Origin of the sequence: Polaromonas sp. CT11-55 (genome assembly GCF_047303325.1) — a bacterium.
Taxonomy (GTDB): Bacteria; Pseudomonadota; Gammaproteobacteria; order Burkholderiales; family Burkholderiaceae_C; genus Polaromonas.
This window is the reverse complement of sequence record NZ_JBKBEX010000002.1, coordinates 279,100-376,491: the sequence shown is the minus strand read 5'-3', so window position 1 is coordinate 376,491 and position 97,392 is coordinate 279,100. Positions and strand designations below refer to the sequence as shown.

At 64.2% G+C, this 97,392-nt stretch carries 89 protein-coding genes, 1 tRNA gene and 3 pseudogenes (1 of these 93 only partly in view); 53 read left to right on the top strand and 40 right to left on the bottom strand.

Going from position 1 to position 97,392, the window contains the following annotated elements; all coding sequences use genetic code 11:
• On the top strand, window positions 1-644 hold a 644-nt coding region (gene tolA / locus ACEN8I_RS03640), incomplete at its 5' end, for a cell envelope integrity protein TolA (RefSeq protein ID WP_413326370.1).
• Window positions 645-707: 63 nt separating this feature from the next.
• Here the strand turns inward: tolA and dnaE are convergent.
• Window positions 708-4,190 (bottom strand): DNA polymerase III subunit alpha, encoded by a 3,483-nt coding sequence (gene dnaE, locus ACEN8I_RS03635; RefSeq protein WP_413326368.1) that lies wholly within the window; start codon window positions 4,188-4,190, stop codon window positions 708-710.
• Between the two features lie 83 nt (window positions 4,191-4,273).
• On the opposite strand from dnaE, the gene ACEN8I_RS03630 reads away from it, so the two are divergent.
• Complete coding sequence (locus ACEN8I_RS03630; RefSeq protein ID WP_413326400.1) at window positions 4,274-5,083, top strand: sulfurtransferase; 810 nt, start codon at window positions 4,274-4,276, stop codon at window positions 5,081-5,083.
• A gap of 86 nt (window positions 5,084-5,169) precedes the next feature.
• A complete protein-coding gene (egtB, locus tag ACEN8I_RS03625) occupies window positions 5,170-6,504 on the top strand; it encodes an ergothioneine biosynthesis protein EgtB (RefSeq protein WP_413326366.1) in 1,335 nt (444 codons plus the stop codon).
• Between the two features lie 12 nt (window positions 6,505-6,516).
• Here egtB and ACEN8I_RS03620 read toward each other — a convergent pair whose 3' ends face one another.
• The 5 genes from ACEN8I_RS03620 to ACEN8I_RS03600 all read right to left on the bottom strand — a co-directional run bounded on the left by ACEN8I_RS03620 (window position 6,517) and on the right by ACEN8I_RS03600 (window position 9,715).
• Window positions 6,517-7,401, bottom strand: a complete 885-nt coding sequence (locus ACEN8I_RS03620) for a pirin family protein (protein ID WP_413326364.1) — start codon at window positions 7,399-7,401, stop codon at window positions 6,517-6,519.
• Complete coding sequence (locus ACEN8I_RS03615; protein WP_413326361.1) at window positions 7,398-7,805, bottom strand: OsmC family protein; 408 nt, start codon at window positions 7,803-7,805, stop codon at window positions 7,398-7,400. The genes ACEN8I_RS03620 and ACEN8I_RS03615 overlap by 4 nt, the downstream gene beginning before the upstream one ends.
• A 26-nt stretch (window positions 7,806-7,831) precedes the next feature.
• The gene (locus ACEN8I_RS03610; RefSeq protein WP_413326359.1) at window positions 7,832-8,386 is read right to left on the bottom strand and encodes a flavodoxin family protein; all 555 of its coding nucleotides are present in this window, start codon (window positions 8,384-8,386) and stop codon (window positions 7,832-7,834) included.
• A 103-nt stretch (window positions 8,387-8,489) separates the two neighbouring features.
• The gene (locus ACEN8I_RS03605; protein ID WP_413326357.1) at window positions 8,490-8,885 is read right to left on the bottom strand and encodes a DoxX family protein; all 396 of its coding nucleotides are present in this window, start codon (window positions 8,883-8,885) and stop codon (window positions 8,490-8,492) included.
• A 128-nt stretch (window positions 8,886-9,013) separates the two neighbouring features.
• A complete protein-coding gene (locus tag ACEN8I_RS03600; RefSeq protein WP_413326355.1) occupies window positions 9,014-9,715 on the bottom strand; it encodes a pirin family protein in 702 nt (233 codons plus the stop codon).
• Window positions 9,716-9,844: 129 nt separating this feature from the next.
• On the opposite strand from ACEN8I_RS03600, the gene ACEN8I_RS03595 reads away from it, so the two are divergent.
• The 6 genes and pseudogenes from ACEN8I_RS03595 to ACEN8I_RS03570 form a co-directional block, all read left to right on the top strand.
• The gene (locus ACEN8I_RS03595) at window positions 9,845-10,798 is read left to right on the top strand and encodes a LysR family transcriptional regulator (protein ID WP_413326353.1); all 954 of its coding nucleotides are present in this window, start codon (window positions 9,845-9,847) and stop codon (window positions 10,796-10,798) included.
• A gap of 167 nt (window positions 10,799-10,965) precedes the next feature.
• Window positions 10,966-12,042, top strand: a complete 1,077-nt coding sequence (locus tag ACEN8I_RS03590) for an NAD(P)/FAD-dependent oxidoreductase (protein WP_413326351.1) — start codon at window positions 10,966-10,968, stop codon at window positions 12,040-12,042.
• A 23-nt stretch (window positions 12,043-12,065) separates the two neighbouring features.
• A complete protein-coding gene (gene gluQRS / locus ACEN8I_RS03585) occupies window positions 12,066-12,959 on the top strand; it encodes a tRNA glutamyl-Q(34) synthetase GluQRS (protein WP_413326349.1) in 894 nt (297 codons plus the stop codon).
• Window positions 12,956-13,711 carry a tRNA (guanosine(46)-N7)-methyltransferase TrmB gene (trmB, locus tag ACEN8I_RS03580; protein ID WP_413326346.1) on the top strand — a complete coding sequence of 252 codons (756 nt, stop codon included), beginning with the start codon at window positions 12,956-12,958 and terminating at the stop codon, window positions 13,709-13,711. The genes gluQRS and trmB overlap by 4 nt, the downstream gene beginning before the upstream one ends.
• 12 nt (window positions 13,712-13,723) lie before the next feature.
• Entirely contained in the window at window positions 13,724-14,668 is a 945-nt protein-coding gene (locus ACEN8I_RS03575; protein ID WP_413326344.1) for an RluA family pseudouridine synthase, read from the top strand.
• Window positions 14,669-15,165: 497 nt separating this feature from the next.
• Window positions 15,166-15,297, top strand: a pseudogene (locus ACEN8I_RS03570) (ESPR domain-containing protein); the annotation flags it as partial.
• A gap of 149 nt (window positions 15,298-15,446) precedes the next feature.
• On the opposite strand, the gene ACEN8I_RS03565 reads toward ACEN8I_RS03570, so the two are convergent.
• Complete coding sequence (locus tag ACEN8I_RS03565) at window positions 15,447-24,818, bottom strand: hypothetical protein (RefSeq protein ID WP_413326403.1); 9,372 nt, start codon at window positions 24,816-24,818, stop codon at window positions 15,447-15,449.
• Between ACEN8I_RS03565 and ACEN8I_RS03560 the strand changes: the two genes are divergently transcribed.
• The 6 genes from ACEN8I_RS03560 (at window position 24,730) to ACEN8I_RS03535 (ending at window position 31,132) form a co-directional block, all read left to right on the top strand.
• Window positions 24,730-25,803 carry a YadA family autotransporter adhesin gene (locus ACEN8I_RS03560; RefSeq protein WP_413326398.1) on the top strand — a complete coding sequence of 358 codons (1,074 nt, stop codon included), beginning with the start codon at window positions 24,730-24,732 and terminating at the stop codon, window positions 25,801-25,803. The two genes, ACEN8I_RS03565 and ACEN8I_RS03560, sit on opposite strands and share 89 nt — an antisense overlap.
• A 136-nt stretch (window positions 25,804-25,939) precedes the next feature.
• Window positions 25,940-27,085 (top strand): DUF2827 domain-containing protein, encoded by a 1,146-nt coding sequence (locus tag ACEN8I_RS03555; protein WP_413326341.1) that lies wholly within the window; start codon window positions 25,940-25,942, stop codon window positions 27,083-27,085.
• Window positions 27,082-28,236, top strand: coding sequence for a DUF2827 domain-containing protein (locus ACEN8I_RS03550; protein ID WP_413326339.1), 1,155 nt, complete (start codon window positions 27,082-27,084; stop codon window positions 28,234-28,236). Before ACEN8I_RS03555 ends, ACEN8I_RS03550 begins: the two co-directional genes overlap by 4 nt.
• Window positions 28,236-28,844 (top strand): hypothetical protein, encoded by a 609-nt coding sequence (locus ACEN8I_RS03545; protein WP_413326337.1) that lies wholly within the window; start codon window positions 28,236-28,238, stop codon window positions 28,842-28,844. Before ACEN8I_RS03550 ends, ACEN8I_RS03545 begins: the two co-directional genes overlap by 1 nt.
• Window positions 28,845-28,863: 19 nt before the next feature.
• Entirely contained in the window at window positions 28,864-29,982 is a 1,119-nt protein-coding gene (locus ACEN8I_RS03540; protein ID WP_413326335.1) for a DUF2827 domain-containing protein, read from the top strand.
• Between the two features lie 10 nt (window positions 29,983-29,992).
• Complete coding sequence (locus ACEN8I_RS03535; RefSeq protein ID WP_413326332.1) at window positions 29,993-31,132, top strand: DUF2827 domain-containing protein; 1,140 nt, start codon at window positions 29,993-29,995, stop codon at window positions 31,130-31,132.
• A gap of 68 nt (window positions 31,133-31,200) precedes the next feature.
• On the opposite strand, the gene ACEN8I_RS03530 is transcribed toward ACEN8I_RS03535, so the two are convergent.
• Entirely contained in the window at window positions 31,201-32,316 is a 1,116-nt protein-coding gene (locus ACEN8I_RS03530; protein ID WP_413326330.1) for a transglutaminase-like domain-containing protein, read from the bottom strand.
• A gap of 102 nt (window positions 32,317-32,418) precedes the next feature.
• Window positions 32,419-32,871, bottom strand: a complete 453-nt coding sequence (locus ACEN8I_RS03525) for a TlpA family protein disulfide reductase (protein ID WP_413326328.1) — start codon at window positions 32,869-32,871, stop codon at window positions 32,419-32,421.
• 186 nt (window positions 32,872-33,057) lie between these two features.
• Between ACEN8I_RS03525 and ACEN8I_RS03520 the strand changes: the two genes are divergently transcribed.
• Together ACEN8I_RS03520 and egtD are read left to right on the top strand one after the other, a co-directional pair.
• Window positions 33,058-33,570, top strand: coding sequence for an N-acetyltransferase family protein (locus ACEN8I_RS03520; RefSeq protein WP_413326326.1), 513 nt, complete (start codon window positions 33,058-33,060; stop codon window positions 33,568-33,570).
• Between the two features lie 300 nt (window positions 33,571-33,870).
• A complete protein-coding gene (gene egtD / locus ACEN8I_RS03515) occupies window positions 33,871-34,899 on the top strand; it encodes an L-histidine N(alpha)-methyltransferase (protein WP_413326324.1) in 1,029 nt (342 codons plus the stop codon).
• Between the two features lie 86 nt (window positions 34,900-34,985).
• Here the strand turns inward: egtD and alaS are convergent, their stop codons facing one another.
• On the bottom strand, window positions 34,986-37,610 hold the full coding sequence (alaS, locus tag ACEN8I_RS03510) for an alanine--tRNA ligase (RefSeq protein WP_413326322.1): 2,625 nt from the start codon (window positions 37,608-37,610) through the stop codon (window positions 34,986-34,988).
• 359 nt (window positions 37,611-37,969) lie between these two features.
• On the opposite strand from alaS, the gene ACEN8I_RS03505 reads away from it, so the two are divergent.
• From ACEN8I_RS03505 to ACEN8I_RS03465, 9 genes are all read left to right on the top strand, one after another.
• Window positions 37,970-38,884, top strand: a complete 915-nt coding sequence (locus tag ACEN8I_RS03505) for a dihydrodipicolinate synthase family protein (protein ID WP_413326319.1) — start codon at window positions 37,970-37,972, stop codon at window positions 38,882-38,884.
• 10 nt (window positions 38,885-38,894) lie between these two features.
• Window positions 38,895-39,164, top strand: a complete 270-nt coding sequence (locus ACEN8I_RS03500) for a 2Fe-2S iron-sulfur cluster-binding protein (RefSeq protein ID WP_413326317.1) — start codon at window positions 38,895-38,897, stop codon at window positions 39,162-39,164.
• Entirely contained in the window at window positions 39,161-40,453 is a 1,293-nt protein-coding gene (locus tag ACEN8I_RS03495) for an FAD-dependent oxidoreductase (protein ID WP_413326314.1), read from the top strand. The genes ACEN8I_RS03500 and ACEN8I_RS03495 overlap by 4 nt, the downstream gene beginning before the upstream one ends.
• Before the next feature lie 14 nt (window positions 40,454-40,467).
• Window positions 40,468-41,226, top strand: coding sequence for an ABC transporter ATP-binding protein (locus tag ACEN8I_RS03490; protein WP_413326312.1), 759 nt, complete (start codon window positions 40,468-40,470; stop codon window positions 41,224-41,226).
• Window positions 41,219-41,944 carry an ABC transporter ATP-binding protein gene (locus tag ACEN8I_RS03485; protein ID WP_413326310.1) on the top strand — a complete coding sequence of 242 codons (726 nt, stop codon included), beginning with the start codon at window positions 41,219-41,221 and terminating at the stop codon, window positions 41,942-41,944. Before ACEN8I_RS03490 ends, ACEN8I_RS03485 begins: the two co-directional genes overlap by 8 nt.
• A 69-nt stretch (window positions 41,945-42,013) precedes the next feature.
• Complete coding sequence (locus ACEN8I_RS03480; RefSeq protein ID WP_413326308.1) at window positions 42,014-43,216, top strand: ABC transporter substrate-binding protein; 1,203 nt, start codon at window positions 42,014-42,016, stop codon at window positions 43,214-43,216.
• 63 nt (window positions 43,217-43,279) lie between these two features.
• Window positions 43,280-44,182, top strand: a complete 903-nt coding sequence (locus ACEN8I_RS03475) for a branched-chain amino acid ABC transporter permease (protein ID WP_413326306.1) — start codon at window positions 43,280-43,282, stop codon at window positions 44,180-44,182.
• 4 nt (window positions 44,183-44,186) lie between these two features.
• Window positions 44,187-45,206 carry a branched-chain amino acid ABC transporter permease gene (locus ACEN8I_RS03470; protein WP_413326304.1) on the top strand — a complete coding sequence of 340 codons (1,020 nt, stop codon included), beginning with the start codon at window positions 44,187-44,189 and terminating at the stop codon, window positions 45,204-45,206.
• A complete protein-coding gene (locus tag ACEN8I_RS03465) occupies window positions 45,169-45,837 on the top strand; it encodes a GntR family transcriptional regulator (RefSeq protein ID WP_413326302.1) in 669 nt (222 codons plus the stop codon). The genes ACEN8I_RS03470 and ACEN8I_RS03465 overlap by 38 nt, the downstream gene beginning before the upstream one ends.
• A 30-nt stretch (window positions 45,838-45,867) precedes the next feature.
• On the opposite strand, the gene ACEN8I_RS03460 is transcribed toward ACEN8I_RS03465, so the two are convergent.
• Window positions 45,868-47,283, bottom strand: coding sequence for a PLP-dependent aminotransferase family protein (locus tag ACEN8I_RS03460; RefSeq protein ID WP_413326300.1), 1,416 nt, complete (start codon window positions 47,281-47,283; stop codon window positions 45,868-45,870).
• 183 nt (window positions 47,284-47,466) lie between these two features.
• Here ACEN8I_RS03460 and gabT point away from each other — a divergent pair, with 183 nt between their 5' ends.
• From gabT to ACEN8I_RS03385, 15 genes are all read left to right on the top strand, one after another.
• Complete coding sequence (gene gabT, locus ACEN8I_RS03455; protein ID WP_413326298.1) at window positions 47,467-48,759, top strand: 4-aminobutyrate--2-oxoglutarate transaminase; 1,293 nt, start codon at window positions 47,467-47,469, stop codon at window positions 48,757-48,759.
• Window positions 48,760-48,785: 26 nt separating this feature from the next.
• Entirely contained in the window at window positions 48,786-49,871 is a 1,086-nt protein-coding gene (locus ACEN8I_RS03450) for an ABC transporter ATP-binding protein (protein WP_413326296.1), read from the top strand.
• 71 nt (window positions 49,872-49,942) lie between these two features.
• Complete coding sequence (locus ACEN8I_RS03445) at window positions 49,943-50,980, top strand: ABC transporter substrate-binding protein (RefSeq protein WP_413326294.1); 1,038 nt, start codon at window positions 49,943-49,945, stop codon at window positions 50,978-50,980.
• An 18-nt stretch (window positions 50,981-50,998) separates the two neighbouring features.
• Window positions 50,999-52,252 carry an ABC transporter permease gene (locus ACEN8I_RS03440; RefSeq protein WP_413326292.1) on the top strand — a complete coding sequence of 418 codons (1,254 nt, stop codon included), beginning with the start codon at window positions 50,999-51,001 and terminating at the stop codon, window positions 52,250-52,252.
• A gap of 48 nt (window positions 52,253-52,300) precedes the next feature.
• Window positions 52,301-53,128, top strand: coding sequence for an ABC transporter permease (locus ACEN8I_RS03435; protein ID WP_413326290.1), 828 nt, complete (start codon window positions 52,301-52,303; stop codon window positions 53,126-53,128).
• Window positions 53,129-53,163: 35 nt separating this feature from the next.
• Window positions 53,164-53,559 (top strand): nuclear transport factor 2 family protein, encoded by a 396-nt coding sequence (locus ACEN8I_RS03430; RefSeq protein WP_413326288.1) that lies wholly within the window; start codon window positions 53,164-53,166, stop codon window positions 53,557-53,559.
• On the top strand, window positions 53,556-53,837 hold the full coding sequence (locus tag ACEN8I_RS03425) for a cupin domain-containing protein (protein WP_413326286.1): 282 nt from the start codon (window positions 53,556-53,558) through the stop codon (window positions 53,835-53,837). The genes ACEN8I_RS03430 and ACEN8I_RS03425 overlap by 4 nt, the downstream gene beginning before the upstream one ends.
• On the top strand, window positions 53,834-54,937 hold the full coding sequence (locus ACEN8I_RS03420; protein ID WP_413326284.1) for an ABC transporter substrate-binding protein: 1,104 nt from the start codon (window positions 53,834-53,836) through the stop codon (window positions 54,935-54,937). Before ACEN8I_RS03425 ends, ACEN8I_RS03420 begins: the two co-directional genes overlap by 4 nt.
• 217 nt (window positions 54,938-55,154) lie before the next feature.
• On the top strand, window positions 55,155-56,633 hold the full coding sequence (locus ACEN8I_RS03415) for an NAD-dependent succinate-semialdehyde dehydrogenase (RefSeq protein WP_413326282.1): 1,479 nt from the start codon (window positions 55,155-55,157) through the stop codon (window positions 56,631-56,633).
• Between the two features lie 38 nt (window positions 56,634-56,671).
• Entirely contained in the window at window positions 56,672-57,373 is a 702-nt protein-coding gene (locus tag ACEN8I_RS03410; RefSeq protein WP_413326280.1) for a response regulator, read from the top strand.
• A complete protein-coding gene (locus ACEN8I_RS03405) occupies window positions 57,354-58,916 on the top strand; it encodes a sensor histidine kinase (RefSeq protein ID WP_413326278.1) in 1,563 nt (520 codons plus the stop codon). Before ACEN8I_RS03410 ends, ACEN8I_RS03405 begins: the two co-directional genes overlap by 20 nt.
• A gap of 355 nt (window positions 58,917-59,271) precedes the next feature.
• Window positions 59,272-59,700: a tripartite tricarboxylate transporter TctB family protein gene (locus tag ACEN8I_RS03400; RefSeq protein ID WP_413326276.1), complete on the top strand. Its 429-nt coding sequence runs from the start codon at window positions 59,272-59,274 to the stop codon at window positions 59,698-59,700.
• Between the two features lies 1 nt (window position 59,701).
• Complete coding sequence (locus ACEN8I_RS03395; RefSeq protein WP_413326274.1) at window positions 59,702-61,276, top strand: tripartite tricarboxylate transporter permease; 1,575 nt, start codon at window positions 59,702-59,704, stop codon at window positions 61,274-61,276.
• A gap of 108 nt (window positions 61,277-61,384) precedes the next feature.
• Entirely contained in the window at window positions 61,385-61,816 is a 432-nt protein-coding gene (locus ACEN8I_RS03390; RefSeq protein WP_413326272.1) for a DsrE family protein, read from the top strand.
• Window positions 61,817-61,873: 57 nt separating this feature from the next.
• Complete coding sequence (locus tag ACEN8I_RS03385; protein WP_413326270.1) at window positions 61,874-62,434, top strand: hypothetical protein; 561 nt, start codon at window positions 61,874-61,876, stop codon at window positions 62,432-62,434.
• A gap of 82 nt (window positions 62,435-62,516) precedes the next feature.
• On the opposite strand, the gene ACEN8I_RS03380 is transcribed toward ACEN8I_RS03385, so the two are convergent.
• The 3 genes from ACEN8I_RS03380 to ACEN8I_RS03370 are packed head-to-tail and all read right to left on the bottom strand — an operon-like array spanning window position 62,517 to window position 65,531.
• Window positions 62,517-63,170, bottom strand: a complete 654-nt coding sequence (locus tag ACEN8I_RS03380; protein WP_413326268.1) for an ABC transporter permease subunit — start codon at window positions 63,168-63,170, stop codon at window positions 62,517-62,519.
• A complete protein-coding gene (locus tag ACEN8I_RS03375; protein ID WP_413326266.1) occupies window positions 63,163-64,851 on the bottom strand; it encodes a transporter substrate-binding domain-containing protein in 1,689 nt (562 codons plus the stop codon). Before ACEN8I_RS03375 ends, ACEN8I_RS03380 begins: the two co-directional genes overlap by 8 nt.
• On the bottom strand, window positions 64,851-65,531 hold the full coding sequence (locus ACEN8I_RS03370) for a methyltransferase (RefSeq protein ID WP_413326264.1): 681 nt from the start codon (window positions 65,529-65,531) through the stop codon (window positions 64,851-64,853). Before ACEN8I_RS03370 ends, ACEN8I_RS03375 begins: the two co-directional genes overlap by 1 nt.
• A 187-nt stretch (window positions 65,532-65,718) precedes the next feature.
• On the opposite strand from ACEN8I_RS03370, the gene ACEN8I_RS03365 reads away from it, so the two are divergent.
• Together ACEN8I_RS03365 and ACEN8I_RS03360 are read left to right on the top strand one after the other, a co-directional pair.
• Window positions 65,719-67,212 (top strand): CHAD domain-containing protein, encoded by a 1,494-nt coding sequence (locus ACEN8I_RS03365; RefSeq protein ID WP_413326261.1) that lies wholly within the window; start codon window positions 65,719-65,721, stop codon window positions 67,210-67,212.
• Between the two features lie 90 nt (window positions 67,213-67,302).
• Window positions 67,303-67,376: transfer RNA gene (locus ACEN8I_RS03360), tRNA-Gly, on the top strand.
• 77 nt (window positions 67,377-67,453) lie between these two features.
• Here ACEN8I_RS03360 and ACEN8I_RS03355 read toward each other — a convergent pair.
• From ACEN8I_RS03355 to ACEN8I_RS03330, 6 genes are all read right to left on the bottom strand, one after another.
• On the bottom strand, window positions 67,454-67,738 hold the full coding sequence (locus tag ACEN8I_RS03355; protein WP_413326259.1) for a hypothetical protein: 285 nt from the start codon (window positions 67,736-67,738) through the stop codon (window positions 67,454-67,456).
• A 75-nt stretch (window positions 67,739-67,813) separates the two neighbouring features.
• Window positions 67,814-68,242 (bottom strand): hypothetical protein, encoded by a 429-nt coding sequence (locus ACEN8I_RS03350; protein WP_413326257.1) that lies wholly within the window; start codon window positions 68,240-68,242, stop codon window positions 67,814-67,816.
• Between the two features lie 195 nt (window positions 68,243-68,437).
• Complete coding sequence (locus ACEN8I_RS03345; RefSeq protein ID WP_413326255.1) at window positions 68,438-68,755, bottom strand: DUF4288 domain-containing protein; 318 nt, start codon at window positions 68,753-68,755, stop codon at window positions 68,438-68,440.
• 632 nt (window positions 68,756-69,387) lie between these two features.
• A complete protein-coding gene (locus ACEN8I_RS03340; RefSeq protein WP_413326253.1) occupies window positions 69,388-69,831 on the bottom strand; it encodes a hypothetical protein in 444 nt (147 codons plus the stop codon).
• Between the two features lie 120 nt (window positions 69,832-69,951).
• Window positions 69,952-70,284 carry a hypothetical protein gene (locus ACEN8I_RS03335; protein WP_413326251.1) on the bottom strand — a complete coding sequence of 111 codons (333 nt, stop codon included), beginning with the start codon at window positions 70,282-70,284 and terminating at the stop codon, window positions 69,952-69,954.
• A gap of 533 nt (window positions 70,285-70,817) precedes the next feature.
• Window positions 70,818-71,135, bottom strand: coding sequence for a hypothetical protein (locus ACEN8I_RS03330; protein WP_413326249.1), 318 nt, complete (start codon window positions 71,133-71,135; stop codon window positions 70,818-70,820).
• 163 nt (window positions 71,136-71,298) lie between these two features.
• Here ACEN8I_RS03330 and ACEN8I_RS03325 point away from each other — a divergent pair.
• Window positions 71,299-72,379, top strand: a pseudogene (locus tag ACEN8I_RS03325) (IS110 family transposase).
• A gap of 289 nt (window positions 72,380-72,668) precedes the next feature.
• Here ACEN8I_RS03325 and ACEN8I_RS03320 read toward each other — a convergent pair.
• Window positions 72,669-73,223, bottom strand: coding sequence for a GNAT family N-acetyltransferase (locus tag ACEN8I_RS03320; RefSeq protein ID WP_413326247.1), 555 nt, complete (start codon window positions 73,221-73,223; stop codon window positions 72,669-72,671).
• A 252-nt stretch (window positions 73,224-73,475) separates the two neighbouring features.
• Between ACEN8I_RS03320 and ACEN8I_RS03315 the strand changes: the two are divergent.
• Together ACEN8I_RS03315 and ACEN8I_RS03310 are read left to right on the top strand one after the other, a co-directional pair.
• Window positions 73,476-73,804 (top strand): annotated as a pseudogene (locus ACEN8I_RS03315) (phage integrase N-terminal SAM-like domain-containing protein).
• A gap of 86 nt (window positions 73,805-73,890) precedes the next feature.
• Entirely contained in the window at window positions 73,891-74,088 is a 198-nt protein-coding gene (locus ACEN8I_RS03310) for a tyrosine-type recombinase/integrase (RefSeq protein ID WP_413326245.1), read from the top strand.
• Between the two features lie 9 nt (window positions 74,089-74,097).
• On the opposite strand, the gene ACEN8I_RS03305 is transcribed toward ACEN8I_RS03310, so the two are convergent.
• The 8 genes from ACEN8I_RS03305 to ACEN8I_RS03270 are packed head-to-tail and all read right to left on the bottom strand — an operon-like array spanning window position 74,098 to window position 81,217.
• Window positions 74,098-74,538 carry a nuclear transport factor 2 family protein gene (locus ACEN8I_RS03305; RefSeq protein WP_413326243.1) on the bottom strand — a complete coding sequence of 147 codons (441 nt, stop codon included), beginning with the start codon at window positions 74,536-74,538 and terminating at the stop codon, window positions 74,098-74,100.
• 7 nt (window positions 74,539-74,545) lie between these two features.
• A complete protein-coding gene (locus ACEN8I_RS03300) occupies window positions 74,546-75,337 on the bottom strand; it encodes an SDR family NAD(P)-dependent oxidoreductase (protein ID WP_413326241.1) in 792 nt (263 codons plus the stop codon).
• Window positions 75,338-75,343: 6 nt separating this feature from the next.
• Window positions 75,344-75,892 (bottom strand): DUF3833 domain-containing protein, encoded by a 549-nt coding sequence (locus tag ACEN8I_RS03295; RefSeq protein ID WP_413326239.1) that lies wholly within the window; start codon window positions 75,890-75,892, stop codon window positions 75,344-75,346.
• Window positions 75,889-77,196, bottom strand: a complete 1,308-nt coding sequence (locus ACEN8I_RS03290; RefSeq protein ID WP_413326236.1) for an MFS transporter — start codon at window positions 77,194-77,196, stop codon at window positions 75,889-75,891. Before ACEN8I_RS03290 ends, ACEN8I_RS03295 begins: the two co-directional genes overlap by 4 nt.
• Complete coding sequence (locus ACEN8I_RS03285) at window positions 77,193-77,774, bottom strand: chalcone isomerase family protein (RefSeq protein WP_413326234.1); 582 nt, start codon at window positions 77,772-77,774, stop codon at window positions 77,193-77,195. The genes ACEN8I_RS03290 and ACEN8I_RS03285 overlap by 4 nt, the downstream gene beginning before the upstream one ends.
• Before the next feature lie 5 nt (window positions 77,775-77,779).
• Window positions 77,780-79,063: a class I SAM-dependent methyltransferase gene (locus ACEN8I_RS03280; protein WP_413326232.1), complete on the bottom strand. Its 1,284-nt coding sequence runs from the start codon at window positions 79,061-79,063 to the stop codon at window positions 77,780-77,782.
• A 40-nt stretch (window positions 79,064-79,103) separates the two neighbouring features.
• Window positions 79,104-79,922, bottom strand: a complete 819-nt coding sequence (locus ACEN8I_RS03275) for a DUF1365 domain-containing protein (RefSeq protein ID WP_413326230.1) — start codon at window positions 79,920-79,922, stop codon at window positions 79,104-79,106.
• A complete protein-coding gene (locus ACEN8I_RS03270) occupies window positions 79,919-81,217 on the bottom strand; it encodes an NAD(P)/FAD-dependent oxidoreductase (RefSeq protein WP_413326396.1) in 1,299 nt (432 codons plus the stop codon). The genes ACEN8I_RS03275 and ACEN8I_RS03270 overlap by 4 nt, the downstream gene beginning before the upstream one ends.
• A gap of 122 nt (window positions 81,218-81,339) precedes the next feature.
• Here ACEN8I_RS03270 and ACEN8I_RS03265 point away from each other — a divergent pair, with 122 nt between their 5' ends.
• Window positions 81,340-81,957, top strand: coding sequence for a TetR/AcrR family transcriptional regulator (locus ACEN8I_RS03265; RefSeq protein WP_413326228.1), 618 nt, complete (start codon window positions 81,340-81,342; stop codon window positions 81,955-81,957).
• Between the two features lie 166 nt (window positions 81,958-82,123).
• Here the strand turns inward: ACEN8I_RS03265 and ACEN8I_RS03260 are convergent, their stop codons facing one another.
• Entirely contained in the window at window positions 82,124-83,026 is a 903-nt protein-coding gene (locus tag ACEN8I_RS03260) for a LysR family transcriptional regulator (protein ID WP_413326226.1), read from the bottom strand.
• A gap of 96 nt (window positions 83,027-83,122) precedes the next feature.
• Here ACEN8I_RS03260 and ACEN8I_RS03255 point away from each other — a divergent pair, with 96 nt between their 5' ends.
• A complete protein-coding gene (locus ACEN8I_RS03255) occupies window positions 83,123-84,130 on the top strand; it encodes a zinc-dependent alcohol dehydrogenase family protein (RefSeq protein ID WP_413326224.1) in 1,008 nt (335 codons plus the stop codon).
• 98 nt (window positions 84,131-84,228) lie between these two features.
• Here ACEN8I_RS03255 and ACEN8I_RS03250 read toward each other — a convergent pair whose 3' ends face one another.
• The 4 genes from ACEN8I_RS03250 to ACEN8I_RS03235 form a co-directional block, all read right to left on the bottom strand.
• On the bottom strand, window positions 84,229-85,206 hold the full coding sequence (locus ACEN8I_RS03250; protein WP_413326222.1) for a DMT family transporter: 978 nt from the start codon (window positions 85,204-85,206) through the stop codon (window positions 84,229-84,231).
• Between the two features lie 60 nt (window positions 85,207-85,266).
• Window positions 85,267-86,259, bottom strand: coding sequence for an ABC transporter substrate-binding protein (locus ACEN8I_RS03245; RefSeq protein ID WP_413326219.1), 993 nt, complete (start codon window positions 86,257-86,259; stop codon window positions 85,267-85,269).
• 46 nt (window positions 86,260-86,305) lie between these two features.
• A complete protein-coding gene (locus ACEN8I_RS03240; protein ID WP_413326216.1) occupies window positions 86,306-87,289 on the bottom strand; it encodes a Bug family tripartite tricarboxylate transporter substrate binding protein in 984 nt (327 codons plus the stop codon).
• An 80-nt stretch (window positions 87,290-87,369) separates the two neighbouring features.
• Window positions 87,370-88,677, bottom strand: a complete 1,308-nt coding sequence (locus tag ACEN8I_RS03235; RefSeq protein ID WP_413326214.1) for a Rieske 2Fe-2S domain-containing protein — start codon at window positions 88,675-88,677, stop codon at window positions 87,370-87,372.
• Between the two features lie 166 nt (window positions 88,678-88,843).
• Between ACEN8I_RS03235 and ACEN8I_RS03230 the strand changes: the two genes are divergently transcribed.
• From ACEN8I_RS03230 to ACEN8I_RS03220, 3 genes are read left to right on the top strand one after another with little or no spacing between them, the layout of a single operon-like run.
• Entirely contained in the window at window positions 88,844-89,830 is a 987-nt protein-coding gene (locus ACEN8I_RS03230; protein ID WP_413326211.1) for a PDR/VanB family oxidoreductase, read from the top strand.
• On the top strand, window positions 89,827-91,026 hold the full coding sequence (locus ACEN8I_RS03225) for a Gfo/Idh/MocA family protein (RefSeq protein WP_413326209.1): 1,200 nt from the start codon (window positions 89,827-89,829) through the stop codon (window positions 91,024-91,026). The genes ACEN8I_RS03230 and ACEN8I_RS03225 overlap by 4 nt, the downstream gene beginning before the upstream one ends.
• On the top strand, window positions 91,023-91,604 hold the full coding sequence (locus ACEN8I_RS03220; protein WP_413326207.1) for a MarR family winged helix-turn-helix transcriptional regulator: 582 nt from the start codon (window positions 91,023-91,025) through the stop codon (window positions 91,602-91,604). Before ACEN8I_RS03225 ends, ACEN8I_RS03220 begins: the two co-directional genes overlap by 4 nt.
• Window positions 91,605-91,698: 94 nt before the next feature.
• Here ACEN8I_RS03220 and ACEN8I_RS03215 read toward each other — a convergent pair whose 3' ends face one another.
• A complete protein-coding gene (locus tag ACEN8I_RS03215) occupies window positions 91,699-92,334 on the bottom strand; it encodes a 3-oxoacid CoA-transferase subunit B (protein WP_007868823.1) in 636 nt (211 codons plus the stop codon).
• A gap of 2 nt (window positions 92,335-92,336) precedes the next feature.
• Entirely contained in the window at window positions 92,337-93,044 is a 708-nt protein-coding gene (locus ACEN8I_RS03210; protein WP_413326205.1) for a CoA transferase subunit A, read from the bottom strand.
• 79 nt (window positions 93,045-93,123) lie between these two features.
• Here ACEN8I_RS03210 and ACEN8I_RS03205 point away from each other — a divergent pair, with 79 nt between their 5' ends.
• Window positions 93,124-93,681, top strand: coding sequence for a PAS and helix-turn-helix domain-containing protein (locus tag ACEN8I_RS03205; protein ID WP_074575460.1), 558 nt, complete (start codon window positions 93,124-93,126; stop codon window positions 93,679-93,681).
• Between the two features lie 6 nt (window positions 93,682-93,687).
• Here ACEN8I_RS03205 and ACEN8I_RS03200 read toward each other — a convergent pair whose 3' ends face one another.
• Both ACEN8I_RS03200 and ACEN8I_RS03195 read right to left on the bottom strand, forming a co-directional pair.
• Window positions 93,688-95,130, bottom strand: coding sequence for a protein kinase domain-containing protein (locus tag ACEN8I_RS03200; RefSeq protein ID WP_413326202.1), 1,443 nt, complete (start codon window positions 95,128-95,130; stop codon window positions 93,688-93,690).
• Entirely contained in the window at window positions 95,127-95,879 is a 753-nt protein-coding gene (locus tag ACEN8I_RS03195; RefSeq protein ID WP_413326199.1) for a metallophosphoesterase family protein, read from the bottom strand. Before ACEN8I_RS03195 ends, ACEN8I_RS03200 begins: the two co-directional genes overlap by 4 nt.
• A 147-nt stretch (window positions 95,880-96,026) precedes the next feature.
• On the opposite strand from ACEN8I_RS03195, the gene ACEN8I_RS03190 reads away from it, so the two are divergent.
• Window positions 96,027-96,533, top strand: a complete 507-nt coding sequence (locus tag ACEN8I_RS03190; RefSeq protein ID WP_413326197.1) for a DUF1993 domain-containing protein — start codon at window positions 96,027-96,029, stop codon at window positions 96,531-96,533.
• Window positions 96,534-96,559: 26 nt separating this feature from the next.
• On the opposite strand, the gene ACEN8I_RS03185 is transcribed toward ACEN8I_RS03190, so the two are convergent.
• Both ACEN8I_RS03185 and ACEN8I_RS03180 read right to left on the bottom strand, forming a co-directional pair.
• A complete protein-coding gene (locus ACEN8I_RS03185) occupies window positions 96,560-96,928 on the bottom strand; it encodes an HPF/RaiA family ribosome-associated protein (RefSeq protein WP_074575463.1) in 369 nt (122 codons plus the stop codon).
• A gap of 190 nt (window positions 96,929-97,118) precedes the next feature.
• Window positions 97,119-97,392, bottom strand: partial view of a LysR family transcriptional regulator gene (locus ACEN8I_RS03180; RefSeq protein ID WP_413326195.1) — the final stretch only. Its footprint extends 629 nt past the window's final position; only the last 274 of its 903 coding nucleotides appear in the window; the start codon falls outside the window, past its right edge; it ends in the stop codon at window positions 97,119-97,121.

Below are 97,392 nucleotides of genomic sequence, written 5' to 3'. Positions count from 1 at the left end.
CTCCCGAGCCCAAGGTGGACATCGCCCTGGAACAGGAAAAGAAACGCAAACTGGTTCAGGCACAAAAGGAAGCGGAAGCCGAGCGCCTGAAAGAAAAGCAGAAGGCTGAACTGCAGGCAAAAAAAGACAAAGATGCCGAGAAACAGAGAGCCGCTGAGAAGAAAGCCAAGGAAGACTTGGCCAAACGTAAGGCGGCGGAAGACGCCAAAACACTCGAAGCCAAGCAGGACAACAAAGACGCCGCACAGCAGAAGGCAACCCAGGCCGCTGCGGAAAAATTGCGGCAGGAAAATCTCCGGCGCATCGCCGGCATGGCCGGCGCCACGGGTGCAGCCGACGCAAAAGGTCCCACGCAAAAAGCCAACGGACCTTCTACCTCCTACGGCAATATCATCAATGCGGCTATCCGACCGAACGTCGTGTTCACCGCAGATGTCGTGGGCAACCCCGTCGCCAAAGTCGAAGTGCGTGTGACCTTGGACGGCACCATCATTAGCCAGCGGCTCGTTCAGTCCAGCGGTAACAAAGCCTGGGATGATGCGGCGCTCACTGCCGTTATTCGCACGCGCGTTCTTCCTAGGGACGTCGATGGCCGGATACCTGACACCTTCTTTATTCTGGAAATGCGCGCCAAGAACTACTAGCGCCTGGAAACAGTCCTCGACTCGCCACGCATGCACTTTGGCATCCGGGCGAGCAAAGCGCCATCACTCGTAAACGATCTGCACCAGCCCCTTGTCGGCCTGCGCCATCCAGCTGGCCAGCGCCGCATCGGTCGGGAAAAACCTGGCGGCCTCGCCCAGGTGCAGCTCGGCCGTCGCGCCGCCTATCTCGTTTTGCCGCCTGAGGCTCAAGCGCACCGGCAGGCCGCGGCTGATCTCGCCCTGCTCCGACATTTCGCGGCGCGGCGGAAAATCCCTCACCATGCGCGAGATATCGGGCGCGCTGCCGTTGACGGCCACGCGCAGGTACTTGCCGAACTTGCAGCGCGCGGTTTCCAGGTCCCATACCTGGGTGACCTTGAAACGGCGCCCGAAGCGCTCCGACGCGCCCTGCAGCGTGCCCTGCACAATCACCAGTTCGTCGTCCTTGAGCAGGTTGCGGTTGGCGTTGAACAGCGCCTCGTCCACCGAGGCCTCAAGCACGTCGGTCTTGTCGTCGAGCTTGAAGATGATCAGCTTGCCGCGGTTGCCGTTGATGACGCGCAGGTCGCTCAAAATCGCGGCCAGCAGCTGCGGCTCGCGCGAGTCGATCAGGTCCTCGATCTTGCGTTTGGCGAACTGGCGCACCTCGGTCTCCACCTCGTCGAACAAATGGCCCGAAAGGTAAAAGCCGATCGCGGTTTTCTCCTGCACCAGGCGCGCCTTCACGCCGAAGGGCATGGCCTCCACCAGCGGCGGCTCCTGGGTGCTGGCGGCATGCGAGTCGCTCATGTCGAACAGCCCGCCCTGGTTGGCGTTGGCCTCGGTCGCGGCGGCGAACTCAAAGGCGCGGTCCACCGAGGCCAGCAGCGAGGCGCGGTTGAGCTGCAGGTTGTCAAAGGCGCCGCCCTTGATCAGGGCTTCCACCGTGCGTTTGTTGAGGCGGCTGCGGTCCACGCGCACGCAAAAATCATAGAGCGAGGTAAAGGGGCCGCCTTCCTTGCGCGCCGCGACAATCGCGGCAATCGCCTGCTGGCCGGTGCCCTTGACGGCGCCCAGGCCGTAGCGCACCGAGGTCGCGCTGATGGGCTCGAAGCGATAGTCGCCGCGATTGATGTCGGGCGACTCGAACTGTATGCCCATCTTCTGCGCGTCGCCGAACAGCACCTTGAGCTTGTCGGTGTCATCCATTTCCACTGTCATGTTGGCAGCGAAGAATTCGGCGGTGTAGTGCACCTTGAGCCAGGCCGTGTGGTAGGCCAACAGCGCATAGGCGGCGGAGTGCGACTTGTTGAAGCCGTAGCCCGCGAACTTTTCCATCAGGTCGAAGACCTCGTCGGCTTTCTCTTCGCTGAGGCCGCCCTCGCCCGCGCCCTTGCGGAAGATCGCGCGCTGCGCGTCCATCTCCTCTTTTTTCTTCTTGCCCATGGCGCGGCGCAGCAAGTCGGCGCCGCCCAGCGAGTAGCCGCCCAGGATCTGCGCGGTCTGCATCACCTGCTCCTGGTAGACCATGATGCCGTAGGTCTCTTCGAGGATGGCCTTGACGCGCGGGTCCGGGTATTCGGGCACTTCCTTGCCCTGCTTGCGCGCGATGTAGGTCGGGATCAGCTCCATGGGCCCCGGCCGATACAGCGCATTCATCGCGATCAGGTCTTCCAGGCGGTCCGGCTTGGCGTCCTTGAGCATGCGCTGCATGCCGATACTTTCAAACTGGAACACGGCTTCGGTCTGGCCCCGGCCGAAAAGCTCGTAGACCTTGCGGTCATTGAGCGGCAGGTCTTCGAACTTGAAGTCCTTCTGGGCCGGGTGGCGCGCGATGATGAACTCCCGGGCGATCTCCAGGATGGTCAGGGTGGCCAGGCCCAAAAAGTCGAACTTGACGAGGCCAATGGCCTCAACGTCGTCCTTGTCGAACTGGCTCACCGCGGAGTCGCTGCCCGGCTGGGCGTACAGCGGGCAGAAATCGGTCAGCTTGCTGGGCGCGATCAGCACGCCCCCGGCATGCATGCCGACGTTGCGGGTCAGGCCCTCGAGCTTTTGCGCGAGTGCCAGCAGGGTTTGCACATCCTCTTCCTTGCGCTCGCGCTCGGCCAGGATGGGCTCCTGCTCTTTCGCCTGTTCAATCGTGATGTGCTGGCCCGGTTTGTTGGGGATGAGCTTGGAAATGCCGTCGCAAAAGCCGTAGGGAAAATCCAGCACCCGGCCCACGTCGCGGATGGCAGCGCGCGCTGCCATGGTGCCGAAGGTCACGATCTGGCTCACGGCATCCTTGCCGTATTTGTCCTTCACGTAGTCGATCACGCGGTCGCGGTTGCTCTGGCAGAAGTCGATATCGAAGTCGGGCATGGACACCCGCTCCGGGTTCAGGAAGCGCTCGAACAGCAGGTTGTACTGCAGCGGGTCCAGGTCGGTGATCTTGAGCGAATAGGCCACCAGCGAACCCGCGCCGGAGCCCCGGCCCGGCCCAACCGGGCAGCCGTTGTTCTTGGCCCAGTTGATGAAGTCACCCACGATCAGGAAGTAACCGGGAAACCCCATCTTGAGGATGGTGTTGATCTCGAACTCCAGCCGCTTGACGTATTCGGGCCGCTTCTGGTCGCGCACGACCGCATCGCGGTAGAGGTGGGCCAGGCGTTCTTCCAGGCCTTCAAACGAGGCCTGGCGGAAATACTCGTCGATGGGCATGCGCACGCCGCCCACTTCGGGCGTCGGGTAGTCCGGCAGCATGGGCTTGCCGAGTTCCAGCGTGAGGTTGCAGCGCTTGGCGATCTCCAGCGTGTTGGCCAGGGCCGTGGGCACGTCGGCGAACAGCGCCTGCATTTGCCCGGTCGACTTGAAGTACTGCTCGCGCGTGAACTTGCGCACGCGCCGCGTGTTGCCCAGGATCTCGCCTTCGGAGATGCAGACGCGCGCTTCATGCGCCTCGTAGTCGTCATAGGTCAGGAACTGCACGGGGTGGGTGGCCACCACGGGCAGCTTGAGCCGCGCCGCCAGCTGGACGGCGGCGGCCACATGGCGCTCGTCATCGGGCCGCTGGGCACGCTGCAGCTCCAGGTAAAAGCGGTGCGGGAACAGGCCCGCGAAATACAGCGCGCATTCCGCGGCGCGAGCGCTGTCGCCCTGCAGCAGGGCCTGGCCCACGGAGCCGCCCTGCGCACCCGACAGCGCGATCAGGCCCTCGCCCAGTTCCTGCAGCCATTCAAGCTTGACCACCGCCTGGTCGCGCACCACGTTCTTGGTCCAGGCGCGCGTGAGGATCTCGGAGAGGTTCAGGTAGCCCTGGCGGCTTTGCACCAGCAGCAGCAGGCGGGCGGCGGGCGCATTGGCGTCCTTGCCGGGCACCTGCACCCAGATGTCGGCGCCTATCAGGGGTTTGACGCCCGCGCCCCGGGTTTCCTTGTAAAACTTGACGGTGCCGAAGAGGTTGCTCAGGTCGGTGATGGCCAGCGCCGGTTGCCCGTCTGCGGCCGCGGCGGCCACGACTTCATCGATGCGGTTGGTGCCGTCAACGACGGAAAATTCGGTGTGGAGACGCAAATGAACAAACATAGGGGTCATTTTAGGGCCGGGTCTGTCCGCTCAGGCTTCACCGGGCGGTGCAAGGCCTTGCATGCCTGCCTACAATCGATCGCATCATGCAAATCCTGAACATTGCGGCCTACAAGTTTGTCGCGCTGGACCAGCCCGATGCGCTGCAAACCAGCCTGGCGGACAGGCTGCAGGGCCATGCCATCAAGGGCACGGTGCTGCTGGCCGAAGAAGGCATCAACCTCTTCCTGGCCGGGCCAGCCGGCGATATTCATGATTTTTTGGCATGGTTGAAACAGGATGCGCGTTTTGCCGACTTGCAGGCCAAGGAAAGCTGGTCCGGCGCCCAGCCCTTTCGCAAGCTGCTGGTCAAGGTCAAGCCCGAGATCATCCGCATGAACCACCCGGCCGTGCAACCCGCGGCCGGCCGCGCGCCGGCGGTGGACGCCGCCACGCTCAAGCGCTGGCTGGACGCGGGACACGACGACACGGGCCGTCCCGTGGTGACGCTGGACACGCGCAATGACTTTGAAGCCGACGTCGGCACCTTCCGCAACGCCATCGACTGGCGCATCCGCAAATTCACTGAGTTCCCCGAGGCCCTGCAGACGCACAAACAGGAGCTGGCCGGCAAGACCGTGGTGAGCTTTTGCACTGGCGGCATACGCTGCGAGAAAGCCGCCATCCTGATGCGCGAAGCCGGGGTCGAAAACGTCTGGCAGCTCGACGGCGGCATCCTCAAGTACTTCGAGGAAAGCGGGCACGCGCATTTTGACGGCGAATGTTTTGTCTTTGATGAACGCCGCGCGCTGGACCCGGCACTCAAACCCCAGGTCAACCCGCCCGCCAAGCCTTTGAATCCGACACGCGCCACCCGACGGCCCGAAGTTTTCGGGCTGTTGTCCGACAGCTGAGCCCAAAGCCCCGTGCGAAGCTTTTGAGTCGCCCGCATCCCACAACTGCCCACGTCTGCCAGCCGTCTCTTTTTACGGTAGCCACCATGCCCACAGACACTTCCCCCATACGCCAGCAGGCCGCCCACGCCTCCCTGTCTCCACTCGCCAGGCGCTTTGTCGCCCTGCGCCAGCAGACCGAGGCGCTGATACAGCCCCTGAGCCCTGAAGACTGCCAGCTGCAGTCCATGCCCGACGCCAGTCCCGCCAAATGGCATCTGGCCCACCTGACCTGGTTTTTCGAGACCTTCATCCTCGAACGCTTTGAGACCGGCTTCACGCCTTTTGACGCCGGCTTTCGCGTGCTGTTCAACAGCTATTACAACGGTGTGGGCGACAAATACCCGCGGCCCAAGCGCGGCCTGATCAGCCGGCCCTCGCTAGATGAGGTGCTCGCCTACCGCGCCCAAGTCAACCAGCGCATGCTGGCGGTGATTGACGCGGTCGAGGCCGGCGCCGATAGCGCTCAGCAGCAGGAACTCAAGGAACTCGTGACCCTGGGCCTGCACCACGAGCAGCAGCACCAGGAACTGCTGCTGACCGACATCAAACACGCGCTGTCCTTCAATCCCGCGCGACCGGCCTATGCGAGCCGCTGGCCACTGGCCGGCATACACCCGCAGCCGGTGGAGTGGCTGCGCCATGAGGCCGGCCTGGTGGAGCATGGCTACGATGCCGCGCGCGACGGTGAATTCGCTTTCGACAATGAAACGCCGCGCCACAAAGCCTATGTGGCGGCCTTCGAGCTCGCCAGCCGGCCGGTGACCAACGGCGAGATCATGGCCTTTATCGCCGACAAGGGCTACCAGCGCCCCGAGCTGTGGCTGTCCATGGGCTGGGACTGGGTCACGGAAAACAAGGTCAGCCTGCCCTTTTACTGGCAGGATGGCGAGGGCGGCTACCAGCACTTCACGCTGCAGGGCCTGATTGAAGTGGACCCAAACACGCCGGCCTGCCACCTCAGTTATTTTGAAGCCGACGCCTTCGCGCGCTGGGCCGGCGCCCGCCTGCCGACCGAGTTTGAATGGGAGCTCGCCGCGCGCGGCCTGCCGGCCGGCGCCGCGGCCCAAGGCAATTTTGTGGAGACGTCGGCCTTCCATCCGCTGCCGCAGCAGGAAGGCAGTCGCGGCCTGCCCGCGCAGATGTTCGGCGACGTGTGGGAGTGGACGCAGTCCAACTACAACCCCTACCCCGGCTACAAGCCCTGGGAAGGCCTGGTGGGCGAGTACAACGGCAAGTTCATGTGCAACCAGTTTGTGCTGCGCGGCGGCTCCTGCGCGACGCCGCAAAGCCATATTCGCGCGAGCTACCGCAACTTCTTTCCGCCCGATGCGCGCTGGCAGTTCAGCGGCCTGCGGCTGGCGCGCGACCTGCGAAGCTGAACCGGCACGGGCTCAGTTCGCCGAGAATTTCCGCTCCGGCAGCGGGATGAATTCGGTCTCGCCGGGCACTTGCCCCATGGCCTGCGCTTCCCAGTCTTCGCCGGCCTGCACGATGCGTTCCTTGCGGCTGGAGACAAAGTTCCACCACATAAAGCGGTGCGCATCGAGCGCGTCGCCGCCTATCACCACCAGGCGGGTCGGCACACTCGCGCTGAGCTGCACCGCCGCGCCGGGCACCAAAGTCGCCAGGGTGTGCATGGCCAGGGGCTCGCCGTCCACCAGCAGGTCGCCGTCCACCAAATAAATCGCCATTTGTTCCGCGAGCGGCGGCAGCGTAAAAGGTATGCCCGCGGCCAGGGCCACGTCCAGGTACAGCGTTTTGGAAAAAGTCCTGACGGGCGAAGTCTTTCCGAAAGCCTCGCCGATCAGGATGCGCACCGCGGCGCCATCCACTGTGGTGGCCGGAATCGTCTCGGCCGGCGTGTGTGAAAAACCGGGCGCCGTTTCCTCAAACTCCTTGGGCAGGGCCGCCCACAGCTGCAGGCCGTGGTTCACGTAAGACGTACCGCGCAGGTCTTCGGGCGCGCGCTCCGAGTGCACAATGCCGCGGCCAGCCGTCATCCAGTTGATCGCGCCGGGCTCTATGCGCTGGGCCGAGCCCAGGCTGTCGCGGTGCATCATCGCACCCTCGAACAAATAGGTGACCGTCGCCAGGCCGATGTGCGGATGCGGCCGCACGTCGTGGTTGGTGCCGGGCTGCTCGGTCACCGGGCCGAAATGGTCAAAAAAGATAAAGGGGCCGACCGACTGCTGCTGCGCGGCGGGCAACAGGCGGCGCACCATAAAGCCGCCACCCAGGTCTTTGTGGTGGCCGGTCAGTTTCAACACAGTGCTCATGGCAGGCGCTCCAGTTCGGTGGTGATTTCCGTGGCGACAGTGGTCATGAGTTTGTGCACAGGGCATTTTTGCGCCACGGCGTGCAGCTCCTGCAACTGGGCGTCGCTCAGGGCGCCCTTGATCTGCAGCCTGGCCGAAAGCTTGTAGACGCCGCTGCGTTCCTGCGAGTCGTCGCGCTCTATGCGTGTGTGGATGTCCTCGACGGGGATGCCTTTTTTGCGGGCGTACCACATCACGGTCAGGGCCTTGCAGGCACCGAGTGCCGCGTCGTAGAGGTCGTGCGGGCTGGGGCCGCTGTCGGCGCCGCCTTCGGCTTCGCTGACGTCGGCGGTGAGGTCGTGGCTGCGGACATGCACCTGCTGGGCCATGGCCGCGCCGAGGTCTCGCTGGAGTTCTATGGTCATGGGGTTCCTGTGGGCAAGGAGAAAAATCAGGCGGCGAATTTCGCGGCGATGGCGGCAACACGCGCACCAAAGCTGCGGGCGGTTTCCAGGTCGCCAGGAGACATCTCGCCGGCGCCGGCATCGGAAGGCGACTGCGCGATGGCGCCGCTGTAGGAACCCAGGTAGTTGGCGTCGTTGCGCTGCGCGGCCTTGCTGTTGCTCGGCAGCATGCCCTGGCTGACCCAGATGCCGCCATGCTGCATGGCCAGGGTGAACAGGTAGTTCAGCGTGGACAGCTTGTCGCCGTTGATCGAAGCGCTATTGGTGAAGCCCGCAAAGAGCTTGTCTTTCCAGGCCTGGGTGTACCAGGGCTTGGAAGAGGCGTCGGCGAACTTCTTGAACTGCCAGCTCACATTGCCCATGTAGGTGGGCGAGCCCATGATGATGGCGTCGGCGGCATTGAGCGTCTCCCAGCCACCTTCGGGCAGGTTGCCGTCGGCGTCTATGGCCAGCAGCTCTGCGCCGGCGCCTTCGGCCACCGACTGCGCCATGCGCTGGGTATGGCCGTAGCCGGAGTGGTAAATCACGACAACTTTGGGCATTCAGGTTCTTTCGTGGCAATGGAAAAGGTAGATGAAATCTGGACCAATAAAAAAGGGCTGCAGCCCGGGGCGTGAAACCCCTCGCTGCAGCCCTGTTTGCGGATCAGCCTTTGCGCTGGCCGTCCACGCTCCAGGCGCCGCCGCCGAAAGCCGCGATGCTGAAGAGGCCGCCGGCGATGGCCATGTTCTTGAAGAACATCATCTGCTGCGTGGGGTCAGTCCAGAACGCATGGAAGATGCAGGTGATGACGACCGTGAAGACACCGATGGCCAGCGCGGCCCAGCGCGTCTGGAAGCCCACGGCCAGAAGAATGCCCAGGCCCAGTTCCACCACGATGGCGATGGCGGCGGCAACGGCCGGCAGCGGCACCCCCTTGGACGAGATGTAGCCCACCGTGCCGGCGAAGCCGGCGATCTTGGCAAAGCCGGCAGGCACAAACAGCAGGGCTATCAGCAGGCGGCCAATCAGTGAGAGGGGGTTTTGCAGGGAATTAAGCATGGTGAGTCCTTCTAAGTAAAGTTAACGGAGAAATCATGGATGAAAAAAACACTCTGGGCAAGCATGGTGTGCAGATGCTTCTCGCGCCCTCCCGGAGTGTTACCTCGTGTTGCGGTATTCGGCCTGACTTATGGTGCCAGGTCAAACACCAGCACTTCTGCGTCCTGGCCGTGGGCCAGCTGCAACGCGACTTCCGACTGCAGCATGGCGGCATCACCGGCCTTGAGCACTTTGCCGTTGACTTCAAGCTGTCCGCGGACCAGGTGCACATAGGTCTTGCGCGCTGCACTCAGTTCCAGCGTGGCGCTTTCAGCACCATCAAACAGGCCCGCATAAAGCCTCGCATCGGCATGGATCAATACCGAGCCTTTGGCGCCGTCGGGTGAGGCCACCAGGCGCAGGGCGCCGCGCTTTTCGGCATCGGCAAAGGTCTTTTGCTCATAGCTGGGTGGAATGCCGGTCACATTGGGTTCAATCCAGATCTGCAGGAAGTGCGTGGTCTGGCCGTCAGCATGATTGAACTCGCTGTGCTGCACGCCCGTGCCGGCGCTCATGCGCTGCACGTCGCCCGGCGGGATGCCCTTGATATTGCCCAGGCTGTCCTTGTGCGCGAGTTCACCGCTCAGCACATAGCTGATGATTTCCATGTTCTGGTGGCCGTGCGTGCCGAAACCGCGGCCGGCCGCGATACGGTCCTCATTGATGACGCGCAGGTTGCCAAAGCCCATGTGGGCCGGGTCGTAGTAGCCGGCGAAGGAAAAGGAATGGAAAGACTTGAGCCAGCCGTGGTCTGCGTAGCCGCGTTCGCTGGAAGTTCTTAAGGTCATCATGAGGTGCTCCTTTCAAGGTGCGTTGGACTGCGTTGTGATTCGTTGGCGATGACTCCAATGTAGGCGCGGGCCCTGCGCTTTCCATTGCTTCGCTTTGATGGCATCATTCAAATTATTTGAATCATTCTTATGGCAACGATCAACAACCGGGTACGCGACGCCCTGACGCCCGAAACCCTGAGCCTGATAGGCGCGATCCACGGCGCCGGCAGCATGGCGGCGGCGGCGCGCGAGCTGGGCCTGGTGCCCAGCGCCCTGACCTACCGGATACGCCAGGTGGAAGATGCGCTGGACGTGCTGCTCTTTGACCGCTCCTCGCGCCAGGCCAAACTGACCGAAGCCGGCAAGGAACTGCTGCGCGAAGGCAACCGCCTGCTGGCCGAGCTCGACGCCGTGGCCAACCGGGTCAAGCGTGTGGCCACCGGCTGGGAGCCGCAGCTCACGCTGGCGGTGGACAGCGTGATCTCACGCACCACGGTGATGGAGTTGTGCGAGGCGTTTTTCGCGCTGAACCCGCCCACCCGGCTGCGCCTACGCGAAGAGGCGCTGTCGGGCACGCTGGAGGCGCTCACTTCAGGCCAGGCCGACCTGGCCCTGGGCGTGGCCATAGAGCCCTCGGTCAATAGCGCGGTGCAGCACAAGACCCTGGGCAGCATCCATTTCATTTATGCGGTCGCGCCCCACCACCCGCTGGCGCAGGCCCCCGAGCCCGTGACCGACGCCATGCTGATGCCGCACCGCGCCGTGGCCGTGGCCGATTCGGTGCAGCGCGGCAGCGGCGTCACGGTGGGCCTGCTGGGCGGCCAGGACATCTTTACCGTGCCCGGCATGCAGGAAAAACTCCAGGCGCAGCTGCGCGGCCTGGGCGGCGGCTTCCTGCCGGAATACCTGGCGCGCCCCCATGTCATCACCGGCCGGCTGGTGGAAAAACGCATGCAGCGCGCCCCGCGCCAGGTGCCCATGAGCTACGCCTGGCTGCGCGCGCCCGACGGCAAGGAAGGACGCGCGCTGCAGTGGTGGCTCAAACAACTGGAGAGCGCGACCACGCGAAAAGCGCTGCTGGAGCGCGACCAGTCCCTGTGAAAACCCGTAGTCGGTTCGCAATCCGGGCGAAGAAGCCCGGCCTGCGTGTAGAGTGCAGCTATGTTTTCGTATATGGTTGAGACGTGATGACCCAGGCTGGGGGGCCGTGAATTGCATGCGAAAGCGGCAGGGCGCCTCATTCATCAACCCAAAAGCACACACAAGACATGACAAAAAACACCAGCCTCCCCCTTCCTGAATCCGCGGCCCGGCGCCGCATCGCGGTCATAGGCGCGGGCATCGCCGGCATTGCCTGCGCGCGCACGCTGGCACAGGCCGGCCACGAGGTCACCGTGTTCGAGAAAAGCCGCGAAGTCGGCGGGCGCATGGCCACCCGGGACAGCGAATTCGGCGGCTTCGACCACGGCGCGCAATATTTCACCGTGCGCGACGCGCGCTTCGAAAAAGCCCTGACCACGGTCCCCGGGCTGGTGCGGCCCTGGAGCGCCAACACCGTGCGCATCCTCGACGAGCTGGGCCGCGTCGTGGCCTCGGCACTGCCGCCCAAAGAGGCACACTGGGTCCCCACGCCGGGCATGAACGCGCTGCTGCGCCAATGGGCCCAGCCCCTGGCGGCCGCGGGCCGCCTGCTGCTGGAGACCGAGGTGCTGCGGCTGGAACGCGACAGGCTGCATCCCGAGCAATGGCAGCTGCAGACCGAGGGCCCGGGCGCCGGCAGCCTGGTGCACTCGGGCTTTGACGACGTGGTGCTTGCCCTGCCCTCGCCGCAAGCGCACGCCCTGCTGCTGAGTTCACAACAGGGCAAGCCGCTGATGGAAGCGCTCTCCAAGGTCAGCGTGGCGCCCTGCTGGACGCTGATGCTGGCCTTCCCCCAGGCCATGCAGCCCACGATGGCGCACCTGGGCCCCCACTGGAACGCGGCGCGCAGCACCCACCACCGCATCGCCTGGCTGGCGCGCGAGTCATCCAAGCCCGGCCGCAGCCCCATCGAACGCTGGACCGTGCAGGCCAGCCCCGACTGGTCGCAGCGTCACCTGGAAGACGACGCCGAACGCGTCAAGGCCAAGTTGCTCAAGGCCTTTACCGAAGTCACTGGCATACGCGCGGCGCCGCCCCATGCCGTGGTGCACCGCTGGCGCCATGCCCAGACCATGCAGCCGCTGGGCAAGACCCATGCATGGGACGCCAGATCCCGCATAGGCGCCTGCGGCGACTGGTGCCTGGGCCACCGTGTGGAAGAAGGCTTTATCTCGGGCCTTGAAATGGCCCTTGCCATAGCCTGAAAACCAGCTTCGGGAGCGCCCGCATGGAGGCCGAATACCGAGGCCGGTTCGCCCCTTCCCCGACCGGCCCGCTGCACGCAGGTTCACTCGTGGCCGCGCTGGCCAGCTGGCTGGACGCCCGCGCGCAACAGGGCCGCTGGCTGGTGCGCATCGAGGACGTTGACACGCCGCGCTGCGTGCCCGGCGCCGACCAGATCATTCTTGAACAGCTGGCCCAATGCGGCCTGCTGCCGGACGAGCCGCCCCTCTACCAATCGCAGCGCGGCGCGCTCTATCAGCAGGCGCTGGATTCGCTGGTTGCCCGCGGGCTGGCCTACCCTTGCGCCTGCACGCGCCAGGACATCGCCCGCGCGCTGGCGGCTTCAGGCCAGTCGCGCGAACGCCATGGCGAGCTTGTCTATCCAGGCACCTGCCGGGGCGGCCTGCATGGCCGTCCCGCGCGCGCCTGGCGGCTGGACACGCAAGCCGGGCCGCCTATCGACTGGCAGGACCGCCTGCTGGGCCCGCAGTCGCAGGACGTGGCCCGCGAAGTGGGCGACTTCGTGCTCAAGCGCGCCGACGGCCTGTGGGCCTACCAGCTGGCCGTGGTGGTCGACGACGCGGCCCAGGGTGTGACCGACATCGTGCGCGGCGAGGACCTGGCCGACAACACGGCGCGGCAAATCCTGCTGCAGCGCGCGCTGGGCCTGCCCTTGCCGCGCTACCTGCACACGCCGCTGGTGCTGGGCGCCAACGGCGAAAAGCTCTCCAAGCAGAACGGCGCGCAGGCGCTGGACACCTCCCAGCCGCTGGCCCTGCTGCGGCAGGCCGGCGCGGTTCTGGGCCTGCCACCAGACGGCGGCAGCGTCGCCACGCCGCAGGACTGGCTGCGGCAGGCCGTGCCCCTCTGGGCGGCCCGCCTTAAAATGGACCGGTGACAGATACAACTTCCCCCACCCCGCCCGCCACCCTCCCCGCTGACCCTGTCGAAAGCGCGGCCGCCGAACCGGGCGCTCCCCGCAACATCCGAAGCTTTGTGCGCCGCACCGGCCGCACCACCGTCGGCCAGGCCAAGGCCTTTGCCGATGTGGGCCCGCAATTCCTGCTGCCCTACACGGCGGAGCCGGCGGATTTCGAGGCCATGTTCCAGCGCTCGGCCCCCACCATCCTCGAGATAGGCTTTGGCATGGGCGAGGCCACGGCCCACATCGCCGCGCTGATGCCCGAAAAAAACTTCCTGTGCTGCGAGGTCCACACCCCCGGCGTGGGCGCGCTGCTCAAGCGCATCAGCGAACAGGGGCTGGCCAACATCCGCATCCTGCAGCATGACGCCGTTGAAGTGATAGACCACATGCTCGCGCCGGCCAGCCTGGACGGGGTGCACATCTTCTTTCCCGATCCCTGGCACAAAAAACGGCACAACAAGCGCCGCCTGATCCAGGCGCCGCTGGTCACCAAGCTGGCGACGCGCCTCAAGCCCGGCGGCTACCTGCACTGCGCCACCGACTGGCAGCCCTATGCCGAGCAGATCCTCGAAGTGCTGGCCGCAGAACCCCTGCTTCGCAACACGGCGGACCAGGCCCAGGGCGGCTATGCCCCCAAGCCGGCCTACCGGCCTTTGACCAAATTCGAAAACCGCGGCATCAAGCTGGGGCACGGCGTCTGGGACGTGGTGTTCACCCGTGTGTGAATCCATGTTTGAATGCCTGCCCGCGCCGGCGTGAACAAGCAGCCGTCCCACGGGCTGCCGACCCGCGAGGGTGTCGGCCCCAGTTGCGTAGGCCTGCCGGCGGGTAGCTGGCCCACCATCACCGATTTCCTGGTTCAGCGCTTTCCCGCGATCGCGCGCGAAACCTGGCTGCAGCGCATGCGGGACGGCCTGGTGGCCGACGAATTCGGCGTACCCGTCACGGCGCAACGCCCCTACCGCGGCCATATGCGCGTGTACTACTACCGCGCGCTGGAGGACGAGCCCCGCGTGCCCTTCGAGGCCACCGTGCTTTACCAGGACGAGTACCTGGTCGTGGCCGACAAACCGCATTTTTTGCCGGTCACGCCCTCGGGGCACTATGTGCAGGAAACGCTGCTGGTGCGCCTCAAAAACCGCCTGGGCCTGGACGGGCTGGCACCGCTGCACCGCATAGACCGCGAAACCGCCGGCCTGGTGCTGTTCTCGGTCCGGCCCGCCGACCGTGATGCTTACCAGGCCCTGTTCAGGCGCCATGAGGTGGCCAAACACTACGAGGCCATCGCGCCATGGCGTGAAGACATCGCTTTTCCGCTGCTTCGCCAAAGCCGCATCGTGCAGGGCGAGCCTTTCTTCCGCCAGCAGGAAGCGCCGGGCCCCGCCAACAGCGAGACCCATATCAGCGTGCTGCAAACCAGTGGCGGCTGGGCGCGCTATGCCCTGAGCCCCGTCACCGGCAAGAAACACCAGCTGCGTGTGCATATGCATGCCCTGGGAATTCCCATCCTCAACGACAGGATCTACCCGCCGGTGCATCCCACGCCCGACGACGACTACAGCCGGCCCTTGCAGCTCCTCGCGAAATCCATGCATTTCACGGACCCGGTGACGGGTCAACAACGGTCTTTCCAGACCCGTTTGAGCCTGCTTGCAGGCCTGCCCCCGGCAACGGGCGGCTAAGCCCTCTCCCTCTCTCCAGCCAAACCGCAGCATGCGGGTGCGCATGCCCGCGCGCAGCCGGGCCGCGTCCGCCAGCCGCGATGACAGGCTCCCGGCCTGCCCACGTCGCCTCATCCCAACGCATTTTCCCGATTCCACAGCCCCTGCAGGGCCGTCGTGAACCGCATCACGGTATTAATCCTAAAGCGGTGATTTACGTGAAATCAGTCACAAAAAATGTCAGGAAAGGAGTGAAAAATCGCGTATTAGTTACACATTGAATCACTTTTCAGGATTTTCTACGTAGAAACCGATATATCTAACGCCTCGTTGGTATGTGATTTTTTCCTCAAAAAATCAATCCAATCAATGATTTACAAGAAATTCATCGAGATTTTTCACATGCTTTTTCCTTGACCTATGGGAGAATCCTGTGAACTAGTTACATCACCTGTACATATTTTTACAAATAGAACTTAAGCAAACATCCACGGCCATACCCCTGCCCTGACCCCACCATGAACAAGTTCTACCGTACCGTCTACAGCGAGCTTCTGGGCACGTGGGTCGCCGTGTCGGAAATCTCGAGTGCGCGCGGCAAACGCAGCGGCTCCAAGGTGGTCCAGGTGGGTGCCGCAGGCGCCGTGGTGGTTGCAGGACTCTTCAGTGGCGGCGGCCTCAGCCCCGTGAGTTCGGCCTACGGGCAAACACTTCCGGAAGCCGCCTGTACCGCGGGCAATGGCGGCACGATGTACTCCGCCGCCTCGACCTGCGTGAATTACGTCAACAACACACGCATTTACGTGGATTCCCTGTCGACCTCGACGTCGACGGGCCTGAGTACCTCCACCAGCCGCCTCAACTCACTGTCAACGGGACTGAGCACCACGGACAGCCGCGTCACTTCGCTGTCCACCTCCACCTCCACGGGCCTGAGCACCGCCACGAGCAGCATCACGTCCCTGTCTACCTCGGCTTCCACCGGCATCAGTTCACTGTCCACCGGCCTGAGCACGACCAACAGCAGCGTCACCTCGCTGTCGACTTCGACATCGACCGGCCTCAGCACGGCAACCAGCGGCATCGCGTCCTTGTCGACCTCGACATCAACGGGCCTGAGCACTGCCAACAGCGGCATTACGTCGCTATCCACCGGTCTGAGCACCACCAACAGCAGCGTGGTTTCGCTGTCGACCTCCGCCTCGACAGGTATCAGCTCCCTGTCCACATCGACCTCCACAGGCTTAAGCACTGCCACCAGCGGCATCACCTCCCTGTCCACCGGGCTGAGCACGACGAATAGCAGCGTCACTTCGCTCTCCACATCGACGTCGACCGGTCTGAGCACGGCAACCAGCGGCATCACCTCGCTCTCCACCGGGCTCAGCACGACCAATAGCAGCGTCACCTCGCTGTCGACCTCGACGTCCACAGGCTTGAGCACAGCGACCAGCGGGATCACCTCGCTATCCACGGGTCTGAGCACCACCAACAGCAGCGTCACCTCGCTGTCGACCTCGGCATCGACGGGCATCAGTTCCCTCTCGACGTCTACGTCCACAGGTCTGAGCACCGCCAACAGCGGGATCACCTCCCTGTCCACAGGACTCAGCACGGCCAGCAGCGGCATCGTCTCCCTGTCCACCGGGCTGAGCACGACCAACAGCAGCGTCACTTCGCTGTCGACGTCCACCTCGACGGGTTTGAGCACGGCCACCAGCGGGATCGTCTCGCTGTCGACCGGCCTTAGCAGCGCCAACAGCAACGTGACGTCCTTGTCGACGTCGACCTCTACAGGCCTGAGCACAGCTGATAGCCGGATCACCTCCCTCTCCACCTCGGCATCGACCGGCCTCAGCACGGCAACCAGCGGCATTACCTCGCTATCCACCGGCCTGAGCACGACAAATAGCAGTGTCACGTCGCTGTCGACTTCTGCATCGACGGGCATCAGTTCCCTCTCGACCTCTACGTCCACAGGTTTGAGCACGGCCACCAGTGGCATCACGTCGCTGTCCACCGGCCTGAGCACCACGGACAGCCGTGTTACCTCGCTGTCAACCTCGACCTCCACGGGCTTGAGCACCGCAAGCAGCGGCATCACTTCACTGTCTACGGGCCTGAGCACAACGAACAGCAACGTCACCTCGCTGTCGACCTCGGCATCCACGGGACTGAGCACCGCCACCAGCGGTATCACATCCCTGTCCACAGGGCTGAGCACGACCAACAGCAGTGTCACTTCGCTATCGACGTCCACCTCAACGGGTTTGAGCACCGCAAGCAGCGGCATCATTTCGCTGTCCACGGGCCTGAGCACTACGAATAGCAGCGTCACTTCGCTGTCGACATCCGCCTCGACCGGCATCAGCTCCCTGTCCACCTCGGCATCAACCGGCCTCAGTACCGCAGACAGCCGGATCACCTCACTGTCGACCTCGACCTCCACAGGCTTGAGCACCGCCACCAGCGGCATCACCTCACTGTCCACCGGCCTGAGCACAACGAACAGCAACGTCACTTCCCTGTCGACCTCGACGTCCACGGGACTGAGCACCACCACCAGCGGCATCACTTCCCTGTCGACCGGCCTGAGCACGACCAACAGCAGCGTGACGTCACTGTCGACCTCTGCCTCGACGGGTCTAAGCACAGCCACCAGCGGCATTGCATCCCTGTCGACCTCGACCAGTTCGCTGTCCACCGGCCTGAGCACCACGAACAGCAGCGTCACCTCACTGTCGACCTCGACGTCCACAGGGCTGAGTACCGCCACCAGCGGCATCACCTCGCTATCCACCGGGCTCAGCACGACCAACAGCAGCGTCACCTCGCTGTCGACCTCGGCATCGACCGGCCTCAGCACGGCGACCAGTGGCATCGCATCCCTGTCAACCTCGACCAGTTCGCTCTCCACTGGCCTGAGCACGACGAATAGCAGCGTCACCTCGCTGTCCACATCGACCTCCACCGGCCTCAGCACGGCAAGCAGTGGCGTCATCTCACTGTCCACCGGACTGAGCAGCACCAACAGCAATGTGGCCTCGCTGTCGACCTCCGCATCGACCGGCCTTAGCACCGCCACCAGTGGCATCGCATCCCTGTCGACCTCGAGCAGTTCGTTGTCCACCGGCCTGAGCACGACCAACAGCAACGTCACGTCGCTGTCCACTTCGACATCGACCGGCTTGAGCACTGCCACCAGCGGCATCACTTCACTGTCCACCGGCCTGAGCACCACGAATAGCAGCGTGGCATCGCTGTCGACTTCGACATCGACAGGCGTCAGCTCACTCTCGACCTCGACGTCCACAGGTTTGAGCACGGCTACCAGTGGTATCACTTCTCTGTCCACGGGCCTGAGCACGACCAACAGCAGCGTCACGTCGCTGTCCACTTCGACATCGACCGGCCTGAGCACTGCCACCAGTGGCATTACCTCCCTGTCGACCGGACTGAGCGGCACCAACAGCAGCGTGGCCTCGCTGTCGACCTCGGCATCGACGGGCATCAGCTCACTCTCGACCTCGACGTCTACCGGCCTGAGCACGGCGGCCAGCGGGATCACATCGCTGTCTACTGGGCTGAGCACCACCGACAGCCGCGTCACGTCCCTGTCCACGTCGACATCGACGGGCCTGAGCACCGCCACCAGCGGCATCACTTCCCTGTCAACCGGCCTGAGCAGCACCAACAGCAACGTCACTTCGTTGTCGACCGCCAGCAGCTCGCTATCCACTGGGCTCAGCACGGCAAACAGCAACGTCACCTCGCTATCCACGGGCCTCAGCACCACCGACAGCCGCGTCACGTCGCTGTCCACTTCGACGTCGACGGGTTTGAGTACGGCCACCAGCGGCATCACTTCCCTGTCCACCGGCCTGAGCAGCACCAACAGCAATGTCACTTCGCTGTCGACCTCCAGCAGCTCGCTGTCCACTGGACTTAGCACGACCAACAGCAGCGTCACGTCCCTCTCCACGTCGACATCGACGGGCCTGAGCACCGCCACCAGCGGCATCACTTCCCTGTCCACCGGCCTGAGCAGCACCAACAGCAACGTCACTTCGTTGTCGACCGCCAGCAGCTCGTTGTCCACGGGACTTAGCACGGCTACCAGCAGCGTGGCGTCCCTGTCCACCGGCTTTAATTCCGTCTCGACAGGCTTCAGCTCCATTTCGACCGGTTTCAACTCGCTCTCGACATCGGTTTCATCCGGCCTGAGCACGACGACCAGCGGCATTACGTCCCTGTCCACCGGTCTGAGCACCACCGACAGCAGCGTCGCATCCCTGTCCACGGGCTTTAACTCCGTCTCGACAGGCTTCAGCTCCATTTCGACCGGTTTCAACTCGCTCTCAACATCGGTTTCGTCCGGCCTGAGCACGACGGCCAGCAGCGTGGTATCGCTGTCGACTTCAGCCTCGACGGGCCTGAGCACCGCCGATAGCCGCATCACCTCCCTGTCGACATCAACGTCGAGCGGCTTGAGCACCTCCGCCAGCGGCATCGTCTCGCTGTCCACCGGCCTGAGCACCACCAACAGCAGCGTCACGTCCTTGTCGACATCTGCCTCAACCGGTATCGGCTCACTATCTACCGGCTTGAGCACAGCCAACAGCAATGTCACTTCGCTGTCAACGTCCGCGTCTACAGGCATCAGTTCGCTGTCGACCGCGACCTCCACAGGCCTGAGCACGGCGGACAGCCGGATCACGTCCCTGTCAACATCGACGTCCACGGGCCTGAGCACCACGAACAGCAGCGTCACTTCCTTGTCGACCTCTGCTTCAACCGGTATCAGCTCCCTCTCCACGTCAACGTCGACCGGTCTGAGCACCGCCGACAGCCGCACAACATCCCTGTCCACATCGACATCGACCGGAATAGGCTCCTTGTCCACTTCGACCTCGACAGGACTGAGCACAACGAACAGCAGCGTGGCGTCCTTGTCGACTTCTGCATCGACCGGTATCAGTTCGCTGTCCACTTCGACGTCCACCGGCCTGAGCACGGCTACGAGCGGCATTACTTCGCTGTCGACCGGACTGAGCACCACCAACAGCAATGTCACCTCGCTGTCGACTTCAACGTCCACGGGCCTGAGCACCGCCGTCAGCGGCATCGCTTCGCTGTCGACCTCGGCCTCAACCGGTTTCAGCTCACTGTCCACCGGATTGAGCAGCACCAACAGCAACGTGACCTCGCTGTCGACCTCAACCTCGACCGGTTTGAGCACGGCTACCAGCGGCATCACCTCACTGTCGACAGGGCTGAGCACCACCGACAGCAATGTCGCGTCGCTGTCCACGTCGGCTTCGACCGGCATCGGCTCCCTGTCCACTGGACTGAGCACCACAAACAGCGCAGTCGCATCGGTGTCCACGGGTGTCAGCTCCCTGTCGACCGGCGTCAGCGCCATCTCCAGCGGCCTGGCCTCGCTGTCGACCTCGACCTCCACCGGCCTGAGCACGGCGGACAGCCGCACAACATCCCTGTCCACATCGACATCGACCGGAATAGGCTCCCTGTCCACCTCGACTTCGACAGGCCTGAGCACCGCCGACAGCCGGATCACTTCGCTGTCCACATCGACCTCCACGGGTCTGAGCACCTCCGCCAGCGGCATTACGTCCCTGTCGACGGGCCTGAGCACCGCCAACAGCAACGTGAGCTCGCTGTCGTCCTCGACATCAACCGGTTTGAGCACTGCCGCGAGCGGCATCGGCTCCTTGTCCACCGGCCTCAGCACGACTGACAGCACTATCGTGTCGCTGTCCACATCCACGTCCACTGGCGTCGGTTCGCTGTCCACCGGGCTCAGCACCACGAACAGCAATGTCACCTCCTTGTCGACGTCCACATCGACCGGCATCAGCTCACTGTCCACCTCGACCTCGACGGGCCTGAGCACCGCCGCCAGCGGCATCACCTCGCTGTCCACCGGCCTGAGCACGACCAACAGCAACGTGATCTCGCTGTCGACTTCAACATCGACCGGCCTTAGCACCGCCGACAGCCGGATCACCTCGTTGTCGACGTCCACCTCCACAGGCCTGAGCACGGCCAGCAGCGGCATAAGCTCCTTGTCGACCGGCCTGAGCACCACCGACAGCAACGTCGCATCCTTGTCGACGTCGGCTTCGACCGGCGTCGGCTCACTGTCCACCGGTCTCAGCACAACCAACAGCAATGTCGCGTCGCTGTCCACGTCGACTTCGACCGGCATGGGTTCCCTCTCGACCTCGGCCAGCTCGCTTTCCACCGGCCTGAGCACCGCCGACAGTCGGATCACCTCACTGTCGACTTCGACCTCAACCGGTTTGAGCACAGCGACCAGCGGCATTACTTCCCTGTCGACGGGCTTGAGCACCACGGACAGCAACGTCACCTCGCTGTCGACATCGGCATCGACGGGCATCGGTTCGCTGTCAACCTCGGTGTCCACCGGCCTGAGCACGACCAACAGCAATGTCGCGTCCCTGTCGACGTCCGCTTCGACCGGTGTCAGCTCCCTGTCCACCGGCTTGAGCAGCACGAACAGCAACCTTGCTTCGCTGTCGACGTCGGCGTCCACCGGCATCAGCTCCCTGTCGACCTCCACCTCCACAGGCCTGAGCACGGCGGCCAGCGGCATTGCCTCCCTGTCGACGTCGACCAGTTCGCTGTCCACCGGCCTGAGTACCACCAACAGCAACGTCACCTCGCTGTCGACGTCGACATCCACGGGCTTGAGCACCGCGGACAGCCGGATCACGTCGCTCTCCACGTCCACGTCAACCGGGTTGAGCACCGCCGCCAGCGGCATCACTTCGCTGTCGACATCGGCTTCGACCGGCATCAGTTCGCTGTCAAGCTCCGCCTCGACGGGCTTGAGCACGGCCGCCAGCGGTATTTCCTCGCTCTCCACGGGCCTGAGTACAACGGACAGCAATGTGGCATCCCTGTCGACATCCACCTCGACCGGTTTGAGCACGGCCGACAGCCGGACCACGTCGCTGTCGACCTCGACCTCCACCGGCCTGAGCACCACCAACAGCAACGTGACCTCGCTGTCATCCTCGACATCGACCGGTTTGAGCACTGCCGCCAGCGGCATCAGTTCCTTGTCCACCGGCCTCAGTACAACGGACAGCAATGTTGCGTCGCTGTCGACGTCCGCTTCGACTGGCGTCAGCTCGCTCTCCACCGGTCTGAGCACCACCAACAGCAACGTCACCTCACTGTCCACCGGATTGAGCAGCACCAACAGCAACGTCACCTCATTGTCATCCTCGACATCGACTGGTTTGAGCACTGCTGCCAGCGGTATTGCGTCGCTGTCCACTGGCCTGAGCACCACGGACAGCCGTGTTACCTCGCTGTCCTCCTCAACGTCCACAGGCCTGAGCACTGCCACCAGCGGCATTGCTTCCCTGTCGACCTCCACCAGTTCGCTGTCCACCGGCCTGAGCACCGCTACGAGCGGTATTGCTTCGCTATCCACCGGTTTGAGCACAACAGACAGCAGCGTCACGTCCCTGTCGACGTCTACTTCCACTGGCCTGAGCACGGCGACCAGCGGCATTGCGTCGCTGTCGACTTCCACCAGTTCTTTGTCCACAGGCCTGAGCACCACCAACAGCAACGTCACCTCGCTGTCGACTTCCACTTCAACGGGCTTGAGCACCGCCGCCAGCGGCATCACTTCGCTGTCGACCTCGGCCTCAACCGGTTTCAGCTCGCTGTCCACCGGATTGAGCAGTACCAATAGCAATGTCGCATCCCTGTCGACGTCGACTTCGACCGGTATTGGTTCCCTGTCGACCTCGGCCAGTTCACTGTCCACCGGCCTGAGCACGACCAATAGCAATGTGACCTCGCTGTCGACTTCCACTTCAACGGGCTTGAGCACCGCCGACAGCCGTATCACTTCGCTGTCGACCTCAACCTCCACCGGCTTGAGCACAGCGACCAGCGGCATTACTTCCCTGTCGACGGGCCTGAGCACCACGGACAGCAATGTCGCATCGCTGTCCACCTCGGCTTCGACGGGCATCGGTTCCCTGTCGACCTCGACCAGTTCGCTGTCCACCGGCCTGAGCACGACCAATAGCAATGTGACCTCGCTCTCGACCTCGACCTCGACCGGCTTGAGCACGGCGACCAGCGGCATTGCCTCCCTGTCGACCTCGGCCAGCTCGCTGTCCACCGGCCTGAGCACGACCAACAGCAATGTGACCTCGCTGTCGACCTCCACTTCGACAGGCCTGAGCACCACCAACAGCAATGTCGCATCGCTGTCCACGGGCTTCAGCTCCGTATCGACCGGTTTCAGTTCTCTCTCGACGGGTTTCAGTTCGCTGTCGACCGCCACTTCAACCGGCTTCAGTTCCCTGTCCACAGGCCTGAGCACGACCGACAGCAACCTGGTGGCGCTGTCGACCTCGACCTCGACCGGCATCGGCTCCCTGTCCACCTCGGCCTCGACGGGCCTGAGCACCTCGGCCAGCCGCATCACCTCGCTGTCGACCTCCAGCTCGACGGGCCTCAGCTCGCTTTCCACGGGCCTGAGCACCACCGACAGCAATGTCGCATCGCTGTCCACCGGCTTCAGCTCCGTATCGACCGGTTTCAGTTCTCTCTCGACCGGTTTCAGCTCGCTGTCGACCTCGACGTCGACCGGCTTTAGCTCATTGTCCACGGGCCTGAGCACCGCCGAGAGCGGGGTGGCCTCGCTGTCGACCGGTTTCAGCTCGGTGTCTACCGGCTTCAGTTCACTCTCAACAGGCTTCAGTTCCATGTCCACGGGTCTCAGCTCCCTGTCCACGGGCCTGAGCACCACGGACAGCGCCGTGGCCTCGCTGTCCACCGGTTTTGGCACGGTCTCCACCGGCTTCAGTTCCATCTCGACGGGTTTCAGCTCGATCTCCACCGGCTTTAACTCGCTCTCGACGTCCACCTCGACCGGCTTCAGCTCCCTGTCCACCGGTCTGAGCACCACGAACAGTGCCGTGGCCTCGCTGTCCACCGGATTCAATACGGTGTCCACCGGTTTCAGTTCGATCTCGACGGGCTTCAGCTCCTTGTCGACGTCCACTTCGACCGGCTTCAGCTCACTATCTACCGGCCTGAGCAGCACCAACAGCAATGTCGCCTCGCTGTCGACTTCCACCTCGACCGGTGTGAGCTCGCTGTCCACGGCCATTGATTCGCTGTCGACCTCGGGTTCGACCAGCGCCAGTTCGCTGTCGACAGGCGTGAGTTCGCTGTCCACGGGCCTGGATTCCCTGTCGACCTCGACCTCCACGGGCCTCAGTTCGCTGTCGACCGGCTTCGGCTCCCTGTCCACCGGGTTTGGATCGCTGTCCACCGGCTTTATCTCGCTGTCGACCAGTGTGGGCTCCCTCTCGACAGGCATCAGCACCACCAACAGCAATGTCGCGGTGCTGTCCACCTCGGCCTCGACGGGCATCAGCTCGCTGTCGACCGCCATCGACGGCCTGTCCACCTCGACCTCCACGAGCGCCAGTTCGCTGTCCACGGGCCTGAGCACCACCAACAGCAACGTCACTTCGCTGTCGACCTCGGCTTCGACCAGCGCCAGTTCGCTGTCGACCGGTGTGAGCTCCTTGTCCACGGGCGTCAGTTCGCTCTCGACGGGCGTGAGCTCCCTGTCCACCGGTATCAGCTCGCTGTCGACCTCAACCTCGACCGGCATCAGCTCGCTGTCCACCGGTGTCAGTTCGCTCTCGACTTCGACCTCGACAGGCATCGTTTCCCTGTCGACCAGCATTGATTCGCTGTCGACCTCGACGTCCACCGGCCTCAGTTCGCTGTCCACGGGGGTCAGTTCCCTGTCGACGGGCGTCAGCTCGCTGTCCACCGGCCTGAGCACCACCAACAGCAACGTCACCTCGCTCTCGACCTCGACGTCCACGGGCATCAGTTCCCTGTCGACCGGGCTCAACTCGCTGTCCACCTCGACGTCCACCGGTTTCAGCTCGCTCTCGACCGGCTTCAGCTCCGTTTCCACCGGCCTGAGCACGGTGAGCAGCACGGTGACCTCGCTGTCCACCTCGGTTTCCACGGGCACCAGCTCATTGTCGACCGGCCTGAGCACGGCCAACAGCAACATCACCTCGCTGTCCACCTCGACCTCCAGCGGCCTGAGCACCGCCAGTAGCGGCATCACCTCCCTGTCGACCGGCCTGAGCACGGTGGGCAATAGCGTGACCTCGCTGTCCACCGGTTTGAGCACCGCCAACAACGGCATCGCCTCACTGTCCACCGGGCTGTCGAGCGCAACCTCGGGCACCGCGGCCCTGGCCCCGCTGGTCAATGCGGCGAATTCCGCCGCGGCCAACGGCGGCTCGGTCATAGGTTCCACCGCGGGCGGCGCCGCCGGCGCCGGACTGCTCACGCAGGGCAAGTCCTTCAACGGCACGGCGATGCAGACCGTGGCCGCGCCTTCCGATTGCACGGTGGCCAACGGCGCCGACACCACGGCAACCGGCTTGTGCGCCAGCGCCGGCACGCGTGCCGGCGTGAACGGCGCGACTGCCACGACGGTGGCCACCGGCGCAACCGCCTACGGCTCACAGTCGCTGGCCCAGGACAAAAACACCACCGCCATCGGCTTCCGCGCGACGGCCACCTATGAAGGCTCGGTGGCCATAGGCTTCCAGGCCAGGGCGATTGCCGACCCGGCCACCGCCGTGGGCGCCAATTCGCTGGCCTCGGGCAATGACTCGGTGGCCCTGGGTGCCAGCGCCGAGGCCACGGCCACCCGCGCCGTGGCGCTGGGTGCCTACTCGGTGGCCGACCAGCCCAATACGGTGTCGGTGGGCTCGCCAGGCAACGAGCGCCGCATCACCAATGTGGCTCCCGGTGTTTACGCCACCGACGCGGTCAATGTCGGGCAGCTCAACGATGTCAGGCGCGTGGCCTACTCCGGCATCGCGATGAGCATGGCCATGGCCGCCACCTACATGCCCAACCTCGAGGGCGGCGAAAAAGCCCTGGGCATAGGCGTGGGCAATTACAAGGGCTACGGCGCGCTGGGCCTGAACTTCAAGGCGCTCAACAACGACGGCAAGAGCGCATGGGGCTTCGGTATCTCCACCACCGGCAAGGAGTGGGGCATGAACTTCGGCGCAAGCTGGAAGTGGCGCTAAGAGAGGGCTCCGGGAGCCGCTCTCAGTAGAATGCCCTAAGCGCCTAACACCAGCAAATGGAGCCTCCCGGCTCCCGGTGAGCGCCGCGCGGCCCCCAGGGCCTGCGGCGCTCATTGCTTTGGGAGAGACAACAAGCATGCGTATCGGTATCTCGGTCCTCACACACGCCGGCCAGAACATCTGGGAAAACGGGCTGGGGCAGAACGTCATTTTCCTGGCCCAGTCCTTCCAGAAGCTGCCCTTTGTGCAGTCCGTCGTGCTGCTCAACGGCGGGGATCAGAGCACCATGCCGCCGCAGGTCAACATGGACGCATTGGGCCTGCGCATGATGTCCGCGCATGAAGCCACCGACCACATCGACCTGGCCATCGAGATGGCCGGCGCGCTGGACGTCAAATGGCTGGACTATCTGCGGGCACAGGGCAAAAAAGTGGTCTGGTATTGCGCCGGCCAGCCCTATGTCGGCCTGATAGAGCCCAGCGTGTTCGACCGCCCGGGGTTTTTCAGCCGGGCCGACCGCTGCGACGAGATCTGGATACTGCCCAAGGACTTTTCCGCCTTCGCCCCCATGCTGCGTGCCCTGCACCGCTGCCCCGTGCATGAGGTGCCCTATATCTGGTCGCCGCAGTTCCTGGACGCGCGCGCCAGGGAGCTGGAGAAAGAAGGCTTTTTCTTCGGCTACAAGGCGCGCGCGGCCGGCGCGGGCCTGCGCGTGGCCATCTTCGAGCCCAATGTGTCAGTGGTCAAATGCACCAACATCCCCATGCTGATCTGCGACGAGGCCTACCGCGCCGAACCCGCACGGGTGAGCTTCATGCACGTGCTCAACACCCTGCACCTGAAGGACCACCCCACGCTGCTGTACCTGGCCAACTCGCTGGACCTGGTCAAGCAGCAAAAAGCGATCTTCCAGGGCCGCCATGACTTTGCCGGCTACATGGTCCAGCATGCTGACGCCGTGGTGGCGCACCAGTGGCAAAACGACCAGAACTACAACTACCTGGACGCCCTGCACGGCAACTACCCGCTGATCCACAACTCGCCCTGGCTGCGCGACGCCGGGTATTCCGACTACTACTATCCCGACTTCAACACGGCCGAAGGCGGGCGCAAGCTGCTGCTGGCCGCAAGCCAGCATGACAGCCGCCTGGAGCAGCACCGCCAGCAGGCCCGGCGGGTGATCGCCTCCGTCGATCCCTTCGCGCACGGCAACCTGCAAAGCCTGGCGCGCAGGCTGCAAGCGCTTTTCAGCAATGCTGCAGGCGTGGGAGCCACCGCATGAGCCAGGCCAAAGCGACCACGCCGGACCGCCTGCGGGTCGGCGTTTCCATTTATGTGCGCAAGGGCGAGCAATCGCTGTGGGAAAACGGCATCTACCAGAACTGCCTGTTCCTGGTGATGCTGCTGCTCAAGGCGCCCAATGTGGCCGAAACCTACCTGGTCAGCGGGGGCGGCGACGGCGATGCGGCCGACGCCCAACGCTTCATGGCCGACTCCCCGGTGCCCATCATCGACATGGCGGCCGCGGCCGACAAGCTCGACGTCATGATAGAGATGAGTGCGCAGCTGAGCCGGGACTGGGCCGTCGGCTTTCGCGAACGCGGCGGGAAAATCGTGACCATGCGCGTCGGCAACGACTACGTCATCGACATCGAGCGCATGATCTTCAACAAGCAGCACGGCTTGCTGATCGCCGGAACGCCCTACGACGAAATCTGGACCCTGCCCGAGTACGAGCGCAGCTGCATGCACTACTTCGCCAGCGCGATGCGGGCGCCGGTGCGGCTGATGCAGCACCTCTGGAGCCCCGGCGTGATAGACCGCGCGGCCGCGACCCTGCCCAACGGCGAGACCTTCGGCTACAAGCCGGGCCGCAAAAAATGGCGGCTGGGCATCTTCGAGCCCAATATCTGCATGGTCAAGACCAGCCACCTGCCCATGCTGCTGATCGACATGGCGCACCGCGCCAACCCGCGCGTGATCGAGTTGATGCGGGTCTACAACAGCTTTCACATGAAGGACCACGTGACCTTTGTCGGCTTCGCCAACAGCCTGGACATCGTCAGGCACGGCCTGGCCGTCTTCGAAGGCCGCTTTCCGGTCTACCAGTGTTTGTCATCGCAGGTCGATGCCGTGGTCTGCCACCACTGGGAAAACGGGCAGAACTACCTGTACTACGAAGCGCTTTACGGCGGCTACCCGCTGATCCACAACTCCAGCTTCCTCGCCGATTGCGGCTACTTTTATCCCGGCTTCGACTGCGAGGAAGGCGGCCTGGCCCTGCTGCAGGCCTTTTCCCAGCATGACGCTGACCTGGCGGGCTACCGGGAGCGCGCGCGCACCTTTCTGCGCACCCTGGCGCCCGAGAACGAAGACAACGTGCGTGCCTACAATGAGGCGCTGGTCAATCTGTACCGCGCAAGTCCATCGTGATGTCCACCACTTCCCTCTCCTTTTTGCGCTGCGCGCTGCTGGCGGCCGCCGTTTTCGGCATGCCGGGTTTCCAGGCGCAGGCACAGGTCACACCGCAGCGCCCGCCCGCTCCCGTGTTGCCGGCACCCGCGGCCGGCGTACCGCTGGACGCGCTGACAGCCGCCGCCACCAATGTGGGCGTGAGGCGCTGCCTGCCGGCCATTACCCGACTGTCCTCGCTGACCGTCAGCGGCAGCACCGGCAACGACGTCCTGGTCGACTGGGACCGCAAGAACCCCGACGGCGGCCCCTTCTTCTCGCTCAGCGGCGTCGAGTACAAAAACGCCTCGCTGGCGTTCTCCCTGACGGCGGTGCCCGACAGCACGGGCGGCTGCTCGGTTGCGGCCGAACGCATCTCGGTCGCGCCCTTTGCCTGCCGCAGCATCGCGCAGCAGGAGCTGGGCGGCTACCAGGCCACGCAGCTGCTGGCCACCTTCACCGTCTACGTCGATGCGCGCGACCCCGGCGCCTCGGTGACCCTGATCGACTCGCCGCCCGGCTGCCTGATCATCCGCCGCCACGTCGAGTACGACTGGAAAGACCCCGCGCTGAGAGCGCCGAGGCGATGAACGGCGGGGCGCACCGATCATGAAGCCCCTGCGCATAGGCATCACCATAGGCCTGCGCTCGCCCGATGAAAGCCTGTGGGTCAACGGTATCAAGCAAAACGCGCTGAACCTGGCTTGCGTGCTGCAGGCCTCGCCGCTGGGCCACCGGGTGCAGCTGGTCAACACCACCGACGTACCCATCACCAGCCAGCTTCCCTGGGACCTGAAAGCTTTCCCGGTGGTCACGCTGGAGGCCGCGATGAAGGACCTCGACGTGCTGATCGAGCTGGGCGGCGGCATCAGCGAAGCGCATTCCCTGCAGCTAAAGGCGGCCGGCACGCGCCTGGTCAGCTACTGCTGCGGCAGCGAGTATGTGGTGGTGCTGGAATCCATCCTGTTCGGCCGGCCGCTCTGGCCGAGCGGCGTCTACATGAACCGCCACTACGACGAGATCTGGGTCATCCCCCAGGTGGCCAACAACTCGCTGTCCTTTATCCAGACGCTCAGGCGCTGCCCGGCCAAGGTCGTGCCCTTTGTCTGGGACCCGCGCTGGCTGGAGTCCAGTGTGGCGGCCCTGCCCCATGGCGCGCGCTACCAGCCGGGCCGCACGGCCAAGCGGCTGGCCGTCATGGAACCGAATATGGATGTGGTCAAGGCCTGCATCTATCCCATCCTGATCGCCGAAGCGGCCTTTCGCGCGCGGCCCGAGCTGATCGAATTCCTCAACGTCTGCAGCGCCAAGCACCTGGCCGAGCAAAGCCGCGAATTCCAGCTGCTGATGTTCCAGCTCGACATCGTCAATGCCGGCAAGGCCACCTTCCTGGGGCGCTATGACACGGCGAATTTCCTGGGTGAACACGCCGACGCCGTGATCTCCAACCAGTGGGACAACCCGCTCAATTATTTTTACTTCGACGTCTGCTGGCTGGGCTACCCGCTGGTGCACAACGCCGGCATGTGCAAAGAGCTGGGTTACTACTACGACGGCAACGACGTGGACGCCGGCGCGCGCCAGCTGCTGCAGGTGCTGGAGCGGCACGACGACGCGGCCACCGAATATGCCGCGCGGCAGCGGGAGCTGCTAAGGATGCACACGGCCGCCAACCCGGAACTGGTGGCCCGCTACGACGAACTGCTGGCCGGGCTTTTGACCGGCTGAGAATGCAGCCATGGCCCCCACAAGCCCCAGCCTGCGCATAGGCATCACCATTGGCCTGCACCAGGAGGCCGAGACGTTGTGGAACAACGGCATCAAACAGAACGCGGTATTCCTGGCCGAAACCCTCAAGCACTCGCGGCTGGTGGCCTCGGTGCGGCTGGTCAACACCACCGCCGTGCGCATCACGGCCGCCCTGCCCTGGGACCAGCGGCGCTGGCCCACCGTCGCCTTTGAGGACGCCAAGGACTCGCTGGACGTGCTCATCGAGCTCGGCGGCCAGGTCAGCGCGGAGCAGACCGACTACCTCAAGCGACGCGGAACGCGGCTGGTGTCTTACTGCTGCGGCTTTGAGTATGTGCATGCCATGGAGTCCATACTCTTCGGCAGGCCTTTGTTCGGCTACGACCTGTTCGTCAACCAGCGCTATGACGACCTCTGGGTCATCCCGCAGGTGGCGCCCATCAGCCAGCATTATTTTTCGACGCTGCGGCGCAGGCCGGCCACCGTCGTGCCCTTTGTCTGGGACCCGGTGTTCATCGAGGAACGCAGCCTGGCCCTGCCTGATGCCGGCCGCTACCACCCGCGGCACGGCCCGCGCCGGCTCAGCGTGATGGAGCAGAACCTGGATGTGGTCAAGTTCTGCCTCTACCCCATCCTGATCGCCGAAGAAGCCTACAGGCGCAGGCCCGAGGCGATTGCCTGGCTGCACGTGACCAATGCCATGCGCCTGGCGCAGGAGAGCAAGGAGTTTGTCGCGCTGATGAACCAGCTCGACATCGTGCGCCAGCACAAGGCCTCCTTCCTGGGCGTGTATGAAACGCCGGCCTTTCTCAGCGAGATGAGCGACGTCGTGATCTCGCACCAGTGGGAGAACGCGCTCAACTATTTTTACCTCGAGGTCTGCTGGCAGGGCTATCCGCTGGTGCACAACGCCCACCTGTGCGCCGACCTGGGCTATTACTACGAAGGCAATGATGTCGAGGCGGGCTGCGCCCGCCTGCTGGAGGTGTTCGACAAGCACGACGAGCAGGCCGCTGCCTATGCGGCGCGGCAGCGCGAGCTGATCAAGCGCTACCTGCCGGCCAATGCCGAGGTGGTGTCCCGCTACGAAGCGCTGCTGCTGCGCCTGATGGCCACGCCGCCGGGCTAGAGAGAGATGCGCGGCTGAAATAAAAATGCCCTCGCGAGGAGGGCATTGTTGCGGCCGGTGCGCCGGGCTCAGGCGGCGATTTCTTTGGCCGTGATCTGGTACTTGAAGTCGTCCGGCGCGTAGGAGTCAAAACGCCCCGCGGCGTTTTCGCCAATGGGGTACATAAAGAAGCCGAGCTTCTCGCCGGCCGACTTCGGCAGGGCCAGGTCGTGCGCCGTGTTGTAGGCCATCCAGTTGCCTTCCCAGCCGCCGAACAGCGCCTTGTTCACGGGCGCCACCACCGGGTCGGTGGTGGTCTTGATCCAGTCCGCCGTTTCCAGGCGCATCACCTTGGCTACGTCGGCCGGGTCCATGGCCACCCAGCCGTGGCCCTTGAGGTAGACCTCGGAGCGGCAATGCTGGGCGCCCTTGAGGCCGGCCGGGTTGCCCGAGAGCTCCTTGTAGCCGAAGGCCGAGGGCACCAGGCGTATGCCGTAGACGTCGCGCGCCGGCAGACCCACCGAGCGGCACAGGCCCACGAACAGCGCATTGAGGTCGGCGCACTTGCCGCCCAGGTTGCCGGTTTCCAGCATGGTCTTGATGTCGCCCTCGCCGCAGCCGCGCACCTTGGGCTCGCGGTAGGTGTTGGCGACGATCCAGTCATACAGCTTTTGCGCTTTCTCGACGTCGGTCTTCGCGCCCTGGGTGGCCGCCAGCGCGGTCTTGCGCACGATGCCGTCGGTCGGGATCAGCGTGGTCGGGCGCGTGAAATAGCGCAGCGTGTCGGCACTTTCGGCCGCGGCGGTTTTCTGCGACCAGTCGATGGCACGGCCCTGGGTTTGCACGCGGCTGGTCAGTTCCACAAAGGGTTTGGCCTCCGTGGCCGGGAATTCGGCATACAGCATCTTCGCGCCGTCGCGGCCGTCCTGCGCCAGCAGCGTGCTGCCGTTGCTCGAGAAGCTGTTGCCCAGCGAATGCTGGTAGTCGCTGTTGACCGAGGGAATCGGCAGCCAGACCTTGGTCACGCCTTGCGGCTTGAGGATGTCCACACGCGTCGTCACGTCAAAAGTGCGCCAGGCGCCGCTTTGGGGCGCGAAGTGGCGGCGGCTGGGGGCTCCGGTCTGGGCGAAGTTGAGGGATGGCAAGGCGGCGGCCATGGCGGCTGCGGCGCCGCTTTTCAGGAAGGCTCGGCGTACGGTGGTCATAAAGGATCTCCGGGTGGGGTGAGGGCGACGTGCACCGCGGCAGGTAAAGATGCCCCGGGATGTCAGGCTGCAATTATCGCCCCTGCCTTGCGGCGGCCATGTTCAAGGCTTGAGAAGGCCGTCAATCAGCTTCGCAGCCGCGGGCCCGGTCCAGTCGACCTCGCCCTTCACGCGCAGGCGCGGCCGGCCCGCGCTGTCCAGCATCAGCGTCGTCGGGAACACCTTCACCCCCCAGCGGCGCGCCGCCTCGCCCTTGAGGTCCAGCAGGACGGGCAGGGTCACGCCCGTGGTCTTGGCGAACTGCAGGGCACGCGCGGCCGGCTCCTTGAAGTTGATGGCCAGCACCAGCAGTTTCTCGGGCCCGTAAAAATCCGCCACCTGTTGCAGCGTGGGCATCTCGGCACGGCAGGGTTCGCACCAGCTGGCCCAGAAATTCAGCAGCACGGCCCGGCTGCGCAGGTCGGCGGGCGACCAGGTCTTGCCGTTGGTGTCGACCAGCGCGAAAGCGGACACCGGGCCGCCCCAGGGGCTGACTTCATACGCAGGGCCGGTCAAGCCCTGTGGCCTCGCCGGAAACACGGCGGCACCGGCGCTGATGGCAAGCGCCTGTTGCAGAAGATGGCGACGGGAGGAAGGCGGAATCGGCATGGGCCCAGCATTGGTAGGATGGGTGCTAGGGTAACCGAGCCCGGGGATGCCTGCATCCGTACGGGCGTCTTCACATCCATCACGGGAAGCTTCATGAACATCGATATCCGGGACGCGCAAGCGCGCGACGCCGCACTGATCCACGCCTTCATTGTCGAACTGGCCATTTATGAAAAAGCGGAGCATGAGGTCATTGCGAGCGCTGCGGACATTGAGCGCAGCCTGTTTGAGCAGGGCACACCCGCCCGGGCCCTGATTTGCGAAATAGACGGCCAGCCCGTGGGTTATGCGGTGTACTTCCTGAGCTATTCCACTTGGCTGGGCCGCAAAGGCATGTACCTGGAGGATTTGTACGTCTCACCCAAACACCGCGGCAGCGGCGCCGGCAAGCGGCTGTTGCGCCACCTGGCAAAGCTGGCTTTTGACAGCGGCTGCGGGCGCTTCGAATGGAGTGTGCTGGACTGGAATGAGCCGGCCATCCAGTTTTACCAGTCGCTGGGGGCCAAACCACAAGCCGAATGGGTGCGCTACCGCATGGCCGGTGACACCCTCAGGCAGTTTGCACAGGGGACCGAGCCCACAAGCCAGGCCCTGCCGACGCCATAAGCCCGCCCGCGCGGGCATGAGGGCACTGGTCAGCGGCGCCGGCTCTTTGTAAGAGCTTTTTTGTAAGAAATGACAGCCTGGGGCGACCAAATGCCACAGGGGGTCCGCACGCCGCTGCAAAAAACAGCACGGCGTTCAATCCACCTGGCGGCGCGAACCCTATATAGGACAGCATTTGGCCGGCGCCGCTTGCACCCAAAGCGATTCAGTCCTACAAACACTCTTTCCGAACGGCTTTTAAATCTAACGTCAACACGTCGTCATAACGTCATTACCAAATAACCGTAGCCAAGGCGAATCTTGAACCTACCACTCAACATCTCGGCCCTCTCGCTCCAGCTGCCTCCCGCGTCCCCGCAATTCATTGACCTCTACCGTCCGGACAGCGACGCGCAGGCCATGCATGCAACGGTGCAGGAACTGACTGAAGCACTGCTGGCCCCGGCGGCCGCCGTGTCGCCCAAATTCTTCTACAACGCGCTGGGCTCCAAGCTCTTTGAGGCCATTACCGGCCTGGACGAGTACTACCCCACGCGCACCGAAGCCGGCATCTTCGAGGCGGCGCGAACGCACATCGCCGCCACGCTGGCCGAGGCGGGCATCAAACAACCCTGCCTGATCGACCTGGGTGCGGGCAACTGCGCCAAGGCCATGGCGCTGATCCCCCACCTGCAGCCGCGCCAGTACGTGCCGGTCGATATCTCGGTCGATTTTTTGCGCGATGCGGCCGAGCAGGTGCAAAACAACTTTCCGGCGCTCGACATCGTCGGCCTGGGCATGGACTTCTCGGCCGGGCTGGCCCTGCCGGGCGAAGTCCAGGCGCATGAGCGGGTGTTTTTCTACCCCGGCTCCAGCCTGGGCAATTTCCACCCCGGCCAGGCCTTGCAGTTCCTGGAGCACATCGCCGACCCGGCGCAGGGCAAGGCGCGCGGCCTGCTGCTGGGCATAGACCTGGTCAAGGACACGGCGCGCCTGGAAGCCGCCTACGACGACGCGCTGGGCGTCACCGGCGCCTTCAACAAAAACCTGCTGCTCAACATCAATGACTTGCTGGGCTCGGACTTTGACCTGCGGCAATGGCGCCATGTGGCGCTGTTCAATGCCAGGGAGTCGCGTATCGAGATGCACCTGGAAGCGACGGATGAACTGACGGTGCGCTGGCCCGGCCACGAGCGCAGCTTCCAGGCCGGCGAGCGCATACACACCGAGTGCTCCTACAAGTACACGGTGCAGGGCATGACGGCCTTGCTGCGGCAGGCCGGCTTCAGGCACATCGAATACTGGACCGATCCCAACAGCTGGTTCGCGGTGTTCTGGGCTGCGGTGTAAACAAACCAGTTCGCCAAAAGAAAAAGGCCGGTTCCCCTCGGGGAAACCGGCCTTGTTTTTGAAGCGCTTTTTGAAGCGGGAGCGCGTCAGGCGCGCTCGCCCACCCAGGCCTGCACCGACTTCAGCGCATCGCCCAGCTTGGACGCATCCGTGCCGCCAGCCATGGCCATGTCGGCCTTGCCGCCACCCTTGCCGCCGACTTGCTGGGCCACAAAGTTCACGAGTTCGCCGGCCTTGACTTTGCCCACGCTGTCGGCCGTCACGCCCGCGGCGATCTGCACCTTGTCGCCGTCGACCGCGGCCAACACGATGACGGCGGTCTTGAGCTTGTCCTTGAGCTTGTCCATGGTGTCGCGCAAGGTCTTGGCGTCGGCGCCTTCGAGTTTCGCGGCCAGCACCTTGAGGCCCTTGACGTCCACCGCCTGCGTGAGCAGCTCATCGCCTTGCGAAGACGCGAGCTTGCCCTTGAGCGCGGCGATTTCCTTTTCCAGCGTCTTGACCTGGTCCAGTACCTGGCCGATGCGGCCCTGCAGTTCCGTGGGGCTGGCCTTGAGCGAGCCGGCCGCGGCCTGCACCGTGGATTCCAGCGACTGCAGATAGGCCAGCGCGTTTTCGCCGGTGACGGCTTCCACGCGCCGCACGCCGGCGGCCACGCCGCTTTCAGCCACGATCTTGAACAGGCCAATGTCGCCGGTGCGCGCCACATGGGTGCCGCCGCAGAGTTCCTTGCTCGAGCCTATGGTCAGCACGCGCACGCGGTCGCCGTATTTTTCGCCGAAGAGCATCATGGCGCCGCTTTTTTGCGCGGCTTCCATGTCCATCACGCTGGCGTCGGTCGCCACATTGGAGAGGATTTCGGCATTGACGCGAGCTTCGATCTCGCGGATCTGCGCGTCGGTGACCGGCGCGCCGTGCGCGAAGTCAAAGCGGGTGCGTTCGGCGTTCACCAGGCTGCCCTTTTGCTGCACATGCTCGCCCAGCACTTCGCGCAGCGCCTTGTGCATCAAATGGGTGGCGCTGTGATTGCGCACGGTGGCGGCGCGCACGGCCGTATTGACCTGCGCCTTCACCGCATCGCCGACCTTGAGCGTGCCCTCTTCCTGCGTGCCGTGGTGGCCGAACACATCGGCGCGGATTTTCTGCGTATCGTCCACCGCGAAGCTGGCGCCGGCCGCGGTGATGCGACCCTGGTCGCCGACCTGGCCGCCGCTTTCAGCGTAAAAGGGCGTGGTGTCCAGCACGACCACACCGCTTTGCCCGGCATTGAGGGCCTGCACGGCCACGCCGTCGGCATAAAGCGCCACCACTTTCGCGGGTTCTTCGAGCAGCTCGTAGCCGGTAAAGGTGTTGCCGCTGCCGGTGTATTCGAGCGCGCGGTCCATCTTGAACTTGCCTGCCGCGCGCGCCTGGTTCTTCTGCTTGTCCATCGCGGCCTTGAAGCCGGCTTCATCGACCTGAACATCGCGCTCGCGGCAAACGTCGTTGGTCAAGTCCAGTGGAAAGCCGTAGGTGTCGTGCAGCTTGAAGGCCACCTCGCCCGGCAGCACCTTGGCGCCGCCGGCCAGCGCCGTGTCCAGGATGGTCATGCCGATTTCCAGCGTTTCAAAGAAGCGCTCTTCCTCGGCCTTGAGCACGGCGGTGATGCGGGCTTCGTCGGTCCTGAGCTTGGGATAGGCGTCGCCCATCAGTTTGGCGAGGTCGGCCACCAGCTTGTGGAAGAAAGGTGTCTTCTTGCCCAGCTTGTAGCCGTGGCGGATCGCGCGGCGGATGATACGGCGCTGCACATAACCGCGGCCCTCGTTGGACGGGTTGACGCCGTCGCTGACCAGGAAGGCGGTGGCGCGGATGTGGTCGGCGATCACGCGCAGCGACTTGTTGCCCAGGTCCTTCTCGCCGGTTTCGCGCGCGGCGGCCTTGATCAGCGCCTCGAAGATGTCGATTTCGTAGTTGCTGTGCACATGCTGCAGGATGGCGGCCAGGCGCTCCAGGCCCATGCCGGTGTCCACGCAGGGCGCGGGCAGTTTGGTGACGCTGCCGTCGGCCGCCATGTCGAACTGCATGAACACGTTGTTCCAGATTTCGATGAAGCGGTCGCCGTCTTCATCGGGGCTGCCGGGCGGGCCGCCGGGAATGTGGTCGCCGTGGTCGTAAAAGATTTCAGAGCATGGGCCGCAGGGCCCGGTGTCGGCCATCATCCAGAAGTTGTCGGACTTGTAGCGGCCGCCCTTGTTGTCGCCGATGCGGATCACGCGCTCGGGCGGCAGGCCGATTTCCTTGGTCCAGATGTCGTAGGCCTCGTCGTCTTCCAGATACACCGTGGCCATCAGGCGCTCGGGCGGCAGCTTGTAAACCTCGGTCAGCAGTTCCCAGGCCCACTTGAGCGACTCGCGCTTGAAGTAGTCGCCAAAGCTCCAGTTGCCCAGCATCTCGAAGAAGGTGTGGTGGCGCGCGGTGTAGCCCACGTTTTCCAGGTCGTTGTGCTTGCCGCCGGCGCGCAGGCAGGCCTGCACGGACACGGCGCGCACATAAGGACGCTTGTCGGTACCCAGGAACACATCCTTGAACTGCACCATGCCGGAATTGGTGAACATCAGCGTCGGGTCGTTGCCCGGCACCAGCGAGCTGGAGGGCACCACGGTGTGCCCCTTGGACGCGAAGAAATCGAGGAAGGTCTTGCGGATGTCGGCGACGGTGAAAGTGGGCTGGCTCATCTTGGATTTTGTGGTCTGGCAAGGTGGCCGGCCGCCGGCGACCTCACCACTGCGTCGAACCCACCTAAGCGCTTGATTTACTTGAACATTCGATTATAGGCGTGGACCCCTTGGGCAGCCCCGGCGCCAGGCCAAGCCCCGCGCAGGGCCGGCGCATCAAGGCGGTGCCCGGCGCACCGCCCCGGCGCCGGGGGGCAAGCCAGGCCGCATGACGGCCCCAAAAACAGGCATCCAGGCCCTCACCTAGCGCGAAATTTGCTGGCACGCAAGCTGCTTAATACCCTATAAAGATAATTTAAATATTTTCTTAATATATTTATATCCAAGCAGTTTTCACCCTCATCCTTAGGAGCACTCCCTTGAACAACCCCCGCTGGCAAGGCATTTTTCCCGCCGTCACCACCAAATTCCACGCCGACGAAAGCATTGACGCCGAAGGCACGGCCCGGCACATCGATTTCCAGATCCGCAACGGCATCCACGGCCTGGTGACCTGCGGCTCGCTGGGCGAGGCCAGCACGCTGACGCTGGAAGAAAAACTCCAGGTCGCCAAGATCGCCCTGGACGCCAGCAAAGGCCGCATCCCGGTGCTGGCCAATGTGTCGGAGACCAGCACCCGCGAGGCGCTGCGCTATATCGCCGGCGCCAACCAGCTCGGCGTGGACGGCTTTATGGTCATGCCCTCGGTGATCTACGTGGCCGACGCGCGCGAAGCCATGCTCAATGTGCGCACCATGGCCGAGGCCGCGCGCAAGCCGGTCATGATTTACAACAACCCGGTCGCCTACCGGGTGGACCTGAAGCCCGAGCACATGGCCGAGCTGGCCGACTGCGAATGGCTGGTCGCCATCAAGGAGAGCACCGACAACATCCGCCGCATCACCGACCTGCGCAACACGGTGGGTGATCGCTACCAGCTCTTCCTCGGCGTGGACGACCTGGCCTACGAAGGCCTGGCGCTGGGCTGCGACGGCCTGCTGGCCGGCGTGGGTTGCGCCTTCCCGCGCGAAACCGTGGCGCTGTATGACCTCATGAAAGCCGGCAAGTTTGCCGAGGCGCTCAAGCTCTACCAGTGGATGACGCCCATGCTGCACCTGGACGTTTCCACCAAGCTGGTGCAAAACCTCAAACTCATCGACGCGCTGGTCGGCGTGGGCACCGAGCACATGCGCCGCCCGCGCCTCCCGCTGATAGGCGCCGAGCGCGAATTCGTCGAAGCCATTGTCAAAAAAGCCCTGGCCACACGGCCGGCGCAGTATCAGTCCGTTCCCTGAGCGAAGCGCCATGAAACCCGGCAGCGTGGAAATCCTGCTCGACGGCCTGCCGCTGCGTGTGCCGGCGGGCACCAGCGTGGCCGCCGCGCTGGCATTTCGTGCACCGGGTTGCGCGCGCGTGTCCGTGTCCGGCGAGACGCGCGCGCCTTTTTGCGGCATGGGCATCTGTCATGAGTGTCGGCTCAACATAGACGGGCAGCGCCGCCTGGCCTGCCAGACCCTGTGCAGCGACGGCCTGCGCGTGGAAACCGGGCTTCAAGCTGGAGGACAGAATCCATGAACGCTCCCGACAAGCCCGCACCCCCCGCACCCTCGTGCGAGCTGTTGATCGTCGGCGCAGGCCCGGCCGGTATGGCGGCCGCGCTGGCCGCCGCGCCCAGCGGCGCCCGCATCACGCTGCTGGACGACAACCCGGTCCTCGGCGGCCAGATCTGGCGCGACGGCCCGGGGGCCCATTTGACGCCGCAGGCGCTGCGCATGCGCGAGGCGCTGGCACGCTGCGCCAACGTGCGCCTGCTCTGCGGCACGCGCGTGGTCAGCCTGGCCGGCAGCAGCGCGCTACTGTTGGAAGACACCAAACAAGGCTGGGTTCAGCCTTATGACAAATTGATCCTGTGCACGGGCGCGCGCGAACTGCTGCTGCCCTTCCCGGGCTGGACGCTGCCCGGCGTCACAGGCGCCGGCGGTTTGCAGGCCCTGGTCAAGGCCGGCCTGCCGGTGGAGGGCGAACGCATCGTGATCGCCGGCAGCGGCCCGCTGCTGCTGGTGGCGGCCGACACGGCGCGGCGCGCCGGCGCAAAAGTTGTTCGCATCGCCGAGCAGGCAGGCCTGCCGGCCGTCGCGGGTTTTGCGGCGCAGTTGCTGCGCTGGCCGGGCAAGGCCACACAAGCCCTGGGCCTGGCCAGCGCGCGCTACCGCACAAGTACCTGCGTGGTCTCGGCGCAAGGCGAGGGCCGCGTTCAGTCCGCGCGCCTGCTGCATGCCGGCCGCGAGACCGAGATCGCCTGCGACCGCGTGGCCTGCGGTTTCGGCCTGGTGCCCAACACCGAGCTGGGCCAGTTGCTGGGCTGCGCGCTGACGCCAGCGGGCAGCGGCGCGCAGGCCCTGGCCGTTGACAGTCTGCAGGCGACCAGCGTGGCTGGTATTTACGCGGCTGGCGAATGCACAGGCGTGGGAGGCAGTGAGCGCGCGCTCGCGCAGGGCCGCATCGCCGGACTGGCGGCCGTGGGGGACAACGCCGCCGCGCAGCGCCACAACGCGGACCGCGCGCACTGGCAAGCCTTTGCCGCGCAGCTGCAGCGGCACTTCGCGCTGGCGCCCTCGCTCAAGACCCTGGCGCGGCCCGACACCCTGGTCTGCCGCTGCGAAGACGTGACGCAGGCCGCGCTCGCCGGCTGCGGCAGCTGGACCGAGGCCAAGCTGCACACGCGCTGCGGCATGGGCGCCTGCCAGGGCCGCGTCTGCGGCGCGGCGGCGCATTTTCTTTTCGGCTGGACGCCGCCCGCGCCCAGGCCGCCGCTGTCGCCCGCGCGCATCGCCACGCTGGCAAGCCCACACACCACCGACTGAAAACGCCCACCACCATGCCACAGGACATCATTCTCGAAACACAGGGACTGACCAAGGAGTTCCGCGGCTTTGTCGCCGTGCGCAACGTCGCCCTGCGCGTGCGGCGCGGCAGCATCCACGCGCTGATAGGCCCGAACGGCGCCGGCAAAACCACGGTCTTCAACCTGCTGACCAAGTTCCACACGCCGACCGAAGGAAAAATCCTCTTTAACGGCGCCGACATCACGCAGGAAAAACCCGCGCAGACCGCGCGCCGCGGCATCGTGCGCTCCTTCCAGATCTCGGCCGCGTTCCCGCAGCTCTCGGTGCTGGACAACGTCAAGATCGCGCTGCAGCGCAAGCTCTGCGTGGAATACCACTTCTGGCAGTCGATCGCGGCCATGCGCAAGCTGGACGAGCCGGCCATGGCCCTGCTCGAGCAGGTGGGCCTGGCCCGCTTTGCCGCGCTGCTCGCCGGCGACCTGCCCTACGGCCGCAAGCGCACGCTGGAGATCGCCACCACGCTGGCCCTGGACCCGGAACTGCTGCTGCTCGACGAGCCCACGCAAGGCATGGGCCACGAAGACGTGGACCGCATCAAACAACTGATCAAGCAGGTCTCGGCGCAGCGCACGGTGCTGATGGTGGAGCACAACATGAAGGTGGTGGCCGACATCAGCGACACCATCACCGTGCTGCAGCGCGGCGAGGTGCTGGCCGAGGGGCCTTATGCCGAGGTCTCCGCCAACCCGGCCGTGCGTGAAGCCTATATGGGAGTCGAAGAAGATGCCTGAACCCCTCCACCATACCGGCGAAGCGATGCTCACCATACGCGACCTGCACGCCTGGTACGGCGAATCGCATGTGCTGCAGGGCATCAACCTGGACGTCAAGGCCGGCGAATGCATCACCCTGCTGGGCCGCAACGGCGCGGGCCGCACCTCCACGCTGCGCGCCATCCTCGGGCTGGTCGGCAAACGCACCGGCTCGATACGCGTGGCGGGCAAGGAAACCATCGGCCTGCCGCCGCACCGCATTGCCCGCCTGGGGCTGGGTTATTGCCCCGAAGAGCGGGGCATCTATGCCTCGCTGACCGCCGAGGAAAACCTGTTGCTCTTGCCCAAGGTCGGCGAAGGCGGCATGTCGCTTGAGCAGATTTACGCCATGTTTCCCAACCTCCAGGAGCGCGCCGCCAGCCCCGGCACGCGGCTGTCGGGCGGCGAGCAGCAGATGCTCGCGATGGCGCGCATCCTGCGCACCGGCGCCCAGCTGCTGCTGCTCGACGAGATCACCGAAGGCCTGGCGCCCGTGATCGTGCAAAAGCTCGGCCAGGTGATACGCGAACTCAAGGCGCGCGGCTTCACCATCGTGCTGGTGGAGCAGAACTTCCGTTTCGCCAAACACCTGGCGGACCGCCACTACGTGATCGAACACGGGCAGGTGGTTGAAGTCATGGAGCAGCGCGAGGTCCAGGCCCGGCAAGGCCGGCTTGACGAGCTGCTCGGCATCTGAGTTTTCACCCTTTCCCTTCCCCCTCTCCCCCATCTCCTTTGCTTTTTTCCTTAACCCATGGAGCCCTTTATGCAATTTCGCAAACTCTCCGTCTGCCTGGCGGCCTGCGCGGCCCTTTCGTCCCTGTCCGTCCACGCCCAGGTCAGCGATGACGTCGTGAAGATAGGCGTGCTCAACGACCTCTCGGGCATTTACTCCGACCTGTCCGGCCAGGGCTCGGTCACGGCGGCGCGCATGGCCATCGAGGAGATGGGCGGCAAGGTGCTGGGCAAGCCGGTCGAGTTGGTCTTCGCCGACCACCAGAACAAGCCCGATGTGGCGGCCAACCTGGCGCGCGGCTGGTTCGACCAGGGCAAGGTCGACATGGTGACGGACTTCCCCACCACCTCCACCGCGCTGGCCGTGATGGAAATCGCCCGGCAGAAAAACCGCGTGGTCATGCCCTCCTCGGGCCTGGCCACCGCGATCCTTGGCGAAAAATGCACGCCGCTGACCGCGCAGTGGACCACCAACACCTACGCGCTGGCGGCCGGCACGGCGCGCGCGCTGGTCAAGGAGGGCAAGAAGACCTGGTACTTCGTCACCGCCGACTACACCTTCGGCCATTCGCTTGAAAAGGACGCGACCGAAGTCATCAAGGCCGACGGCGGCAGCGTGGTCGGCAGCTCGCGCCACCCCTTCCCCGGCAACGACTTTTCGTCCTTCCTGCTCAAGGCCCAGGCCTCCAAGGCCGACGTCATCGCGCTGGCCAATGCCGGCAACGACACGGTCAACGCCATCAAGCAGGCCAATGAATACGGCATCACGCGCAAGCAGGTGGTCGCGCCGCTGCTGACCTACATCTCCGACGTGCACAGCATAGGCCTGGACAAGGCGCAGGGCATGTATTTGAGCGAAGCCTTTTACTGGGACTACGACGAGCGCTCGCGCGCCTGGTCCAGGAAATTCTTCGAGAAACAAAAGCGCATGCCCACCGCCGCCCAGGCCGGCGTCTACTCGGCCACGCTGAGCTACCTCAAGGCCGTGCAGGCCGCCGGCACCGACGAGGCCAAGGCCGTGATGGCGCAGTTGCGCAAGATGACCATTGACGACGCGGTGATCCGCAAGGGGAAGCTGCGCGAGGACGGCGCGCTGGTCCACGACATGCTGCTGCTGCAGGTCAAGACGCCGACCGAGTCGAAAGCGCCCTGGGACTACTACAAGGTCAAGTCCGTGCTCAAGGGCGCCGACGTGTTCCCGCCCATCAACCCCGCCTGCCAGGCCGGCAAGTAACTCCATCTCGCGCGCGGCGGCAGGCCAGGGGGCGGCCGCCGCGCCACCGACGAAACACACATCATGTTTGACATCCCGATGCAGTCCCTGCTGGCCCAGTTGCTGGTGGGCCTGATCAACGGCTGCTTCTACGCCATGCTGAGCATGGGCCTGGCGATCATCTTCGGCCTGCTCAACATCATCAACTTCGCGCACGGCGCGCAGTTCATGGTGGCCGCCTTCCTGGCCTGGATCGGCTTTTCGCAGCTGCCGCTGCTGCTGGGCCCGGAGTTCAAGATCAACTTCTGGGCGGCGCTGGTGCTGGCGCCCCTCATCGTCGGCGGCCTGGGGGTGCTGCTCGAAAAAACCCTGCTCAAGCGGCTCTACCACCTGGACCACCTTTACGGCTTGCTGCTGACCTTCGGCGTCTCGCTGGTGCTCGAAGGTGTGTTCCGCCACTTCTACGGCATCTCGGGCGCCAGCTACGACCCGCCCGCGCTGCTGCAGGGCGGCGTCGACCTGGGGTTTATGTATTTGCCGCTCTACCGCGGCTTCGTGGTGGTGGCCTCGATATTGATCTGCGGCTGCACCTGGTTCCTGTTCGAGAAAACCCGGCTGGGCGCCCTGCTGCGCGCCGGCACCGAGAACCCCAAGCTGCTGCAGGCCTTCGGCGTCAACATCCCGCTGATGATCACGCTGACCTACGGCTTCGGCGTGGGCCTGGCCGGTATCGCCGGCGTGCTGGCCACACCCATCATGCAGGTCAACCCGCTCATGGGTGCCAACCTGCTCAACATCGTGTTCGCGGTGGTGGTGATAGGCGGGCTGGGCTCCATCCTGGGCGCGGTCGTCAGCGGCCTGGCCCTGGGCCTGCTCGAAGGCCTCACCAAGGTGTTTTACCCCGAGGCCTCCACCGTGGTGGTGTTCGTCATCATGGCGGTGGTGCTGCTGACGCGCCCCGCCGGCCTTTTCGGCAAGGAGCACTGAAGCCATGAAATCCCTGCTCACCCACATTCCCATGCCCGTGCCCATGCCCGTGCGTATCCTGCTGGCGCTGCTGCTGCCCGCGCTGCTGGTGCCGGCCTTCCCCGAAATCGCCTACCCGGTCTTCATCATGAAGGTGCTGTGCTACGCGCTGTTCGCGTTGGCCTTCAACCTGCTGATCGGTTTCACCGGCCTGGTGTCCTTCGGCCACGCGGCCTTCTTCGGCTGGGCCGGCTACACCACCGGCATCCTGATGATCCGCTTTGGGTCGGCGGGCTTTCCCGTCGAGCTCGCCATCCTGGCGGGCATGGCGGTGGCCACGGCCATAGGCTGGCTGATAGGCACGCTGGCGATACGCCGCACCGGCATCTACTTCGCGATGATCACCCTGGCGCTCTCGCAGGTGGCCTACTTCCTGGCGGTACAGATCCCCTGGACCGGCGGCGAGGACGGCATGCAGGGCATCCCGCGCGGCAAGCTGCTGGGCCTGGTCGACCTCTCGGTGGACAACAACATGTATTACTTCACGCTGGCGGTGTTCGTCGCGGCCTTCCTGGCCATACACCGCATCGTGCATTCGCCCTTCGGCCAGGCGCTCAAGGCGCTGCGCGACAACGCGCCGCGCGCCATCTCGCTGGGCTACGACACCGACCGCTGCAAGCTCTACGCCTTCATGCTGTCGGCCGCGCTGGCCGGGCTGGCCGGCTCGCTGAAGGCGCTGGTGCTGCAGCTTTCCGCGCTCAACGACGTGATGCTGAGCACCTCAACCGAAGTGCTGCTGATGACGCTGCTCGGAGGGCTAGGCACCAGCTGGGGGCCCGTGGTAGGCTCCACCCTGGTGGTCAGCCTGCAGAACCATCTTGCCGCCCTGGGCGGCGTGGTAACCGTGCTCATAGGCCTGACCTTCATCGTCTGTGTATCGTTCTTCCGGCGCGGCCTGGTCGGCGAATGGCAGGCCCTGCTGCAACGCCGAGATGCCCAACAACACCATGTCCCTGTCCACGACCGCACCGCCAACAGCCCCTAAACGCCGGGCCGCCGACGTCGCCTATGACGCGATCGAAGCCATGATCGCCACCTTGCAGCTGCAGCCCGGCGCCCCCGTGGTCGAGGCCGACCTCGCCCAGCGCACCCAGTTGGGCCGCACCCCGGTGCGCGAGGCGCTGCTGCGCATGGTCTCCATAGGCCTGATCGTGCAACAACCCCGGCGCGGCCTGCTGGTTTCCAACATCGACCTGGCCGACCACCTGGACGTGATCCTCACGCGGCGCGTGCTCGAGGGCGTGATCGCCGCGTGTTCGGCGCGCCGCGCCACGGCAGCCCAGCGCAAGGCCATCGTCGGCTGCGCGGCCAAGATGGTCAAGGCCGCCGAGCGCGCCAACCTCGAGGCCTATATGGCGGCCGACCACGAGCTGGACCTGGTCAACCACGAGGCCTGCCGCAACAGCTCGGCCGTCAAGAGCGTGGTGCCGCTGATCGTGCAGTGCCGGCGCTTCTGGTACGCCTACCAGCACGAGGGCGAGATCGCCGAAGGGGCGCGCTTTCACATGGAGCTGGCCCAGGGCATCGCCACCGGCGACGGGGCCGCCGCGGTGCTGGGCGCGAACAAGCTGATGGATTACCTTGAGGGCTTCGCCCGCCGCGTCATCGAGATCTGAGGCCTCGCCAAAAGCCCGGGCCCCGGGCGGCTACTGGGCGGCTTGCTGGCCCAGCTCAATGCGGTGGGACAGGAAGCGCCATATGCGCTCATCGTCGCTGAAGGCCACGTTAAAGCGCAGCCAGCCCGTGGGATGGGGGTCCATCAGGAACAGCTGCCCCGGCCCCAGCATGATGCCCTCGGGCGTGGCCTCCTTGGACAGCTCCGCGCCGTCCGGGAGGTCAGGGTGCCGGGCCCACAGGTACATGCCGGCCCCCGGTTCATGGAAAAGCTCAAACCCCAGGCTGCTCAGGTTCTTTTCGGTTTTGCGGTGCGCCAAAGCCAGCTTCTCGCGAAGCGACTTGAGGTGCTTGCGCCAGCGGCCGTCGGTGACCACGCCGAAAGTCAGCCGCTCGGCGATATCCGAAGAGGTAAGCCCCGAGATCATCTTGAGCTGGGCCAGGTCCTCGATCAGGTCGCCGCGCGCCAGCAGGTAGCCCACGCGCAGGTTCGGCGAAATTGTTTTGGAAAAGCTGCCGATGTACACCACGCGCCGCAGCTGGTCCAGGCTGGCCAGCGTGGAGCGCGAGGTCGGGTCCATGTCGGCGTAGATATCGTTTTCCACCAGCATGAAATCATGCGCCTCGGCCAGCTGCAGCAGGCGGTGCAGATGGGCCGCCGAGGCGATGGAGCAGGTCGGGCTCTGCAGGCGGGGCTGCGTAAAAAAGGCCTTGGGCTTGTGCTCGACCAGCAGCGCCTCCAGCGCGGCGAGGTCATAGCCCGTGGGGGTGCGCGGTACACCCACCAGCCTGGCGCCCAGAAAACGCAGCATGAACATCAGGTTGGGATAACCCGGGTTGTCCACCAGCACGGTGTCTCCCGGTTTGAGGAGCTGCCGGGCCACCAGGTCCAGCGCCTGGCTGGAGCCCTGCGTCAGCAGCACCTGGCTCACCTCAACCGGTATCTGGTTTTCTGCCAGGGCCTCCGCAATGACCATGCGCAGCGCCATATGCCCATGTGGCAGGCCGTAACCTTCCAGGGAAGAGCCGTCCACCGACAGCTGCCGCATGCTGCGGCGCAGCGCGTCCCCAAACAGGAAATCGTGGGGCAGCCAACCACAGCCGGGCTTCATCGGCAGGTTGCGGTTTTCGAATATCTGCTTGAGGTACCAGCGTGCGTCGAATTTCGGCTGCGGGGGCTGGGCATAGGGCGTACCTGATGCCCCCTCGTCACCCCGGCGCTTGACGAAAAACCCGGCATTGGCCCGGGAAACAAGCCAGCCCTGGGCCACCAGGCGGTCATAGGCCTCCACCACGGTAAACACGCTGACGCCGTGCATGGCGGCAAAACCACGGATGGAGGGCAGCTTGACGCCCGGTTTCAGCGCCTGCCCGGCAATCATCCCACGCAGGCCGTCAACGATCTGGCTCACCAGGGGGGTCTGCAGTTCCGGGCGAAGTGTGAGCATCAAAAAACCAAAAAGGGCGAATTGTGCATCGCAATCCTCATGCACCAGGTTGGGGTATCCATGTACAGGATTCTAGACCCGCACAGTGTGCTGAAAAGCACGCAAAGCTGTACATGGACTGGGCTGGCGCCGAATTTTAAAGTCCACCCCGTTCCCTACTTAAACCTTGAAACCACCTTCATCATGCAGCCAAACCAAACCTCCACCAACGCCGCCCTGATGGCGCGCCGCCAAGCAGCAGTGACGCGCGGCGTCGGCCAGGCACACGAGATTTTTGCCAGCCGGGCGAAAAACGCCGAACTGTGGGACGTGGAAGGCCGCCGCTATATCGACTTCGCCGGCGGCATCGCCGTGCTCAACACCGGCCACCTGCATCCCGAAGTCATTGCCGCGGTCAAGGCCCAGCTCGACCTCTACACGCACACCTGCTTCCAGGTCGTCGCCTATGAGCCCTACGTCGAACTGGCGGAAAAGCTCAATGCCCTGGCGCCCGGCAACTTCGCCAAAAAAACCTTGCTGCTGAGCACCGGCGCCGAGGCGGTCGAGAACGCGGTCAAGGTGGCGCGGGCCTACACCAAGCGCCCCGGCGTGGTCGCCTTCACCGGCGGCTACCACGGCCGGACCAACATGACGCTGGGCATGACCGGCAAGGTGGCGCCCTACAAGCTGGGCTTCGGCCCCTTCCCCGGCGAGGTGTTCCATGCCGAATTCCCCAACGCCCTGCACGGCGTGAGCATCGACCAGGCATTGCATTCGGTCGAGCAGATCCTCAAAAACGACGTCGAACCCGAACGCGTGGCGGCCTTCATCATTGAACCGGTGCAAGGCGAAGGGGGTTTTTACGTCGCCCCACCCGAATTCATCAGCCGCCTGAAGGCCCTGGCCGACCGCCACGGCATCCTGCTGATCGCCGACGAGGTCCAGACCGGCGCGGGACGCACAGGCACCTGGTTCGCGAGCGAGCAGTGGCCGGTGGCCCCCGACCTGATCGCCATCGCCAAATCGATGGCCGGCGGTTTCCCCATCTCGGGCCTGGTCGGCCGCGCAGAAGTCATGGACGCGCCCGGCCCCGGCGGCCTGGGCGGCACCTATGCCGGCAGCCCCATCGGCTGCGCCGCGGCGCTTGCCGTGCTCAAGGCCTTTCAGGAAGAAAAGCTGCTGGATCGCAGCAAAACTCTGGGCGCCCACCTGGTCAAGGGCCTGCGCGCCATCGCCGAAACGGAAAAGTCCATAGGCGACGTGCGCGGCCTGGGCGCCATGATCGCCATAGAGCTCTTCGAAAACGGGGACCTCGCCCGCCCTGACGCGGCCCTGACCAAGCGCGTGGTGGCCGAGGCCGCCCGGCGCGGGCTGATATTGCTCTCTTGCGGCACCTACGGTAATGTGATCCGCATTCTCGTTCCCCTCACGGCGTCCGACGCGCTGCTCGACGAAGGTCTGAAAATCCTGGCCGACAGCTTCGCCGCAACGCGTTGATCTCCGTGACCAGCTCAGGAAAAACGATGACTGATCACGATGTCCTCGTACGCTTTGCAGGCGTGCAGAAAACCTATGACGGCGAGCAGCTTGTCGTGCAGCAGCTTGACCTCGACATCCATCGCGGGGAGTTCCTGAGCCTGCTGGGCCCTTCGGGCTCCGGGAAAACCACGACCTTGATGATGCTTGCCGGCTTCGAGTCCCCCACGGCCGGCGAGATTTTCCTGGGCGGCGCGCAGATCACGGGCACCCCGCCGCACAAGCGCAACTTCGGCATGGTGTTCCAGAACTACGCGCTGTTCCCGCACCTCACCGTGGGCCAGAACGTGGCGTATCCGCTCACGGTGCGCAAGGTCTCCAAGGCCGACCAGGCAAGCCGCGTGCAGCGCGCGCTCGACATGGTCCGCCTGTCGGGCATGTCCGACCGCCTGCCCGGCCAGCTTTCCGGCGGCCAGCAGCAGCGCGTGGCCCTGGCGCGGGCGCTGGTGTTCGAGCCCCAGCTGGTGCTGATGGACGAGCCCCTGGGCGCACTCGACAAGCAGCTGCGCGAGCACATGCAGATCGAGCTGAAAGAACTGCACAAGCAGCTGGGCGTGACCTTTGTCTACGTCACCCACGACCAGGGCGAAGCGCTGACAATGAGCGACCGCGTGGCGGTGTTCAACGATGGTGTGATCCAGCAACTGGCCCCTGTGGAGGCGCTGTACGAGACGCCCTCCAACCGTTTTGTCGCCGGCTTCGTCGGTGACAGCACGGTACTCAAGGGCAAAGCCGGCACCGCCGGCATCGAATTGCCGGACGGCCGCGTCCTGGGCGGCATCAACGTCAACCAGGCGCCTGCCGGTGCGCAGGTGGAGGCCTACATCCGGCCCGAGCGCATCGTGCTGCACCGCCAGCCCCTGCCCGCGTTGGCGAACGTGCTCGCCGCGCGCGTCGCGCGGGTCATCTATTTCGGTGACCACCTGCGCCTGCTCTGCGACCTTGGCGAAGGCCAGGCCGAAGCCACAGTGAAGCTGCCCCTGATCGCGCTGGACGGCCTGGTATCGCCGCAGCCCGGGGAGGCCGTTCACCTGGAATTCCCCGCGGCATTTACGCGGATTTACGGCACCTGACCGCGCCCGCACCACACTTTTTGCCTTTCTTTTTCACGCGTTTCTTTCATCAACCACCGAGGACTCACCCCATGACTACCCTGAAGAAAAACATCATCGCCATCACGGCGGCTTCTTGCCTGGCCCTGCCAGCCCTGGCGCAGCAGCAGATCACCGTCATCAACTTCGGCGGCGCCAACGCCAACGCGCAAAAGAAGGCGTATTACGAGCCTTACGAAAAGACGGGCACCAAAGTCATCGCCGGCGAATACAACGGCGAGCAGGCCAAGATCAAGGCCATGGTCGAGACCAAGAAGGTCACCTGGGACGTGGTCGAGGTCGAGTCGCCCGACGTCCAGCGCGGCTGCGACGAAGGGCTGTTCGAAAAGATCGACTTCAGCAAGATAGGCGCCAAGGCGGACTTCCTTCCCGCCGCCGTGCACGACTGCGGCGTCGGTGTTTTTGTCTGGTCCACCGTCATGGCCTGGAACGCGGACAAGGTCAAGACAGCCCCCGCCAGCTGGGCCGATTTCTGGGACACCAAAAAGATTCCCGGCAAGCGCGGCATGCGCAAGGGCGCCCGCTACAACCTGGAGTTCGCATTGATGGCCGACGGCGTCAAGCCGGCCGACGTCTACAAGGTCCTGGCCACCAAGGACGGTGCCGACCGCGCATTCCGCAAGCTGACCGAACTCAAGCCCAGCATCCAGTGGTGGGAAGCCGGCGCCCAGCCCGCGCAATTCCTCGTGGCCGGTGACGTCGCCCTGAGCACGGTCTACAACGGCCGCATCGACGCCGCCAACCGCGAAGGCCGCAATCTGAAAATCTACTGGCCCGGCGGCATCTACGACCTGGACTACTGGGTCATCCCCAAGGGCGCGCCCAACAAGGACGCCTCGATGAAATTCATCGCCTTCGCCAGCCAGCCCGCCACGCAAGCCGTGTACGCGCAGAACATCGCCTACGGCCCCGTGAACACCAAGGCCCTGGCCAAGCTGGACAAGAAGGTGCTGGACGACCTGCCGACCTCGCAGGCCAACGCCAAAGAAGCCATCCAGATGAACGTCGGCTTCTGGGCCGACCAGGGCGAAGCGCTGGAAAAACGCTTCGCCGCCTGGGCCACGCAGTAAAACCCGGAGCAAGCCAGCATGACCAGCTCCACCAGCAAAGCAGCCCTGACGGGTGAAGACGCCCGCGCGCTGCGCCAGGCGCTGTCGCGGGCCGAGGCGCGGCGCAAATGGCGCGCTTTCGCCCTGACAGTGCCCCTGCTGGTGTTTCTCCTGCTGACCTTGCTCATTCCTATCGCGGCGCTGCTTCAGCGCGCCGTTGAAAACCCGGAGGTGGCGACAGCGCTGCCCCGGACGGTGAAAAGCCTTGAGGGCTGGAGCCCCGAGGCGCCACCGGCCGCCGCAAGCTACGCGGCGCTGGTGCAAGACCTGGGCCACCTTCCAGACAGCTCCGATGCCGGTGCGCTTGCGCGAAGGCTCAACTCTGAAGTGCCCGGCGCTCGCTCATTGGTCATGGGCGCGTTTCGCGCCTTGCCCGTCACGGGCTCTCCCGAGGAAATACGGGACCGGCTGCTCCAGCTCGATCCGCGCTGGGCGGACCCGCCCTTCTGGCAAGCGATCGCCAAAAACGGTTCCCGCTGGACGCCCGACTACCTGCTGGCATCGGTGGACCTGCGGCGGGGCAGCCAGGGTGATATCGAGCGCATGCCGCCCGAGCTGCGCGCCTTCGGCCCCATCCTGCTGCGCACCTTCCAGATCAGCTTTATCGTCACGCTCTTCTGCCTGGCGCTGGGTTATCCGCTGGCCTGGTGGCTGGCTTCGCTTCCAGCGCGCAAGGCGAACCTGCTGATGATCCTGGTGCTGGTGCCCTTCTGGACTTCCATCCTGGTCCGGGTGGCCGCCTGGATCGTGCTGCTGCAATCGGAAGGCCTGGTCAATCGCGGGCTGATGGGCATGGGCCTCATAGACAGCCCCCTGCCGCTTCTGTTCAACCGCGCGGGTGTGGTGATCGCCATGGTGCACATCCTGCTGCCCTTCATGATCCTGCCGCTTTACAGCGTGATGAAAAACGTGCCGCCGACCTATGTGCGGGCCGCGGTTTCGCTGGGCAGCGCTCCCCTGGCCGCATTCTTTCGCGTCTACGTGCCGCAAACCTACCCGGGCATCAGCGCCGGGGCATTGCTGGTGTTCATCCTGTCCATCGGCTACTACGTGACCCCTGCCCTGCTGGGCGGCGCGGACGACCAGATGCTGAGTTATTACATCGCGCGGTACACCAATGTGCAGGTCAATTGGGGAATGGCCTGCGCGCTGGGCGCGCTGCTGCTGACCGCCACCATGGTTCTTTACGGCGTCTACCGGCGCATCGGCAAGGCCGAACTCAGCATGGGCTGATACCCCTCACGCTACAGACCCTCCGCAGCTTTCCACTCTTCATCCGCCATGCACAAACTCATCAACGGCCCCGTCTTCCCGCGCTATGCCACCACGGCCGACAAAGCCGGCTGGTGGCTGGTGCGTGCCGCTTGCGTCGCCATACTCATCTTTCTGCTGACGCCCATCCTGGTCGTGGTGCCGCTGTCTTTTTCCGACAGCTCATTCCTGGCTTACCCCATCCCGGGCTGGTCGTTGAAGTGGTACCGCAACCTGATGGATTCGCCCGAATGGGCCCGCGCCGCGAAGAACAGCTTCATCGTGGCGCCCGCCGCCACACTGATCGCCACCACGCTCGGCACGATGGCCGCGGTGGGCCTGTCGCGCACCCACTTTCGCTTCAAGAGCCTGCTCATGGGCATTCTCATCGCGCCGATGGTGGTGCCCATCGTGGTGGTAGGGGTGGCCACCTACCTCTACTTCGCGCCGCTCGGCCTGGCCGACAGCTACCTGGGCCTGATCGCCGTGCACGCGGCGCTGGGCACGCCTTTCGTGCTCACCACCGTGCTGGCAACGCTTGCGGGTTTCAACCGCAACCTGGTCAGGGCATCACTGAGCCTTGGCGAAACGCCCTTGCGAACCTTCTTCAGGATCACACTGCCGGTCATCGCTCCGGGCGTGATCTCCGGCGCACTGTTCGCGTTTGCCACCTCTTTCGACGAAGTGGTGGTCACGCTGTTCCTGGCCGGCACGGACCAGGCTACCCTGCCCCGCCAGATGTTCAACGGCATCCGGGAAAACATCTCCCCAACGATCGCGGCGGTGGCCACCTTGCTGATCATTTTCACGACCACCCTCCTGTTGCTGCTGGAGTGGCTGCGCGGGCGGCGCCGCTGACCGCACTGCGGCCTCTTCTTCATTAAAGGATAAGCATGCAGCAACACAACACCCGGGCCGAGGTCATCGGCAACCTGCCCGCCGCAGTCGAGCGATATTTCCAACTCATGTACGACTGCGACGTCGCGCAGTTCGACAACGTCTTTCATCCCACGGCGCAACTCCACGGCTTCACGGATGATGCGCTGGTGGTATGGCCCACCTCGGCCTACCGGGAGATTCTGGCGACCCGCATCTCCCCGCTGCTTTCAGGCGCGCCGCGGGAGCAGGAAATCCTGCTGATCGACGTGGTGTCGAACCGGCAGGCCATGGTCAAGGTGCGAGTGCGCATCAACCAGAAAGTGTTCGTCGACCACCTGGGCTACCTTCGCACCGATGAGGGCTGGCGCATCACCTCCAAGGCCTTCCACCTGGAGGGCAGCGCACCATGACGCTCCAAGCCACCGCACTCATGCACGTCGACGACGAGCGGGTCGTCGTGACCGAATGGCGCTTTGCGCCGGGCGCCGAAACAGGCCATCACGTCCACACCCGCCCCTACGTGGTGGTACCGCTGACGGACGGCACCCTGGGCATAGGCGGGTCAGACGTCACCCTGTGCGCGGGGCAAGCGTATGCGCGGCCCGCGGGCGTGGCGCACAACGTCATCAACACAGGCACGAACGAATTCCGGTTTGTGGAAATCGAATTGAAAGGCATGCTCCCATGAAAACGCACCATCTATCCACGCTCATTGCAGCCTTCAGCCTGGTGCTGCCGGCGCACGCCCAGAGCCCCGTTCAAATCCCCGCGCAAGGGCTGACCGTCGCCAACTTCGGCGGGGCCAACGGCAAGGCGCAGGACGCGGCCTTCATCCAGCCCTTCAAGGCAGCCTACAAAACCGAAGCGCGGGGGGTTGAATATCCGGGTGACCTCCCGGCCATTCGCAACATGGTCAAGGAACGCAAGAACGAATGGGATGTGGCCGAAGTGGAATCCGCCGACCTGAAGGCCGGATGCGATGCCGGCCTCTTCGAGCGCATGGACCGCGGCAGCATTCCCCATGCCGGCATGCTGCTGCCGGGCACCGTGCAGGAGTGCGGCGTCGGCGCATTCGTGTGGGCCACCGTCATGGCCTACGAGCCGGGCCGCTTCAAGGAGGCGCCGCGCAGCTGGCAAGACTTCTGGGACGTGCAGCGCTTTCCCGGCAAGCGGGGGCTGCGCAAGGGCGCGCGCTACAACATGGAAATCGCGCTGATGGCCGACGGCGTGCACCGCCGCGACGTGTACGCCATGCTGGCCACCGAGGCGGGCGCCCGGCGCGCCCTGGCCAAGCTCGAGCAGCTCAAACCCCACATCATCTGGTGGGAGTCGGGCTCCCAGCCGCCCCAGCGCCTGGCTTCCGGCGAAACCACGCTGTCCACCGCCTTCAACGGCCGCATCGCCGCTGCCAACCGCGAGCGCCTCAGCCCGCTGGCCATTTCCTGGGCCGATGCCGTGTACGAGTTGGACTACTGGGTCATCATCAAGGGCACGCCCAGGCTGGAGCAGGCGCGCGCCTTCATCAGTTTCGCCACCTCGGAAGAAGCGCAACTGGCCTTTTCGCGCGAGATTCCCTACGGCCCCACACACTTCAACGCCATCCTGCGTTATGACACCGGCCGCAGCCGCCCGGCTGCCAGCGCACCGGTCACGGACCTGTCCATGGCCGGCAGCGACCTGCCCTCGGCGCCCGGCAACATGCGCCGCTCGCTGGCCTTTGATCCGGCCTTCTGGACGAAGGCCGGCGGGGCTGCGCTGGAAAAGCAGTTTGCCCAGCACATGAAATAGCACCCGAACGCCGGGAGGTGCGAAGGCGCCCCCCGGCAATACCCTTCGCACTGAAACCCTTTCCCCGGGTCGCATACACGCTTGCGGCCCGTGCCTCCATTGGAAAGCTGTCAAAATCACCCGACGGTTTCCCGCTCCTTTGCTCTTCTTTTGCATCCCTTTCGCTCTCCTCCCGCATTCCTCCTTCTCTCCTCCCCCGCTTTAAGGACTCCCGCTCATGGACATGAAAACTTCCCCCATTTCCCTGCTCAAAGACCCCAGCCTCCTGAAAACCGACGCGCTGATCAACGGCCAATGGGTTGCGGGCAAGGCCCGGTTTGACGTGAACGACCCGGCCACCGGGCTGAAGCTGGCCGACGTGGCCAACCTGGGCCCGCAGGACGCGGAAGCCGCCATTGCCGCGGCCAACGCCGCCTGGCCCGCCTGGCGCAGCAAGACCGGCAAGGAACGTCACGCCATCCTGCTCAAGTGGTTCCAGCTGCTGATGGCCAACCAGGAAGACCTGGCCCGCATCATGACGGCCGAGCAAGGCAAGCCCTTCGCCGAGGCCAAGGGCGAGATCGCCTACGGCGCGAGTTTCGTCGAATGGTTTGCCGAAGAGGCCAAACGCGTCAACGGCGAGACCCTGCCGCAGTTCGACAACAACCGCCGCCTGATGGTCATCAAGCAGCCCATCGGTGTGTGCGCCGCCATCACGCCCTGGAACTTCCCGCTGGCCATGATCACGCGCAAGGTCGCCCCCGCCCTGGCCGCCGGCTGCCCGGTGGTTATCAAGCCGGCCGAGCTCACACCGCTGACGGCCCTGGCCGCCGCCGAGCTGGCCGTGCGCGCCGGCATCCCGGCCGGTGTGCTCAACCTGCTGACGGCCGACGGCGCCAACAGCATCGCCGTGGGCAAGGTCTTCTGCGCCAGCGACGTGGTGCGCCACATCAGCTTCACCGGCTCCACCGAAGTCGGCCGCATCCTGATGGCGCAAAGCGCGCCCAGCATCAAGAAACTCGCGCTGGAACTGGGCGGTAACGCGCCCTTCATCGTGTTCGACGACGCCGATGTGGACTCCGCCGTCGAAGGCGCGATGGCCAGCAAATACCGCAATGCCGGCCAGACCTGCGTCTGCGCCAACCGCATTTATGTGCAGGACGGCATTTATGACCAGTTCGTCGAGAAATTCGCCGCCAAGGTCAAGGCGCTCAAGGTCGGCAACGGCTTCGAGGACGGCGTGGTGCAGGGTCCGCTGATCGAGGACGCCGCCGTCGAGAAAGTGCAGCGCCATGTGGATGACGCGGTGGCCAAGGGCGGCAAATTGCTCGCGGGCGGCCACAAGATCAAGGGCCAGTTCTTCGAGCCAACCGTTATCTCCGAAGCCACCGCCGACATGCTGTGCGCCAGGGAAGAAACCTTCGGCCCCTTCGCGCCGGTGTTCCGCTTCCACAAGGACCAGGAGGCGATCGACGCGGCCAACAACACCGAGTTCGGCCTGGCCAGCTATTTCTACAGCCGCGACATCGGCCGCATCTACCGCGTGGCCGAGGCGCTGGAATACGGCATGGTGGGCATCAACGCGGGCGTGATCGCCACCGAGCACGTGCCCTTCGGCGGCGTCAAGCAGTCGGGCCTGGGCCGCGAGGGTTCGCGCCACGGCATCGAAGAGTACCTTGAGATGAAGTACCTGTGCCTGGGCGACATCCAGCGCTAAACTGGTTCCCCCTACACTCGCCCGCCCACCACGCCCCTATGCGATTGCTGCTTGTTGAAGACGAAGCCGAGATGGCGGCGTGGCTGCTGCGTGCCTTCAAGCAAAGCGGCTACGTGTCCGACCACGCGCCCGATGCCGCCACCGCCGAGTCGCTGCTGGCCGGCAATGACTATGACGCCGTGGTGCTCGACCTGCGCCTGCCCGACAAGCACGGGCTGGCGCTGCTGGCCGAGTTGCGCAAGGACGGCAACCGCACGCCCGTGCTGGTGCTGACCGCCCAGGGCTCGCTGCAGGACCGGGTCAAGGGCCTGAACGTCGGGGCCGACGATTTCCTGAGCAAGCCCTTTGCCCTCGAGGAACTCGAGGCCCGCCTTGCCGCGCTGGTGCGGCGCAGCCGCGGCCGTTCCCACGCGCCGCTGCAGTGCGGCTCGCTGTCCTGCCCGCACGACAGCCGCGCCTTCACGCTGGGCGGCACGCTGCTGCAGCTCACGCCGCGCGAGAGCGCGGCCCTGGCCGTGCTGCTGGCGCGCAGCGGCACGCCGGTGGAAAAATCGCAGCTTTCGGGCAAGGTCTTCCCGGCCGACAGCAACGCCGGCCCCGATGCCATCGAACTGGTGCTGCACCGGCTGCGCCGCAAGCTTGAAGGCGGCGACGTGCGCATCGTCACCGTGCGCGGCCTGGGCTACATGCTGGAGGCCATCACGCCGGAAAGCGCCGCGCATGAAGATACTGCGCACTGACCCCGACCGCTTCGGTATACGCGCGCGCCTGCTCACGCTGCTGCTCCCGGCCATCCTGGGCCTGCTGGCCCTGGACAGCTGGAACGACTACCGCGCCCTCAGAAACCAGGTGCAGGATGCCTACGACCAGAGCATGCTGGAGGCCGCGCACGCGCTGCAAAGCAGCGTGACACCGGCGCGGGACGGCTCGCTGCGCCTGAACACGCCGGCCGGGGTGCAAGCCATATTCGGCGCCGACTATCCCCTGCAGAAATACCTGCAGGTGAGCCTGGCGCCCCTGCCGCAGGCGCAGGCTCCGGCACCGGCCGGGAAAGCCAGCTCGCCCGAACTCACCCTGCTGGGCGGAACAGAACTGCCGGCACCGCCCACCGAACTTTCGACGCCAGGCCCCGACGCCCCCGCCGCGGGCTCGCCCGTCTGGTACGACAGCTTCCATGCGGGCCATCCGGTGCGTGTGGTGGCCCTTCGCAGCCAGGTGCTTGATGGGCAGGGCCGGCCCTTCAGCCTGCTGGTCCAGGTCGCCGAAAGCACGGTCCCGCGCGACCGGGCGCAGGATGCCACCCTGCGGCAGGAGCTGATACGCGACGCGCGCATGGTGCTGGTCATGGTGCTGCTGGTCTGGCTGGGCGTGACCTGGTCGCTGCAGCCGCTGGAGCGCCTGCGCAAGTCGGTGCTGCAGGGCAAGGGGGGCGAACTCAAGCCGCTGGACACCAGTGGCGTGCCGCATGAAGTGGCGCCGCTGGTCGAGGCCCTGAACCAGCACCTGGCCAGCTACCACGAGCTGCTCGAGCAGCAGTCGCAGTTCCTGGCCGATGCCTCGCACCAGCTGCGCACACCGCTGGCCATCATGCTGACCCAGGCCGGCGTGGCGCTGCGCGAAAAAGACACGGAACAGATTCACACCACCCTGCGCGCCATGGTCGCCCAGATCGCGCGCAGCCGGCGCCTGTGCGAGCAGCTGCTCTCGCTGGCCCACGCGAGCGAGAGCGCGCCGCCCGCCGGCACGCCCACCCTCGTCGACCTCAACGCCGTCGCCCGCGAGGTGGTGCTGCAGCACCTGGCGCTGGCCCATGAGAAAAACCTGGACCTGGGCTGGGTCGACGCCCGCGGAGATTCGGCGGATACGGATACGGATACGGATACGGCCGCGGCGCAGGACGCACCGGCAGCCGCGGTCCCGGTGCTGGCGCGGGAGCCCGAGCTGCACGAGGCGCTTTCCAACCTGGTGCACAACGCCATCGCCTACACGCCGGCCGGCGGCCAGATCACCGTGATGGCGGACAGCCGGGACGGCATGGCACTGGCCGAGGTTCGCGACAACGGCCCCGGCATTGCCCAGGATCGCCGCGCCGGGGTGTTTGAGCGCTTCCATTCGGCCGGTCCAGGGGCCGGCAAAGGCTCGCGCGGCGCCGGGCTGGGCCTGTCCATCGCGCGCGCCTATGCCAGGCGCAACGGCGGCGACATCGAGCTGGCCAACCCGGCCTCCGGTACCGGTCTGCGCGCCATTCTGCGCCTGCCGCTGGCGCCCCATCCGCAGCGCTGAACACCCAATGCTTCTGGTATTACTCCCTCTCCCTCTGGGAGAGGGCGGGGTGAGGGCTGACGGCGCCTGAGAATTGGAGGCATTCGAATGCGGGAACCGCCCTCACCCTAACCTCTCCCAGAGGGAGAGGGGACAGGGAATAGCCCGTTAGTGATAACACGTATTTTGGCCCGGGCCGCGCAAAACGAAAGCAGATTGGAAGCCTCGCTTCCTAACATCCCCTCCAGACCGAACACCCCCAAAGCCGCATTTTCCGAGCGGCCCGGGGCCGGGACACCACCCCCAAGGAGACACGGATGACACACCCCCCGTTTGCGACAAGGCCCTTCGCGGCCCAGCCATGGAGCGCCCCACGATGAATTTCAACAACCGCAATTTCATACGGGGCCTGTGCCTCATGGCCATTGCCCTGGTCTTTGGCGGGGTGTCCTTCAACTACACACTGGGCGAGCTGAGCCGCTCCGGGCCCGGCCTGTTTCCGCTGCTGGTCAGCTCCTTCCTGTTCGTCATCGGCGTGCTCACCGTGGTGCGCTCGCATTTTGTCGATCCCGTGCCGCTGGACTACAGCATCAAGAACATCGCCATCATCCTGCTGAGCCTGGTCGGCTTCTCGTTGATCTCCCAGTTCGTCAACATGATCCTGGGCATCGTCTTCCTGGTGTTCTGCTCCACCCTGGCCGGCACCTCGTATTCGCTGGTGCGCAACGTCAAGATCTCCCTCGGCCTGATTGCCGTGGCCTTTGCCTTCAAACACCTTCTGGGCCTGAGCCTGCCCCTGTACTGATATGGACGTCCTACACAACCTCGCGTTCGGTTTCGAACACGCGCTGACCCTGCAAAACCTGATGTATTGCGCCCTGGGCTGCACCGTGGGCACACTGATCGGGCTGCTGCCCGGCCTGGGCCCCCTGTCCACCATCAGCCTGCTGCTGCCGCTGACCTACTCCATCCCCACCGGCGGCGCGCTCATCATGCTGGCCGGCATTTACTACGGCGCCCAGTACGGCGACAGCGTCAGCGCCATCACCATGAAGATCCCGCACGCCAGCAGCATCGTGGCCTGCATAGACGGCTACCAGATGACGCTCAAGGGCAAGACCGGCCTGGCGCTGTTCACCGCCGGTGTCTCCAGCTTCATTGGCGGCACGGTGGCCATCGTGGTGCTGTCGACCATGGCGCCCGCGCTGGGCGAGGTCGGCTTCCTGTTCGGGCCGGCCGATTACTGCGCGCTGATGCTGCTGGGTTTCTTCTGCGTGAGTTTTGTCAGCAGCGGCAGCCTGCTCAACGGCCTGGCCATGGCCATGGTCGGCGTGCTGCTCGGCATGGTCGGCACCGACGTCAACAGCGGCGTGGCGCGCTACACCATGAACCTGCCCTTCCTGATGGACGGCATAGGCCTGATCAGCATCGCGCTGGGCTGCTTCGGCATTGCCGAGGTCGTGAAAAACCTCGACAACAAAAACGTGCTCACGCCCTTTAACGGCAAGATCAAGCTCATGCCCACCTGGCCCGAGTTCAAGCGCATCATCCCCAGCGCGCTGCGCGGCAGCGTGATCGGCTCCGTCCTGGGCATACTGCCCGGCGGCGGCCCCACCATCGCCCAGTTCGCCGCCTATGCGGCCGACAAGAAGCTCAGCAAGTACAAGCACGAGATCGGCACCGGCTGCATCGAAGGCGTGGCCGGCCAGGCCGCCGCCGACGAGGCCGCCGCGCGCACCAGCTTCATCCCGCTGATGGCCATCGGCATTCCCGAGAACGCCGTCATGGCGCTGATGATGGCCGCCTTTGTGGTCAAGGGCATACAGCCCGGCCCCAACATGATAGGCACCCACCCCGACCTGTTCTGGGGCCTGGTGGCCAGCATGTGGATAGGCAACTGCTTCCTGCTGGTCCTCAACGTGCCCCTGGTGCGCTACTGGCTGTCGGTCTTCAAGATCCCCTACACCGTGCTGTTCCCGGCCATCCTGTTCTTCTGCTGCATAGGCACTTACAGCATCAACAACAGCCTGGACGACATCTACACCACCGCCGTGTTCGGCTTTATCGGCTACCTCTTTCTGCGCCTGGACATGGAGGCCGCGCCGCTGCTGCTGGGCTTTATCCTGGGCCCCATGCTGGAAGAGAACTTCCGCCGTGCCATGCTGCTGAGCCGCGGCAGCTTCAACGTCTTCGTCAACCGCCCCATCAGCGGCACCCTGCTCGGCGTCATCGGCATCCTGGTCGTATGGCAGACGGTGGTGTTTATCCGCAAGCTGATCAAGTCGCCCGACCACCACATCCACTCGGAAAAGCAGGGCGAACTGGCTCCCACGCCTGTCGCGGCGGCTGCCACCTCCGGGTCGCTGGCTTCCGGCGAATAAGGCCCACCCCAAGCACAAGCCCCCGAAACTGCCTTGCGGCGGTTCCGGGGGCTTGTTTCATGCGGCCGTTGTGTTGAAATAAGCCTCTCTTTGAGGAGACCTTAGAACATGAACCGCAGACTCTTCGTCCACGCCGGCGCCACCGCGGCCCTCGCCCTCTTCCTGCCACTCGCCATCGCCCAGTCCGCGGGCGCCAAACGCCAGGGCATCGTGATCCAGGTCAGCGACAACGACCCGGCCAAATGGAACCTGGCGCTCAACAACGCCAAAAACCTGCAGGACGACGTGGGCGCGGCCAATGTCGAGATCGAGATCGTCGCCTACGGCCCCGGCATAGGCATGCTCAAGCTCGAGTCGCCCACCGGCTCGCGCATCACCGACGCCGCCAAAGCCGGAGTCAGGATCAGCGCCTGCGAGAACACCATGCGCGCCCAGAAGCTCAGCAAGGACGACATGCTGGCCGGCATCAGCTATGTGCCCGCCGGCGTCACGGAGATCATGAAGAAGCAGCACGAGGGCTGGGCTTACCTGCGGCCTTGACAGCACCCCGCCTTGTCCTATTCGCCGGCGCTTTGCCCCTTCTCATTCGAATCCCTGATGAAATCTTTTTTTTACCTCGCAATCGCAGCGCTCAGCATCCTGGCTGGGTGTGCATCCATCGAACCCCCGCTTGCATCCACAGCCCTCCCGGAAAAGGGTTTTGGCTACATCTCAAGCCTCGCCTATACCAGTACCACTCAGGATTTCTCGCTGACACTGGAAAACACTGCGACTGGAAAAAAATACGGGCTTCCGTTGGGGGACAGCTCGTCGCCGGCGGCCAACCTTTCCGACAAAATCACGGCTATCAAGGTGCCGACGGGGAAGTACAAGCTCGTGAACTGGAGCGACGATGGGATTTTCCTCAACGGGCTGAAGAATTCGGCTTCGGGCGCACATCCGCTGATGCAGGCATTCACCGTCTCCGACGGCTCGGTCACCGTGCTGGGGCGGTTCATACTTGATAGGGACGTCAAAGCCGGATTCCCCTACACCTGGATCACCAACTCGATACGTCCAGGGCCAATCTCTGAAAAAGAAGTGAAAGAACTTTTTCATGCCGCCTACCCCCTGCTGACCGAGAAATCGCTGTCCTGCCTGGCCTGCACCGACTATTGAGTTCGCTGACCCGGAGGCAACCGCGCCACCCGGACTTGAGCACAGGCGCAGACCATGAAACCTGTTGTCTTCTCAACAGGTGTCAAGGCTGCTCAGCCCCTTCCAGCCGCGCCGCCTGCACGGGCCGGTGAAAACGCTGGTTGAGCTTGCCACGCCAGTGGTTGATCAGGTGGTAGATCAGCTGGAAACACACGGTGAAGATCACAATCACCACACCGATCAGCAGCAGCCTGTCGCCGGCCTTGGGCAGGGTTTCGATGGCGCGCAGCGTGACGGTGGTGGCCTCGACCACACCCACCGCGGCGCCAAAGCCCGAGGACAGCACCATGACAAAAAAGGCGCGCACCAGGCCCATCACAAACAGCATGGCCGCGACGGGCGAGCCGCTGCGCAGTTGCCGCATGGCCTCGACAGCGTGGTCTGACACATAGGCCGCCGCGTACAGCGTGAGCGAAAGCACCACCGCCAGCCAGGGCGTCATGGCGAACTGCCGCTGGCCGACATGAAAATCCGGCACGACATTGACCAGGAAGAACATCACAACAAAGGTGGGTACGGTACGCAGCAGTGCGACCAGCCAGGCGGCCGGCGTGGCGGCCAGGCCGTTGTGAAAGCGCGCGGCCGCCAGCGGCGCGCCCAGCAGCATGCCGCCCAGCAAGGCGCAGGTCGCAATCTGGAAGTTCACCAGCAAGCCGCGCAGGAAATCCGGCAAAAAATGCGGGAGCAGCTCAAGCATAGGCACCCCCGCTCAGGGCCAGGCGCGACTGCCAGACATCGGCCAGGCGGTGCACCAGGGCGACCAGCAGCATGTAAAAAATCAGCAAAAAGGTGTAGGTGGTGATGCGCTCGCTGGAGAACGAGGCGACGTCGGTCAGCGCGGCCAGCAGTTCAGGCACACCCATCACCGACGCGGCCGGGCTGCCCCGGGTGGCGTTCACGACAAAGGCCACCATTTGTGTCCTGGCCCGGTAGACCGCGGCGCTCAGCGCGGGCTGGGCCGGCGCGCGCTCCTCGCGCAGCGTGAGCATGGCCTCGGCCACGGCCTGACCGGCATTGCTGCCGTTGAACAGGCCCAGCACCAGCACGGCCGCGGCCAGCGCCACCAGCGGCGAGGTCGCGCCCATGGCGCCGACCACCACACCGGCCAGGATCATGAGCAGGATCAGCGGCGTCGACTGCATGGGCCAGAGCACACAGCGCATGGACCAGCGTACCCACGGCGTGTGCGAGGTCAGGCCGGCGCCAAAGGCCAGCGCGAAACCCCAGGTTGCGAGGACGGCCCCCACCACCAGCAGCAGGGAAAACCACACACCTTCCAACAACAAGTCCAGCGCCACCCAGGTCTTGAACATGGCCAGGGTGACCCGCGTGCCGGTGGCCTGGTAGATAAAGTGTTCGAGCTGGTCGACCTTGGCGGCAAAGGAGGTCGGCGGCAGCTGGTTGTCCAGCGGCGCTTTCACGCAGGCCGGGTCGTTCAGGGCGCTGATCTGCGCGCAGGTGCTGCTGGACCAGAGCTTGCGCTGCTGCGCCAGAAAGGGCGAGTCCACACCGTGTTTTTGGGCCAGGGCCTGCAGGGCGCCCGAGATGTGCAGCTGCTGCATCGACAGCGCCAGCACGTCAGCCAGGCGCTCGCCGCCGTCGCGCGCCACGGCAACGCCCCAGGGCAGCGGCGCGAAGCCGAACTTGCTGTCATAGGCCGCGGCAAATGCGGGCTGCTGCAGGTAGGACGCAAAAAAACTGTCGTCCTGCGCAACCAGCGAACAGCCGCCCAGGCGCAGCTCGTCAACCAGGCTGGAGGCTTTGTCAAACAGCTTGAGGCGCGCGCCGTTGACCGACAGCTCGGCATTGGTGCTGTTACCCACCGTCACGCAGACGGTGTTGCCGCGCAGCTTGACCAGGCCGCCTATTTGAAGCTCCTTGCGGCCCAGCACAATGGTTTGCGACTGGTAGTAGTGCGGCCGCACAAACAACGCTTCGCGGTCCCGTTGCAGGGTGTGGCCCATGGTGGCGATGACCAGGTCGACCCGGCCCTCGCCGAGCAAGGCCAGGCGATTGGCCGGCGTGACCACCACCAGCACGGGCTCCACGCCGAGCGAGCCCGCCAGCTGGCGCGCCAACTCGATTTCAAAACCCTGCAGCGCGCCTGTGGCGTCCTCAAACGCAAACGGCGGGTAGCCGGTGCGCACCCCCACCCTCAGGGTTTTTGTGCACAGCACGCGCGCGAGCACGTCCACCGCGTCATCGCATTTTTTGGTTTTTGGCGCGGCGGCCTGTGCCGGCGGCGCTTGCGGCGGCCGGCTGTCCTGGCCGGCGGCGCCAAAGCTCAGCAGCAGCGCCAGGGCCGGAACCAACAGGCGGCGCATCACCGCCGCAGCTTGCATGACAGGGCCGCTTTCATCCACGCTGCAGGTCCGCATCAAGCTTCCTCATGCTTCCAGCTGATTTCCACCAGGTCGAAGTCGACAAACCAGTAGTCGCCGATCCTGTGAATGCCCCGCCCTTCAAAACGCGTCCGCACCTGAGGGCTCAGGCAGGCGAGCTTGTGCGCGGGCAAAGGCGCCGAAGCGCAATAGGCGATGCGGGCCCGCAAGCCCAGCGCATCGGCCATGGCCTCGGTCTTGCTGAAATCGAGGAACACGTTGTGCGTCATCACAGCCAGGCCGCCGGGCGCCAGGTGGCGGCCCAGGCCCTGCAAGAACGGGTCCACACTGCGGCGCCCGTCTATGCCGCCGGCGCTCCAGCTCGGCAAGCGGCCGTCGCCCTCGATATGCTCGGCCGCGAACTGCGGCAGGTTGGTGACCACCAGGTCATAGCAGTCGTCCCCGCAGGCCGACCACATATCGCCCTGGACCAGGCTGGCCCTGGCCCGCAGACCCTCTTGATCGAGCAGCCCCTGCGTCGCCTGAACGGCAAGGCTTTCAAGTTCAATACCGACCGCGCTTTGCGCCCCCAGCGCCAGCAGCGTCGCCATCACCACGCCGCTGCCCGGTCCCATCTCAAGCGCCCGGGACGACAGCACGCGCGCCGGGTGCTTGCGCAGGTAGAGCAGCAAGGCGGCGGTGTACTCGCTAGGGCTAAATAGCTTGTTCTCGTTCAAGACAGTCTTCCTGCATCCCGGAACCGCGGGTTTCGACACGGGGGGCCGGCTTGGGGCGCGGCTCGAGCGATAGTAACCTATGGATACACCTTTGTGACTACATCCGGGCCGGCCGCCGCCTCGCCAGGCAGGCGGGCGCGCAGTACCATGGCTGGCCGCGCCGCGAGGCAGCATCGCACCAACCACCATGGAAATCGAACTCAAGCTCAGGCTGCCCCCTGACGCGCTGGCCGCGCTGCGCGCCGACCCGCTGTGGGCCGGTACCGATAGCCATGCCACGCACAAGCAGCTGGACAACATCTACTTTGACACGCCGCAGCGCGCGCTGGCCCAGGCCGGCATAGGCCTGCGCCTGCGCAGCGACGGCAAGCACTGGCTGCAGACCGCCAAGGGCGGCGGCAGCAGCCGCGCCGGCCTGCACCAGCGCGAGGAAATCGAGTTCGCGGTCGCCGGCCCGGTGCTCGAATGGGGGCCGCTGGCGGGCACGGCTTTTGCGCCCGTGCTGGAGCCCCTCAAAGACCAGTTGCAGCCGCAGTTCCAGACCCGCTTCAAGCGCGAGATACGCCGCATCACCGGCCCCGCGGGCGGCGCCATTGAAGTCGCTATCGACCAGGGCGAGATCCTGGCCCGGGAGCGCCGCGAGCCGCTGTGCGAGCTGGAACTGGAACTGCTGGACGGCCCAGTGGACGAGCTCTTCGCGCTGGCCCTGCTGCTGGTGGAACGCCACCCGCTGGTGCTGGACAGCCGCAGCAAGGCCGAGCGCGGCGACCGCCTGGCCCAAGGCAGGCCGCCGGCACCGCCCACCAAGGCGGTAGCGGCGGATGTGCCGCTGGGCGGGGACGCACGCACCGTCGCGCGCGCGGCGGTGGAAGCCGCCCTGGCCCACTGGCAGGCCAATGAAGCCGGCTTTCTCGCCCAGCCCCAGGGCGGGCACTATGACAGCGAATACCTGCACCAGCTGCGCGTCGCGGTGCGGCGGCTGCGGGTGGCTTGCGGCCCGCTGGCTGGCGCGGCCCAATGGCGGCAGGAAACGTTGGCGCCCTTGCAGGACAGCCTGCGCGCCCTGGGCCAGCGCCTGGGCGCGGCGCGCGACTGGGATGTCTTTATGGAAGAAACCTGGCCGCCGCTGGCGGAGAGCCTGCACGACGCCGCCCTGCGCCAGAAGCTGCAGGAAGCCGCCGCCCTGCAGCAAGCCACGGCCCGCCTGCGGGCCCAGGCCGCCCTCGAGGAACGCGATACCCAGCGCCTGCTGCTGCAGCTGGGCCGCTGCCTTGCCCAGCCAGACGACGATGGCCCGGCCCTGCCCTTTGACGCGCTCACGGCACGGCTGGCAAAACTCGCCCACAGGCTGCGGCAGGCCCTGCCCAGGCTGGAACAGCTAAGCCCCACGCGCCTGCATCGCCTGCGCATCACCGCCAAAAAGCTGCGCTACCTCACCGAGTTCATCGCCGCCCGCTACGAGCCGCAGGCCACCGAAGCCTGGCTGGACTGGCTCAAGAAAGCGCAAACTGTTTTTGGCCTGCACAACGACCGCGTGACGGCGCGGGCGCACATCGAAACCCTGTGCGCCGGCATGGAGCAGCCCGGCAAGTTGCAGCACAGCCTGCAGGCGGCGCTGCGGGAGCGGGCGCAGCCTGAGCTTGAGTTGCCGGACTTGCCTGAGCCCTACTGGCGCGCTTGAATGAACGCCAAAACCGGGGTGTAAAATCGCCGCGAGCCCGCTCACGGCGCGGCTCCAGCGCTTAAGTGGTTCGTCAGCAGCCACCCAAACGCGGGTGTAGTTCAATGGTAGAACGGCAGCTTCCCAAGCTTCATACGAGGGTTCGATTCCCTTCACCCGCTCCATATCTCTGTCATTGATTGATTTCTTTCAAGAATGGCGACCGCGCTGGCCGCCGTTGCGGGTCCATTCGACGAGCCTGTTAGACAGGATCGCTCACTTCATCGATCGATTTGACTTTCAGATCACCGTCAGATCTGCCAGTCATGTACGCAGACAAACAATCTGAGAACTCGTCGAGGAGCGCCAACCCTTTCGGGTCGTGGTCGTTCTCGGCGGCAAGTGTGAGTCGCGAACCGTCCCAGGCGCATGTAAGGTTCGCGTGCCATTTGCGATGTTCCGCAAACTCCTTCGCGATGTCGATGGCAACCTCCGAGCCAGCATCCTTCGGAACACCATCGCATACGAGAACGGCTCGATAGATCATGTTTAACGTTCGCCGTAACCGGCGCGCGCAAGCCGCGCGGAGCGTGGCTTTTGCGCGTCCGTGTTGATGGCGTTGTTAGATGTTCTTTGATTCACTGAGCAAGAACTCGCTGATCTGGCGTCTCAAGTCCAAGTCGTCCAGGCCCTTCGCATTTGTATTTGCTTCCAAAGCGTACTTCAGTGCCTGCTTCGTGTCACCGATATCTTTGAAGCGCTCCGCGAGCGCAATTTGTATTGATGCTTGGTATCCCACGGCATTCGAGCGATTCGCCAAATCCAGCGCCTTCTCGTACAGCGCCACCGCGACTCCATTGTCATTGGTGAAGTCCGCGAGTGTTTCCCATAAAAAAGGATGATCTCTACCGGATTTCGATTCTTCTTCACAGTAGAGGCGAAGTTCGTCGTAGAAGCGCCAATAGCTCTTCAGGTCCTCCGATTTCGACGCATTCATTAGTTGCGTTGAGAGCTCGAAGACGTGGCTATACATGTCTTCTGGAATCTTCATGACATCTAACGTGGAGTTGAGGGGGGCTGCGCGGCTGTTTGCGCAGCTCCCCTCGAACGCAGGGTTAGGGGTGCAGTTTCTACGAAGTGCCGTGCGCCGGCGCCGACTTTCGAAGCGGTACAGTTGCCTAATGGGTGCTTTAACTCGAGAGGGACAACAGTACGGAGCTTTGCCTCCCAAGATTGCGCACCCAAGTCATTTCCTCTCTGGATGATATTCATACCGTTCATAGCGGTTTTCATAGAACTCCTCCGGAGACTCAGACGACTCAAAGAGTTGGCTAAACAATTCGTAGCCGTCAATAAGATCTCGATCATCTTGCCGATATGCGTATTGATCTGGGCCAACTGTAAAGTCGTTGTCAGTGGCATATTGTTCGGCTTCTTTGAGCCCCTTTTTGTGTGCCTCATCTTCCGTTGCTGCCTGGAAGCAAACGACCCTTTCTTCGAATACGTTCTTACCGTCGGATTTGACTCCGAAATGATACAGATTGCGAATTGCGAACCAAGGCATAAGCACCCCTAACGTCTGAGGTAAGCGGCGACTGGCGCGCCTGCGAGCATCGCGAGCGGACGCTGTAAGGCGTCCGTCTTGACTGAATTGTTAGGGCGCGCCAAGTTTAGGACCCGAGTGTTGACCATAAATTCGATGCGATGCCACATTAGTTTCCCCATGAGAGAAACGAAGCGATGCTAGGAAAGTGCGTGGCAAGTACGAACACGACACATGCGACCGCGATGTACACAAGAGCCCGAGAGACAAAGTGCGGTTTTACAGATTCCGCAACAGTCTGCGGAACCTCGCGCCCATACAGGGCAAGAAGGGCAACTACATACGCGCCCACCGCACCCAACGCGACAACTTGATGCTGTCCAATCCAATCGACAAGAATCCATTGCGGAGTACCTGGGCATATTCTGCGAAGACCGCCGCACATAACCACGTCGGATAGTTTTAGAAGAATAAGTGCAGCCAGGAAGAGCAGCGCTATTGCGACGAGGAGTTGACGGAGGATCTGTGCCATCGGACTAGCCCTCTAACGCCGCCGCTCAGCCGACGCCGCAGGCGCTCGGATGGAGCGGCCTGTTATGCGGATGCATTCACGCATGCAAGACAAATTCACCTTGGTAGGTGGGCGTGAGGTTCTATTCATCTTGCCTACGTCGAAGGCCAAACTGGACAGGATAGGACCAAATCGCCCAGTACATACCAAGCAAGAGGCCAGCTCCAGCTGCACCAGGCATCAGGTAAACGGGGAAACCCGGCGCAGCTGTATCACCCACAGAAACCGGTCCGCGCAGCAACCCCGCAAGCCCACCCGCCAAAAATGCGTAACCGGCCGCATGAACGAACTGCATGGGCTGGCGTTGATCCATCAGAGGCCCGCCCCACGACGGGGCCAACCAAGGTTCAACACGTCCTTCGCGGTGGTATTCGCGCATGAACCAGAATCTCGCTCCGAGGACGCCCGCCAGCAAGAAGAAGAAAAGCTGAAAAGGTTCGAGGCGCATCGAAGAGTGTGAATCCCATTCTGCAAATGCAAAGAATGCGACGAACGTTAGCCTAAGGGCAAACCAGTGAATTTTCATGACGCAACCAGTCAGCTTGCATAACGTAAAGATGACCGGACCACCAACACTTGCGGTGAAGCCGCCTTCTTCTGTTGTGGGTCCGTGTCGATTGACATGTTATGCCTCAGGCCCATGCGGCTAAAGAAGTGCATTCAGCTGTTCCCGAAGTGCCTTAAGTTCAGCAAGCGCCTCGACAAGAGATTTTGTCGCAGTTGGTCCACTAACCCCCTCGTATTTTGCGCGGGTGTCGGCGTACGTAGAGAGAAGCGTTTGAAATTCGGCAATGAGAAGTTCAACCCCACCGCGTTTGGGAAGGTCGTGGAGTTGAGCGATCGCCCGCCCAAGAACCAGATCGAGGTGGTTAAGGTATTCAGGACCCAGCAAGACACAAGGTCCGCCCTGCCCTCGGATGGATACGATGGCACCGTCATCGCCCTGTTCGAGCACAGCGAGCTCTTCGTACTGTTTCAACACTTCGCACACCCTCCTGCGGCATAACGTGAAGATGACCGGACCACAACATGCGCGGCGAAGCCGCCTGCAGTCTGTTGTGGGTCCGTGTCGATTGGCAAGTTATGCTTCATTCGCTCTCTCCCTCAACTTGTTCACATCAGAGATGTCGATAGTCTCACAGACTTCTTGCTCAACACGCTTCCGCGGAGGCAGCGCTCTGATCCCCCATGTAATCACTCCCCTGACAATGCGTGCCCGCTTTCCGTCGAAGTCCGCGTCGGCCTCATAAACGATTCCGATGGCTGAGAACCGATAGCGGCATACATACCGAACCGGCGTATTCGAGTCGCTACGCGTGTAGCTTCCGTCAAACTGTGGCATAACGTTTGAGATGAGAGGCGGCGCCCGGCTTGCCGGGTGACGTCCTCTCGATTGAAGGGTTAGGCGTCGCGCTTGGCTTGGCCCGAACATTCGCCTTGACTGACCCGCCCACGAAGCCGCATGTGGGTGTTGCCATAAAAGGCGGCTGTCTCCGCAATGGTTTGGCGACACTAGGCATTTGCGCGAACCATGATTGAAAGGGCAAGGGAGACAAGGAACGCGGCGGATGTGAGAAATGCCGTTAGTGCCCAGTTCTCCTTCACTTTGGCGAGGGGTTGCTCAGGAAGGCTTGCAATGGACAGCAAGACACCAGCCACCGGGTTTGAGGGTGACTCTGTTGGCGTAGAGAGCCTGACGATGAGGGCGAAGATGCCGCAGAGAACGGCTGCTACTGTGGACAGAGGTGCCAGCCATGGCAGGGGCAAAAGGTATACGCTGGCGATGCCTGCAACGGCGGCGATCGCGGCTGAAACAGCGGAACGATTCATTTCTCGACGCCTAACGTTTGACATGAGGGGCTTGCTAGGCGAGTGTAGCCTGCCGGAGCAAGTCCCTCGATTGATGGGATGGACTCCCCCTGTTTTTTGCGCAATATTCGCGCTCTGGTCTTCATTGGCGTGGCGATCAGGTTTTTAACAAAAGGAGTCCGACATGAATGCTACTACCGTTGCCGTCGATCTTGCAAAGTCTGTGTTTCAGCTGGCCGTAGCCGATTCGTCCTGGCGTGTCATTGAAACCCACCGCCTCACGCGTACCCAGTTCGAGCGTTGGTTTGCCAATCGGAAAGTCTCTTTGGTCATCATGGAAGCCTGCGGCTCGGCCCATCACTGGGCACGCTGGCTCAACGGCCTGGGCATCGAGGTCAAGTTGCTGCCTGCCCAGTACGTGCGAGCCTATGTCAAACGCAACAAGACCGATGCCGCAGATGCTGCCGCCCTGCTTGAAGCTGCCCGCGCTTCAGATATTCGCCCGCTGCGCGTCAAATCGGTGGAGCAGCAAGCCCTGCAGGGTCTGCACCGCATCCGCAGTCTGTGGATGGGCACACGTACCTCTCGCATCAATGCTTTGCGCGGGTTCTGCCGGGAGTTTGGCATTGCCATCCCTGCGGGCGCACGTACCGGCATTGAGGCGATCAGTCGGGTGCTGGCTGACCCAGGTACGGCCGTGCCTGATCTGATCCGGGGCACAGCCAGGCTGTTGATTGAGGAGATCCGTCTGCTTGAAGCCCGGATTGCGCAGCTGGAGCGTGAGCTGGCCGCGTTGGCCAAGCTCAGTCCGGCCTGCACCACGCTGCTGAGTATCCCGGGCATTGGCTTGCTGACGGCCACAGCAATGGTTGCGGCCACTTCGGGTGATGTCAGTCACTTCAAGGATGCGCGGCACTTCTCCAGCTGGTTTGGCTTGACGCCCAAGGAGCAGCTCGGGCAACAGCCGTTACCTGGGGCGCATCTCAAAAAAGGGCGATCGCTATCTGCGCATGTTGCTCACCCATGGCGCCAGGAGTGTGCTGCGCGCCTCCAAGGTGGCAGCGGGCGCCGGGCGAGAGGTGTGTGGGGTTCGCCGCTGGGCGCTGGATATGCAAGCCAGAAGCAACCACAACAAGGCGGCCTGCGCGCTGGCCAACAAGCTGGCGCGGATTTGTTATGCCACGCTGCGTGACAAGGAGCCGTTTGGTGAAACCGGGCGGCTTAACAAGAAGATCAACAGGGAGAGCTTTGTGATGCCGGCCTGATGACCAGGCATCCAGGCACAAGAAAATTGAACGCCCATCCACGCTTGCGACGAGATTGATCGACCATCATGGCCAACCGGGTTCACCCCACACCGATAAACGCCGATAACTCTTCCGGCAGCTTGCCTGCCGCTTGTATCGACTGGCGCTTCGGTGACGCAGATTCCATGTCGGCACGGGACACATACGATCCCACCTCAGATGCCGGATATACGACTGCAGGCGCTTTCCACGCAGCCACACTATCGGTCAGTTTCTTGCCTTTGTGGGGGAGTCCATATAGGAAGGGTTAGGCATCTGGCACCGCCACGCTGCTGAGTGGCGTGAGGCTGGCAAATGACGGAACCTCCATGGTGAAGAGAGCCGGCGACAAGTGAAGGCCTGCTAGTGCAGCGAGACACCGCGATCGATCCGAGGCGGATACCTTCGCGAAGTAGTGATCCTCGCGGTACTGGCTCGTTGCTTGAAGGGAGTGGTAGTGCTTGAAGCCAAAACGGCCATAGAAGGTTTCTGAGCCCCTGGTGGTCGTCAGCATTACAAGACTGGCGGGTTTTGCGGTCTTGAGCAGCGACAGGCGAGACAGTAGGAGCGCAGTACCGTAGCCCCGCCGATGATGCGAAGGGTGAACCATGCCGAACGAGAGGCCGGCAACGTGATTGCCTTCGTGTTCTTGCTCGGAGATGCCCCCTAGCGCGTGCACAGAACCGCCCGCCTCGGCGACAACAATTAGTGCTCGCCGATTCCGCAACCAATCGGAAAAGCGCGGGAAATAGCCGTTCGGGAAGTGCGATGACTCGTTCAGTCGATAGATTTCCTCGCATGCCTCCACATCGGAGTCTCTCAATGGGCGGACCTCGCAACGAGGCAGGGGTCTAGCGATCGGCGCCATGCGAAACTGACCCTTGGGAGTGAAGAAGGCTCTAACTCGCTGTAGCACTTTGGCCTCTCTCGTGACGCCTAACGTAATTTAGACCGCAAAACCTGCGGCTTAACTTGGCGGCTGAGGTTTAACTTGGTCATAAAAATCGTCCGAAAGCCTCTTGTTTATGGGTTTTCGGTAAATTTTCTGTATTTTCATACAGGTATAAATACTTCCATGAAACCCGGCAACCCACCGCTGCAATCGACCCGCTTGCTCGACCAGGTCAGGGAGCGGATTCGCTGTCTTCACTATAGCTTCAGCACCGAGAAGCTCTATGTGTACTGGGTGCGTTTTTTCATCCGATGGCATGGTTTGAAGCATCCGCGCGACATGGGGCGAAGGAGGTTGAGGACTTTCTGACTATGTTGGCCACGGAACGCAAGGTTTCAGCATCCACACACAACCAGGCCCTGAGCGCGTTGCTGTTCTTATACCGGGAAGTGCTTGGCGTCGATCTGCCCTGGCTCGACAACATCAACCGACCAACCCGCGCAGTGGCATAGAGCGCCGTCATCATCTGTATGAAGAGCGATTGCAGCGCAGCCTGAAGCAGGCGGTCTAGCTTGCCGGCATCGTCAGGCCGGTATCGGTGCACACGCTGCGCCACAGCTTCGCCACCCATCTCCTGCAGGCGGGAACCGACATCCGCACGGTGCAGGAACTGTTGGGCCACTCTGATGTGAGCACCACCATGATTTACACGCATGTGCTGAAGGTTGAGGCCGGGCAGACAATGAGTCCGCTGGATTCGATGACTGGTGAGCAAGGAATGTCTGCTTTGCGGTGAGGCAGTCATCTATGACGAACCGCCGCGCCGCTTCAACCATCTCATTAAGCCGCCGACCACAGGCAACTTCTCGTACAGCTCTTCAGCCGCATCCCAATAGTCCCGGTGCAGCGTGATGCGGCCTTCGCCATCCAGCACCAGGTGCGAGCCACCCAGGATGCACTGGGCCTTTCCCCGCTGGAAACGCTTGAAGGCAAAGTGGAACTCCCAGGTCAGGAAGCATTGCTCGCCTTGCACGATACGCTCGGTGATGACGAAGCGTGGGCTCTCCAGGCTCTCATACATATGCCGAAAAATTCGCTGGATTTCGGCCAGGCCCTGCACGTCGTTGAAGGGGTCCTTGAAGCGCGCATCGGGCGCGTAGAGGGCGCCCAGTGTTTCCACGCCCGCGGGCGTGAGGGTCTGGAAGGCGTCAACGATGCGATCCACAGCGGAGTCGGCGGGGTTCATGGAATTTCTAGGCCTGTCTGAGTCGGCGTGTCGCCGCGAAAAACAAAGGGTAAGGCAAAAGCCGCAGGGCCTTCATCCAGCGGGTAAAGCGTTTGGGGAAGTGGATTTCAAACTCTCCGCGTGCCCAGCCGTTCAGGATTTCGCGTGCAGCCTCTTCGGGCGTGATCAAGGCGGGCATTTTGAACTGGTTCTGTTGCGTTAGCGGCGTGTTCACAAAGCCGGGGTTGATGATGGACACGCCCACACCCTGTGCATGCAGGTCCAGGTACAGAGTCTCGGCCAGGTTGATGAGCGCGGCCTTGGTGGGGCCGTAGGCCAGGCTGTTGGGCAGGCCCCGATAGCCGGCCACGCTGCCCATCAGGCTGATGTGGCCGCGCTGACCGGTGCGCTCGCCCAGCGGCTGCGCCAGCAGTTGCGGCACCACGGCATCCAGCATGTAGAGCGCGCCCAGGTAATTCACTTCGTTGTGGCGCAGCAGGTCGCCCAGGTCCATGTGGGCGGCGTCCATGGCGTGGTAGTGGCCCGCGCAGTACACGACACAATCCAGCGCATCCCGCTCGGCCAGGCTCGAGGCCGCTGCCTTGACCGCGCGCGTGTCGGTGACGTCCAGCGGCAGGGCCAGCGCGCCGGGATGGGCTTCGACAAAGGCGTTAAGGGCTTGCGCGCCGCGGGCCGAAACCACCACTTTGGCGCCCTGGGCGTGCAGCGCCGATGCGGTGGCCCGGCCTATGCCGGTGGACGCGCCCACCAGCCAGACCGTGCGGCCGTGCCAGTCTTCCATGCGAGAGTTGAGGGCCATGGCGTTTTACCGCTTGATAAAGGAGAGTGTCACTTCACCCAGCCCCACACCCCACTTGCGCATGGCGGCTTTGTTGAGCATGACTTTGTCGTTCATGAGGTACATCCAGTCGTCAAACTGCACGTTGATGACCCGGCCGTCCACCGGCAAGGCAAGGGTGTAGGCCCAATTGAAGGCGTTGCCGCTTTGCCGGCCCTCGGCCGCGCCCACCACGTCGTCCGCCTGGCCGCTGTAGCGGCCGTCGGCGTGGCGCGTCAGGCGCCAGATGCGCCGCTGGGTCGTGCCGTCGGAATAGCTGAAGGCTTCGTCCAGCACACCGGCATCGCCCTTCCAGGTGCAGGTCATCACCACGGTAAAGCGCTTGACCACCTTGCCCGAGCGGTCGGTGAAGATGCCGTAGGCGTCGAGCGTCCCGTTGAAGTAGTCGCGCAGTTCCAGCACCGGAGTCTCTTTGGCGTAGTCCTGGACTTGCGGCGTGCTGCATGCGCCCAGCAAGGCCGCCGAAACCACGGCGGCGAGAAGAAGTGAGCGGCCGAAGAAAGTGCGTTGTGTCATGGTGTGTGCGGCTGGGCCGTCGGTGGGATGATGAAAAAATGGAGCGCGCCGGCCGCCAGGGCCTTGAGCGCGCAGGGCAGGAGGCAGTAGGCGGCGGTGAGCAAGGCGGACGCATTGGCATCCCGCACGCCGGGCACATAACCGAGCCAGCCCAGCAAAGGCAGGGCCAGGCCGGCGGCCAGCGCCAGGTTCAGTTTGGTGGCGAAGTTCCACCAGCCGAAGTAAGCCCCTTCGGCGCGGCCGCGGTCACCGGCCCTGGCGATGACGCCGGCCAGAAGCGCGCCGGGAAGGACCAGGTCGCTCCCCAGGGCCGCGCCGGACAGGGCGCAGACCAGCAAAAACCACGGCGCATCCCCCGCGCCCAGCCGGCTCGCGCCCAGAAAAACGGCAATGGACAGCAGCATGCCGAAGCGCCAGCTGTGCACCAGCCCCCAGCGCTTGACCCCGCGCAGCCACAGCGGCATGGACAGCGCGCCGCATACAAAGTACACCGCCAGCGCGGCGGACTGCATGGCCCCGCTGGCCTGCAGGCGGTCCTGCAGAAAAAACAGCACCAGCGTCGCCGGGATGGCGCTGGCAATGCCGTTGAGCAGGTAGACGCCCAGGAGCCGGCGAAAGCCGGGGTTGCGCCACGGGTGCCAGAGCGTGTGGGGTGCCGCGGTCATAGTCGCATGGCGATACCGCGCTGGCTGAGGCGCTGCGCGCCAGGCCCACCAGCCCCCAGCCAGGCCGAAGAACAGCAGAGCCAGCATGGCGGGCACGCCCAGGAGCACGGGAGTGACCGTCGCGAGCAGCACCCCGGCCAGGCCCAGCCCTTCGCGCCAGGCCACCACGCGGCTGCGGTAGAGCGCGTCACCGCCGAGCATGGCGCCCCAGGACTGATGCGCGACCGACAAGGCACTGTAGGCCGCATAGGTCACCACCAGCCAGAACCCTGCCCACCAAAGCAAGACCCCGGGTTCATTCACCAGCGGCACAAACAAAAAAGAAAATCCCACGGCCAGCACGGCGGCCGCCACCGCGCCCATCGCCAGCACCGCGCGCAGCGAGGCGGCATACAAGCGATCGCATAAACGGCCCAGCAGCGGATCAATGACCGCATCGAGCAGGCGTGCTCCCAACAGCACAGCGCCCAAAGCCGCCAGCGACACACCCCAATGGCGCGCATACAGATTGGGCATCAAGACATAAAGGGGCAGAGCGCAAAACGCCAGGGGCAAACCCAGCAGGCCGTAGCGCAGACCGTCACTCACGCTCCAGGCGTGGGGTGTCGTTTCGGTTTGGACTGCCGTGCGGAGATTCATGGTGCGGCGCCCGCCGGGGCCTGTGATTTTTCCTGCGCCAGCAGCGCGCGGCGCAACTGCGGCTCGGAGGTTTGCGGTGACAGCCAGATGCCGAAGAAGAGTTTGGCAAACAGCGGGTCGCGCACTTCACCGAGCAGGCGGCCATTGCTCCAGAACACCGCGCCCGTGGCGGGCTGGTGCACCCCGGTGATGCGGTCGCCGGCGCTGACATCGGGGAACAGCGCACGCATCTGGTTCTCCCAGGCCGTTTCCTGCGCCGGGGTCATGGGGGTGATGCTCGCCTGGCGGCGCATCTCCGCAATGGATCGCCTGGCAATGTCCGCCCCCTTGAAGTCACGCAGGTAAGCCAGCTCCAGCGCAAACGGGCTTTGCTCATAGGCCGACCCGGCAAACCCGGGGGCGACCCAGAGGGTGGCCTGGTAGACCTCAAAGCCCCAGAATCTGAACCTGGCCTGCCCGGACAGGCTGGCCGTGGGCAGGCTGGGGCGCAGTTCCAGCGGCAAGGCCTGGGCCTGGGCGGACATGCCAGGCAGGCAGCCGGCCACAGCCAATACCGCGCAGGCAGCCGCGTTTTTCATGCCTGTCATGGCGGGGGCGAAAGCGCGGCGGGCTTGCGCAAGGTGAACTGCATCAGGTTGATGTCGCCGGCGTCAAAGGCGGCCTCGCAGTAGGCCAGGTAAAACGCCCAGATGCGCATGAAGCGCTCGTCAAAGCCGAGTGCCGCCACCTCGGCCCCGCGCGCCGTGAAGGCATCGCGCCAGCGGCGCAGCGTTTCGGCGTAGTCCGCGCCGAACGCGAATTCATCCACCACCTCCAGCCCCGCGGCCTGGGCCTGGCGGCGGAACTCCCGAGGGCAAGGCAGGCAGCCGCCGGGAAAGATGTACTGCTGGATGAAGTCGGTCGACTTCACATAGCGGTCAAACAGCGCGTCGTTGATGACGATGCTTTGCACGCAGGCCCGCGCGCCGGGTTTGAGCAGGCGGCTCACCGCGGCAAAGTACGTGGGCCAATAGGCTTGCCCCACGGCCTCCACCATCTCGATGGAGCAGATCGCGTCAAACGGCGCGTCCGGGATGTCGCGGTAGTCCTGCAGGCGCAGGTCGACGCGCCCGCCCGCGCCGGTGCTCACGCCCAGGCGCCGCATGCGCTCGTCGGCATACGCCAGCTGCTCCGTACTCAGCGTCACGCCCACCACAGTCGCACCCCGTTCAACGGCGGCTTGCTCGGCCAGCGCGCCCCAGCCGCAGCCGATTTCCAGCACACGGTCGCCGGGCTTTACACCGGCCATTTGCAATGCGCGGCGCACCTTGGCGTCTTGCGCCTGCGGCAAGGGGCGGGACAGGTCGCCCTCAAACCAGGCGCCGGAGTAGTTCATGGTCTCGTCCAGCCACAGGCGGTAAAACGCGTTGCCCAGGTCGTAGTGGGCATGGATGTTCTTGCGGCTGTTGGCACGGCTGTTGTGATGCAGCAGGTGCCGGGCGCGGTACAGCAGCCGCCCGAACCATGTGCCGAAAATCATGGCATCGATCTCCCGGCGATTGGCGGAGAACAGCTTGAGCAACTCGGTCAGGTCGGGCGTACTCCAGTCCCCGGCGATGTAGCTCTCGGCAAAACCGATGTCGCCGGACTTGAGCGCGGCGCCGAACACGTTCCAGTTGTGCAGCGTGATACTGGCACTGGGGTGCCCGGGCATGTGCACGTCATGCTGCTGCGGGTGCTCGCCAAAGCGGCGCTGCGAGCCGTCGGGCAGGTGCAGGGTCAGCGCGCCGTGGCGCAGGTTTTGCAGCAGGCGCAGCGCGCTTCGGGCGGCGGCCGGCGCATTCTCTGGAAACGCAAGGCCTTGGGCGGTGCGGGTAACAGCGTTCATGTCGGACTCCTCAATGGGGCATATCTCCCGCGCTGGCCATCTAGCGCGAGACAAAGGTTTGCGGCGGCGCGGGTTTTCGAAAGAAAGGCACTTTTTTCAGCCACAGGCGCAGCGCCTGGACATGGATGTGCAGCACCACACCCAGGGTCATCGCGGGATAGCGCCACACGGCGCTGCGCAGGACGGCTGGCGTGATGGGTTGCAGCGTGCCGCTCACACTGGTTTGCAGCACGGCGGCGTCGGCGAAAACGTCGTCGGCATCGTCGTAAAAATCCACGCGGGCCACCGTGCGCGCCTGTTCGCCTTGTTTGCCTTGTTCGCTGCGCATAAAGCGAAAGCGGTAGTGGCCCTGCACGGGGTTGAAGGGCGAGACATGAAACACCTTGTCCGCACGCTGCTCCACGCCATAGCGCGGGGCGTCCAGCACATAGCAGTGCCGCTCGCCAAAGGTGTTGTTGACTTCCACCACGATGGCGCGCAGGCTGCCGCCTTGGTCGCCCGCCGCGCGGTGGCAATACCAGAAGCTCACCGGCTTGAAGGTGTAGCCCAGCACACGCGGATAAGTGTGCAGCCAGGCCTCGCCGGTCGCATCATGAATGCCCTCGCGCTTGAGCACTTCGTCCAGCCACGCGATGGCGCCGCCCTGCTCCGGCGCGCGCCCGTCGCCGTGGTCGGTCTCAAAAAAGCTCAGCGGACCCCCGCGGTTGATGTCCCACTGGCCGGGCTGGGGCGCCTGCTTTTGCAGGCTGCGCAGCGGCAGCATCAGGAAATAGGTGGGGTAAACAAATGCGTGGCGCCGCGGGCGCAAGCGGCTATGGCGCACCTGGCCAAAACCGATGAGCGGCACGGGCTGGCTCATGCGTCCGCCAACAGCTGCGCCGCGGCAGCCAGCCCGGCTTTGAGGCCGTCTTCATGGAAGCCGTAACCCATCCATGCGCCCGCAAAATAGCGATGGTTTTTGCCCTGCAATGCCGGCATGCAGTGCTGTGCAGCCACGGCGACCGGATCAAACACCGGATGGGCATAGTCGTACTCGCCGATGATGCGGTCTTGCGCGATGGGGCGCACCGGGTTTAGGGACACGATCACCGGCTGCTCCCAAGGCAGGGGCTGCAAGCGGTTAAGCAGGTAGTGCAGGCACACGCGCGCACCCTCCTGCCCCGGCGCCGCCGCGCGCTCATAGTTCCACGCCGCCCAGGCCGCCCTGCACGCCGGCAAGACGGAGGCATCCGTATGCAGCACAGCCTTGTTGGCCTGGTAGTGGATGGCGCCCAGGGTTTCACGCTCCCGCGCCGTTGGCGCGGCCAGCATGTTCAGGGCCTGGTCGGAATGGGTGGCGATGATGACCTTGTCAAACACCTCAGCGCCCGCGTCGGTGTGGATGCGCACGCCGCCTTTGCCGTCCGGCGCGCTGCCGACGTGCTCAACAAGGCGCACCGGTGTATTCAAACGCTTGTCCGCGATGCCCGCGGTGATTTTTTCGACATAGTGCCTGGCGCCGCCCTGCACGGTCCACCACTGCGGACGGTTGGTGATTTGCAGCAGGCCGTGGTTGTGGCAAAAGCGCACCATGGTCGAAACCGGGAACTGCAGCATCTGCGCGGTGGGGCAACTCCAGATGCAGGCCATCATGGGCAGGAAATACCAGTCGCGAAACGCGGTGCCGAAACCTTGCTCATCCAGAAACGCACCCAGCGGCTGGCGCAGTTGCACGTCGCTTGCGTCTTGAGCCATGCGGGTGGTCAGGGCGTTGAAGCGCAACAGGTCGCGCAGCATGCCCCAAAAGCGCGGGTTCAGCAGGTTGGCGCGTTGCGCAAACACGGTGTTCAGGCTGGAGCCGCTCCACTCCATGGCGCGGCCGTTGGCGAAATCGTGGGTCTGCACCGAAAACGACATCTCGGACTCAACGGTCGCCACATTCAGCTCCGCCAGCAGCCGGATCAGTTGCGGGTAAGTCCGCTCGTTCAGGACAAGAAACCCTGTGTCCACCCCGTGGGTGACCTCGCCGCGCGGCGTAGGGAGTGTCACATCAACGGTGTGGGTGTGCCCGCCAAACCAGGCGCCCGCCTCCAGCAGCGTGACCTCCGCCTTGCCTTGCAAGGCATGGGCGGCCGCCAGGCCTGAGATACCCGAACCCACGATGGCTACTTTGATCGACACCCGTACCCCTTGAATTGTTTGGACCAATTCTATACCAATCAGTATTTATTAATACTATTCAGTATTAATATTTCCTCACAATTCTTTTTTCAAACCAAACTGGCTAAAATCAAGCCATGACGAGCACCCTCCCCCCCAAGGCTTCCTTCAAGGCACAAATGCTGCTGGCGCGCGAAGACGCCATCATCCAGTCGGTAAACCGTTTGCTGGCTGAAAAAGGGTTTGAGTCCATGACGGTGGACGAAGTGGCCGCCGACGTCGGCATTGCCAAAGCCAGCCTCTACAAGCATTTCCCCAGCAAGGAAGACCTGGCGGCGGCGGCCATGGTGTCCGTCATGCGCCGGGCACAGGCTTTTCTGGACACATTGCCCACTGAGCGGTCCGCCGTGGACAAGCTGCGCAGAGTCGTGGCGTGGACCATGGGCCTGAAGCTGGCGGGTGAAATGCCTTCACTGCCCAGCCAGAATTCCAGCCTTCGGACCGCGCTGATGGGCAACAATGACTACATGGACGGGCTCATGGACGTGAGCGATCGCCTCGGCGCCTGGATTGAAGCGGCCCAGGCCCAAGGCGCCCTGAACCCCAAGCTCCCGCCCGTCGTCGTGCTGTACACGCTATACGCCCGCGCCTGCGATCCGGTTCTGGAGTTCCTGAAAATGGGCGAGCTCTACACCAACGATCAGATCATCGCTTTCGTACTTAGCACTTGCTTTGAGGGTCTTGAAACCAGGTAAGGGCGCCGTCACGCGTGCCGGATCGCGAGGTCAGGAAGCGGGTCACTGAAAAGTGTTATGGCCAGCGCTGGCCATCTCTCGATGCCGTTGAAGAGATCTGCAGGCGTCTTGTCGCATACCTGGCGCCCAGGAGGGGCGCATTTACGGGGTCAGCGGAATGAGCGCTCTAACGGCTCTGATTTCGACGAAATTCAACCGCCAGGCTTTCTTGCAGGCCGTCCACCACAGCTTGAAGTCTTCCCAGGTATGGCGCCCTGATGAGTGCGATCTGCATCTGTAAATCCAGGCCGCGCACGCTGATGGCGCGTAACCCGGACCGCTTCAAACTTGTTGCCTTGCGTTTAGGAAGCATTCCGATACCCAGGCCTCTTTCGATAAGCGATGCCTGCAGGGCCATGTCGTGGACCTCTGCCGAGATACGAAATTGCGAGCCATTCTTCTCTACTGCGCTACGCAAAGAGGCGCGCGACCCGCACAGGGTATCTGGTGTGAGAATCCAGCCGAATCTATTTAGCTCGCCAAGGGAGGGCGTTCTTGGCAGAGCCAGGTTGCGCGAGGCAAGAAAGACAAGGTCGTCGCGCGCCAATACCGGGCCGGGCAACATGGCCAAGCTGTCTCTCGCTCCTGCCACCATGACAAGGGCGGCGTCCAGCTCACCTTTGTCCACTTTTGGAATGAGTTCGTTTGTCCATCCCGCAGTCAATCGCAGGTTCAAGTCCGGAAAATTTTGCTTCAGATATTGAAGGCTGCTCACCACGCCGGATTCCGCCAGGGCATGCGCTATTCCAACTCTGAAATCCCCGGCTGGCGTTGCATCAACAGCGGCAGCGTTCTTCAGTTCCTCAAACGCGGCAAGAACCTTTCTGGCGTGCCCCAATACCGCCAGGCCAGTGGCGGTCAACCGCGCCGGCTTTGCGCGACGATCCAGCAGCGTGGTGCCGAGTACTTCCTCCAGACGTTGCAATTGCCGCGTGACAGCTGGCTGCGTCAATGGAATGCGACTTGCGACCGCTTGAATTGAGCCTGTCTCAGCAAGAAGAACAAAGGCTTTTAACTCGGTAAGCATCATGCACCTTTGGAATAAAAATTATCAAAATAATAAATTTGATTAATGTCAATCACTGAAGGATAGTGCATCGCCTGGACAAAACCAACAGGAGAAAGCATGAAATCCATAGTGATCGAAAAGAATGGCTTTGACGGACTGAAGTTGATCAGCCAGGAAGCTCCCCTGCCAGGGCCTCGGCAAGTTCTTTTGCGTGTCAGGGCGGTCGGGCTGAATTACCGCGACGTTGAAATAGTGCTCGGCTCCTATCACACACCCTTCAAGTTTCCGCTCGTGCCGATGTCGGACTGCTTAGGGGAAGTGATCGAGGTAGGGAAGGACGTCACGCGCGTGAAAAAGGGCGACCGGGCCGTTGTGGCATTTTGGGAAAGGTGGCACGACGGTTCCTTTGATGCGAGTGTCGCGGGAGCGCCGCTGGGCGGCCCCTCAGACGGTGTTTTGAGCGAGCAGTTTCTGACAAGCGAAGACAGGCTTGTGGTCGTGCCACCGGAAATTAGCGACATCGAGGCGGCGAGCCTTCCTTGCGCTGCATCCACGGCGTGGAATGCCCTTGTCACTTCTGGAAGCGTAAAGCCGGGTGAGGTGGTACTGGTGCAGGGAACCGGCGGGGTGTCCTTGTTTGCAATGCAATTCGCCGCGATGGCGGGTGCTCAGGTTGTGATTACTTCCGGCAGCGATGAGAAGTTGGAGAAACTGACCACGCCGGGCATATTGGGGAAAGTAAATTACAAGAGATATCCCAACTGGTCAGTTGAGGTTCTCAAACTGACGAACGGCCGGGGTGTCGATCACGTTCTCGAGGTCGGCGGCCCCCAAAGCTTCGAACATTCGCTGAAATCGATTCGCCCAGGAGGCCAAATTAACGTGATCGGCTATCTGGGCGGCGTTGACGGGGGGATCAATCCCCTGGATATTTTCCGCAAGCAGGCGACCGTTCGAGGAATTCCGGTCGGTTCACGCCGAATGCTGCAAGAACTGGTCCAAGCGATGGCATCGACGAAGACAAAACCGATGATTGATTCCGTCACCCACTGGACAAATGCCGCGCAGGCGCTTCAGCGCCTTCATTCGGGAAAACACTTTGGCAAAGTCATGTTGTCTTTCTGAGTCATTTCGTTCAGGCAAACCAATTTGCGACCTTGCCACCAGAATTTATCCCGATTGTTCTAAAAATCGGAGGCAGTGGGTCGGCGACTTAGGGCCTGTTACCGCATCACGATGATGGCGATGCCGAGCAATGTCAAGGCGCTGCCGGCCAGCGTGATCGCCGTGATCCCGTCCTGGTTCTTGAACAGCAGGAGGCTGAGCGGAAACACCAGGACGGGCGTGCACAGCGTCACCAGCGTGGCGACGGACAGCGGTATGTAGCGCATGGCGCCTATCACGCAGATTTGTGCGGAAATTGTTGAGACGCCTATCAGCGCAAAAAGCGACACACCGCCGCGGTCGGCCGTGCGCAGGCGTTGCAAGATCTCGCGCTTGCCGGCGCTGAACAGCAGGTGCAGCGCCAGGCCGCTCAGCGCCCCGACCAGCGCGCCCAGCACGGGTTCGTTCCAGCCGCGCACGGCAGAGCCCCTGAGCACATTGCCGATGGCATAGGCCATGGAGCTGCCCACGCCCAGCAGGAACACCGACTGCATCACATGCCGCAGGGTCCGCTGCATCACGCTGGACTTGAGGGCCGCGGGCGCGGGGCCGCCGTCGGGCGGTATCACGGCCACCGCATTGCGGCGCGAGAAGAAGCCGGGCTTGTAGCTCACCAGCATCAGGCCGGCGATGGTCATCAGCATGCCCAGCGCCGCCAGCACACCCAGGCGCTCGCCCAGCAGCAGCCAGGCCATCAGGGCGGTGAACAGCGGGCTGCTGATCTGGAAAATGCTGGCCTTGGCCGGGCCGAAGCGCACGACGGACTCGTAAAAGAAGAAACGCCCCAGGTAGGTGGCAAAGGCGCCCGCCGCGGCAAACAGCCAGAAGGCCTGCGCGTTCCACAGCAGCGCGTCACCGCGCAGGCCCATCTGCACCGAGAAGGCCAGGGCGGAAAAAACGACGTTTGCGGTGGTGGCGACCAGAAAGCCCAGGCCGAGGTCCAGCCTGTGGGAGGCCAGCTTGGTGAGCAGGATGGACGCGGTGAAAAGCAGCAAGGCGGCGCCGGCCAGAATGTAGCCCAGGTAGGTATCAGACATCCGGCCTCATCTTGTGGTCTTGTTGTCTTATGCGGAGAAGCGCGCGCCTTGCAGCCACTCCTAGATCTTGAAGGCCTCCAGCGACTCGGGCGCGAACAGCTCTTCGGGCTTGAGGAGCCGCCTGGACAAACCCTGCTCGAATGAGTAGCGCAAAAAGGTCTGCAACGTGGCCTGGTTTTTCTCGAAGCCGTAGGGCCAGAAGTCTTCGCCCATCTCGCGCCTGACCTGCTCGACGTGCGAGGTCAGCCAAGGCAGCATGGCCTTGAGGGCCGCGGTTTCATAAAGGTCTTCATAGGTGCGGCGCTGCGACTCTTCGAGCGCCTTCATCATGGAGCGCGCCACCCAGCGGTTGGCCTCGTAGACCTCGCGGCGTATCGCCACCGTGTGCATGATGGGGAAGATGCCCGTCTCTTTGAAGTAGTTGCGCTCGACCTGTTCGTAGTCCTCGAACAGGCGCAGCACCTTGCCGCCGCCCTTGAGAAAGCTCGAAGGCATGCGCGCGGTGTAGAGCGCGTCGATCTCGCCGTCAAGCAGCATCTGCGCCAGGGTCTGGTCGGGGCCTATGCGCTCGACCTTGATGTTGGGCGGGAGGTCGAGCTTGATTTTTTCGGAGCGGCCGGGTTCTTCCTCGCCGCCGGTGAAGTAGGTCACGCTGTCCACGGGCACGCCGTAGTGGTCGGACAAAATGCCGCGTATCCACACCGGCGCCGTCATCTGGTACTCGGGGTTGCCGACGCGCTTGCCTATCAGGTCTTTGGCTTCGCGGATGCCGGCATTGGCGTTCACATAAATGCAGGAGTGGCGGAAAAAGCGCGAAGGAAACACCGGGATCGCCACAAAGGGCCGAGGCTCCTTGAACATGGAGACCGTGTACGAGGAGAGCGACATTTCCGCGACGTCGAACTCCTGGTGCCGCAGCATGCGAAAGAAGGTTTCTTCCACCGGCATGTTCAGGTAGTTCAGGTCTATGCCGTCGGGCTGCACGCTCCCGTCCATCAGGGCGCGGGTGCGGTCGTAGTTCCAGCAGCCGAAGCTCAGTTTCAGTTTTGACATGTGGCGGTGTGTTCCTGGAGAGAGATGCGAGAGATTTCAGTGGGATTTATTCAGGCTTGATGCCCGAGGCCGAAATAGCCTTGGCCAGGCGCTCGTTCTCGCCGAGGATGGCCTTGCCGTAGTCGGCCGGGCTGCTGCCTATGGGCTCTATGCCGGCGTTGTTGAGCGTGGCGATGACGTCCGGCATCCTGGCGATCTGCGCCATCTCGGCGCTGATGCGCTCGATGGCGCTGGCCGGCGTGCCCGTGGCGGCCAGCACGCCGACGATGGGCGCGAAGTCAAAGCCCGGAATGGTTTCGGCGATGGCCGGCACATTGGGCTCCTGGCTGGAGCGCTGTGCGGCGTTGGTGGCCAGCAGCTTGACCTGCCCGCTCTTCACAAAACCGGACAGCGAAGGCAGCGCCGAAAACAGCACCTCGACCTGGCCGCCTATCAAGGCCGGCACGGACTGGCCGGTGCCCTTGAAGGGCACATGCGTGATCTGCAGGCCCAGTGCGGCCTTCAGCGCTTCCATGGTGAGATGGTGCGTGCTGCCTATGCCTGAGGAGCCATAGTTCAGCGTGCCGGGCTTGGCCTTGGCCAGCGCGATGAACTCCTGGAAGGTGTTGGCCGGCACCTTGGGATGCACCGCCAGGTACAGCGGCGCGCGCGCCGCGAGCGAGACCGGCATGAAGTCGCGCTTGTAGTCATAGCCCAGATTTTTGTAGATGGCGGGGTTGATGGAGAACATCGAGCCGTCGGTCACCAGAAAGGTGTAGCCGTCCTTGGGGGCCGTGGCCAGCGCCTGCGCGGCGACCACGCCGTTGGCGCCGGGCCGGTTGTCGACCACCACCGCCTGGCCCAGTTTGTCGCCCAGGCGCTGCGCGTAGATGCGCGCCACCGTGTCGGGCAGGCCGCCGGCCGCATAGGGCACGACGAACTTGATGGCGTGGTTGGGGTAGGCACCCTGGGCCCCGGCGAGCTGGGGCAGCAGCATGCCGGCCAGCAGCAAGGGGCTGGCCAGCAAGAGGGAGCGGCGTAGTGGTTTCATGGGATGTGTCTCCTGATAATTTTTAAGCTGATGTTGCGCAACGGAAAGCAAAGAGAAAGCAAACGGGCAAGCGGCAAGGCCTAGGTGGAGTAGGACGGCTCCAGCGCGGGCTCGCGTGTGTCCCAGACATAAGAAGCCTGGTAGGCGCGCCAGTCGGTGGTCTTGGGCACGATGGCCTGGAAGGCGACCACGCTGGACGGGATGCGCAATGCGCCCGTGCCTATCGCAGCCCCGCCGGCCTGGAAGGCGCGCACCGCCTCCAGCATCTGCTTGCGGAACTCCACCACCGCCATGTCGCTGGCGCCCAGGCGCTCGTGCGTGCGGTCGGCGATCGGACCCATGGTCACCCACATCGCGATGTCCTGGTTGGGAAAGCCGGTGATGCCGGTGAAGTTGCCGGCCTTCATGGCTTCACGGTCCTGCCAGAAGTTGTTGGCGCGGTTGCGCAGCGGCGTATAGCTGGCGTCCAGGTCGGGGCCCAGCTGCTGGCCCAGGAACTTGCGCCAGGTGTCGGTGTCGGGCGTCTGCTCAGGGTGGCCCCAGGCGATGAAATAAAACGCCGTGTTGGTGTCGTCCATGGGCACGTTGATGTTGGCCACGTTGTAGAGGTTGTTGGGCGGTATCAGCGCGGTGGCCGGCGCGACGAACACCGTCGAGCGTATGTAGTCGTTGGCGGCCGCGTTCTTGATGGGACGGCGGATCGCAGCATAACGAAAGCCGTAACCGCCGCGCTCCACCTGCAGGCGCGGCGCCTTGTCGGTCGAGGGGCGCAGCCAGTTGGTGTCGGTGGCCTCGGCGCCGTCCACGCGTGCCGGCACCATGTCGGACGAATGCAGGCTGGAGCTGTGGGCCGAGTCGATCGCGCCTTCAAGGATTTGCGCCCAGTTGCAGGGGATCAGCGCCTTGGCGATGGTGACCCTGGCATCGGCCGTGGGCGCCCAGGCCGGCGGCACGAACTCGGGCTGGGTTTCCTTGGGGCCCATATAGGCCCAGACAAAACCGCCCCACTCTTTCACCGGGTAGGCCAGGTGCTTGACCTTTTGCGCCATGCCGCTGGCCGCAGGCTCGGAGACCATCTCCAGCACATTGCCCTCCACGTCCATCTTCCAGCCGTGGTAGAGGCAGCGCAGGCCGCAGTCTTCATTGCGGCCGAAGACCAGCGAGACGCGGCGGTGCGGGCAGTATTCGTCCATCACGCCGACGCGGCCCTTGGTGTCGCGGAAGACCACCAGGTCTTCGCCGAAGACACGCGCCTTGACGGGCGTGCCGTCGGGCTCGCTGACCTCCTCGATCAGGCAGACAGGCGTCCAGTGGCGGCGCATCAGCTGGCCCATGGGGGCCTTGCCTTCCACGCGGCAGAGCAGTTCATTTTCCTCAGCGGTCAACATCGCGAATGTCCTTTTAGCGGTTTATCGGTAACGGCTCCCGTGGTCGGAAGCCTTCAATCAAAACAGGTTTAAAAACAACTTGCCAATCCGGGGCAATAGGATTATTCTTAGATGACTAAGAATATCGTGGTTTTGTGCGTTGTCAAGAAAATTTGTGGAGACAAGAATGAGCGTTAACCCCAAGGCCAGTGCTGTCCCGGCCCCGGAGCCGGATTTCTTTGCGCTGGCAGTGGCACGCAAGCACGAGGTCGCGCAAGGCATTTATTTGTTCGAGCTGCGCCACCCCGAAGGCGCGCCCCTGCCCGCCTTCACGGCCGGCTCGCACCTCACGGTGCAAGTGCCCAGCGGCGTGCGCCGCAACTATTCGCTGTGCAGCGACCCGGCCGACACAAGCACCTGGCAGATCGCCGTCAAGCGCGACGGCCGCGGCCGCGGCGGCTCCATCAGCATGGCCGACGACGTGCAGGCCGGGCAGTTGCTGACGGTCAGCGCGCCGCGCAACAACTTCGAGCTGGCCGCGCAGGCGCGCGACTTCATTTTTATCGCGGGCGGCATAGGCATCACGCCCATCCTGTCCATGATGCGGCAGCTCAAGCGCACAGGTGCCGGCGGCTTCAACCTCTATTACTGCACGCGCGACGCCGCCGGCACGGCCTTCATCAACGAGCTGCAATCCGAATTTCCGGGCCAGGTGCAGATACACCACGACAACGGCAACATCGACGAAGCGCTGGACCTATGGCCCGTGTTTGAAAAACCGGGCGCGGCCCACGTCTACTGCTGCGGCCCCCGGGGCCTGATGGACAGCGTGGCCGACATGTCGGGCCACTGGCCTTCGGGCAAGATCCATTTCGAGAGCTTCGGTGTCGACGCCACGGTGTTTGCGGAAAACACGCCCTTCAGCGTGCGCCTGGCCAAGAGCGGAAAAACGGTGGAGGTCAGCGCGGAGCAGACCCTCCTCGAAGCCCTGCGCGGCAGCGGCCTGCGTGTGGCCAGTTCCTGCGAAAGCGGCACCTGCGGTACCTGCAAAACGGACCTTCTGGCCGGCGAGGCCGAGCACCGCGACATGGTGCTGACCGATGAGGAAAAAGCCGGTCACATCATGGTCTGCGTCTCGCGTGCAAAATCGCCTGAACTGGTACTGGACTTATGACAGGGCGCACACTCCAACTCGGCATCGTCGGCCTGGGCCGGGCCTTTACGCTGATGCTGCCCACCTTTGTGCACGACGGCCGCGTGAAGCTGGTGGGCGCAACCGACCCTATCGCCGTCGCGCGCGCGCAGTTTGAGAAAGACTTCGGCGCGCCCAGCTACGCATCCATAGAGGCCTTGTGCGCCAACCCGGCGGTGGAGGCGCTCTACATCGCCTCGCCGCACCAGTTCCACGCCGAACACGTGCGCCTGGCCGCCTCCTTCGGCAAACATGTCCTGGTGGAAAAACCCATGGCCCTGACGGTGGACGAATGCAGCGCCATGATTGAAGCAGCCGACCGCGCGGCCGTTCACCTGATCGTGGGCCACAGCCACAGCTTCAACACCCCCATACGCCGCACGCGCGAGCTGATCGACAGCGGCCGCTACGGCGCCGTGAAGATGATCCACGCGCTGAACTTCACCGATTTTCTTTACCGCCCGCGCCGCCCCGAGGAACTGGACACGGCGGCCGGCGGCGGCGTGATCCACAGCCAGGCCACGCACCAGATGGACATCGTGCGCCTGCTGGGCGGCGGGCTGGTGCGCAGCGTGCGCGCCCACACCGGTGCCTGGGACGCCAGCCGCCCCACCGAAGGCGCGTACAGCGCGCTGCTGGGCTTTGAAGGCGGCGCCTTTGCCTCGGCCACTTACAGCGGCTACGGCCACTACGACTCGGACGAACTGCTGGGCAACATCGGCGAGATGGGCCAGCTGAAGAATCCCGCCGACTACGGCGCGGCACGCAAGCGCCTGCAGGGGGCGGCCACGTCCGCCGAAGAAAGCGCGCTCAAGGCCGCACGCAACTATGGCGGCAGCCTCTACACGGCCGGCAGCGAGCTGCCCGCGGGGCTGCGGCACCAGCACTTCGGCCACATTATCGTGAGCTGTGAAAAGGCCGACCTGCGGCCCGGGCCGTCGGAAATAAGCATTTATACCGACAGCGAAAAAACCGTGGAAGCCCTGCCAGCCCCGGCCGTCCCGCGCCAGGAGGTGATCGACGAGCTGTATGCCGCCGTGGTCCATGACAAGCCCCCGGTGCACAGCGGCGAATGGGCCCGCGCCACCACGGCGGTCTGCCTGGCGTTGCTGGAATCCGCGCGCAGCGGCCGGGATTGCGCTCCCCCGCACCAAGTCGGTCACAATGCGGGGTCATGAGCAACGACACCCAAAATATCATCCGCCACTGGCGTGAAGCCGTGCCCAATGACCGCCTCGCGCACCTGATCCGCGATGCCTCACGCGCCTTCCACCGCGCGCTGCAGGTGCGGCTGGCGAGGCATGGGGTGCCTTTCGGCCACTGGACCTTTCTGCGCATCCTCTGGGAGTCCGACGGCCTGACGCAAAAAGAGCTCAGCGAGCGCGCCGGTGTGATGGAGCCCACCACCTTCACCGCCATGAAGGCCATGGAAGCGCTGGGCTACATAGAGCGCAAGCAACTGCCCACCAACAAGAAGAATATGTATGTGCACCTGAGCGACAAGGGCCGCGCGCTCAAGCAGCTGCTGGTGCCCCTGGCCGAAGAGACCAACAACGTGAGCATCGAAGGCATAGCGCCTGAACACATCAAGCTGACGCGCACCGTGCTGCTGGCCATGATCGAGAACCTGGCGCGGGACGAATTGCTGCAGGAAAAGGCCGCGCCCGCCAGGCGCAAGGCCGCCGCCGGGAGCGATCCGCAGGAAAAAAGCGAAAAGGTGAAAATTACCGAAAAAAAGAATCCCGCAAACCGATAAGCCCGCGGGAAATCCGGGAGATCCGCGAAATCCGGTAAAGCCGAAGCCGCCGCCTGAAAAGGCAGGCGGCTTTTTGCTGGGTGACGCTATCGCCTCAGACCAGCGTGACGCCGGTCTTGGCCTGCAGCGCCTCGCGCGTCACGCCGGGCGCCAGCTCCACCACCTTGAGGCCCTGGGGCGTCACGTCCATCACGGCCAGGTCGGTGATGATGCGGTCCACCACGCCCACACCGGTGAGCGGCAGGGTGCACTTGGGCAGTATTTTCAGGTCCTCGGTGCCGTCCTTCTTTTTGGCGACGTGCTCCATCAGGACGATGACGCGCTTGACGCCGGCCACCAGGTCCATCGCGCCGCCCATGCCCTTGACCATCTTGCCCGGGATCATCCAGTTGGCCAGGTCGCCTTTTTCACTGACCTGCATGGCGCCCAGGATGGACAGGTTGATCTTGCCGCCGCGAATCATCGCGAAGCTGTCATGGCTGCCGAAGATGGACGAGCCCTTGATGGTGGTGACGGTCTGCTTGCCCGCGTTGATCAGGTCGGCGTCGACCTGGTCTTCCGTCGGAAACGGGCCTATGCCCAGCATGCCGTTTTCCGACTGCAGCCAGACTTCCTTGTCGCCGGTGAAGTTGGCCACCAGGGTCGGGATGCCGATGCCGAGGTTCACGTAAAAACCGTCTTCGAGTTCCTGGGCGGCGCGCGCCGCCATCTGGTCTTGGGTCCAGGGCATGGTCAAACTCCTGCTTTCTCGGTGATGGTCCGTTTCTCAATGCGTTTTTCGGGATTCGCATTGAGCACGATGCGGTGCACATAAATGCCCGGCAGGTGGATGTCGTCGGGCGCCAGTTCACCGACTTCGACGACCTTCTCCACCTCGACGATGCAAACCTTGCCGGCCATCGCGGCGGCCGGGTTGAAGTTGCGCGCCGTGAGGTTAAAGCGCAGGTTGCCGGACTTGTCGGCCACATGCGCTTTGACCAGGGCCACGTCGGGCACCAGCGAGCGCTCCATCACATAGATCTCGCCGTCGAAGTCGCGCAATTCCTTGCCCTCGGCGACCTGCGTGCCCACACCGGTCTTGGTGAAAAAAGCCGGGATGCCGGCGCCGCCGGCGCGCAGCTTTTCGGCCAGCGTGCCCTGGGGCGTGAATTCCAGCTCCAGTTCGCCGGCCAGGTACTGGCGCTCGAACTCCTTGTTCTCGCCCACGTAGCTGGAAATCATTTTTTTGATCTGCCGGGTTTCCAGCAGCTTGCCCAGGCCGAAGCCGTCAACACCCGCGTTGTTGGAGATCACCGTCAGGTTTTTCACCTGGCTGTCGCGCAAGGCGTCAATCAGCGCCTCGGGAATGCCGCACAGGCCGAAGCCGCCCACGGCCAGCAACTGGCCGTCCTTGACCACGCCTTTGAGGGCCTCCGCGGCGGAGGGAAAAAGTTTCTTCACAAATCATCTCCTTGTGTTCCAGGCAATCCATTACGATACTACTTATCAAGTTACGTAGTTTTCCCTAAAGGTTTGTACTGTGGAAGTGGATTACCAGCTCGCATTCGACCTGGCGCCGGTGGGACTGGTGCTCTCCCGCAACCGTTCGATTGTGGACTGCAACCAGCATTTATGCGAGATGTTCGGCGCCACGCGCGAGCAACTCGCCGGCCAGTCTTTCCTGATCCTCTACCCCAGCGCGGACGAGTACGAGCGCATAGGCGCGCGCATGATTCCCATCCTGAATGCCAAGGGACTGTACTCCGACGACCGCATCATGAAGCGCGTGGACGGCCGCAACAAGGGCGAGACTTTCTGGTGCCACGTGACCGGCCGCGCCCTCAACCGCAGCGCGCCGCACGAAGCCGGCATCTGGACCTTTGAAGACCTCAGTTCGCGCCGCCCCGTCACGGCCGAGCTCACCGCGCGCGAACGCGAAGTGGCCGCCCACCTGATGGACGGTTTGACTTCCAAGGAGATAGGCCGCGCGCTGGTCATCAGCCACCGCACCGTCGAGATCTACCGCGCGCGACTGATGCGCAAGTACAAGGCCTCCACCACGGCCGACCTGGTACACAAGCTGATGGCCGGCTCCTGAGGAAGCCTAGCCTTCTTCGCTCCCCCCTGCCAGCCGGTCAAACGGCAGCGCCTGCTTGACCAGGATCACTGTGCACGGCGCCGCCATGGCGACCTTGATGGGCACCGTCGCCAGCAGGCGCTGCATCTGCAAGCCGTGCGTCGCCGCCCCCATGACGATGATGCCGACCTGGTTGCCCCTGGCGTAGTGCAGCAGCGCCTGCGCGACGTCGCCCGACTCGATGACGTGAAAAGACAGCGCCCGGCTGTCCAGGTTCAGTGGCTGGGCCCACTGCCTGAGCATGCCCAGGTAGCGCCGGTGCAAGCTGGTTTCGCTCGCCTCGGTGTCGCGGCCGGCCGCTTTCGCCGCGTCGATCACCGTCACGCAGGCCAGCCGCGCGCCGGGTGCCGTGCCCAGCACCCGCATCACGGCGCGCCGCAACGAATACAGCGTGGCGTCACTCACGTCCAGGTAAGGCACAGCCACCATGACGATGGGCGCCGCGTCAAGCTGACGCGAAGGCAGGGCGCTGGGCCGGTAGTGCTTGCCTGCCGCGCGCAGCCAGCGCTTGAAATGCGCCCAGAAGCCCGTGGCTTGCAAGCGCCGCCCCAGTTCCGTCACGGCGATCTGCGAGGGGTCGGACAGGTCCAGCGCCAGGTGCGCGGCCGACGCATATCGCCGGTCGGCTTCGCCCTGCAGGCAATGCAGGATGACCTCCTGCAGCCATTCGGGCAGCTCCGGCCGCAAGGCGCGCGGCGGCACCGGGTCCATCCACAGGCGTTGCCGCAGGCCGCCCCGGGTTTGCGGGTTGCCAAAGGGCAGCTCGCGCACGGCCAGCTCGTAGAGCATCACACCGACGGCAAAGATGTCGCTTCGCGGGTCGCCCCGCACACCGACCACCTGCTCGGGCGCCATCCAGGCGGGAGAGCCTACAGCGGGGCGCAGCTCTTCGGCCAGCAGGTCCGGGTAATGCGCATGGCAGGACAGCCCGAAGTCCAGCAGTACCGCGCTGCCGTCGGGGCGCAGCAGCACATTCGCCGGCTTCAGGTCCAGGTGGCAGGCCTCCTGCAGGTGCAGGCTGTGCACCGCCTGGGCCATGGCCACACCCAGCCGGGCGATCTCTTGCGCGGGCAGCGGCCCCGGGCTGTCGTCCAGCAACTGTTGCAGGGTCCGACCGGGCACGTATTCCATCACCAGGTAGGGCAGCTTTTCGAGGTCTCCGGCCGCCACCAGGCGCGGCACGTGCGGCCCCGTCAGCGCCGACAGCAGCTGCAGTTCCACTTCGAAGCCCACGATGTTTTCAGCGCCGTCGCCGGCCGTCATGCGCGGCACCTTCATCACCATGGGAAAAGGCGCGGACCGCGACGGGTCGGCATAGCCCACCTGGTAGATATGCGCCATGCCGCCCGCATGCAGGCATTCGCCGACGACAAAGCCGTCGACCACGGTGCCGGGCGCCATCAGCCTCACAAGCCCGCCTCCAGCCGCGCAGCCAAATGGTCGGGTAAACCCGCCGCGCGTACATCGGCCGCCGCGGCCAGGTGGTCGTAGGCCACACGGTGAAACGTCAGCTCGGCCCGGCCTGTGTCGAACAGCGCGTACATGGCCCTGGTGTCGCCGTCGCGCGGCTGGCCCACTGAGCCCACGGTGGCGAGCCAGCGGCGGTGCGGCGGCACCGGGATGGGCACACCCGGCGTGGGCGCAAAGCGCATCAGCCCTTGCCCCGCGCCACGGAAATAAAGCGCCTGTTCGTGCACGTGGCCGCAGAGCACATAACGCACGGCCGGGTTCGAGCAGGCGGCGTCCAGGCAGGTTTCGGCGCGGTGCTCGTTGTCGACATAGTGCCAACGCTCGGGCGCGTCGGCACTGGCATGCACCAGCAGCGCCGCATCGACGGCGGCCGTCAACGGCAGCGCCGCCAGGAAATCCAGCGCATCCTGGTCCAGCCGTTCGTGGGTCCAGGCAGCGCCGCTCTGGTCAAGAGAACGGGCCTGGCTGGGCGGCGCCACGGCGTACTCGTCGTGATTGCCCTTGAGCACGATGGCGCCCTCGCCTGCCAGGCCGCGAATGCGCCGCACCACCTCGGCCGGTTGCGCGCCGTAGCCCACCAGGTCGCCCAGCACCGCCAGCCGGCCGGCGCCCTGTGCGGCGGCATGGGCCAGGCAAGCCTCCAGCGCGCGCAGGTTGGCGTGTACGTCCGACAGCAGGGCGATTTTCATGGGCTGGGCGCTAGCTTTCAATCCACCGTGAAACACGGCCTTGCCCCAAGTTTGCACCAGCCGGCAGCAAAATTTCCGCAACAGGAACAAAATCAGGGCCGGCGTTTTGGCGCCGCCCCGAATTCACTCCATCCCAGGAAAATTTCCATGTCGCTGCCCCTCTACCAAGCCTCCATCCCCGTCTTTATCCGGGGCTTTCACAACCTGTCGGCGGTGCTTGAAAAAGCCAGGGCCCATGCCGAGGCCAACAAAGTCGACCTCTCCACTTACGTCAACGCCCGCCTGGCGCCCGACATGTACCCGCTATCCGGCCAGGTGCAAGGCGCAAGCGATGCCGCCAAGTTCGGCGCCGCGCGTCTGGCCGCCATTACCCCGCCCAGCTTCGCCGATACCGAAACCACGTTTGAAGAACTGCAAGCCCGCATCGCGAAGACGCTGGACTTCCTCAAGACCGTGGACGAGGCGCAGCTCAACGCGCGCGCGGGCGGCACCGTGACGCTCAAGATACGCGGCAAGGAAATGAACTTTGTCTGCGAGCCCTACCTGCTGGATTTTGTGCTGCCCAATTTCTTCTTCCACCTGACCACGGCTTACGACATCCTGCGCCACCAGGGCGTGCCGCTGGGCAAGATGGATTACCTCGGGAAGTTCTGAGGGCACGCGCATCCGGCCCTACTGGGCTAGGGCGTCCCGGACTCAGGCGCGGGTTCGCGCCGTATGGTTTCGCGGTCGCGGTGATGGTCGCGCAGTTTGCCCAGGGTGTGGTCCAGCACGCGCTTGAGCTTGTCGCTCGCGCCGCGGAAAGCCAGGTCCTGGTTGGGCGCCTGGTGGTTGACGGCCAGCGGGTCGTGGTGCGCCAGGCGCGCCTCCATCACGCAGCGCTTCTGGTCGGGACTGGCCTTGTCGCCGTTTTCATCGCTCATATGCACCTCGATGCGCGTGATGTCGCCCTTGAAGCGACTCAACGACTCATGCAACTCGCCGCTGGCCCAGCGCTCGAAAGACTCGCCGGTGTGCATCGTGTGCTTGGAATTGACCTGGATTTGCATGGGATTTTTTTCCTTTCGGGAATTGCAGCGCGCGGGCCTGCGGGCCGGGCTGCCTTGTGATCCGCCAAGGTGGCGGCTGGAAAATTCATTGTGCGCGCGATGGGCCCGCGGGTCTGTAGTCCTGGACGCAACCCTGGAGTGAGGACGGGTTTGAACCATTCGCTTGCGTATGCACACACACAGTTGCAAACTAACTGGCGGCCAATTCCGCGCAGCGCTCCTCAATAAACTCCCGCAGCAAGCGCAGGCCCGGCGTCAATTGCCGCCGCCCCGGCAGCACCATGTACATCGGCGATGCCTCGGTTTGCCAATCGGTGCACAAAGCCACCAGCCGGCCCGCGGTCAGGTCGGCCGCCACGTCCAGCCGTGACTTGTAAATGATGCCGCGGCCGGCCAGCGCCCACAGGCGCACCACGTCGCCATCGTTGGCGATGTTGCCTCCGCCGGCGCGCACCACCACCTCT

Excerpts from the sequence above, each read along its gene's own strand:
- dnaE (WP_413326368.1), bottom strand. The coding sequence starts at position 4,190 with ATGTTTGTTCATTTGCGTCTCCACACCGAATTTTCCGTCGTTGACGGC.
- egtB (WP_413326366.1), top strand. The coding sequence starts at position 5,170 with ATGCCCACAGACACTTCCCCCATACGCCAGCAGGCCGCCCACGCCTCC.
- ACEN8I_RS03620 (WP_413326364.1), bottom strand. The coding sequence starts at position 7,401 with ATGAGCACTGTGTTGAAACTGACCGGCCACCACAAAGACCTGGGTGGC.
- ACEN8I_RS03615 (WP_413326361.1), bottom strand. The coding sequence starts at position 7,805 with ATGACCATAGAACTCCAGCGAGACCTCGGCGCGGCCATGGCCCAGCAG.
- ACEN8I_RS03610 (WP_413326359.1), bottom strand. The coding sequence starts at position 8,386 with ATGCCCAAAGTTGTCGTGATTTACCACTCCGGCTACGGCCATACCCAG.
- ACEN8I_RS03605 (WP_413326357.1), bottom strand. The coding sequence starts at position 8,885 with ATGCTTAATTCCCTGCAAAACCCCCTCTCACTGATTGGCCGCCTGCTG.
- ACEN8I_RS03600 (WP_413326355.1), bottom strand. The coding sequence starts at position 9,715 with ATGATGACCTTAAGAACTTCCAGCGAACGCGGCTACGCAGACCACGGC.
- ACEN8I_RS03595 (WP_413326353.1), top strand. The coding sequence starts at position 9,845 with ATGGCAACGATCAACAACCGGGTACGCGACGCCCTGACGCCCGAAACC.
- ACEN8I_RS03590 (WP_413326351.1), top strand. The coding sequence starts at position 10,966 with ATGACAAAAAACACCAGCCTCCCCCTTCCTGAATCCGCGGCCCGGCGC.
- gluQRS (WP_413326349.1), top strand. The coding sequence starts at position 12,066 with ATGGAGGCCGAATACCGAGGCCGGTTCGCCCCTTCCCCGACCGGCCCG.
- ACEN8I_RS03575 (WP_413326344.1), top strand. The coding sequence starts at position 13,724 with ATGCCTGCCCGCGCCGGCGTGAACAAGCAGCCGTCCCACGGGCTGCCG.
- ACEN8I_RS03565 (WP_413326403.1), bottom strand. The coding sequence starts at position 24,818 with ATGCCGCTACTGGCGGTGCTCAGGCCGCTGGAGGTCGAGGTGGACAGC.
- ACEN8I_RS03555 (WP_413326341.1), top strand. The coding sequence starts at position 25,940 with ATGCGTATCGGTATCTCGGTCCTCACACACGCCGGCCAGAACATCTGG.
- ACEN8I_RS03550 (WP_413326339.1), top strand. The coding sequence starts at position 27,082 with ATGAGCCAGGCCAAAGCGACCACGCCGGACCGCCTGCGGGTCGGCGTT.
- ACEN8I_RS03545 (WP_413326337.1), top strand. The coding sequence starts at position 28,236 with ATGTCCACCACTTCCCTCTCCTTTTTGCGCTGCGCGCTGCTGGCGGCC.
- ACEN8I_RS03540 (WP_413326335.1), top strand. The coding sequence starts at position 28,864 with ATGAAGCCCCTGCGCATAGGCATCACCATAGGCCTGCGCTCGCCCGAT.
- ACEN8I_RS03535 (WP_413326332.1), top strand. The coding sequence starts at position 29,993 with ATGGCCCCCACAAGCCCCAGCCTGCGCATAGGCATCACCATTGGCCTG.
- ACEN8I_RS03530 (WP_413326330.1), bottom strand. The coding sequence starts at position 32,316 with ATGACCACCGTACGCCGAGCCTTCCTGAAAAGCGGCGCCGCAGCCGCC.
- ACEN8I_RS03520 (WP_413326326.1), top strand. The coding sequence starts at position 33,058 with ATGAACATCGATATCCGGGACGCGCAAGCGCGCGACGCCGCACTGATC.
- alaS (WP_413326322.1), bottom strand. The coding sequence starts at position 37,610 with ATGAGCCAGCCCACTTTCACCGTCGCCGACATCCGCAAGACCTTCCTC.
- ACEN8I_RS03500 (WP_413326317.1), top strand. The coding sequence starts at position 38,895 with ATGAAACCCGGCAGCGTGGAAATCCTGCTCGACGGCCTGCCGCTGCGT.
- ACEN8I_RS03495 (WP_413326314.1), top strand. The coding sequence starts at position 39,161 with ATGAACGCTCCCGACAAGCCCGCACCCCCCGCACCCTCGTGCGAGCTG.
- ACEN8I_RS03490 (WP_413326312.1), top strand. The coding sequence starts at position 40,468 with ATGCCACAGGACATCATTCTCGAAACACAGGGACTGACCAAGGAGTTC.
- ACEN8I_RS03485 (WP_413326310.1), top strand. The coding sequence starts at position 41,219 with ATGCCTGAACCCCTCCACCATACCGGCGAAGCGATGCTCACCATACGC.
- ACEN8I_RS03480 (WP_413326308.1), top strand. The coding sequence starts at position 42,014 with ATGCAATTTCGCAAACTCTCCGTCTGCCTGGCGGCCTGCGCGGCCCTT.
- ACEN8I_RS03475 (WP_413326306.1), top strand. The coding sequence starts at position 43,280 with ATGTTTGACATCCCGATGCAGTCCCTGCTGGCCCAGTTGCTGGTGGGC.
- ACEN8I_RS03470 (WP_413326304.1), top strand. The coding sequence starts at position 44,187 with ATGAAATCCCTGCTCACCCACATTCCCATGCCCGTGCCCATGCCCGTG.
- ACEN8I_RS03465 (WP_413326302.1), top strand. The coding sequence starts at position 45,169 with ATGTCCCTGTCCACGACCGCACCGCCAACAGCCCCTAAACGCCGGGCC.
- ACEN8I_RS03460 (WP_413326300.1), bottom strand. The coding sequence starts at position 47,283 with ATGCTCACACTTCGCCCGGAACTGCAGACCCCCCTGGTGAGCCAGATC.
- gabT (WP_413326298.1), top strand. The coding sequence starts at position 47,467 with ATGCAGCCAAACCAAACCTCCACCAACGCCGCCCTGATGGCGCGCCGC.
- ACEN8I_RS03450 (WP_413326296.1), top strand. The coding sequence starts at position 48,786 with ATGACTGATCACGATGTCCTCGTACGCTTTGCAGGCGTGCAGAAAACC.
- ACEN8I_RS03445 (WP_413326294.1), top strand. The coding sequence starts at position 49,943 with ATGACTACCCTGAAGAAAAACATCATCGCCATCACGGCGGCTTCTTGC.
- ACEN8I_RS03440 (WP_413326292.1), top strand. The coding sequence starts at position 50,999 with ATGACCAGCTCCACCAGCAAAGCAGCCCTGACGGGTGAAGACGCCCGC.
- ACEN8I_RS03435 (WP_413326290.1), top strand. The coding sequence starts at position 52,301 with ATGCACAAACTCATCAACGGCCCCGTCTTCCCGCGCTATGCCACCACG.
- ACEN8I_RS03430 (WP_413326288.1), top strand. The coding sequence starts at position 53,164 with ATGCAGCAACACAACACCCGGGCCGAGGTCATCGGCAACCTGCCCGCC.
- ACEN8I_RS03425 (WP_413326286.1), top strand. The coding sequence starts at position 53,556 with ATGACGCTCCAAGCCACCGCACTCATGCACGTCGACGACGAGCGGGTC.
- ACEN8I_RS03420 (WP_413326284.1), top strand. The coding sequence starts at position 53,834 with ATGAAAACGCACCATCTATCCACGCTCATTGCAGCCTTCAGCCTGGTG.
- ACEN8I_RS03415 (WP_413326282.1), top strand. The coding sequence starts at position 55,155 with ATGGACATGAAAACTTCCCCCATTTCCCTGCTCAAAGACCCCAGCCTC.
- ACEN8I_RS03410 (WP_413326280.1), top strand. The coding sequence starts at position 56,672 with ATGCGATTGCTGCTTGTTGAAGACGAAGCCGAGATGGCGGCGTGGCTG.
- ACEN8I_RS03405 (WP_413326278.1), top strand. The coding sequence starts at position 57,354 with ATGAAGATACTGCGCACTGACCCCGACCGCTTCGGTATACGCGCGCGC.
- ACEN8I_RS03400 (WP_413326276.1), top strand. The coding sequence starts at position 59,272 with ATGAATTTCAACAACCGCAATTTCATACGGGGCCTGTGCCTCATGGCC.
- ACEN8I_RS03395 (WP_413326274.1), top strand. The coding sequence starts at position 59,702 with ATGGACGTCCTACACAACCTCGCGTTCGGTTTCGAACACGCGCTGACC.
- ACEN8I_RS03390 (WP_413326272.1), top strand. The coding sequence starts at position 61,385 with ATGAACCGCAGACTCTTCGTCCACGCCGGCGCCACCGCGGCCCTCGCC.
- ACEN8I_RS03385 (WP_413326270.1), top strand. The coding sequence starts at position 61,874 with ATGAAATCTTTTTTTTACCTCGCAATCGCAGCGCTCAGCATCCTGGCT.
- ACEN8I_RS03380 (WP_413326268.1), bottom strand. The coding sequence starts at position 63,170 with ATGCTTGAGCTGCTCCCGCATTTTTTGCCGGATTTCCTGCGCGGCTTG.
- ACEN8I_RS03375 (WP_413326266.1), bottom strand. The coding sequence starts at position 64,851 with ATGCGGACCTGCAGCGTGGATGAAAGCGGCCCTGTCATGCAAGCTGCG.
- ACEN8I_RS03365 (WP_413326261.1), top strand. The coding sequence starts at position 65,719 with ATGGAAATCGAACTCAAGCTCAGGCTGCCCCCTGACGCGCTGGCCGCG.
- ACEN8I_RS03355 (WP_413326259.1), bottom strand. The coding sequence starts at position 67,738 with ATGATCTATCGAGCCGTTCTCGTATGCGATGGTGTTCCGAAGGATGCT.
- ACEN8I_RS03350 (WP_413326257.1), bottom strand. The coding sequence starts at position 68,242 with ATGAAGATTCCAGAAGACATGTATAGCCACGTCTTCGAGCTCTCAACG.
- ACEN8I_RS03345 (WP_413326255.1), bottom strand. The coding sequence starts at position 68,755 with ATGCCTTGGTTCGCAATTCGCAATCTGTATCATTTCGGAGTCAAATCC.
- ACEN8I_RS03340 (WP_413326253.1), bottom strand. The coding sequence starts at position 69,831 with ATGAAAATTCACTGGTTTGCCCTTAGGCTAACGTTCGTCGCATTCTTT.
- ACEN8I_RS03330 (WP_413326249.1), bottom strand. The coding sequence starts at position 71,135 with ATGAATCGTTCCGCTGTTTCAGCCGCGATCGCCGCCGTTGCAGGCATC.
- ACEN8I_RS03305 (WP_413326243.1), bottom strand. The coding sequence starts at position 74,538 with ATGAACCCCGCCGACTCCGCTGTGGATCGCATCGTTGACGCCTTCCAG.
- ACEN8I_RS03300 (WP_413326241.1), bottom strand. The coding sequence starts at position 75,337 with ATGGCCCTCAACTCTCGCATGGAAGACTGGCACGGCCGCACGGTCTGG.
- ACEN8I_RS03295 (WP_413326239.1), bottom strand. The coding sequence starts at position 75,892 with ATGACACAACGCACTTTCTTCGGCCGCTCACTTCTTCTCGCCGCCGTG.
- ACEN8I_RS03290 (WP_413326236.1), bottom strand. The coding sequence starts at position 77,196 with ATGAATCTCCGCACGGCAGTCCAAACCGAAACGACACCCCACGCCTGG.
- ACEN8I_RS03285 (WP_413326234.1), bottom strand. The coding sequence starts at position 77,774 with ATGAAAAACGCGGCTGCCTGCGCGGTATTGGCTGTGGCCGGCTGCCTG.
- ACEN8I_RS03280 (WP_413326232.1), bottom strand. The coding sequence starts at position 79,063 with ATGAACGCTGTTACCCGCACCGCCCAAGGCCTTGCGTTTCCAGAGAAT.
- ACEN8I_RS03275 (WP_413326230.1), bottom strand. The coding sequence starts at position 79,922 with ATGAGCCAGCCCGTGCCGCTCATCGGTTTTGGCCAGGTGCGCCATAGC.
- ACEN8I_RS03265 (WP_413326228.1), top strand. The coding sequence starts at position 81,340 with ATGACGAGCACCCTCCCCCCCAAGGCTTCCTTCAAGGCACAAATGCTG.
- ACEN8I_RS03260 (WP_413326226.1), bottom strand. The coding sequence starts at position 83,026 with ATGATGCTTACCGAGTTAAAAGCCTTTGTTCTTCTTGCTGAGACAGGC.
- ACEN8I_RS03255 (WP_413326224.1), top strand. The coding sequence starts at position 83,123 with ATGAAATCCATAGTGATCGAAAAGAATGGCTTTGACGGACTGAAGTTG.
- ACEN8I_RS03250 (WP_413326222.1), bottom strand. The coding sequence starts at position 85,206 with ATGTCTGATACCTACCTGGGCTACATTCTGGCCGGCGCCGCCTTGCTG.
- ACEN8I_RS03245 (WP_413326219.1), bottom strand. The coding sequence starts at position 86,259 with ATGTCAAAACTGAAACTGAGCTTCGGCTGCTGGAACTACGACCGCACC.
- ACEN8I_RS03240 (WP_413326216.1), bottom strand. The coding sequence starts at position 87,289 with ATGAAACCACTACGCCGCTCCCTCTTGCTGGCCAGCCCCTTGCTGCTG.
- ACEN8I_RS03235 (WP_413326214.1), bottom strand. The coding sequence starts at position 88,677 with ATGTTGACCGCTGAGGAAAATGAACTGCTCTGCCGCGTGGAAGGCAAG.
- ACEN8I_RS03230 (WP_413326211.1), top strand. The coding sequence starts at position 88,844 with ATGAGCGTTAACCCCAAGGCCAGTGCTGTCCCGGCCCCGGAGCCGGAT.
- ACEN8I_RS03225 (WP_413326209.1), top strand. The coding sequence starts at position 89,827 with ATGACAGGGCGCACACTCCAACTCGGCATCGTCGGCCTGGGCCGGGCC.
- ACEN8I_RS03220 (WP_413326207.1), top strand. The coding sequence starts at position 91,023 with ATGAGCAACGACACCCAAAATATCATCCGCCACTGGCGTGAAGCCGTG.
- ACEN8I_RS03215 (WP_007868823.1), bottom strand. The coding sequence starts at position 92,334 with ATGCCCTGGACCCAAGACCAGATGGCGGCGCGCGCCGCCCAGGAACTC.
- ACEN8I_RS03195 (WP_413326199.1), bottom strand. The coding sequence starts at position 95,879 with ATGAAAATCGCCCTGCTGTCGGACGTACACGCCAACCTGCGCGCGCTG.
- ACEN8I_RS03190 (WP_413326197.1), top strand. The coding sequence starts at position 96,027 with ATGTCGCTGCCCCTCTACCAAGCCTCCATCCCCGTCTTTATCCGGGGC.
- ACEN8I_RS03185 (WP_074575463.1), bottom strand. The coding sequence starts at position 96,928 with ATGCAAATCCAGGTCAATTCCAAGCACACGATGCACACCGGCGAGTCT.